Origin of the sequence: Paenibacillus praedii, assembly GCF_049725345.1 — a bacterium.
Taxonomy (GTDB): Bacteria; Bacillota; Bacilli; order Paenibacillales; family Paenibacillaceae; genus Pristimantibacillus.
On sequence record NZ_JBMWAM010000006.1, the window covers coordinates 57,672 to 173,014 of the forward strand.

Annotated in this window: 103 protein-coding genes, 1 pseudogene, 2 riboswitches and 1 other annotated feature (1 of these 107 only partly in view); of the genes and pseudogenes, 23 read left to right on the forward strand and 81 right to left on the reverse strand. The window is 50.5% G+C overall.

The window, feature by feature from the left end:
• Positions 1-14: 14 nt before the first annotated feature.
• From ACO9K6_RS07705 to ACO9K6_RS07730, 6 genes are all read right to left on the reverse strand, one after another.
• Positions 15-458, reverse strand: a complete 444-nt coding sequence (locus ACO9K6_RS07705; protein WP_424766971.1) for a HEAT repeat domain-containing protein — start codon at positions 456-458, stop codon at positions 15-17.
• 16 nt (positions 459-474) lie between these two features.
• Positions 475-651: a DUF3934 family protein gene (locus tag ACO9K6_RS07710; protein WP_424766972.1), complete on the reverse strand. Its 177-nt coding sequence runs from the start codon at positions 649-651 to the stop codon at positions 475-477.
• 25 nt (positions 652-676) lie between these two features.
• Complete coding sequence (rlmD, locus tag ACO9K6_RS07715; protein ID WP_424766973.1) at positions 677-2,200, reverse strand: 23S rRNA (uracil(1939)-C(5))-methyltransferase RlmD; 1,524 nt, start codon at positions 2,198-2,200, stop codon at positions 677-679.
• Between the two features lie 80 nt (positions 2,201-2,280).
• Complete coding sequence (locus ACO9K6_RS07720) at positions 2,281-3,195, reverse strand: diacylglycerol kinase (RefSeq protein ID WP_424766974.1); 915 nt, start codon at positions 3,193-3,195, stop codon at positions 2,281-2,283.
• Between the two features lie 63 nt (positions 3,196-3,258).
• The gene (locus tag ACO9K6_RS07725; protein ID WP_424766975.1) at positions 3,259-4,035 is read right to left on the reverse strand and encodes a sirohydrochlorin chelatase; all 777 of its coding nucleotides are present in this window, start codon (positions 4,033-4,035) and stop codon (positions 3,259-3,261) included.
• Positions 4,036-4,044: 9 nt separating this feature from the next.
• Positions 4,045-4,335 carry a YerC/YecD family TrpR-related protein gene (locus ACO9K6_RS07730; protein ID WP_028612369.1) on the reverse strand — a complete coding sequence of 97 codons (291 nt, stop codon included), beginning with the start codon at positions 4,333-4,335 and terminating at the stop codon, positions 4,045-4,047.
• A 194-nt stretch (positions 4,336-4,529) separates the two neighbouring features.
• On the opposite strand from ACO9K6_RS07730, the gene ACO9K6_RS07735 reads away from it, so the two are divergent.
• On the forward strand, positions 4,530-5,063 hold the full coding sequence (locus tag ACO9K6_RS07735; RefSeq protein ID WP_424766976.1) for a hypothetical protein: 534 nt from the start codon (positions 4,530-4,532) through the stop codon (positions 5,061-5,063).
• A gap of 224 nt (positions 5,064-5,287) precedes the next feature.
• On the opposite strand, the gene ACO9K6_RS07740 is transcribed toward ACO9K6_RS07735, so the two are convergent.
• From ACO9K6_RS07740 to purE, 20 genes are all read right to left on the reverse strand, one after another.
• The gene (locus tag ACO9K6_RS07740; protein ID WP_424766977.1) at positions 5,288-6,283 is read right to left on the reverse strand and encodes an inorganic phosphate transporter; all 996 of its coding nucleotides are present in this window, start codon (positions 6,281-6,283) and stop codon (positions 5,288-5,290) included.
• A gap of 23 nt (positions 6,284-6,306) precedes the next feature.
• On the reverse strand, positions 6,307-6,918 hold the full coding sequence (locus ACO9K6_RS07745; protein WP_424766978.1) for a DUF47 domain-containing protein: 612 nt from the start codon (positions 6,916-6,918) through the stop codon (positions 6,307-6,309).
• Positions 6,919-7,135: 217 nt separating this feature from the next.
• Positions 7,136-8,206: a DUF3048 domain-containing protein gene (locus ACO9K6_RS07750; RefSeq protein WP_424766979.1), complete on the reverse strand. Its 1,071-nt coding sequence runs from the start codon at positions 8,204-8,206 to the stop codon at positions 7,136-7,138.
• 173 nt (positions 8,207-8,379) lie between these two features.
• Entirely contained in the window at positions 8,380-9,201 is an 822-nt protein-coding gene (locus ACO9K6_RS07755) for an alpha/beta hydrolase (protein ID WP_424766980.1), read from the reverse strand.
• A 324-nt stretch (positions 9,202-9,525) separates the two neighbouring features.
• Positions 9,526-10,920, reverse strand: coding sequence for a sensor histidine kinase (locus ACO9K6_RS07760; protein WP_424766981.1), 1,395 nt, complete (start codon positions 10,918-10,920; stop codon positions 9,526-9,528).
• Positions 10,917-11,741, reverse strand: coding sequence for a response regulator transcription factor (locus ACO9K6_RS07765; RefSeq protein WP_424766982.1), 825 nt, complete (start codon positions 11,739-11,741; stop codon positions 10,917-10,919). Before ACO9K6_RS07765 ends, ACO9K6_RS07760 begins: the two co-directional genes overlap by 4 nt.
• 20 nt (positions 11,742-11,761) lie before the next feature.
• Positions 11,762-13,165, reverse strand: a complete 1,404-nt coding sequence (locus tag ACO9K6_RS07770) for a hypothetical protein (RefSeq protein ID WP_424766983.1) — start codon at positions 13,163-13,165, stop codon at positions 11,762-11,764.
• A 78-nt stretch (positions 13,166-13,243) separates the two neighbouring features.
• Positions 13,244-14,182: a polysaccharide deacetylase family protein gene (locus ACO9K6_RS07775; RefSeq protein ID WP_424766984.1), complete on the reverse strand. Its 939-nt coding sequence runs from the start codon at positions 14,180-14,182 to the stop codon at positions 13,244-13,246.
• A gap of 214 nt (positions 14,183-14,396) precedes the next feature.
• Positions 14,397-15,662, reverse strand: a complete 1,266-nt coding sequence (gene purD, locus ACO9K6_RS07780; protein ID WP_424766985.1) for a phosphoribosylamine--glycine ligase — start codon at positions 15,660-15,662, stop codon at positions 14,397-14,399.
• 60 nt (positions 15,663-15,722) lie between these two features.
• On the reverse strand, positions 15,723-17,270 hold the full coding sequence (gene purH / locus ACO9K6_RS07785) for a bifunctional phosphoribosylaminoimidazolecarboxamide formyltransferase/IMP cyclohydrolase (protein WP_424766986.1): 1,548 nt from the start codon (positions 17,268-17,270) through the stop codon (positions 15,723-15,725).
• Between the two features lie 105 nt (positions 17,271-17,375).
• Complete coding sequence (purN, locus tag ACO9K6_RS07790) at positions 17,376-17,987, reverse strand: phosphoribosylglycinamide formyltransferase (RefSeq protein WP_424766987.1); 612 nt, start codon at positions 17,985-17,987, stop codon at positions 17,376-17,378.
• Positions 17,987-19,030 carry a phosphoribosylformylglycinamidine cyclo-ligase gene (gene purM, locus ACO9K6_RS07795; RefSeq protein WP_424766988.1) on the reverse strand — a complete coding sequence of 348 codons (1,044 nt, stop codon included), beginning with the start codon at positions 19,028-19,030 and terminating at the stop codon, positions 17,987-17,989. The genes purN and purM overlap by 1 nt, the downstream gene beginning before the upstream one ends.
• A gap of 68 nt (positions 19,031-19,098) precedes the next feature.
• A complete protein-coding gene (purF, locus tag ACO9K6_RS07800) occupies positions 19,099-20,580 on the reverse strand; it encodes an amidophosphoribosyltransferase (RefSeq protein WP_424766989.1) in 1,482 nt (493 codons plus the stop codon).
• Complete coding sequence (gene purL, locus ACO9K6_RS07805) at positions 20,565-22,808, reverse strand: phosphoribosylformylglycinamidine synthase subunit PurL (RefSeq protein ID WP_424766990.1); 2,244 nt, start codon at positions 22,806-22,808, stop codon at positions 20,565-20,567. The genes purF and purL overlap by 16 nt, the downstream gene beginning before the upstream one ends.
• Positions 22,786-23,481 carry a phosphoribosylformylglycinamidine synthase subunit PurQ gene (gene purQ / locus ACO9K6_RS07810; protein WP_424766991.1) on the reverse strand — a complete coding sequence of 232 codons (696 nt, stop codon included), beginning with the start codon at positions 23,479-23,481 and terminating at the stop codon, positions 22,786-22,788. Before purQ ends, purL begins: the two co-directional genes overlap by 23 nt.
• A 4-nt stretch (positions 23,482-23,485) precedes the next feature.
• Positions 23,486-23,731, reverse strand: a complete 246-nt coding sequence (gene purS, locus ACO9K6_RS07815; protein WP_424767096.1) for a phosphoribosylformylglycinamidine synthase subunit PurS — start codon at positions 23,729-23,731, stop codon at positions 23,486-23,488.
• A 359-nt stretch (positions 23,732-24,090) separates the two neighbouring features.
• Positions 24,091-24,987, reverse strand: coding sequence for a phosphoribosylaminoimidazolesuccinocarboxamide synthase (locus ACO9K6_RS07820; protein WP_424766992.1), 897 nt, complete (start codon positions 24,985-24,987; stop codon positions 24,091-24,093).
• Between the two features lie 18 nt (positions 24,988-25,005).
• A complete protein-coding gene (purB, locus tag ACO9K6_RS07825; protein ID WP_424766993.1) occupies positions 25,006-26,301 on the reverse strand; it encodes an adenylosuccinate lyase in 1,296 nt (431 codons plus the stop codon).
• Positions 26,302-26,308: 7 nt separating this feature from the next.
• On the reverse strand, positions 26,309-27,568 hold the full coding sequence (gene purK, locus ACO9K6_RS07830) for a 5-(carboxyamino)imidazole ribonucleotide synthase (RefSeq protein ID WP_424766994.1): 1,260 nt from the start codon (positions 27,566-27,568) through the stop codon (positions 26,309-26,311).
• Positions 27,565-28,050 carry a 5-(carboxyamino)imidazole ribonucleotide mutase gene (gene purE / locus ACO9K6_RS07835; RefSeq protein ID WP_364151021.1) on the reverse strand — a complete coding sequence of 162 codons (486 nt, stop codon included), beginning with the start codon at positions 28,048-28,050 and terminating at the stop codon, positions 27,565-27,567. Before purE ends, purK begins: the two co-directional genes overlap by 4 nt.
• A 346-nt stretch (positions 28,051-28,396) precedes the next feature.
• Positions 28,397-28,496, reverse strand: a riboswitch (purine riboswitch).
• A 446-nt stretch (positions 28,497-28,942) separates the two neighbouring features.
• Here purE and ACO9K6_RS07840 point away from each other — a divergent pair.
• The gene (locus ACO9K6_RS07840; protein WP_424766995.1) at positions 28,943-30,223 is read left to right on the forward strand and encodes a glycoside hydrolase family 18 protein; all 1,281 of its coding nucleotides are present in this window, start codon (positions 28,943-28,945) and stop codon (positions 30,221-30,223) included.
• Positions 30,224-30,344: 121 nt separating this feature from the next.
• Here the strand turns inward: ACO9K6_RS07840 and ACO9K6_RS07845 are convergent, their stop codons facing one another.
• The 3 genes from ACO9K6_RS07845 to ACO9K6_RS07855 all read right to left on the reverse strand — a co-directional run bounded on the left by ACO9K6_RS07845 (position 30,345) and on the right by ACO9K6_RS07855 (position 33,819).
• The gene (locus tag ACO9K6_RS07845) at positions 30,345-30,917 is read right to left on the reverse strand and encodes a nitroreductase family protein (RefSeq protein WP_424766996.1); all 573 of its coding nucleotides are present in this window, start codon (positions 30,915-30,917) and stop codon (positions 30,345-30,347) included.
• Between the two features lie 53 nt (positions 30,918-30,970).
• Positions 30,971-31,954, reverse strand: a complete 984-nt coding sequence (gene msrB / locus ACO9K6_RS07850; RefSeq protein WP_424766997.1) for a peptide-methionine (R)-S-oxide reductase MsrB — start codon at positions 31,952-31,954, stop codon at positions 30,971-30,973.
• Between the two features lie 110 nt (positions 31,955-32,064).
• Complete coding sequence (locus ACO9K6_RS07855) at positions 32,065-33,819, reverse strand: stalk domain-containing protein (protein WP_424766998.1); 1,755 nt, start codon at positions 33,817-33,819, stop codon at positions 32,065-32,067.
• Between the two features lie 264 nt (positions 33,820-34,083).
• On the opposite strand from ACO9K6_RS07855, the gene ACO9K6_RS07860 reads away from it, so the two are divergent.
• The 3 genes from ACO9K6_RS07860 (at position 34,084) to ACO9K6_RS07870 (ending at position 36,621) form a co-directional block, all read left to right on the forward strand.
• Complete coding sequence (locus tag ACO9K6_RS07860; protein ID WP_424766999.1) at positions 34,084-34,515, forward strand: hypothetical protein; 432 nt, start codon at positions 34,084-34,086, stop codon at positions 34,513-34,515.
• A complete protein-coding gene (locus tag ACO9K6_RS07865) occupies positions 34,512-35,588 on the forward strand; it encodes a phosphodiester glycosidase family protein (RefSeq protein WP_424767000.1) in 1,077 nt (358 codons plus the stop codon). The genes ACO9K6_RS07860 and ACO9K6_RS07865 overlap by 4 nt, the downstream gene beginning before the upstream one ends.
• A gap of 100 nt (positions 35,589-35,688) precedes the next feature.
• Positions 35,689-36,621, forward strand: coding sequence for a proline dehydrogenase family protein (locus ACO9K6_RS07870; RefSeq protein WP_424767001.1), 933 nt, complete (start codon positions 35,689-35,691; stop codon positions 36,619-36,621).
• Positions 36,622-36,704: 83 nt separating this feature from the next.
• Here the strand turns inward: ACO9K6_RS07870 and ACO9K6_RS07875 are convergent, their stop codons facing one another.
• The 5 genes and pseudogenes from ACO9K6_RS07875 to ACO9K6_RS07895 form a co-directional block, all read right to left on the reverse strand.
• Positions 36,705-38,090: an NCS2 family permease gene (locus tag ACO9K6_RS07875; RefSeq protein WP_424767002.1), complete on the reverse strand. Its 1,386-nt coding sequence runs from the start codon at positions 38,088-38,090 to the stop codon at positions 36,705-36,707.
• A gap of 118 nt (positions 38,091-38,208) precedes the next feature.
• Positions 38,209-38,309, reverse strand: a riboswitch (purine riboswitch).
• Between the two features lie 104 nt (positions 38,310-38,413).
• Positions 38,414-39,721, reverse strand: coding sequence for a 6-phospho-beta-glucosidase (locus tag ACO9K6_RS07880; RefSeq protein ID WP_424767003.1), 1,308 nt, complete (start codon positions 39,719-39,721; stop codon positions 38,414-38,416).
• A 58-nt stretch (positions 39,722-39,779) separates the two neighbouring features.
• Positions 39,780-40,751, reverse strand: a complete 972-nt coding sequence (locus ACO9K6_RS07885; protein WP_424767004.1) for an N-acetylglucosamine kinase — start codon at positions 40,749-40,751, stop codon at positions 39,780-39,782.
• A gap of 99 nt (positions 40,752-40,850) precedes the next feature.
• A complete protein-coding gene (locus tag ACO9K6_RS07890) occupies positions 40,851-41,702 on the reverse strand; it encodes a helix-turn-helix transcriptional regulator (RefSeq protein ID WP_424767005.1) in 852 nt (283 codons plus the stop codon).
• 189 nt (positions 41,703-41,891) lie between these two features.
• Positions 41,892-42,050: pseudogene (locus tag ACO9K6_RS07895) on the reverse strand (GMP synthase (glutamine-hydrolyzing)); the annotation flags it as partial.
• A 189-nt stretch (positions 42,051-42,239) separates the two neighbouring features.
• Between ACO9K6_RS07895 and ACO9K6_RS07900 the strand changes: the two are divergent.
• On the forward strand, positions 42,240-43,457 hold the full coding sequence (locus ACO9K6_RS07900) for an acyltransferase family protein (RefSeq protein WP_424767006.1): 1,218 nt from the start codon (positions 42,240-42,242) through the stop codon (positions 43,455-43,457).
• Here the strand turns inward: ACO9K6_RS07900 and tnpB are convergent.
• The 14 genes from tnpB to ACO9K6_RS07970 form a co-directional block, all read right to left on the reverse strand.
• Positions 43,364-43,864, reverse strand: a complete 501-nt coding sequence (gene tnpB / locus ACO9K6_RS07905; protein ID WP_424767007.1) for an IS66 family insertion sequence element accessory protein TnpB — start codon at positions 43,862-43,864, stop codon at positions 43,364-43,366. The genes ACO9K6_RS07900 and tnpB overlap by 94 nt on opposite strands.
• A complete protein-coding gene (locus ACO9K6_RS07910) occupies positions 43,809-43,949 on the reverse strand; it encodes a hypothetical protein (RefSeq protein WP_424767106.1) in 141 nt (46 codons plus the stop codon). Before ACO9K6_RS07910 ends, tnpB begins: the two co-directional genes overlap by 56 nt.
• Positions 43,950-44,337: 388 nt before the next feature.
• The gene (locus ACO9K6_RS07915) at positions 44,338-44,697 is read right to left on the reverse strand and encodes a site-specific integrase (RefSeq protein ID WP_424767008.1); all 360 of its coding nucleotides are present in this window, start codon (positions 44,695-44,697) and stop codon (positions 44,338-44,340) included.
• 161 nt (positions 44,698-44,858) lie between these two features.
• The gene (gene guaA / locus ACO9K6_RS07920; protein WP_424767009.1) at positions 44,859-46,397 is read right to left on the reverse strand and encodes a glutamine-hydrolyzing GMP synthase; all 1,539 of its coding nucleotides are present in this window, start codon (positions 46,395-46,397) and stop codon (positions 44,859-44,861) included.
• Between the two features lie 289 nt (positions 46,398-46,686).
• The gene (locus tag ACO9K6_RS07925; protein WP_424767010.1) at positions 46,687-49,590 is read right to left on the reverse strand and encodes a transglutaminase-like domain-containing protein; all 2,904 of its coding nucleotides are present in this window, start codon (positions 49,588-49,590) and stop codon (positions 46,687-46,689) included.
• Positions 49,574-51,007 (reverse strand): DUF58 domain-containing protein, encoded by a 1,434-nt coding sequence (locus ACO9K6_RS07930; protein ID WP_424767011.1) that lies wholly within the window; start codon positions 51,005-51,007, stop codon positions 49,574-49,576. The genes ACO9K6_RS07925 and ACO9K6_RS07930 overlap by 17 nt, the downstream gene beginning before the upstream one ends.
• Positions 51,004-52,035 (reverse strand): AAA family ATPase, encoded by a 1,032-nt coding sequence (locus ACO9K6_RS07935; RefSeq protein ID WP_424767012.1) that lies wholly within the window; start codon positions 52,033-52,035, stop codon positions 51,004-51,006. Before ACO9K6_RS07935 ends, ACO9K6_RS07930 begins: the two co-directional genes overlap by 4 nt.
• A 365-nt stretch (positions 52,036-52,400) precedes the next feature.
• Positions 52,401-53,261, reverse strand: coding sequence for a MetQ/NlpA family ABC transporter substrate-binding protein (locus ACO9K6_RS07940; RefSeq protein ID WP_424767013.1), 861 nt, complete (start codon positions 53,259-53,261; stop codon positions 52,401-52,403).
• Between the two features lie 82 nt (positions 53,262-53,343).
• Positions 53,344-54,003 carry a methionine ABC transporter permease gene (locus ACO9K6_RS07945; RefSeq protein ID WP_424767097.1) on the reverse strand — a complete coding sequence of 220 codons (660 nt, stop codon included), beginning with the start codon at positions 54,001-54,003 and terminating at the stop codon, positions 53,344-53,346.
• Positions 54,003-55,004 carry a methionine ABC transporter ATP-binding protein gene (locus ACO9K6_RS07950; protein ID WP_424767098.1) on the reverse strand — a complete coding sequence of 334 codons (1,002 nt, stop codon included), beginning with the start codon at positions 55,002-55,004 and terminating at the stop codon, positions 54,003-54,005. Before ACO9K6_RS07950 ends, ACO9K6_RS07945 begins: the two co-directional genes overlap by 1 nt.
• Positions 55,005-55,209: 205 nt before the next feature.
• A complete protein-coding gene (gene bcp / locus ACO9K6_RS07955; protein WP_424767099.1) occupies positions 55,210-55,710 on the reverse strand; it encodes a thioredoxin-dependent thiol peroxidase in 501 nt (166 codons plus the stop codon).
• Between the two features lie 77 nt (positions 55,711-55,787).
• The gene (locus tag ACO9K6_RS07960; RefSeq protein WP_424767014.1) at positions 55,788-56,579 is read right to left on the reverse strand and encodes an ABC transporter permease; all 792 of its coding nucleotides are present in this window, start codon (positions 56,577-56,579) and stop codon (positions 55,788-55,790) included.
• Positions 56,580-56,584: 5 nt separating this feature from the next.
• Positions 56,585-57,379, reverse strand: a complete 795-nt coding sequence (locus ACO9K6_RS07965; protein ID WP_424767015.1) for an ABC transporter permease — start codon at positions 57,377-57,379, stop codon at positions 56,585-56,587.
• Positions 57,376-58,401 carry an ABC transporter ATP-binding protein gene (locus tag ACO9K6_RS07970; protein WP_424767016.1) on the reverse strand — a complete coding sequence of 342 codons (1,026 nt, stop codon included), beginning with the start codon at positions 58,399-58,401 and terminating at the stop codon, positions 57,376-57,378. Before ACO9K6_RS07970 ends, ACO9K6_RS07965 begins: the two co-directional genes overlap by 4 nt.
• Before the next feature lie 275 nt (positions 58,402-58,676).
• On the opposite strand from ACO9K6_RS07970, the gene ACO9K6_RS07975 reads away from it, so the two are divergent.
• The gene (locus ACO9K6_RS07975) at positions 58,677-59,744 is read left to right on the forward strand and encodes an LCP family protein (RefSeq protein ID WP_424767017.1); all 1,068 of its coding nucleotides are present in this window, start codon (positions 58,677-58,679) and stop codon (positions 59,742-59,744) included.
• 103 nt (positions 59,745-59,847) lie between these two features.
• On the forward strand, positions 59,848-61,158 hold the full coding sequence (locus ACO9K6_RS07980) for a glutamate-1-semialdehyde 2,1-aminomutase (protein WP_424767018.1): 1,311 nt from the start codon (positions 59,848-59,850) through the stop codon (positions 61,156-61,158).
• 116 nt (positions 61,159-61,274) lie between these two features.
• On the opposite strand, the gene ACO9K6_RS07985 is transcribed toward ACO9K6_RS07980, so the two are convergent.
• The 7 genes from ACO9K6_RS07985 to ACO9K6_RS08015 form a co-directional block, all read right to left on the reverse strand.
• Positions 61,275-62,441: a PQQ-dependent sugar dehydrogenase gene (locus tag ACO9K6_RS07985; RefSeq protein ID WP_424767019.1), complete on the reverse strand. Its 1,167-nt coding sequence runs from the start codon at positions 62,439-62,441 to the stop codon at positions 61,275-61,277.
• 76 nt (positions 62,442-62,517) lie between these two features.
• Positions 62,518-63,372: an inositol monophosphatase family protein gene (locus ACO9K6_RS07990; protein ID WP_424767020.1), complete on the reverse strand. Its 855-nt coding sequence runs from the start codon at positions 63,370-63,372 to the stop codon at positions 62,518-62,520.
• 129 nt (positions 63,373-63,501) lie between these two features.
• Positions 63,502-64,320, reverse strand: a complete 819-nt coding sequence (locus tag ACO9K6_RS07995) for a sulfite exporter TauE/SafE family protein (protein ID WP_424767021.1) — start codon at positions 64,318-64,320, stop codon at positions 63,502-63,504.
• A 298-nt stretch (positions 64,321-64,618) separates the two neighbouring features.
• On the reverse strand, positions 64,619-65,644 hold the full coding sequence (uvsE, locus tag ACO9K6_RS08000) for a UV DNA damage repair endonuclease UvsE (protein ID WP_424767022.1): 1,026 nt from the start codon (positions 65,642-65,644) through the stop codon (positions 64,619-64,621).
• A gap of 3 nt (positions 65,645-65,647) precedes the next feature.
• The gene (locus ACO9K6_RS08005) at positions 65,648-65,965 is read right to left on the reverse strand and encodes a hypothetical protein (RefSeq protein WP_424767023.1); all 318 of its coding nucleotides are present in this window, start codon (positions 65,963-65,965) and stop codon (positions 65,648-65,650) included.
• Between the two features lie 136 nt (positions 65,966-66,101).
• Positions 66,102-67,214 (reverse strand): D-alanine--D-alanine ligase, encoded by a 1,113-nt coding sequence (locus tag ACO9K6_RS08010; protein ID WP_424767024.1) that lies wholly within the window; start codon positions 67,212-67,214, stop codon positions 66,102-66,104.
• A gap of 23 nt (positions 67,215-67,237) precedes the next feature.
• Positions 67,238-68,641 (reverse strand): amidase domain-containing protein, encoded by a 1,404-nt coding sequence (locus ACO9K6_RS08015; protein ID WP_424767025.1) that lies wholly within the window; start codon positions 68,639-68,641, stop codon positions 67,238-67,240.
• Between the two features lie 225 nt (positions 68,642-68,866).
• On the opposite strand from ACO9K6_RS08015, the gene acnA reads away from it, so the two are divergent.
• Positions 68,867-71,578 carry an aconitate hydratase AcnA gene (gene acnA / locus ACO9K6_RS08020; RefSeq protein ID WP_424767026.1) on the forward strand — a complete coding sequence of 904 codons (2,712 nt, stop codon included), beginning with the start codon at positions 68,867-68,869 and terminating at the stop codon, positions 71,576-71,578.
• A 72-nt stretch (positions 71,579-71,650) separates the two neighbouring features.
• On the opposite strand, the gene ACO9K6_RS08025 is transcribed toward acnA, so the two are convergent.
• On the reverse strand, positions 71,651-72,394 hold the full coding sequence (locus ACO9K6_RS08025; protein WP_424767027.1) for an IclR family transcriptional regulator: 744 nt from the start codon (positions 72,392-72,394) through the stop codon (positions 71,651-71,653).
• A gap of 233 nt (positions 72,395-72,627) precedes the next feature.
• Between ACO9K6_RS08025 and ACO9K6_RS08030 the strand changes: the two genes are divergently transcribed.
• Positions 72,628-73,683, forward strand: coding sequence for an alpha/beta hydrolase (locus ACO9K6_RS08030; RefSeq protein ID WP_424767028.1), 1,056 nt, complete (start codon positions 72,628-72,630; stop codon positions 73,681-73,683).
• A gap of 115 nt (positions 73,684-73,798) precedes the next feature.
• Here ACO9K6_RS08030 and folE read toward each other — a convergent pair whose 3' ends face one another.
• The 7 genes from folE to ACO9K6_RS08065 all read right to left on the reverse strand — a co-directional run bounded on the left by folE (position 73,799) and on the right by ACO9K6_RS08065 (position 78,079).
• Positions 73,799-74,389, reverse strand: a complete 591-nt coding sequence (folE, locus tag ACO9K6_RS08035) for a GTP cyclohydrolase I FolE (RefSeq protein WP_424767029.1) — start codon at positions 74,387-74,389, stop codon at positions 73,799-73,801.
• A gap of 36 nt (positions 74,390-74,425) precedes the next feature.
• The gene (locus tag ACO9K6_RS08040) at positions 74,426-74,647 is read right to left on the reverse strand and encodes a YneF family protein (RefSeq protein WP_424767100.1); all 222 of its coding nucleotides are present in this window, start codon (positions 74,645-74,647) and stop codon (positions 74,426-74,428) included.
• A gap of 143 nt (positions 74,648-74,790) precedes the next feature.
• Positions 74,791-75,972: a tRNA epoxyqueuosine(34) reductase QueG gene (queG, locus tag ACO9K6_RS08045; RefSeq protein WP_424767030.1), complete on the reverse strand. Its 1,182-nt coding sequence runs from the start codon at positions 75,970-75,972 to the stop codon at positions 74,791-74,793.
• A 3-nt stretch (positions 75,973-75,975) separates the two neighbouring features.
• On the reverse strand, positions 75,976-76,410 hold the full coding sequence (rnhA, locus tag ACO9K6_RS08050; RefSeq protein WP_424767031.1) for a ribonuclease HI: 435 nt from the start codon (positions 76,408-76,410) through the stop codon (positions 75,976-75,978).
• Positions 76,411-76,440: 30 nt separating this feature from the next.
• Positions 76,441-76,986, reverse strand: a complete 546-nt coding sequence (gene lepB, locus ACO9K6_RS08055; protein WP_424767032.1) for a signal peptidase I — start codon at positions 76,984-76,986, stop codon at positions 76,441-76,443.
• Positions 76,983-77,540, reverse strand: a complete 558-nt coding sequence (locus ACO9K6_RS08060; RefSeq protein ID WP_424767033.1) for a DUF402 domain-containing protein — start codon at positions 77,538-77,540, stop codon at positions 76,983-76,985. Before ACO9K6_RS08060 ends, lepB begins: the two co-directional genes overlap by 4 nt.
• 116 nt (positions 77,541-77,656) lie before the next feature.
• The gene (locus ACO9K6_RS08065) at positions 77,657-78,079 is read right to left on the reverse strand and encodes a GNAT family N-acetyltransferase (RefSeq protein ID WP_424767034.1); all 423 of its coding nucleotides are present in this window, start codon (positions 78,077-78,079) and stop codon (positions 77,657-77,659) included.
• Between the two features lie 353 nt (positions 78,080-78,432).
• Between ACO9K6_RS08065 and ACO9K6_RS08070 the strand changes: the two genes are divergently transcribed.
• Positions 78,433-79,044, forward strand: coding sequence for a superoxide dismutase (locus tag ACO9K6_RS08070; protein WP_424767035.1), 612 nt, complete (start codon positions 78,433-78,435; stop codon positions 79,042-79,044).
• A 68-nt stretch (positions 79,045-79,112) separates the two neighbouring features.
• Here the strand turns inward: ACO9K6_RS08070 and ACO9K6_RS08075 are convergent, their stop codons facing one another.
• The 5 genes from ACO9K6_RS08075 to ACO9K6_RS08095 form a co-directional block, all read right to left on the reverse strand.
• Positions 79,113-80,285, reverse strand: coding sequence for a response regulator transcription factor (locus tag ACO9K6_RS08075; protein WP_424767036.1), 1,173 nt, complete (start codon positions 80,283-80,285; stop codon positions 79,113-79,115).
• A gap of 35 nt (positions 80,286-80,320) precedes the next feature.
• Positions 80,321-82,141, reverse strand: a complete 1,821-nt coding sequence (locus tag ACO9K6_RS08080; protein ID WP_424767037.1) for a sensor histidine kinase — start codon at positions 82,139-82,141, stop codon at positions 80,321-80,323.
• Between the two features lie 44 nt (positions 82,142-82,185).
• Positions 82,186-82,974, reverse strand: a complete 789-nt coding sequence (locus tag ACO9K6_RS08085) for a carbohydrate ABC transporter permease (protein ID WP_424767101.1) — start codon at positions 82,972-82,974, stop codon at positions 82,186-82,188.
• Between the two features lie 126 nt (positions 82,975-83,100).
• Positions 83,101-83,994 carry a carbohydrate ABC transporter permease gene (locus ACO9K6_RS08090; protein WP_424767038.1) on the reverse strand — a complete coding sequence of 298 codons (894 nt, stop codon included), beginning with the start codon at positions 83,992-83,994 and terminating at the stop codon, positions 83,101-83,103.
• A gap of 69 nt (positions 83,995-84,063) precedes the next feature.
• Positions 84,064-85,395 (reverse strand): extracellular solute-binding protein, encoded by a 1,332-nt coding sequence (locus ACO9K6_RS08095; RefSeq protein ID WP_424767039.1) that lies wholly within the window; start codon positions 85,393-85,395, stop codon positions 84,064-84,066.
• Positions 85,396-85,620: 225 nt separating this feature from the next.
• Here ACO9K6_RS08095 and ACO9K6_RS08100 point away from each other — a divergent pair, with 225 nt between their 5' ends.
• The gene (locus tag ACO9K6_RS08100; RefSeq protein ID WP_424767040.1) at positions 85,621-86,121 is read left to right on the forward strand and encodes a hypothetical protein; all 501 of its coding nucleotides are present in this window, start codon (positions 85,621-85,623) and stop codon (positions 86,119-86,121) included.
• Positions 86,122-86,225: 104 nt separating this feature from the next.
• Here the strand turns inward: ACO9K6_RS08100 and ACO9K6_RS08105 are convergent, their stop codons facing one another.
• From ACO9K6_RS08105 to galU, 3 genes are all read right to left on the reverse strand, one after another.
• Positions 86,226-87,347, reverse strand: a complete 1,122-nt coding sequence (locus ACO9K6_RS08105; protein WP_424767041.1) for a S1C family serine protease — start codon at positions 87,345-87,347, stop codon at positions 86,226-86,228.
• A 13-nt stretch (positions 87,348-87,360) separates the two neighbouring features.
• The gene (locus ACO9K6_RS08110; protein WP_424767042.1) at positions 87,361-88,614 is read right to left on the reverse strand and encodes an FxLYD domain-containing protein; all 1,254 of its coding nucleotides are present in this window, start codon (positions 88,612-88,614) and stop codon (positions 87,361-87,363) included.
• 218 nt (positions 88,615-88,832) lie between these two features.
• Positions 88,833-89,711, reverse strand: coding sequence for a UTP--glucose-1-phosphate uridylyltransferase GalU (galU, locus tag ACO9K6_RS08115; protein ID WP_424767043.1), 879 nt, complete (start codon positions 89,709-89,711; stop codon positions 88,833-88,835).
• A gap of 237 nt (positions 89,712-89,948) precedes the next feature.
• On the opposite strand from galU, the gene trxB reads away from it, so the two are divergent.
• The 5 genes from trxB to ACO9K6_RS08140 all read left to right on the forward strand — a co-directional run bounded on the left by trxB (position 89,949) and on the right by ACO9K6_RS08140 (position 96,147).
• Complete coding sequence (trxB, locus tag ACO9K6_RS08120; RefSeq protein WP_424767044.1) at positions 89,949-90,893, forward strand: thioredoxin-disulfide reductase; 945 nt, start codon at positions 89,949-89,951, stop codon at positions 90,891-90,893.
• Between the two features lie 225 nt (positions 90,894-91,118).
• Positions 91,119-93,038: a glycoside hydrolase family 13 protein gene (locus tag ACO9K6_RS08125; RefSeq protein ID WP_424767045.1), complete on the forward strand. Its 1,920-nt coding sequence runs from the start codon at positions 91,119-91,121 to the stop codon at positions 93,036-93,038.
• A gap of 342 nt (positions 93,039-93,380) precedes the next feature.
• Positions 93,381-94,304: a LacI family DNA-binding transcriptional regulator gene (locus ACO9K6_RS08130; RefSeq protein ID WP_424767046.1), complete on the forward strand. Its 924-nt coding sequence runs from the start codon at positions 93,381-93,383 to the stop codon at positions 94,302-94,304.
• A gap of 172 nt (positions 94,305-94,476) precedes the next feature.
• Entirely contained in the window at positions 94,477-95,757 is a 1,281-nt protein-coding gene (locus tag ACO9K6_RS08135) for an MFS transporter (RefSeq protein WP_424767047.1), read from the forward strand.
• Between the two features lie 102 nt (positions 95,758-95,859).
• Positions 95,860-96,147 (forward strand): hypothetical protein, encoded by a 288-nt coding sequence (locus ACO9K6_RS08140; protein WP_424767048.1) that lies wholly within the window; start codon positions 95,860-95,862, stop codon positions 96,145-96,147.
• Here the strand turns inward: ACO9K6_RS08140 and ACO9K6_RS08145 are convergent.
• From ACO9K6_RS08145 to ACO9K6_RS08160, 4 genes are all read right to left on the reverse strand, one after another.
• On the reverse strand, positions 96,134-97,798 hold the full coding sequence (locus ACO9K6_RS08145; RefSeq protein WP_424767049.1) for an alpha-amylase family glycosyl hydrolase: 1,665 nt from the start codon (positions 97,796-97,798) through the stop codon (positions 96,134-96,136). The two genes, ACO9K6_RS08140 and ACO9K6_RS08145, sit on opposite strands and share 14 nt — an antisense overlap.
• Before the next feature lie 4 nt (positions 97,799-97,802).
• Complete coding sequence (locus ACO9K6_RS08150) at positions 97,803-98,642, reverse strand: sugar ABC transporter permease (RefSeq protein ID WP_424767102.1); 840 nt, start codon at positions 98,640-98,642, stop codon at positions 97,803-97,805.
• A gap of 2 nt (positions 98,643-98,644) precedes the next feature.
• Entirely contained in the window at positions 98,645-99,958 is a 1,314-nt protein-coding gene (locus tag ACO9K6_RS08155) for a carbohydrate ABC transporter permease (RefSeq protein WP_424767050.1), read from the reverse strand.
• Between the two features lie 122 nt (positions 99,959-100,080).
• On the reverse strand, positions 100,081-101,400 hold the full coding sequence (locus tag ACO9K6_RS08160) for a sugar ABC transporter substrate-binding protein (RefSeq protein ID WP_424767051.1): 1,320 nt from the start codon (positions 101,398-101,400) through the stop codon (positions 100,081-100,083).
• A 552-nt stretch (positions 101,401-101,952) separates the two neighbouring features.
• On the opposite strand from ACO9K6_RS08160, the gene ACO9K6_RS08165 reads away from it, so the two are divergent.
• The 3 genes from ACO9K6_RS08165 to ACO9K6_RS08175 all read left to right on the forward strand — a co-directional run bounded on the left by ACO9K6_RS08165 (position 101,953) and on the right by ACO9K6_RS08175 (position 105,614).
• Complete coding sequence (locus ACO9K6_RS08165) at positions 101,953-102,981, forward strand: LacI family DNA-binding transcriptional regulator (RefSeq protein ID WP_424767052.1); 1,029 nt, start codon at positions 101,953-101,955, stop codon at positions 102,979-102,981.
• 4 nt (positions 102,982-102,985) lie between these two features.
• Entirely contained in the window at positions 102,986-104,938 is a 1,953-nt protein-coding gene (locus ACO9K6_RS08170) for a glycoside hydrolase family 15 protein (protein ID WP_424767053.1), read from the forward strand.
• Positions 104,939-105,167: 229 nt separating this feature from the next.
• On the forward strand, positions 105,168-105,614 hold the full coding sequence (locus ACO9K6_RS08175; protein WP_424767054.1) for a Dps family protein: 447 nt from the start codon (positions 105,168-105,170) through the stop codon (positions 105,612-105,614).
• 157 nt (positions 105,615-105,771) lie between these two features.
• Here ACO9K6_RS08175 and ACO9K6_RS08180 read toward each other — a convergent pair whose 3' ends face one another.
• Complete coding sequence (locus ACO9K6_RS08180; RefSeq protein ID WP_424767055.1) at positions 105,772-106,404, reverse strand: fumarylacetoacetate hydrolase family protein; 633 nt, start codon at positions 106,402-106,404, stop codon at positions 105,772-105,774.
• Positions 106,405-106,484: 80 nt separating this feature from the next.
• Complete coding sequence (locus ACO9K6_RS08185) at positions 106,485-108,434, reverse strand: ABC-F family ATP-binding cassette domain-containing protein (protein WP_424767056.1); 1,950 nt, start codon at positions 108,432-108,434, stop codon at positions 106,485-106,487.
• 176 nt (positions 108,435-108,610) lie between these two features.
• On the opposite strand from ACO9K6_RS08185, the gene ACO9K6_RS08190 reads away from it, so the two are divergent.
• Positions 108,611-109,174: a guanylate kinase gene (locus ACO9K6_RS08190; RefSeq protein WP_424767057.1), complete on the forward strand. Its 564-nt coding sequence runs from the start codon at positions 108,611-108,613 to the stop codon at positions 109,172-109,174.
• 82 nt (positions 109,175-109,256) lie between these two features.
• Here ACO9K6_RS08190 and fumC read toward each other — a convergent pair whose 3' ends face one another.
• The 3 genes from fumC to ACO9K6_RS08205 all read right to left on the reverse strand — a co-directional run bounded on the left by fumC (position 109,257) and on the right by ACO9K6_RS08205 (position 112,001).
• Complete coding sequence (gene fumC, locus ACO9K6_RS08195; protein WP_424767058.1) at positions 109,257-110,642, reverse strand: class II fumarate hydratase; 1,386 nt, start codon at positions 110,640-110,642, stop codon at positions 109,257-109,259.
• Between the two features lie 281 nt (positions 110,643-110,923).
• Positions 110,924-111,592: a bifunctional 2-keto-4-hydroxyglutarate aldolase/2-keto-3-deoxy-6-phosphogluconate aldolase gene (locus tag ACO9K6_RS08200; RefSeq protein ID WP_424767059.1), complete on the reverse strand. Its 669-nt coding sequence runs from the start codon at positions 111,590-111,592 to the stop codon at positions 110,924-110,926.
• Positions 111,593-111,689: 97 nt separating this feature from the next.
• Positions 111,690-112,001 (reverse strand): Dabb family protein, encoded by a 312-nt coding sequence (locus tag ACO9K6_RS08205; protein WP_424767060.1) that lies wholly within the window; start codon positions 111,999-112,001, stop codon positions 111,690-111,692.
• A 259-nt stretch (positions 112,002-112,260) separates the two neighbouring features.
• Here ACO9K6_RS08205 and ACO9K6_RS08210 point away from each other — a divergent pair, with 259 nt between their 5' ends.
• On the forward strand, positions 112,261-113,040 hold the full coding sequence (locus tag ACO9K6_RS08210; protein WP_424767061.1) for a 3'-5' exonuclease: 780 nt from the start codon (positions 112,261-112,263) through the stop codon (positions 113,038-113,040).
• 15 nt (positions 113,041-113,055) lie between these two features.
• Positions 113,056-113,934 (forward strand): DMT family transporter, encoded by an 879-nt coding sequence (locus ACO9K6_RS08215; protein WP_424767062.1) that lies wholly within the window; start codon positions 113,056-113,058, stop codon positions 113,932-113,934.
• A gap of 165 nt (positions 113,935-114,099) precedes the next feature.
• Here ACO9K6_RS08215 and asd read toward each other — a convergent pair whose 3' ends face one another.
• Complete coding sequence (gene asd / locus ACO9K6_RS08220; protein WP_424767063.1) at positions 114,100-115,185, reverse strand: aspartate-semialdehyde dehydrogenase; 1,086 nt, start codon at positions 115,183-115,185, stop codon at positions 114,100-114,102.
• Positions 115,186-115,337: 152 nt separating this feature from the next.
• Positions 115,338-115,343, reverse strand: a binding site (T-box leader); it runs 258 nt beyond the window's last position.

Consider the following 115,343-nt stretch of genomic DNA (forward strand, 5'->3'; position numbering starts at 1 on the left):
TTATCGATTCCTAACTACTTTGTCGATAACGAAGTCCACGTATTTTCAAGCCACTGATCAAAGTCAGCGCCCTTTTCACCTTCGTAGGTATCGTATATATCGAGTCTCATCTTTTTAAATTTTTCTTTAAATTGTTCAAACGAGTGACCTTCTGGCAAGCTTTTCTTAATTCTTACCAAGATTTTGGTTACGCCTTTAAACAACTCGCCTTTTTTCTTGGGAGGCAGTTGAACATCCTCGCCAAATTGTTTGAGCTTTCGGTATGCAGCCTCTTGAATTTTATACACGGCATCGTTATTCATTCTATGCGTAAGTACATCGATCGTTTTTTTGTGTTTCCACTGGCCTAGCTCTTCCACAGCATCTAAACGTTCTCTCCAATTGGACGTCCGATTCGCACATATTTTTAATTCCTCATAATTTGCAGGCAATTCATTACTTACTTCAAATTTAGTCATATGACACCCTCTTATTCTATTGTTTGTCGCTATTTTGATTACTGGAAGCTGCTGCGCCATCCTTATTTTTAGTGCCTTTGCTCTTATACGGTTTGGGTGCATTTTTTGCTCTGTTGGCACTAGCTTGCCAACGGTTCCAGCCTTTTTTGTCTGTTCCCCTGCCTGTTCCGCCCTTGCCCTTAGCTTTACTCAAATAATCACTCCATTATGATTGGTATTTAACCTCTAACTAGTAAAGCCACACTCTCCACATGCACCGTCCATGGAAACATATCTACAGGCACGACTTCCATCGTCTTATACCCGCCATCTTCCAGCACTCTTAGGTCTCTCGCCAAGGTGGATGGATTACAGCTTACATAAACGACTCTCTCCGGCTGCATAGCGAGAATCGTCTCCAGCAATGCCGGATCGCAGCCTTTGCGCGGCGGATCGACGACAATGACGTCTGCCGTAATCCCTTCCTCGCGCCAGCGGGGAATGACGACCTCCGCAGGCCCGGCTTCAAAGATCGCGTTCTCTATGCCGTTCAATTCCGCATTCCGCGCTGCATCCTCAATCGCCTCCGGCACGATTTCAACCCCATACACGCGGCCCGCCTGCCGCGCGAGAAATAATGAAATCGTTCCGATGCCGCAGTAAGCATCAATGACCGTCTCGGTACCGGTTAAGCCCGCATACTCAACCGCCTTCCGGTAAAGCTCCATCGTCTGCATGGGATTTACCTGATAAAACGATCTCGCGGATATCGCGAAGCGAATTCCGTCAAGCTCGTCATAGATCACTTCATTGCCCCAAAGCACGCGAGTCTCATCGCCAAAAATCACATTCGTATCGCGCTCATTCACGTTCTGAACGATGCTCTTCACGCCCGGCAGCGCTTCGCGGACCAGCTCCACCCAGCGTTCTGCCTGCGGCAGCTTCTTGCCGTTTGTAACCAATACGACCATAATCTCACCCGTCACCACACCGGTCCGCGCTATCACATGACGCAGTACGCCTCGGCCTGTTCCTTCATCATAAGGCGTGGCGCCGAGCTCGCGCCCGATGCGCTTCACGGCGCGAATAACTTCATCATTATGCTCATGCTGGATCAGGCAATCATCCATGTCGATAATCCGGTGGCTGCCGCGGGCATAAAACCCCGCGAGCAGCTTGCCGTCAGCCGAACTCGGCCCGATAGGCACCGCTGCTTTGTTGCGGTAACGCCACGGCTCAGACATGCCAATCGTCGGATGGACGACAATACCCTCACGCTGTCCCTTGTCTTCCTGCCCTTCGTGGTCTGCTATCTCAACAGCTTGTCCATTGCCAGTCTGGCTGTTTTCTTCCCCAGCCACATGCAGCTTGCCGATCCGCTTCAGATTATCCACCACATGCTGACGCTTCCACTCCAGTTGAGCCGTATAATCGAAGTGCTGCAGCTGGCAGCCACCACACTCCTTATAAATATCGCAAGGCGGATTCACGCGCGATGGACTTGCCTCTAGCAGCTCCTCCAGCCTGGCATAGCCATACTGCTTCTTCATCTTCATGATCTTCGCGCGAACGCGTTCACCAGGAAGCGCCCCCTGAATAAAAAGGGTAAAGCCGGCAGCACGGCCCACCCCTTCTCCGTCATGCGTCATGCCAATAATATCGACAGTGATTTCATCATTTTTTTGAAAAGGGGCATCCAGCTGCACCGCTGGGCTTTTGCCTGCTGCGCCGCGCGACCTGCCTCTATTTTTTCCTTTATGCATACATTCTCTCCGCTCTTCATTCAATGCCAGCGCCCGCTGTTTATGACCATTATTCCCTAAATCTGATATCTGTCTATACCCTATTGATAAGTAGACTCGCCCGTTTCATCGGCAAAAATCCGCAAATGCGATGGCAGCACCGAGAAGGTGAACGGCAGCACGCCCCCGTATTCACCATCCAAATTAATCTGCACATAATCCGGCGTTGTCACCTTCAGCTCATTTGTCCGAAAATGGATCACATGCGGATCATTCATATGCTCGCCTCGCACTGCAAGCGACACCAGCTTAATGAACTCCGGCAGGTTGCACTTGCGGATAAGCAGCACATCCAGCAAGCCATCATCCAACTTTGAACCTGGCGCAAGACGTTCAAAACCGCCAACCGAGTTGCTGTTGCAAATCAAAAACATCATAAACTCATCATGGAATTCACCAATACCGGCCGCTTGTAAGGTCAACTCGGTAGGACGGAGGCGGGTCATTTTCTCCAAACCCTTCATATAATAAGCCAGTTGACCGATCATCGTCTTCAGCTTGCTCGGCACATCATACGTCAGATCCGTTAAGGAGCCGCCGCCGGCAATATTTATAAAATAACGCTCATTCGCCTTTCCAACGTCAATCGGACGCGTATATTGTTGAGTGATCAAGTCGACCGCATATTCCAAATTTTTCGGTATCCCCATCGCCCGCGCAAAATCATTGGTTGTGCCCACCGGTAATATACCAAGCGGAGGACGATTGGGCTTTTCTGTCAATCCATTAATGACCTCATAAAGCGTACCGTCTCCGCCCGCCGCAATAATCATATCATAATCACGGCCTGCTGCTTCAGCCGCAGCAAGCGTGGCATCTCCTTCGCCAGTCGTCATATGACAGCTTGTTTCGATACCGCCCTGCTCCAGCCGCTGTAAGATTTCAGGCAATCGTTTTCTCATTTCTTCTCGTCCCGCTGACGGGTTATAGATAAGTCTTGCTCTTTTGATTGCCATCGCCTATACACCCCCAACTATACACTCGACAAATTTTTTATATATAAACATGCCATCCATTCTTTAATGCGAGTTTTCCAGCCACTCTGTCATTTGCCGCTCCAGCCACCGTTCGATTGCAGAATGAGGCAGCATTGCCTGACCATTGTAACGATAGTTCAGACCTTCAAGCCGAGAAGGGATGACATGGTTCGTAAAATATCCCTGACTCAGAAACAGCGGTACAACAATAACCGCTTCCTCCGGGTGCTCCGCATGCATCGCCGCAAGCTTCTTGGCAGCCTGATCCGGCAGCAGCATCGCGTACTCCGCTCGCGCGTAGCCGCCAAGCTTCCGGAGCCGTTCACCAAGCAGCGTGAGTCCATGCTGCCAGCGCTCGTGGAATACGTTCTCCTTGCTGCCATGGCCGATTAGAAGCAAAGCCTCAGTCGCAGGCTCTACTGTCAGCTCCGCAATATTGTGAATAAGCAGCTCTGCGATTTCCGGATCATCATCAATTGGCAGACCATATTTCACGCGTGCTGCAACACGAAAAGTGCCAAGATCGCCCGCCAGATCCGATACCCACGGAAGTCCAAACGCTTGGCCGATCTCATCCACATGCGTACTGCCTGAGGACAGGAACAGCGGAACCACGAGCATATCCGTAACACCCTGCTGCTCTAATGCATCAATTCCATCCTGAATAAGGCGCCCTTCAACGATTTCAAGAAAGGACGATACAACAGGAGTGCCATTCAACCGTGGCGATGCTGCCGCAGCAGCTACCGCTGCATCGACCAGTTGCACCCACTCCTGCTCTCTTGAACCGTGGCTGATTACTAAAATTCCACGTTTCATCGCGAGCTCCTACCTTCCCAGACGTTCTAATGCCATTTTATAACCGTCATTTCCGTAATTCAAACAACGCTTCACGCGCGAGATCGTTGCCGTGCTGGCACCTGTTTCTGCCTCAATTTGATTATATGTGCTGCCCTTTCCGAGCATCCTGGCAACCTCTAGCCGCTGCGACAAAGATTGAATTTCATTCACTGTGCACAAATCGTCAAAAAAAACATAACATTCCTCAACCGATTTCAATGTAAGAATCGCTTCGAATAATTGATCTATTGCTTTATCGTTCAGCTTTTTGAGCTGCATGCGCATTCACTCCTAGTGTAAGAACTAATGCTCTTATTGTAGCTTTTTTAGACGTTTTTTTCAAACGTTACCGTATTCACGCTTTACAGGACAGAAGAGACATTTATCTAGAAAAAGTTGCGCACTCGGGACATTCGTCCAATCCGTATGTTCGCCTACTCCATAAACTATTATAAAAAAGGGTTGTGATCCGTGTGAATTATCGCAATAACCCCGGTAATGGCAACCAGCACAACGATTGGGACAGCGGCCACCTCCAAGCTCAGGGTCCGCCAAGCAAATCGTTAGGCGCCAAGTCGGGAGGATTTAATTTCGGAGGAAATTTCCCGGCTATGCCTCCTGAGGGACTAACATTCTCGCAGGATATGCTGCCCGCCATTATACCCGAGTCCACCAATCAACTAGTTGAAACAACCGCCACCTCCAAAACAGGCGGCTTTTCCCTCGCCAGTCTAGGCGAGATTAAAAGCTTTGTCGATCGTATGGGGGGCATCGATGGCATTCTTAGCACCGTACAGAAGGTGCAAAAGGTGATGTCGAGCGTCTCTCAAATGGCGCCGCTAGTAAAAGTTCTTATGGGTTCCTTCAAAAAGCCTGCTAAAAACGCAGATGAGGAGGACACCCCGGAATGGAGACCCAAACGACGAAAGCGCCGCAAGACCGGCTCAGCCTCCGGTACTGCTAGCGGCGGTGCCTCCCGCAGACGAAACACGAAGCGCAAGCGATAGAAATAATTGAACCTATTTATGCACATCTTCACACAGCTGAATTTTTCTTTGTACCGCTGTGGATAACTCATTTTAACAGCTGTTATTGAAATGTGAATATCTAAAACGCAAAAAAATAGTGAGGCAAATCTCATTCCCCATGAGCGTAAGGCTCCTGGCGAGTGAGGTTTTCCTCACTATCTGATTAGAAATCGTTCAGTTCAGCTTCCTTCATTCTTCTCTTCTTACAAGAAGAGCCAGTGAATCAGCCAATAGGTAACCATCGCCATCAAGACTGTGACTGGAATGGTGATCACCCAGGCGATAAGGATTCGACCTGCAACACCCCATTTAACGGCAGAGAAGCGCTTCGCGCTGCCCACACCGAGAATCGACGAGGTGATAACATGCGTTGTGCTGACTGGCAAATGAATCATAGTAGCCGTCAAGATAACCATGGCAGAGCCCATATCTGCGGCGAAGCCGTTGATTGGCTCGATTTTGAAAATCTTCGTCCCCATCGTCTTAATGATTTTCCAGCCGCCGACTGATGTACCAAGCGCCATTGCTATCGCTGCGGAGAGCTTAACCCACAGAGGCACGTCCATATTGTCCTGAATACCAGCCGCGACGAGTGCGAATACGATAATCCCCATCGCCTTTTGCGCATCATTCGTACCATGTGAGAACGATTGGAAGGCTGCCGTAAGAATTTGTCCAAACCGGAAGCCTTTGTTCACCTGATGCGGGCTGGATTTCGCAAATATAATTTTCAATATCCACATTAAAATAAAACCTGCGGCGAAGGCAATCAATGGAGAGATAAGCAATGCCTTGACGATATCCATCAAGCCGCCTGAGTTAATCGCGCCCATGCCCGCTCCGCCAATAACCGCACCGGCAAGCGAGCCAATCAAAGCATGCGATGAGGAGGATGGAATGCCGAACCACCAGGTAATAAGGTTCCAAACAATCGCCGATATCAAGGCTGCAATGACGATTTCAACCCCATGCTCAAGATCCGCAGGGTTCGCTACGCCGCTGCCGATCGTCTTCGCCACACCTGTAAAGGTGATCGCGCCGACGAAATTCATAACTGCCGCTAAAACAATCGCGACTCTTGGCTTTAATGCGCGTGTCGATACCGATGTAGCGATCGCATTAGCCGTATCGTGAAATCCATTAATAAAATCAAACGAGAGCGCCAGAAACACAACAATCCACAGAATGTATAATTCCATTAGTAAGACTCCTACCCCTCAGCTTAGCTGTTACGCATAATGATCGATTCGAGCGTATTGGCAACATCCTCGCAGTAGTCGGTCGTCTGCTCCAGCATTTCATAAATCTCTTTGCGTTTCATCAGCTCAATTGGATCACTTACATTCGTAAACAAGCTCTTTATGCAAACCCGAAGCAGGTCATCCGCCTGGTTTTCCAGCTCATTGAGCGCAATATTAGGCTCGCGAATTGCCAGCAGCTTCTTCTGAGTAAGCAAGTAGATTGCTTTTTTTATTTGGTGGGCCGAACGAACAAGAATATCGCCGAACAGCGTAATATACTCGTCCTTCTCTTGAATATTGTACATCTCAAATCGGGAAGCACATGCTTCAATCCCGTCAAGCACATCATCCAACGAGGTCGTAAGCGCCATAATATCTTCACGCTCGATTGGTGTAATGAACGTCTTATTGAGCTCCTTTAGGATCGTATGCGTGTACTGGTCGCACTGACTTTCATACTCCTTCATCCTTTTGGCAAAAGCCGTCACATCCGATAGATTTGACACACCTTTAGCAAAATACTCCACCGCTTCTACGAGCGTATCCGCCATCTCTTCAAACGTCTTGAAGAAAATATCCTTTTTCTTAAACATGTTAATCCCCTTTACTGACTTGGATGATTAGCCGTCATGCGACGAGCCCACAATATCTTATCACAGAATACAATTTATTTGTTAAGTTATTGTAAAGGAAATAAAAAAAATTTTGATTTTCATAAAGCTCAGAAAAAAACACAACCCCATCACTGGATTGCGCCTTTCCTCCTTACAAGCTCGTCCATTAACGTCTGTTAACAGTGTAACCAAAGAGCTATGATTGTACCCAAGTGACATGCTCCGTTAATGCGGTCTTGCTTGGGACGATGTGGAAGAAGGTCTTGCCTGGGACAAAAGCGGCCTCCGCCCCGTCTTTTACAATCCGGATCATGCCGTCCGGGCTGCGAACCCAATCCAATTCAATCATTTTCCCCTTCTGAAACAGCATCGCGGGACCTCCCTTTGTTAAATCCACAGCAAGGCGTCCTTCGCTATCAAGCGTTTTGTGGCTCGCTCCGAGAACAACTAAATTAGCAGCCGTTAACTGCTCATTATTATTCATATCAATATGCGGCTTTTCGCCGATGGAGCGCTTGTACAAGCCGCTCACCGCATCGTATTCATAGCCAACCTTATAATTTTGCAGCATAAATCGAATCGTTATGCCGGTCGCAGGCGCTCCAGCCTCGGCCGCTCCGCCTTCCGTGAAGGTATAAGCAGGAACCGTCACATCGGTCTTGTATTTCTTGCTCTCCGCACCCTCGCGCAGCTTCTCTAAGCTCGAATAAAGATTATGAGGAGCGTTCCGTTCCTTGCTTCTCCAGAAATAGCTGCCTGCATTCGAAATTTCGTCCAAATACGGCTTGTCACGCCGCTGCAAGATTGCATAGCCGTCGTTACTTGCTCCTGCATGCGCGAGCACACCGCCATAGCTGTCTCCGATATCTATTAAATAAGGCCGGATGCTGCGAATCGGCCCAACTGTATCCGTCAGCGCTTCCGTGCTTTGAAATACTGCAATTAACCGCGTTATGCCGCCTTCGGCAAGCACTTCCCAAACGACATCCGCATTCGTAAGTCCAGATTGAGGACGAGCTGCCGCAAAATTGTTGATCATGACAACGATCGGTCTCGCTGCCGCAGCTGTCTCCAGCTTCAGACCGGTTAGCGGCGCATCATAAGGAAGCGGAGCAGGCTCTAGCGATGGCTGCGACGTCTCAATCGGCTCCATCACGTTCTCCGATTCCGGGGAGTTTACATTTTCGCCGCCTCCACTGCATGCCGTTAACAATAGGATAAGTGACAATAACCATGCGCCTGCCAAGCTCCGCAATCGTTTGTCCATAAGCAACCCTGCCTTTTCCAGCTATGTATAGCTTGTATTCGTTAGCATCTAGCTTCCATTTAAACACATATACAAACGATTGTCTCGACAAAAAAGTTGCCATCTCCGTTTAAAAGTTGAAATAACAAAACGAGGTATGCCTACTTCCCTTGGCGTACCTCGTTCTGCTTTCGTTATATGCTCCAGTTATGCCAATCCTCCTGCTGCTTATCAAGACCATTCAGCCAATCTGCGGATAATCGAATCGCTTCCTCCTGATGGTTGCGGGTAGAGTACGTATGGTTAGCCTGAAAAATAATTTCCTTATCGCACAGCCCTTCGCTTCTAGTCCAGAACACTTTCTGGTACAGGAAGCTGTAATCGACCGGAATAAGCTCATCGCTCGTACCATGAACGATCAGCACCTCACCGCCGAATTTCGTAGCGGCCTGGAACGGCTGATGCTGCATGAGCGATTCGAAGAAGACAGGCTGCAGTGTGTAGCCTTGATAATCAGAGGATCCTGTCTTCACAGCCTCATCATAGCCGTCCCTTCCTACTATCCGAACAATATCGTTAAAAGGGTAGGCGACCGGCGACCAGAGCACGAGACGTTTGGCCCGGCGGTCCTTCACCGCTGTCATTATCGCGACAGCGCCTCCCAAGCTATGCCCAAGCAAGACAATACGGCGCGGATCGACGCATTCCATGCCAGCGACGTAATCGATCGCAGTTCGGGTCTGATCGACCATCGAATTGAAGCCTAGCGCCCCATAATCACCGCTGCTTTCACCGCAGCCGCCATAATCGAAGCGCAGTACATAAGACCCTTGTGCCGCAAGCGCACGCGCTGTTTTCACGAACAGACGGTCTACGCCAACGCGTGAACCAACAAAGCCGTGGCATATAATAATTGCCTGTCGCTTGTCAGCATCATTTCTGCTCCCATCTGTCGGGTAATGCAGTGTGGCGGCAAGCTCCAGACCGTCATGCCGCAGCGTCAATTGTTTTTCCATCCGGAAACCCTCCTATTGCCAAATATAATAATTCCTACCTGTATACTATGAATTAGTAGCACTACTATAGCATCACTGCTTGTGTTCTGTCAATCAACAGAAGGTAAGAAAGCAATCATATTTAGAAGCCTGTCCGGGGTATACTACGCACAAGATCAATCAAGCGGGAGGTGTTCTATTTATGCCGTTATGGATTGCATGGCTGCACGATCACTGGCTGTCCTTTCTACTTGCCGCTGGTATAGTGATTGCGATCATCTTCGTCGCAGCAAAACGAAAATTGCTTTTTTATAAAGAATGACGACCAGGCGCAGCCTGAGCTTATTACGCCTCATGCGTAATCGGCATCCTGATCGTCACGATCGTACCGGCTCCGCGTTCGCTGTCAACGACCAGTTGACCTCCGTGGAGCTCAATAATTTCCTTGCAAATCGCAAGTCCCAGGCCCGAGCCGCCTTGTCCCGTATTCGCTTTATAGAACTTCTCCGTTACATGAGGGAGATCCTCGGCTTCAATTCCGCAACCGGTATCCGCAACGCTTAACCAAGCGTATTCCCGCTCTATTCCGGTTGCAATCCGTATCGTACCGCCCGCTGGCGTGAATTTAAAAGCATTGTCGATGAGATTGATCATGACCTGCTTCAATCGGTTAGCATCCCCACGCACGAGCATTGGGCTCTTTCCATAAGCTGCCAGCAAGCGGACCTTCGTCTGCTCCTCGCGAACCGCCAGCTGACTTACCGTTTCCTTCACGGGTCCGTTAAAATCCAACATCTCCGTATGCAGCTCCATCGTCCGTGCCGACAGCTTGGAGAAATCAAGCAAGTCCTCCACAAGTCCGGACAACCGCTCCGTCTCCTTGCTAATAATCGATAGTCCCAGCTTGACTTCCTCTTTGTCCTCTGAAGGCTCGCTTTCCTTAAGCGTCTCGCTCCAGCCCTTGATCGAGGTGAGCGGCGTTCGCAGCTCATGAGAAATCGAAGAGATAAAATCATTTTTCAGCTTCTCGCGTTTGCTTAGCTCCATGACCATCGTATTTAAGGTCTCTGCCAGCTGGCCAATCTCATCGTCATTGCGCCGCAGCGCGCGGCGCGTCCAGTCTCCTTCAGCCATATATCGCGCTGCTCGCGTGAGCTCGCGAATTGGCCTGACGATGCGCTGGGCAAGAAATAAGCTTAATCCCAGGAATAGCAGCACCACGCCAATGCCGACAACAGCCGCCATTCGAATCAGAAGGCTGACCATCTCGTCCACCTGCTTCAGCGAAGCAGAATAACGCAGCATCGATACGACCCGCGTTTTATTCCAGATGGGGATCGTAATTGAGATAACCCTCTCTCCGTAATAGGGGTCGACACCGCGCCAGCTTCCAGTCAGCCCACCAGCAGCGGCTCTAACATCACCGGTCATATAGCGAACATCAGCAGCAAAGCCATCGGAATCCATTCGAATTTGACCCGCACTGTCGAGGAGCTGCAGCCTGGTTCCGCCCTCTACCATGTATTGCAGCATATAATCCGCCTGATCCTGTATCGATAACGAGGATAAAGAACGGCTGTGAAGGGTCAGCGCCGACTCGGCCCTCTGCTTGATCGAGCTGTGTGCACTGCCATAATAATAGTTCCACATAAAAGTGGCGAACACACCGCCTAACACGCCGACGACAAGCACAATGAGCAGCAAATAGCTCCATACCATTCTCGTTTGGACGCTTTTCATTCGCCTATGTTCCGCTTCCAGCGATAGCCGAAGCCCCATACGGTTTCAATAAAAGCCGGCTCTGATGGGTTACGCTCGATCTTCTGCCGAATTCTGCGAATGTTCACATCAACGACCTTTAGGTCCCCGACATAATAGCGACCCCACACTTCTGTCAGAATATGATCGCGGCTAATGCTCTCTCCCTCGCGTTCCATCAGCAGCCGTACGAGCGTCCACTCGGTTGGCGTCAAAATAATTTCCTTGCCATGCTTCCACAGCTTCCGCTCCATCATCGAAAGCCGAAACGGATGAACACAAAGCTCCTTCCGGGAGGCTGTGTGAGCAGCAGATGCTTGCTGCAGCTGACTTTGCAGCCGGGCAATCGATTCCGCTGCGTCGCTTCGTGAGGCACGATCTGAATCAGCTGTACTGCCCTCCGCTTCCGAAGCATGAATTCTCGCGCCTGACAGCCCCGGCTGCATACGCCGGTACAAGGATTTCATGCGCGCGATGAGCTCGCCCGGACTGAACGGCTTCTGCACGTAGTCGTCCGCACCAAGCTCCAGCCCGTGAATTTTGTCCTCCTCCTGCGATTTTGCAGTAAGCATAATAATCCCCATGCCCGGATAACGCTCGCGCAGCTGCGAGCACACCTCAAAACCGCTGATCGTCGGCAGCATGACATCAAGCAGCGCAATATCGATCGGGCCCTCCGTTTCAGCAAACGCGAGCGCTGCTTCACCCGTTTCCGCCTCGATAACCTCCATGTCATTTCGCTTTAAGTTAATGCGGACAAAGCCGCGAATCGACTCTTCATCCTCTAACAATAAAACTCGCATCGGTCACCGCCCGTTTCTCTCTAGTAATCTTGTCGGAAGGACAGCAGGGATCCAAATTCCGCTTCCATTTCAGCCATCTCGTCAAATGCTTGCTTGTCCGCCGCAGTCCACGCTTCCGGAGCTTCCTTTATGAAAGCTGCCGCAAACACATTGCCGCTGTTCGTCTGCAGCTCTTTGTAGGCTCGCCCCTGCTCCTTCCAAACCGCTTCAACCGCCCCCCATTGCTGCTGCGGAACGGCATATAAAGTTGCCAGCTCGCCCTTTAGGTTTGATACCTCATTCCAGTATTCAATCGTCAGGATGGCATGGGCGTCTGCTTCGGGAAGACGAAGCGTGTATCGACCAATCCAGCTATCAGGTATGCGGAGCTGCATGCCATAACTGTAATCGCTGAACTCCTCCGCTATTTTCGTAAAGCCCTCCCTGCCATCCCACTGCATCCACTCGTCAATCCACTTGGAATCGGAATAAGGGACGTCCGAATGGCCCGGTGCTTCCCTTGCCCACTGCAACTCTAAAATTCCATCATGATTGAAATCACCGCTCATCGTAGACTTGCCGGTAATCCCGTCCTGCTCCATCGACTGGCTCGGATAGATCAGACGCAGCTTGCCTCTCTCCCATGCGTACAAGGCCTGATACGTTCCATGCGCACCAGTGGACGCCTCAATAATCAATCCATTATGCCGATGCGAAATTCGGCCTATTAATAATCGGTCATAGTGATTAATCTCATCATTAATTGTCTGGGTGTATAACTGCTGGAGGCCGTTGCTATCCCAATTGTAAATCGTTAAGTGATAGGCAGGCAAAACCAAAGCTTGATTCATTCCCGACTCGGAGATGATCGCCAATTCCTCTTTGCCATCGTCATCGAGGTCCCCGGTCTCCGCAAACGTGTAAGGCAGCGACGCTAACGGTTTAATGATTAATTTGCCCGCTTCGTTTCGAACTGGCTTGGACTGGAACGAATAGATCTCTAGTACGTTTGGGCTGTCAAAGCCTCCGATCCACCCCGCGATTAGCTCAAGCTGGCCGTCCTGATTCAAATCCTCAAGCTTCAGCCATTCCATTTGCCTCGCAAGCGGCTGCTGTACGAGCACCCACGGCTTCCAAGAAGCCGTCGTATATTTAAACACCATAAGCTCAGGCGTGCTATATTCATTGTAATAAGACACAATTGCCTCATTCGTACCATCGCCATCCACATCAATAAGATGGATGGCTCCCATATTTTCCTCCCGAAGCGGAAGCGTGAGCTTGCTATATACGGGAAGCGTATTTTGTATTGCCTGTACGATAGCCTGTTTTTCCGGCGCGATGGACGGCTTTTGCAGCAAATCCGCCGGTGCGGCCGTATAACGGCAGCCGGTTGCGAGCAGCAGGAGTAAGAGAATCGCGCTGAGCATGCTGCCTGACCGCATCCTTCTCCCCCTCCTGCCTTGAGCCTTTATAACGCTTGCTCCCTCCAAATTTACAGCCTCCTCATGCCTCTGCCGCGCTTAAGCAGCTTGATCGGCTGTGACGAAAGAATAGCCCATCTTCTCTAGGTCGTCAATGATGCCTGGAAGAGCTTTCACCGTGTTTTGAATATGCTTGCTGCCAAAAGAATGCAACAATATTATACCACCTGGCTTGGTCTCATTCCGAATCAACTTCCTCATGTCAGCAGGCGAGGTTCCTGCCCAATCCCGCGTATCCACGGTCCAGCCGATGAGCTTGCGATCGTGCGCCTTAAGTACATTTTTGAGCGTGTAGGAAACCGCCCCAAATGGAGCACGGAATAAGGATGGCGTGAAGCCCGCGGCTTTCTTGATTGCAGCATCGCCTTCCTCAACCTCCTTCCAAATTTGCGGCTTTCCGAGCTTTGACAAATTTTTATGATTGTATGTATGATTGCCGATTTCGTGACCCTCATCCACGATGCGCTTCAGCACCTCGGGGTTTTTCGTTACCTGCTGGCCTACAACGAAGAAGGTCGCCTTCACGCCCTTTTCCTTCAGGATATCCAAAATAGCTGTTGTGTACAGGGCATCCGGCCCGTCATCAAACGTGAGCGCAACCACCTTCTCTCTCTCACCAGGCTTCGATTGCTCCGGCTTCTGTGACGTAGACTCATTCGCTGCGTCTTTATCGGTCTGGGCGCTTGGCTCCGCATTTGAACCCGATCCCCTAGCTGGAGGCTGCTCCAAATGCCCATGCTCAACCTCGCCTCCGGGTGCCGCTCCCGTATTGCCTGTAACGATAACCGCTCCCTGTCCTTCACTGCCCGCTTGACCGTTGTTACCGTTGTTCACTCCCGCTCCTGTCTGCGCCCCTTCTTCATGTCCATTCCCGCCCGTAACAGAATGAGATCCCCCAGACATAAGCACAGACAGCGTTAGAGGCCGATCAACCGCACAGCCTCCCATCCATACCATGACCACTGCCAAAATGATCAAAACCAATAACCTCCGACGCCGCTTTGCCTTCTCCATTTTGCTCACCTACTATTCCTCGCTGATAGATTTATCTTAAAGGAGCAGCCGTTTAATAGAGTTACAAATTAGTAACATCTTTCGGGTATTTCTTACAAATAAGATAAAAAAAGCTGTCCGCTTTTACTACCGCAACCCGGTAATGAAAACGAACAGCTATAATCATGATATGAACGAATTAACGAAGTGCCTTCGCTGCGATGTCGGTACGGTTTTGCTTCCCATCAAAATGGATCACGCTAACCGCTTCATAAGCGCGAGCGCGCGCCTCCGCGATGTCGCGGCCGCGGCCGACTATGCCAAGCACGCGTCCGCCGCTCGTTACGAATTGACCATCCTTCTCAGCTGTACCCGCATGGAATATGAGAGCCCCCTGCGCTTCAGCTTCCTTTAGACCGGTAATGACGCGGCCCTTAGGATAAGATGCCGGATAACCTTCGGATGCGACCACGACGCACACCGCCGCTTCATCGCTCCACTCAATGTCAAGCTGGTCCAGCCTGCCGTTCAGCGAAGCAAGCACGATATCGATTAGATCTGTTACCAGACGCGGCAGCACGACCTGCGTTTCCGGATCGCCCATGCGCGCGTTGAACTCGATTGTCTTCGGACCGTCTTTCGTAATCATAAGGCCGGCGAACAGCACCCCGCGGAATGGACGACCTTCGCTCACCATCGCTTTTGCGGTAGGAATAATAATGTTGGCAATCGACTCATCAATGATCGCTTGATCGATATGCGGAAGCGGAGTATAAGTGCCCATCCCGCCTGTGTTAGGGCCTTTATCGCCGTCGAAGATCGGCTTGTGGTCCTGGGCAGGAACCATCGCACGAACCGTTTCGCCATCAACAAATGCGAGAATAGACATTTCTTGTCCCTCGAGGAACTCCTCGATGACAATTTGATTGCCCGCTTCTCCGAATACTTTATCAATCATCGCCTCACGCAGCGCTTGCTCCGCTTCTTCCAGCGTAGCTGCAACCGTTACCCCTTTGCCTGCCGCCAGTCCGTCAGCCTTAATAACGATCGGTGCGGATTGCTGTTGCAGGTAAGCAGAGGCCGATTCATAATCGGTGAACGTTTCATATTTTGCCGTCGGGATGTTGTATTTTTTCAGCAGATTTTTCATGAAAATCTTGCTGCCTTCGATTTCCGCCGCGTTTTTGCGAGGACCGTACGTTTGAATGCCTGCCGCTTCGAAAGCATCCACGATGCCATCCGCAAGCGGGTCATCCGGACCAACGAATACGAGATCAATCGCCGCATCCTTCGCAAATCGGATCAGCTCATCGAATTGATTCACCGCGATCGGAACGCACTCCGCCAGCTGCGCAATACCGGCATTGCCGGGTGCGCAAAACACTTCCTTCACTTTCTCGCTCTTCTTCAGCGCCCAGACAATCGCATGCTCTCGTCCGCCGCCGCCAATAACTAAAATGCGCATATAGGCTAACCTCCTGATAAGTTTTCACAGAAAGCTTACTTCGTAAGCATTAGCTTGTGATTAGTGCTTAAAGTGACGTACGCTAGTGAACACCATCGCAATGTTGTTCGCATTCGCCGCAGCGATCGATTCCTCGTCCTTGATCGAGCCGCCTGGTTGAATAATCGCCGTGATGCCTGCTTTTGCCGCAAGCTCGACCGTATCGCCCATAGGGAAAAATGCATCAGAAGCGAGTGCCGCGCCTTTCGCTTTCTCGCCAGCCTGCTCGATCGCGATGCGTGCTGCGCCTACGCGGTTCATTTGGCCTGCGCCTACGCCTACCGTCATGTCGTCCTTCGCCAGCAGAATCGCATTGGATTTTACATGCTTCACGACCTTCCAGCCGAACAAAAGCTGCTTCAGCTCTTCCGCTGTCGGCTTGCGATCGGTAACAAATTGCAGATCCGCTTCTGTTAGACTGTGAACGTCGCTCTCTTGCACGAGCATGCCGCCGTCAACCGATGTCACAACCCACTCCGGCTTGCGTTCGCCTGCAGCAGACAGTTCGCCCAGTTTCATCAAACGGATATTTTTTTTCTTCGTCAGTACTTCAAGCGCTTCAGACGTATAGTCCGGTGCAATGATGATTTCTAGGAAGATGCCACCTAGCAGCTCAGCCGTATCCGCGCCGATCGTACGGTTAGCCGCTACAATGCCGCCGAAGATCGAGGTCGGATCAGCAGCGTATGCTTTTTGATAAGCCTCATGAATCGTTGCGCCGATGCCTACGCCGCAAGGGTTCATATGCTTAACCGCAACGACAGCCGGCTCGTCGAATTCTTTAAGAATCGCAAGCGCTGCGTTTGCATCGCTGATATTGTTATAGGAAAGCTCTTTGCCGTGCAGCTGCTCAGCTGTTGTGATGTTGCCTGCCGCAGCAAGCGGCTTGCTGTAGAAAGCGGCCTTTTGATGCGGATTTTCGCCGTAACGCAGGTCCTGCACTTTCTCGTAAGTAACTGTGTACGTCTCAGGAAGCGGCTGGCCGACTTGTTTCGATAGGTAATCAGAGATCAGGGAATCGTATGCCGCCGTGTGACGGAATACTTTAGCAGCTAGAAGTTTACGCGTTTCGAGCGTTGTATCGCCTTGCGCCTTTACTTCCTCTAAAATTGTTCCATAGTCGCCAGCATCTACGACAACGGTTACGAAGGCATGGTTTTTAGCTGCCGAGCGAAGCATTGTCGGTCCGCCGATATCGATGTTTTCGATTGCGTCCTCATAGGAAACGTCCGGCTTCGCAATCGTTTCCTTGAATGGGTATAAATTTACGATTACGAGGTCGATGTAGTCTAGTCCCAGCTCTTTCATTGCTTTTTGATGCTCTTCATCATCACGGACCGCCAGCAGGCCGCTATGTACAGCCGGATGCAGCGTCTTCACGCGTCCATCCAAAATTTCCGGGAACCCTGTTACATCAGAGATGCCGATAACGGGAACGCCTTCCTTTTGCAGCAGACTGAACGTACCGCCCGTCGAAATAATTTGCACGCCCTGGTTCGCCAGCTCTCTGGAAAACTCCACAATCCCCGTTTTATCCGAAACACTTATCAACGCTCTACGAATTGCCACGCAAATACCCTCCTCATCTATTTGACCAAACTATACACTCAAACTATGTGTGGATTAAAGCTAATTTCCAGCTCGATTCGGTCAGCTTTCCATGCCTCCCGCCAGCTAGCGGCGGATCTTCACATGACGGCCATCCAGCGCGACGCGGCCCTGTGCGATGTGCTGGATGACGTCCGGGAGCAGCGCTTGCTCCGCTGCGTGAATACGCTCGGCGAGCGATGCTTCCGTGTCATCGTCCACCACCTCGACCGCGCTTTGCGCGATGATCGGCCCGCTGTCCATGCCGCCGTCCACGTAGTGGACGGTGACGCCGGTTAGCTTGACGCCGTAATCCAGCGCCTGGCCGATGCCGTTCACCCCGGGAAAAGCCGGCAGCAGCGCCGGATGGATGTTTATCATCCGCCCGTAATACGGCTCGACCAAAGCTGACGTGATGATACGCATATAGCCTGCAAGCACGATCAGCTCCACGCCGCGTCGCGTAAGCTCGGCGAGAATTTCCGTCTCGTACGCCTCGCGGGATGGATACGCCTTCGGCGTGAACAGGAACGTGTCCACGCCAGCCTTGCGCGCGCGCTCCACGACCGGAGCGGCAGGCTTGTCACAAACAAGAAGCTCGATGGTTACATCGAGCTTCCCCTTCTGCACCGCATCCGCAATCGCTTGGAAGTTCGAGCCCTGTCCCGAAGCGAAAACGGCGATGCGAAGTGCTCCCATTATACGTCCGCTCCGGTAAATGTCACGATGCGGCTTCCTTCCGTAACCGTTCCGATACGGTATGCCTGTTCACCAAGCTCTGCCGCAAGGCGGAGAGCTTCAGCAGCCTGGTCAGCCGGAACGACAACAACCAGACCAATTCCCATATTAAAGGTCGTGAACATGTCACGATTCGTAATGCCGCCTTTATTTTGCATCAATTCGAATACCGGCAAAATCGGCCAAGAGCCGTACTCGATATCGACGTTAACGCCATCCGGCAGCACCCGCGGAATATTTTCGATAAAGCCGCCGCCCGTAATATGCGCCATGCCCTTCACCGTAACCTGCTCGATCAGCTTCAACGCGGACTTCACGTAAATACGCGTTGGCTCAAGCAATACATCGCCTAGCTTAGCTCCGCCAAGCTCTTTCAGCTCCTGCTGAAGCGAATAACCTGCCTCTTCAAGAAGCAAACGACGAACGAGCGAGAAGCCATTGCTGTGAATGCCGCTTGATGCGAAGCCAATTACCGCGTCGCCAGCTGCAATCGTCGACCCGTCAATCATTTTTTTCTTATCGACAATACCAACCGTGAAGCCTGCGATATCGTACTCGCCTTCGGAATACATCCCCGGCATTTCCGCCGTTTCGCCGCCAATCAAGGAGCAGCCCGCTTGTACGCAGCCCTCCGAAATACCGGCAACAATCGCTTCGATTTTCTCAGGAATGACCTTGTCGCATGCCAGATAATCGAGGAAGAACAATGGCTCCGCGCCTTGTACAATAATGTCGTTCACGCACATTGCTACGGCATCGATGCCGATCGTGTCATGCTTGTCCATGGCAAAAGCAAGCTTCAGCTTCGTGCCGACGCCATCCGTGCCAGATACGAGCACGGGCTCCTCATATTTGTCCTTGTTCAAGCTGAACAGTCCGCCGAAGCCGCCCAGCTCCGCCATTACCTCTGGACGGTAAGTCCGCTTCACGTGCTTCTTCATCCGTTCAACCGCTTCGTTACCAGCCGCAATATCGACGCCGGCTTTTTTGTACGCTTCTGACACTCTCGGTCAACTCCTTAGCTTATAATGGAGCTTGTAAACGCCCCGAAATACTTTAACAATCTATGGTATTAACAGCTGCAGCTTTTATCCGATTCCTCATTAACGTAGGTTGGATAGTCGTTATCGAAGCAGGCTAGACACATGCCGCGATTATAAGCGCCATCATTGCCGCCAACCGATTCCACAAAGCCCTCATTGCTCAAAAATGATAATGAATCCGCGTTGATTTGCTTCCGAATCTCCTCAACCGTCCGAGTAGAAGCGATCAGTTCCTTGCGATCAGGTGTATCAATGCCGTAATAGCAAGGGTTTTTGAAAGGCGGCGATGTAATGCGCACATGCACCTCGGTTGCGCCTGCTTCACGAAGCAGGTTTACGATACGAAGCGACGTTGTGCCGCGCACGATCGAATCGTCAATCATGACGACGCGTTTACCTTCCACGACTTTACGGACAGCGGACAGCTTCATTTTTACGCCCTTCTCGCGAAGCTCCTGAGAAGGCTGAATAAATGTCCGGCCGGTATATTTGTTTTTGATCAAGCCAAGCTCATAAGGAATGCCAGTCTGCTCCGCATAGCCGATCGCCGCCGAAATACTCGAATCGGGCACGCCCGTTACGATATCCGCGTACACGAACGATTCCGTTGCAAGCTGGCGTCCCATCCGTTTGCGCGCCGAGTGAATGTTAATGCCGTTAATATCGCTGTCCGGACGGGCAAAATAGATATATTCCATCGCACAGGTCGCACGACGCTCGACAACCGCATAACGATCCTCGCGCATGCCGTTTGCATCAAAAATCAACAGCTCGCCCGGCAGAACGTCGCGCACATACTCCGCGCCGATCGTCTCGAATGCGCAGGTTTCTGAAGAAAATACGAACCCATCGCCGATGCTGCCCATGACGAGCGGACGGAGGCCATTCGGGTCAGACGCAACAAGCAGTTTGTCATTCGTCATGATGAGAAAGGCGAAGCCCCCGACAATACGCTGCAAAGCTTCCTTCGCTGCCGTCTCGAAATCCTTCGGCGAACGTGCGATAAGATGCGCGATAACCTCCGTATCGCTGGACGTTTGAAAGATCGAGCCCGACATCTCCAGCTCGCGGCGAATTTCAGGAGCATTGACGATATTGCCGTTCGTCGCTACCGCAAGGTCGCCGTCCCGATAGCGAAAAATAAGCGGCTGCGCATTTGCCAGCTTGCTTTCTCCTGCCGTCGAATACCGGACATGACCGATCGCGCGGTCGCCCGCCAGCATATCCAGCTTATCCTTGTCGAATACTTCCTTCACTAGCCCCATGCCGCGGTGATAAGTGAACTTGTTGCCGTTCTTCGAATCAACCGTGCAGATGCCCGCGCTTTCCTCGCCGCGATGCTGTAGCGCATGGAGGCCGTAATAAGAAAGATTGGACGCTTCGGGGAGATTGAATACCCCGAATACGCCGCACTCTTCACGCAATTTATCAAAAATATCGTCCCGGCCAATGCCTTCGTTATAGTGATCTCCTGTCCACAGCAAAGGCTCCTGTCTTACTTCATCAGACATGGAATCGCATCCTTCCAGACCTTCTCCAGTTGTTGTACCGGCGCTTCAATGCCGGCTTTGCCATTTACGTTAATGGTCAGGCTGCTGCCTTGAACCGTTCCGATTTGAGCATGGACTACGCCTTGCTCTGTCAATAATGCTTGCAATGCCGCTGCTTGCTCCGGCTTAACGGACAATAGAATACGGGATTGCGATTCGCTGAACAACAGATGGTCAGCGCGCAGATCGGACGTAAGCGCCACTTCGGCGCCAAGGCGTCCGCTGATGCAGGATTCCGCAAGCGCAACCGCGATGCCGCCTTCGGACAGGTCATGCGCCGAGGCTACAAAACCCTTTTGAATAGCGCCAAGCACGGCTTCTTGCACTTTTTTCTCCGTTGCAAGATCAATTTGCGGCGGACGGCCCGATGCCGCGCCTTCCAGTACATACTGCAATTCGCTTCCGCCCAGCTCCGCCTTCGTCTCGCCAAGCAAGATGATGATGTCGCCTTCCGCCTTGAAGCCTTGTGTTGTAATGTGATCGATGTCATGCACGAGACCGACCATACCGATAACCGGCGTCGGGTAAATGGCACCCTTCGCGTTCTCGTTGTATAAGCTCACGTTGCCGCCGATAACCGGCGTATTTAACGTCACGCAAGCCTCGGACATGCCGTCCGCCGACTTCTCAAGCTGCCAGAACACCTCAGGCTTCTCCGGGTTGCCAAAGTTCAGGTTATCCGTTACAGCCAGCGGCTCCGCGCCGGAGCAGACGATGTTCCGCGCTGCTTCAGCAACCGCAATGCGTCCGCCTACTTCTGGATCAAGATATACATAACGTCCGTTGCAGTCCGTTGTCATCGCAAGCGCCTTGCGCGTGCCGCGAATCGTGACGACTGCCGCATCGGAGCCTGGTTGAACGGCTGTCGATGTGCGAACCATATAGTCATATTGATTATATACCCACTCTTTGCTCGCTACAGTCGGGGAAGCCAAAACCTTCTCCAAAGCGCCAGTCAAATCGTTTACTTCCGCAAAAGCCGCCGTATCGATCTTCGCATTTTCGCTGTAGTAAGCAGGCTCCTTCGATGGCTTCTCGTATACCGGGCACTCATCCACGAGCGCTTTAACCGGCATATCGGCAACCTCTTCACCTTGGTGGAACAAACGAAGACGTCCGTCATCGGTTACTTTGCCGACTTTGGCGCAAATAATACCCCAACGATCAAAAATTTCCTTGGCCTGCGCTTCATGCTGAGGCTCAACGACGAAGAGCATACGCTCCTGCGATTCAGAAAGCATCATTTCATAAGGCGTCATGCCCGTTTCACGCTGCGGCACCTCATCCAGGTAAAGCTCAAGGCCGTTGCCCGCTTTGGAAGCCATCTCTGCGCTGGAGCAAGTCAGGCCCGCTGCTCCCATATCTTGAATGCCAAGCACGATGCCGGAATTGATAAGCTCAAGCGTTGCTTCCATAACCAGCTTCTCCATAAACGGATCGCCAACCTGAACCGCGGTACGCTTCTCTTCGGATTCCTCTGACAGCTCCACCGAAGCGAAAGTTGCGCCGTGAATTCCATCGCGGCCAGTAGCAGGACCGACGTAGAATACCGGGTTGCCTACCCCTTTTGCCACGCCGCGCTGAATTTTATCGTGATCGATAAGGCCCACGCACATCGCGTTCACGAGCGGATTGCCTTCATAGCTTTCATCGAACATAACTTCGCCCGCAACTGTCGGAATCCCGATACAGTTGCCGTAGCCGGCGATGCCGCTGACGACATGCTCGAACAAATATTTGACGCGTTCATTTTCCAGGTTGCCAAAACGCAAGCTGTTCAGCAAAGCGATTGGACGAGCGCCCATCGAGAAAATGTCGCGGATAATGCCGCCCACGCCAGTCGCTGCGCCTTGGTAAGGCTCAACCGCGGATGGATGGTTATGCGATTCAATCTTGAATACGACAGCCTGGTTGTCGCCGATATCGACGATACCTGCGCCTTCGCCGGGTCCCATCAGAACGCGAGGACCAGTGATCGGGAATTTTTTGAGAATCGGCTTGGAGTTTTTGTAGGAGCAGTGCTCCGACCACATGACGCTGAATACGCCAATCTCCGTGTAGTTGGGCTTGCGGCCGAGAAATCCGCAAATAAGCTCATACTCGTAATCGGATACGCCAAATTGGCTGTAAATTTTCTGATCGGCAATCTGCTCTGCCGTAGGTTCCTTAGCTGTTAACTGCTGCGCCATGCTGTTCCCTCCATGCATTCAAAATCGATGTAAACATCCGTTTGCCGTCTTCCGAACCAAGCAGCTGGTCAATCGCACGCTCTGGGTGAGGCATCATGCCGACTACGTTACCCGCTTTGTTGCTGATGCCCGCAATATTTTCTACCGAACCATTCGGATTCGTGTCACCCGCGTAGCGGATCACGATTTGGTTGTTAGCTTTCAGCTCAGCAAGCGTCTCATCATCGCAGAAATAGTTGCCTTCGCCGTGCGCGATCGGTATATGGATCAATTCGCCTTGCGAATATTGATTTGTAAAAGGAGTGCTGCTGTTCACAACTTCAAGCTGCGATTGATGGCAGCGGAATTTCAATCCGTTGTTGCGAATCAATGCGCCAGGCAGAAGGCCTGCTTCCGTCAAAATTTGAAAACCGTTGCAGATGCCAAGGATATACTTGCCTGCTTCCGCCGCTTTTTTCACTTCGCTCATAACGTCTGCAAATTGTGCGATCGCGCCGCAGCGCAGATAGTCGCCGTAGGAAAAGCCGCCCGGCACAAGAATCGCGTCATAGGAAGAAAGGTCCGTTGCTGTGTGCCAAACGTAATCTACTGGCTGGCCGATGGTGTCTTCTACTGCTTTGTAGCAGTCGATATCACAGTTGGAGCCGGGAAATACAAGTACCGCAAACTTCATCGCCTTATCCCTCCAGCTCAAAACGGAAGTCTTCTACAACCGTGTTCGCAAACAGCTTCTCGCACATCGCTTTAACGCGGATTTCTGCTTCTGCGCGGTCGTTCGTGTCCAGCTCAACTTCCAAGTATTTGCCGATGCGCACTTTCTCTACCTCGGAGAAGCCTAGCGAGTGAAGCGCTCCTTGCACAGCTGTTCCTTGCGGATCCAAAACGTTTTGCTTAATAGTGACGTAGACGGTTGCCTTCATAATAGCCTCCTGAAAATGTGGTTTTTCTCGCAAAGGTCAGTTGTGGAAAAGGTGATGTTCGCGCGGGCGTGGGGGTTATTGTCTCCGTCGCATTCGAAGCCGGGAAATCTGAATTACTCGCTCTGCGGTAATTTCCCGGTCTTCAAGATGCGAGCGCTGTCGCTCTACGACAACAACCCCTCACGCTTCGTCCTCACCCCTTTTCCGCAACAAAACCTTTGAGAGGTTGATCGGTGAAGCAGGTTGGCGGCCGCGTTGCACTGGCCGCCGTGCTGTTGCAGCCGCGCTTTGTTGCTGGCTGCATGACTGCCTGAAGGCAGGTTTTGAATAGCGTCATTTCATCCGCTATTAACTTAAAGATTTTATAATTCAACGCCGGTAAGACGGCGGTAGATGTCGCGGTAGCGGGCCGTTGTTTCGGCAACTACGGCATCCGGCAATGGAGCCGGCTTGCTGTCGCGATCCCAGTCGGAGCCGAGCAGGTAGGTGCGGACCGGCTCCTTGTCCATGCTGTCGATTTCGATGTCCAGGGCGTAATTGCCTTCAGCCCAGAAGCGTGACGAGTCCGGCGTAAATATTTCATCGATCAAAATAACTTTGCCGTCAATGAGTCCAAATTCGAATTTGCAATCGGCAAGGATGATGCCATGCTCCGCGCAGTAGCCGTGAGCAAACTCATAAAGCTTGATGCTGCAGTCGCGAAGCTCTTCGGCAAGCTCTGCGCCGACCATTTCGGCCATCCGCTCAAACGGGATGTCCTCGTCGTGGCCAACGTCGTTCTTCGCGGCCGGTGTGAAGATCGGAGCCGCGAAGCGCTCATTCTTGCGAAGTCCGGCAGGTAGCGCGATGCCGTTAATCGCCGACGTTTGCTGATATTGTCTCCAGCCTCCGCCTGTGATATAGCCGCGCACAACACATTCAATATCAATGCGCTCCGCCTTGCGGGTAACCATGATGCGGTTTTTGAGCAGTTCAGGCTCGGTTATGATATCGCCAAGCCTTTCGACATCAGTATGAACGACGTGATTGACTTGAATACTGGCCGTTTGCTCGAACCAGTAAGCAGACAGACGATTAAGCACATTGCCCTTATCCGGAACCGCAGGGTCAAGCACGTAATCGAACGCCGAGATGCGGTCGGTTACAACGATCAGGAAATGCTCGCCAAGATCGTAAAGCTCGCGAACCTTCCCTTTATAAATAAGCGGAGCCTTTACATAATCAACAGCCGTCGATAAAGCTTGCGCACTTGCAGTCATCCGGCTTGCCTCCCTTTTTTAAATCAATCCCAAACGGGTGAAAATCGTATCGACATGCTTCAGATGCCAAGCGGGATTGAAGCAATCGTCGATTTCTTCCGTAGTCAGTACGCTCGTAATTTCTTCCGTCTCGCCGATAATGTCGCGGAACTGACGCTGTGTTTCCCAAGCCTGCATCGCGCGCGGTTGAACCGTGTCATACGCTCTCTCGCGGCTGAAGCCTTTGTCGATCAGCTTCGTCAATACGCGGCCGGAGAATGGTACGCCGTAGGTGGCCTGCATGTTGCGCTTCATGTTTTCCGGGAATACCGTCAGGTTGTTGATGATGTTACCCAAACGGTTCAGCATGTAATTTAGCAGCATCGTGGCATCCGGCAAAATAATACGTTCTACCGAAGAATGGCTGATATCGCGTTCATGCCACAGCGCGATGTTCTCATAAGCCGTTACCATATGTCCGCGAATAACGCGGGATAAGCCAGAGATGTTCTCGCAGCCAATTGGATTGCGTTTGTGAGGCATTGCCGATGAACCTTTTTGACCTTTGGCGAACGGCTCTTCCACCTCGCGGAATTCACTCTTCTGCAAGGCGCGAATTTCTGTCGCGAACTTGTCGAGCGATGAAGCCACCAGCGCCAGAGTAGCCATGTACTCCGCATGACGGTCACGCTGCAGCGTTTGGGTCGAGATCGGAGCCGGCGTAATGCCAAGTTTTTTGCAGACGAATTCCTCTACGAAAGGATCGATGTCCGCGAATGTACCGACCGCGCCGGACATTTTGCCGAATTGGACGCCGTTAGCCGCATGGTGGAAACGTTCCAGGTTGCGTTTCATTTCCTCGTACCACAATGCCATTTTCAAACCGAAGGTTGTCGGCTGTGCATGTACCCCATGCGTACGGCCCATCATTGGAGTATCTTTGTATTGGATCGCTTTATTGCGAAGTATCTCGATAAAACGTTCGATGTCTTTGACCAAAATTTCATTCGCTTGAAGCAGAAGGTAACCGATTGCCGTGTCCACAACGTCCGTGGAGGTCAAGCCATAATGAACCCACTTGCCTTCAGGACCTGCTTTCTCGGATACAGCGCGTGTGAACGCAATCACGTCATGGCGGGTATCCTGCTCGATTTCGTAAATGCGGTCGATATCAAAGTCAGCCGATTTGCGAAGCGCGACGACGTCTTCCTTCGGAATGGCGCCGAGCTCTGCCCAAGCCTCGCATGCGCAAAGCTCTACCTCAAGCCATGCTCTGAATTTGTTCTCCTCTGTCCAAATCGCTCTCATCTCGGGTCTGCTGTAACGCTCTAACATAAATCCTTCACACCTTCCAAATGTTTGTTTCTTCAATCCAACGAAGTGCAGCATCCGTACTCTCAGCTAACACATTCACATGTCCCATCTTCCGCTTGATGACCGCATCCTTCTTCCCGTACAAATGCACCTTCGGAGCTATCTTCAGCCGTTCAGCGGCTTCATCTCTGCTCGCCATCCGCTCAAGCAGCGGCTCCACATGCTGTCCAAGCACGTTGACCATGACGACTGGACTCAACAGCGCTGTGTCGCCTAGCGGCAGATTGCAGACCGCGCGCACATGCTGCTCGAACTGCGACGTCCGGCATGCCTCCATCGTGTAGTGGCCGCTGTTATGCGGCCGCGGCGCAAGCTCGTTCACGAACAGCTCGCCGTCTGCCGTATAGAACAGCTCCACCGCAATGAGCCCGACAACGCCAAGCCCTTCCGCTATTCGCATCGCGAGCTTTTCAGCTTCTCGCTGCACGTCCTCACTTATGCGAGCAGGCACGATGGATAAATGCAATATATTATCGACGTGTATATTTTCCGCTGCGGGGAAAGCTTTTATTTCACCCTGCGGACTTCTCGCCGCTATAACCGATATTTCCTTATCGAAGCGGATGAACTGCTCAAGCACAAGCTGAACGCCGGCTCGGGCAAGCGTCTCGTACGCTTCCGGGATCTCTTCCTCACTCCGGATAACCCATTGGCCTTTGCCGTCATAGCCGCCCATAGCCGTCTTCAGCACACATGGCGTTCCAAATGCGGCAACCGCCTCGTAAAGCTCGTCTACGCTGCGAATTTCGCTGTATGGCGCTACCTTCACGCCCGCCGCTTCAATTGCCCGCTTCTCGCGCAGCCGATGCTGCGTCGTATACAGCAGCTCACTGCCCTGCGGAACATACGATTCCGCCATAAGCATCGCTGCTACCTCGGCGTCAACATTCTCAAATTCGTAAGTAATCACATCCGAGCAATTCGCGAGCTTGCGTGCCGCTTCACGATCATCGTAAGCCGCAACGATTTGCTCTGCCACCTGCCCGGCAGGGGCATCCTGCACCGGGTCAAGCGCAACGAAGCGATACCCCATCGCGCTGCCCGCATGCGCCATCATCCGGCCAAGCTGCCCGCCGCCGAGAATACCGATCGTGCTGCCTGGCAGCAATGTCTTTACAATCCTGCTGCCGTCCGTCGAGCTCGCCAGCTGTTCGCCGGCCGTTTCCGTTTGCCTTAATCGATCATGCCGCTCACTCGGCCGGAAATGCTTAACTTCTTCACTGCTCATAACGTTTCACTGCTTTCAAGCACTTCCTGCTTTACGCGCTCACGGCGCGCCTCTACGCGGGCTTGCACCTCAGGATCGAACGCCCCGAGCATTTGCGCAGCCAGCAGGCCTGCATTCGTGCCTCCGGCATTGCCGATCGCGACCGTGGCTACCGGAATGCCGCCCGGCATTTGGACGATAGACAACAATGAATCCAAACCGCTTAAATTCGATGATTTCACGGGAACGCCAATAACCGGCAAAATCGTCTTTGCAGCGACCATGCCGGGCAAGTGCGCGGCTCCGCCGGCTCCGGCAATAATCACCTTCAGCCCGCGTTCTACAGCGGTTTCCGCGTATTCAAACATTAAATCCGGCGTCCGATGCGCCGATACGACCTTTTTCTCATAAGGAATTTGCAATTCCTCCAGAATGTCACAGGCTAATTTCATTGTGTCCCAATCCGATTTGCTGCCCATGATGACGCCCACCTTCGCAGACATGCGATCAAACCCACTTTCGTTTATAAAATAAAAAATCAATCAAGCTAAATATAACCATCGCCGCCGTAAAAACATAAAAAAGCCCGTCAGCAACCATCTCAACTGGAATGCCGCAGGACCAGAGCGGAAGTGTGAGCAGCAGGCTGTCATCCAAAATCATGCAAGCCTATTTACACATCACTTCTAAAATGAGTGCGGCAGTACGGTGCAGCATTAGCCAAAGAGACAACAGAAGGCTGCCTCGTAAAAAAGGCAACCTATTTCTAATCAATAGGGCATCGATATGCTTGATGATGAGTCACACTCCGTCACTTGAACAGTAACGGCAGACCCGCTTCCGCTTGTCGCTTCATTCTTTGTCGCTCGTAGTCCGAAAATTAAGGTTTCCGGGTAGAAACATTCAGGCCAAATCCCAAACATATACGAGTTGACTATCATAAAATTATAAAAGAAGTTTTTTATAGGAACGATCATATTTTGCTTAAGCGGCATTCTCCGTCTCAAGCCTATTCTAGTTTATCTAATCGCTAATCTACTGTCAACAAAATACGAACATTTAAAGATCTTCTTTTATGATAGTTCGTTTTTTCGACCAATACTTCCGGAAAAAGAGAGCAGTTTCCCAAAATTAGGGGTTTCATCTGCTGTCTTCTGCCTCGGCTTCATGGTTTGAGGCTGAAGATTATATTATAATATTTTACGCCTGTAACCTTGTTATTCCCAAAGCTTGGAATTGCTTCCGAAACGACGCTATATTTTTATTTTTCATGGCCATAAAATAAATCGGATTGTATAAAAGAAGCTGTTCCTTGTCATAACCTGACTAGGAACAGCTTCTTTTGAATATGGATATAAGAAAATAGGTTCATCTTGTGAAAAGGAGGCTCATTCCGTGCAAATACATGTCGTGCAAAAAGGAGATACCCTATGGCAGCTTTCGCAAAAGTATGGCGCATCGGCAGATGAAATCGTCGCTGTGAACGGTATAAGTGAGGAAAATATACTCGTCATCGGGCAAGCGATTATTATTCCGGCAGCAGCCGGCAGCCATAAGGTAATCGCCGGCGAATCGCTGTGGACCATCTCCCAGCAATACGGCGTTACGCTTGAGGAGCTTGCCAAGACTAATCATATCCAAAATCCCGCGCTCATTTATCCAGGTCAGACGCTCGTCATTCCTCAGGCTGCCAAACCGATCATTGAGGTGAATGCTTATACAAATAAGTTCGGCCCGGCTGGCGCCAAGCTCGTAAGGGAAGTGGGAGAATACTTAACATACTTAAGTCCGTTCTGCTATCGCGTGCTGGCCGACGGCACTCTTGTTGCATTGGACGATGACTTAATCATCAGCGCCGCCATGAGCAAGCGCGCCGTACCTATGATGGTTATCGCGAATTTCGATAATGAGCTCTTCAGTCCCGAAATTGCGCATGCGGTACTCACCATCCCCTCCGTCCAAGATAAGCTTATTGCAGGAATCCTCTACACCATGTATCAGAAAGGCTACCTGGCCCTTAATGTCGATTTCGAATATGTGCCGCCAGCCGATCGCGAGCTTTATAATGCTTTTTTACAAAAGCTTGTCGACAGACTCCATCCCTACAATTACCTCGTATCCACCTGTCTTGCTCCGAAGGCAAGAGCGGATCAGCCCGGCACACTCTATGAGGCTCACGATTATCCTGCCCAGGGACGCATCGTCGATTTTGTTGTGCTTATGACCTTTGAATGGGGCTGGTCCGGCGGGCCGCCGCTTGCCGTTGCCCCACTAAATGAGGTGGTGAAGGTATTGAACTACGCCACAAGCGTTATCCCGCCTGACAAAATACTGATGGTCATGCCGTTATACGGCTATGATTGGACATTGCCCTACGTAGAAGGCGGCCAGTGGGCCCCCTCCATTAGCCCAATAGAAGCTCAGGAGCGTGCTGCCGAATATGGCGCTGATATTTATTACGACGAGGAAAGCCAATCGCCTTATTACCGTTATTATGATGAAGAAAAACGAGAGCACATCGTGTGGTTCGAGGACGCGCGCAGCGTACAAGCGAAATTCAACATCGTGAAAGCATATAAATTGCGCGGAATCAGCTACTGGGTGCTGGGCTTGCCGTTTCCTCAAAACTGGTACTTGCTTGATCAAAATTTCACCATAAAAAAGTTAATCAAATAAACCGCTCATTATTAGCAAATGCACTCCGGCGTTCTGAACGAAATGACGGCACAAAAAAAAGCGCCGAGCCCGTTAATTTTAACAGGGGACAGCGCTTTTCTTATACATTAAAACAAAAGCATTAGTTTTCCACCCAAACCGTCTTGGCCCCTACAGCCGTGCGCTGCGGCTGCGGCGCGGCCATGTCCGGATAACCAAGATAAACGAAGCCGACGATCTGCTCCTCCGCAGCAAGTCCGAATGTTTCCTTCATGAGCGGATGGTACATAGGTTCACCTGAGCGCCAGATCGCGCCAAGCCCGTTCGCATGCGCGGCAAGCAGTAAATTCTGAACAGCCGCTTGAGCGGCCGCCAGCTCCTCTGCGAGCACAGCGCGCGGATTATCTGAAGGCGAGCACACGACCGCAATGACAATCGGCGCCCGGTAAGCCTTAGCCCGCTCCTTAGCAAGCCGTTCCTCGAGCGGCTGGCCGCTCAGTTCAGGAACGGCCTCAGCTGAGACGCGAGCATAGCCTTCGCCAAGCTTCGCTCTGCCCTCACCCGTCATCACAATAAATGTCCACGGCTGTGTATTGTGATGACTCGGCGCCCATGCCGCCGCCTCCAGCAGCTTCTCTATCAATTCGCGGTCAACAGGATCCTTCTTCACTCTACCGATTGATCGCCGCGACCGGATGGCCTCTTCCACGTTCATCCCCAGCATCTCCTCTGCCTCATCTTATTTTACAGCAAACAATGCCTGCAAGATTACTCAAACAACGACAAGTACTCGCCATAGCCTTCATTGTCCAATTCTTCCTTAGGAATAAAGCGCATTGCGGCCGAGTTGATGCAATAACGAAGGCCTGCCGGCTGTGGACCGTCATCGAAAACATGCCCGAGATGCGAATCTCCTTCTTTGCTGCGAACCTCTACGCGCACCATATAATGGCTTGTATCCGTATGCTCCGTAATCGCTGAGGACTGGAGCGGCTTCGTAAAGCTCGGCCAACCGCAGCCGTGATCATATTTGTCGCGCGAGCTGAACAGCGGCTCTCCCGAGACGATATCCACATAAATGCCATCCTCGAAATGATCCCAATATTCGCCGGTGAATGGTCGCTCCGTGCCGCTGTTCTGCGTAACCTCATATTGAATCGGAGTTAAGAGCTGCTTAAGCTCCGTCACATCCTTCTTGACCGTCCAGTGCTTCGAAATAAACGCGTCGCGGCCGGAGCCCTTGCGATACATTTTGTAACGATACGGCTGGGTTTTATGATAACCCTGATGATAGTCCTCGGCTGGATAGAACGGCTTCGCCGGCTCGATCTCGGTTACGATTGGCCGGTCGAAGCGGCCGCTTGCCTCCAGCGCTTGCTTGGAAGCCTCAGCCAGCCTTTTCTGCTCCTCATCATAATAATAAATGCCGGTACGATACGATTCCCCGCGGTCGTGGAACTGTCCTCCCGCATCGGTCGGATCAATTTGGCGCCAATAAATATCAAGCAGCTTCTCGTAAGGAAATATTTGCGGATCGAACGTGATCTGTACAACCTCTGCATGTCCCGTCGTCTCCGAGCATACCTCCTGATATGTCGGATTGACGGTATGACCGCCGGAATAGCCCGACACGACCGAGATGATGCCCGGCATTTCTTCAAATGGCGATACCATACACCAGAAGCACCCTCCAGCAAACATCGCCTTGGCTTCTTCACGGCTGGCGCCGTTATTTGTAATTGGTTGATCCATTATGATCACCCTCCTGGTAGATTGAATATATAGAACAATTCTATTATACATGAGAAGAACTGTTATAAACAAAAAATAAGAAGGGCTGCACGGTCAGCCCTTCTTACTAATTATTCAAATGAGCTTCCTGGTAAAAAGACAAGCAGGATGGGCAGTGAGCTTGCACCCGGTGACGTGTAGGTAATCGTCACTTCCTTCGGCTTAGCTCCGGCAGCGGCGCCTTCAGGCTTCTGCTGATGATACAGCAGCACGCCTTCCGTATAATTTACGTGACCGCCTGTCGGCATAGAAAACACCTTGCCGTTCACCGTGACCGCGCCTTGATAGTTGCCTGCGCGCGGATTTAATATAATGCGCGTACCATAAGCAACATCCTTCAGCCTGATGGTCGTGACGACACCATATTCGCCGCCGTTCATAGCCATAACCTTCTTAAGCGCATCCATGCCTACTACAGAATTGCCCCTGCTGCCGAGACGCAGCTTCTGCTCCGTCAAGCCGACCTTCTCAGTAACATCGATATACAGGTCCGCATCCGGGAATGTTCCGCGGTTGCCGACCTTCTCAAGCTCCGGCAGCGAGAACGCAACGCTCACAGGATCGGTAAACTCCTTTAACGCCATCGTTGTAAAGGTAAGCAATCCGTCAGAATCGATATCAGCAACACCGCCAAAGCCCTCATTCGGATTCATAATCATTTTCTCCATCTCCGGCAGGAGCGAGATCGATTGGCCCGGCTCAATGATCAGCTCGCGCGGCACCGAAGGCGTTAAAAATCTTGTGACAGCAGCGCCTCCGAATTGCAGCGCGTTAGCGCTTGGTCCTGCAAGACCACGGTTGCCTATGGTCAGCTTAATGCTCTCATCTTGTTCATTCGTTACGACAACGGCCAGCTTAAGACGTTCCTCGGAGCCATTCCGATGGTGAATGAACAGACGGTTTGGACCGATTAAGTCATCTCTATAAAGCAAGCCTTCTCCAAACACCCGCTCTGGCGCATTCGACATATATAGCGTTCGCAGGCCTTTGGATTCAGAGGTCTGCACGTAAGGATATGTATTCATCAACGCCGCATCCACCTTGAATCGGTCACCTGGGTTTCCATAACGCATGTAATATTCGAATGGGGTATACATCACTTCGTCAATGACATTAATATCTTGTGACTTCGTCTCGCTGAATGCGCCTTCGTTGTCATACACGGTCTGGGTTACCGTATAGACACCCGGCTCGAAATACGTATTTTTACGCCCGGTCCAATCCGTCTTCACGATTTTGCCATCCGGGTCATAGCTCAGATCTTCATACATAATCGGCTCGCCTAACTTCACCTCGGTTGGAGCGGTAAAACCCGCGACCGGACTTACGTTAGGGTCGGGTATAATCGTCAATTGAATGAGCTTCAGCTGTGGATCAAACGTATAGCTGCCGTTCCACAGCTGTTTAACCGAAGATAAAGGCACATATGTTGCTCCATTAATGCGAAGCACCGGCGAAGCCATCAGCACGTAGCTGCCGTTGCGATTCGCTCCGCGCATATTCGCGTTTATGGTTACCTTGTTCAAATACGTATCGATATGAGTGCCTTTGCTGTCATTGTACACTTTAGCGCCAAGCACACCCGCAATCGTATGGATCGGGATCATCGTCACTCCCTTAACAATGGGCAGCGGTGATGACATGGTTCTTGTCGTTCCGTTAATTTTAATATGCTTTTGACCGTGTACAATATCAATCTTGATCGGCTTCCGCTCTGCCGCATGCGCGATTTCCTGTCCGCCAATTCCTGTACCCGCCAGTGAAATCAATAAGCCTGCCGCGATAAATTGCTTCATCAATTTTTTTCCTATTTTCCCTTTAATCATCCTGTTCTCCTCTCACTTCCTCGGCATCATCTGCCGCTTTCCAAAGGGTTAGACGCAAGTTATAAGCAGAAAGTTCCGTAAGGCCACATAATTTTCAAATTTTTCCCACGCTATAAAGAGGAAATCCGGCAAGTTCTTTGTTACAATTAGATGACATCCGCAACTATTTCGTATTATTCCGGGTCTATATTGTTGTTCCTATGCTTGCAGTTCGTTCATCCGATCTTCGACGCAAGTGATCAACCAGTGAGGTGAATGAATAAAATGAGTGAAATAGCTTTAGAACCGACTACTGCCAGCCAATATGAGAAGAAAACACGCAGAAAGAAAGGGAAACGTACATTCCTTCTTTTTGTCTGTGTTTGGCTTATCATCATATGCTCCGGCATTTTGGGCGCCAAATGGTACACGGACCGCATGCAGCAAATGCTCTCTGCCGATCTCGAACGGCAAACCGCCAGTCAAATTTCCGAGATGCAGCTAGCCTATGAGGCTCGGATGCAGGAGATGGAGGCCAGCTACACCGCCGACATTGCCGAGCTGAAGACGAAGGTCGATGCGCTGAATGAGCTGCTTACCTTCACCAAGGATAATGCCGATTCCAAAACGGACAATAGCAACAAGCTATATACGCAGCTTAACGAAGTAAAGAAGCAGCTTAGCGAGCTGCAAAAAAATCTGGATGTGCTCAAATGAATATCACCGTCAAAGCGCTAAACCGAACCGCCCTGCTTGCCCTAGCGCCTTTTCTCGGCATAATGATATGGCTGCTCTTATCCGATATCGTCATTCAGTTATCCGAGGAAGCGTTCCCTGAGCCTCTATCCGGGCATACGACGATCACAAACGCCAATCTGGAGCAGGCTTCCTCGGGTCTGGACCAAGCGCAAGAAACGGCAGCGCAAACAAGCCAATCGATTCAGAAGCAAATTAAGCTGTACAAGCAAACGAACGCCGACATGGCCCAAATATCGTCCATCGCCGCTTCACAGGCGCTGCGGCCGCTTGAAATTTATGATCGCAACATGACGAATCGACTGGGTAAGCCAGCGTCCACGATTGAATCGGACAAGCTCCGCGCCCAGCTTTTCTATATTCAAGCGCAAAACTTCAAGGCCTATGCTTTGAAGGTCAAACTGAAGAGCAAGGATGCCATGAGGATGACATTAGGCGGTGACGAGCTTGGCAAAGCGGAATCAACGCTCGCGGCCGTGAATCGCCACGGAGCAGTTGCCGGCGTGAACGCCGGCGGCTTTGCCGATGGCCGAGGCAAACGATACCCGCTCAGCACAACGATCGTGAACGGCGAATATGTAACGAGCTTCGAGCCTCCTCGCGAAAATTTATTTTTTGTCGGGTTGAACGATCAGAATGAGCTAGTTGGCGGAAAGTTTCAATCCAAAGCACAATTGGATGCCAAGAAGCCGAAATTCGGCGCTTCGTTTGTCCCCGTCCTGATCCGCGGCGGCGCTCCGCAGCCGATTCCGGCCAAATGGCAGACGAGCCCTAAGCGGGCGCCTCGCACGGTCATAGCCAATTACAAGGATGACCAGCTGCTGTTCCTCGTCTCAGACGGCTATAATGAGGCCGGCAGCTCCGGTGCGACGCTTAGCGAGATGCAGCTTCTGCTGCAGCGCTATGGAGCTATTGACGGCTACAATCTTGACGGCGGCGGTTCTTCCTCGCTTATTTTCAACGGCCGCGTCATCAATAAGCCATCGGATGGACAGCTTCGCAAGCTGCCTACGCATTTTTTATTTTTTAAATAATTAAGCTTGCATAGCGCGATCATACTCATTTCGGAATATACTAATACCGAACTCCCGGAACCAGACTCCTATTATCGCTTGATGGAAAGGAGCAGAACGGATGAGCATCGGATCGAACTGGTATCGCAAAGCTTTATTGACGATTACGAGGCTTCCGCTTGTAGAGCGTTTATCCACAACCTACGGAAAAGGGCTCGCTGACAGATTTATAGCCGGAGAGACGCTGGAGGAGGCGCTGCATGAGGTCGAGGCGCTGGGCAAGCTAGGCATTATGGCTACGATGGACCATCTGGGCGAGGGCATTCGGGATTTAAGCGAGGCTGCCGCCTACAAGGACCAATATGTGAAGTTGATCGAGGGGATTGCCGATCGAAGAATAAATTCGCATGTATCGCTAAAGCCAACTCAAATGGGACTTGCGCTCGATCCTGCCGCGTGCTTTATAAATATTCGCGATGTTGTGAAGCATGCCCGGCGCAATCGCAACTTCGTCTGCATTGATATGGAAAACACGCCTTACACGCAAGCAACGCTGGATATGGTCAGACGCCTTCACAAGGAAGGCCTGACGAATGTCGGCACTGTACTTCAAGCCTATTTGCTCCGAACCGAGCAGGATGCCGCCGACCTGCTGCGCGAGCGCATAAATCTTCGGCTGGTCAAAGGAGCTTATAAAGAGTCTACCGAGGTAGCTTATCAGAATGCGTCAGAGGTGATCGAAAGCTTCAAAAGAATGATCAAGCTCCATTTAGATGCAGGAGCATACACCGCGATCGCCTCTCATGACGATGCCATAATTAGCTGGGTGAAGGCCTACGCGCGTTCGCGGCAAATTCCTAAGCATGCCTTCGAGTTCCAAATGCTCTATGGCTTACGCATGAAGGAGCAGGCACGGCTTGCCAAGGAGGGCTATCGGATGCGCTGCTACGTGCCCTATGGCGTGATGTGGTATCCCTACTTCACCCGCCGCCTGGCTGAGAAGCCGTCCAATCTTATGCTGGTGCTCAAAAACATGTCCATTCGCAAGCGCTGACCTCATTCAAAAGGTCTAACACAGCAAAAAAAGAAGCAGCGCCGGCCCTGCACTGCTTCTTTTTTTTGCGTTGTAAAGCTCTATTAATGGCCGCCCATAAAGATGTAGCGACCGAGAATAAGAACAGCAAGGATCCACATGAGCCAGTGCACATTGTATTTCCCTTTGCCCGATACGTTTGCAACCGTTGCGAGTACCACGTACGATACAATACCGAACGAGATGCCGTTCGCGATGTTGTAAGTGAATGGCATAAGCGCAAGCGTGAAGAACGACGGAATTGCATAAACCATATCTGTAAAATCAATTTCCTTCACCGACTGCATCATCAGCACGCCGACGATGATCAGCGCCGCAGCCGTCGCCGAGCCTGGAACGAGCGCCACAAGCGGCGAGAGGAAGATCGCGAGCAAGAAGCAGATACCTGTCGTAACCGCAGTCAAACCTGTACGTCCGCCCTGCGCGATACCCGCGGAGCTTTCTACGTATGCGGTAACCGTGCTTGTACCCAGCACCGCGCCGCCGCCAACGCCGATTGCGTCAACGAACATCGCTTTACCGATCCGTTTTTTGCCTTCCTCCGGATTTTTCATATAGCCTGCGCGGTTAGCCGTACCGACTAACGTACCGAACGTGTCAAACAACTCAACGAATGTGAACGTCAGTATAACTGTAACTAGACCAACCTCGAACACACCAGCAAAGTCAAAATGCCAGAAGTTCATTGTCGTGAAATCAGGCACCCAAGTTTGATTTGTAAAAGCAGCCTTCACATCAACGTTACCCGTAACGATGGCAAGAATTGTCGTGCCAAGAATACCGAACAATATGGCGCCCGGAACACGAAGCACCATGAGAATCGCAATCAAAAACAGTGCGATAACTGTGAAGATAACCGAATCGTTGTGGAAGCTTCCGAGCTGGATAACTGTCTCCGCACCGCCTACAGGCGTAAACTGTCCCGCTTTAATGTCGGAGAAGCTTGATACGGCAATGGTCATCAAGCCGCTGTTTTTCAAGCCAATGATGGCGATGAACAAGCCGATACCGACAGTGATCGCATGCTTCAGGCTGTCTGGAACAGCTGTAATCAGCATTTGGCGAATCTGTGTTACCGTCAAAATGATGAAAATTATACCCGAGATAAACACTGCCGTTAAACCCATGGCAGGCGTAATCGGCGTGTCCGTTGCCGCCGAAGCGACAATGACCGATGCGAAATACGCATTGAGACCCATGCCCGGAGCCAACGCTACAGGGAAGTTGACGAACAAGCCCATTGCGATCGAGAAAATACCTGCAGCCAGCGCCGTTGCAAGGAATACCGCCGTCCAGTTAAGTCCGGTCGGGGTAAGTATGATTGGATTGACGGCCAATATGTATGCCATCGTCATGAAAGTCGTCAGCCCCGCCATAATCTCTGTCCTGACATTTGTCCCGTGTTCCTTTAAGCGAAAGAAACGTTCCATTTTGATTACAACCTCCCAAAAATGTAGTGGAACAAACAAAGAAGCCTAGAAATAAATGCTTTAAACGCATTTCTCCTAGGCTCTGCAAAAAGGGGAAAAGTATACCCGCAGGACCGTGCGGCTTTTCCACCATTTTCGTAGCCTGATCATTTACGGTGACCGAGTAGAGACTCCCAAGCCGATTCTTGAGATTATACGAAAAATATGCGATTGTTGTTTTCCTGTTCCAATTTTAAAGAGAATGCAACAGTTTTGTCAATAACTTTTACGAACGTTTTGGCAGTAAATTCCTTTATCATTCGGTTTTATAGCAATAAAGCAAATTAACTTCTAAAAAAGTTAGAAAGGTATGCTTTGTTTGCTTCCAGCATTTCTTCAAGAAGTGTCTTCGCAACGGCTACGCTTGGAACGAGCGGATGGTGCGCCAGCGCCTGAAGCGCGATGCCTCTATCGCCGCTGATCGCCGCTTCGATCGTAAGCGACTCGTAGGTTTTGACCGCATGCATCAGTCCCTTAATCTGCTCAGGAACACGCTGCAGCGGAAGCGGGATCGGTCCCTGCCCTGTCACGACGCAGTTTACCTCGATGCTCGCATCCTCCGGCAGGAAGTCGATAATATTGCCGTTTCTAACATTCAATGTTTGAATGTCTCGCTTATCGGTGTAGAGCGAGTGCATAAGATTGACCGCCGCTTCGGAATAATAAGCGCCGCCGCGCTGCTCCAGCTGCTTTGGCTTCTCACTTAGGTTAACGTCCTTGTAGAGCTCGAACAGCTCCTTCTCTACCCGGCTTACCACATCCGCGCGCGTGCCATCCTTCTCCATCGACTCCTTCATATCCTTGAACATCGAATCCGTCATGTAAAAATAACGGAGATAGTAGGTCGGAATCGCGCCAAGCGAGCGCAGGAAATCAGCATCCCAGTCAAAAGCCGTCACGTTCGTCGCCGTATATTCGCGTCCGCCGCCAATCATCTCCTGAAGCTTATCCTCGCCCTTCACATATGCAGCCGTTACCCAGTGCAAATGGTTAATGCCGACAAACTCCGGCAAAACCTCTTTTTCACTGACGCCGTACTCCTTCGCAAGAAACTTCTGGAAATTAATCGGCGAGTTGCACAGGCCCACAGTCTTCACATTCGTATACTTCTGTACCGCTTCTGTCACAATACCTGCCGGATTCGTAAAATTAAGCATCCATGCGTCCGGAGCCAGCTCCTCGATGTCCCTGCAGATATCCAGGATTACGGGAACCGTGCGCAAAGCCTTGAACATGCCGCCCGGTCCGGTCGTTTCCTGTCCGATCACGCCGTGGGAAATCGGAATATGCTCGTCTCGGCGTCTCGCCTCCAGCAGGCCGACCCGCATTTGCGTCGTCACAAAATCTGCCCCGGCAATTGCCTCGCGGCGGTTCAGCGTAAGCTTCACCTTCATTGGCACGCCTGCCTTCTCGACCATGCGGATAGCCAGCTCGCCCACGATTGCCAGCTTATGCCGGCCTTCCTCAATATCGACGAGCCACAGCTCGTGAATCGGCATTTCATCATAATGCTTGATGAAGCCTTCCACGATTTCCGGCGTATAGGAGGAGCCTCCGCCGATTACAGCTACTTTTAACGGTTTTTTTATCATAAAGATTGAACCTCCTAGAGGATATTCTTAATGTTTGCTTCTTAGACATCGAATTAGCTTAAAATGTAATCTTTCTTAACGCAGCATCCGTCGTCGCATCAATCGTGAAGCCGCTGCTGTCCATCGCGCTCATGACCGCTCCTACAACGGGATCAACAGAGAGCTTGACAATTCTCGCATACGGCGCAGCCGCTCCTACTTCCTCTTGAATAGCTTCCACCATATGCGGCGAGCTTCCGCGGGAAAGAACACTACCTGTCAGAACGACATCAAAACTCTCCTGCTCCATACCAAGACGTCTAATGAGCGCATTAACCGCATTGCCATGCTCCTTGCCCGCCTCCTGCAATATACGGATCGCAACCTTATCGCCTTGGGCGGCAGCCTCGAACATCACCTTGGAAAGCTCCGATGAAGGATATTTCCCGTTATCGAGCGCATCGTCATACATGGCTTGAATCGTCTTATAGCCGAGCCGCTGCGGTACCAACTCGGTCAGCAGGGTTGGCTGCTCTCTGCCCTCTGAGGCGCGAATTGCGCTGCGGAAGGCGTGAATGGCCAGATCGGAGCCTGAGCCCTGGCCGTCTCCGAACAGGTAACCAAAGCCGCCGTATTGCAGCTCATCCCCCTGCGGATTACGGGCCGCGGCATTAAAGCCTGTGCCGCTAATGATCACGGCGCCGTAGGATTTGTTCGTCCCGGCGCGCATGCCGATCATCGTATCGCATGCAATCGCATGACGTTCAAATGCCAAGGAAGCGATCATCGGACGAAGAATGGCATAATCCGGCTCGCGGTCCGCTCCCGATAGTCCAAAATAAGCGAACGTCACCTGCTCCTTCGTCACGCCCGCTTCTTGCAGCGCCTGCTCGCAGGCATTGTTTATACTATTTTTTGCTTCCCCATGCGCCGTCTGATGACAGCCGTTTCCGCCCAAGCCTCTTCCGAGCACGCTCCCCGTTTCGTCTACAAGCAAGGCGTGCGTCTTCGTGCCCCCAGCATCTATTCCAAGAAAAATAATAGCGCTCACGCTCCTTTTTTAAAGATGTGCTACAGCTTTATTTTAAAATAAAAAACACCGCTCCTCTAATGTTAAAGAACGATGTTTTAATACTATCTTACTGTTTATTCACGGTCGCAGCTCTGATGGAAGCTTGCCTATATGCTGCTTAAACAGCCGATTAAAATTGGATAAATTTCGAAAGCCGCATTCTTCGGCAACCTCTATTATTTTTTTATCGGACGACTCCAGAAGATACACAGCCTGCGACAGCCTCAGCTGAATTAAATAATCCATCGGCGAGGTTCCTACTACTTGAACAAATAATGCGCTGAATCTCGAAGGACTCAGATGCGCGGCATCCGCCAGCTCCTTTAACGTCCACGGATACGCGACAGCCTCCTCGATTGCCCGAAGCACACCGCGGATGATCTCCATTCCCCGCATTTGCAGCGCGCCGCTTGCGCCTTTTTTGGCAAAATATCGGTTCACGAACGCTAGAAACTGAATAAGCTGAGCCCTTACGACCGCCTCATAATGCGGCTCCTTGCGTTCAAACTCGGCGGCCATTTCGGACAGCATCGCCCCCAGCCGGACCAGCATCCCATGATCTCGTTCGAGCACATTGTCAAAACGCATTCCGATTTCGCGAAACGGGGACAGCAGCTCCGGATCGTACCGCTGCTCCAGCGCGAGATATGCGGAATCGAACATCATGATGCTCATGACAAGCTCCTTCGTTTCAAACGCACGGTGCAGATCATTCGAGTTAATGAGCACGATATCTCCCTGATGAAAATCATAGCGGGACCCGTTAATCAGATAGTAGCCGCTGCCTTGTTCAATATAATTGATCTCAAGCGCCGCGTGCCAATGCAGCCTCTGAAATGTCGGTGTAACGCCTAAGGACTGTGAAATGGTTATTGGAAAAGCTTGCGGAAGCTCGATTTGATCCTTGCTGATGGAAGGGGACAGCCTCATCCTTATTCCTCCTCGAAAAATTGCGAACGCTTGCCGGATCTCAACGGACAGGCTGAGAGCGTTAAGTTACTAGACATTATAGCAGAACGTGCTGCTGCTGCGCAGAAAAAAAGCCTTCTCGGACCGGCCGTGCGGCCGTCGAAAAGGCTGTTTCAATCGTTGCTTGTACAAAAATGATCAATCAGAAGCTTACTCCCACTCGATGGTAGCCGGTGGCTTCGACGTTACGTCGTAGACGATACGGTTAACGTTGTCTACTTCGTTAACGATACGTACGGAGATTTTCTCAAGCACATCCCAAGGAATGCGCGCCCAGTCAGCCGTCATGCCATCGATCGAAGTGACTGCGACCAACTAAGAAAACCTGCCTTAATAGAGTAAATTACTATTCAATTATCTGAGCAGGGACATGGAAAGATAAAATGCTTGTTCTTTATAAGAAACATGATATGCTTTTATAAGGAATACTATTCAAATGATTTTTGGAAAAAGAAACTTTTTACATGAGTGAAATGAATAGTAAAGGGAGTAATGAAATTGGGCAAATTAAACTCAAATTTTTCTGCGGTTAACAAATTGTTAGAAGGTAACATTTCAATCTTTTTAGATTTTATTCGTGGATTATCTGCTATTTTAGTCGTAATGGAACACTTAAGTTCTAGATTGTTTGTGGGTTACGGTAATGTCGAAAATCATAGTGTACTTGTAAAGTTGCTCTACCTACTAAATATTCTAGGTGGTCCATCGGTAATAATATTTTTTGTACTAAGCGGTTTTTTTATTTCAAGGTCCGTTCTAAAAGCGGTATTTGAGAACAAATGGTCATGGCGGAGATATATGATAGACCGACTTTCAAGACTATATGTCGTCTTAATACCTGCCTTAATACTAACGTTAATTTTAGATATGGTTTCCTCAAGATTTTTCGAGTACGAACGATATACAAACATTTATGATAATCTAAAAGATTTTATAGGGAATCTATTTTTTCTTCAAAATATATTTACAGGGGTTTATGGTTCTAATGCACCTTTATGGAGCTTGAATTATGAGTTTTGGTACTACATGTTATTTCCGATATTGTTATTAATAGTTTCTTACAACAAAAGTAAATTTGTAAAGCTCTTTTATTTATTGGTAGCTATCATAATCATTTTTACGATAGCAATCCGAATGAATACATATTTTATCGTTTGGTTAATAGGAACACTCGTCCTCCTATTGCCGAGAATAAATTTCTTAATAAGAGGTTTCATCCCCGTAATAGCCCTTATATTACTATTGGGAGCTATGATTGTAAGACCACTTATGATGACAGGAAGGCTTTTTACAGAGAGTTGGACAGAGGATTTATTCGTTGTCGACCTCTTTTTAGGATTAGCCTTCGGCTTTTTAGTTTATACGCTGCTACATAATATTTCGGATAAAATCAAAAACATTGAACTTAAAAGGTTAGGGAAGATAGCTAACCTGATTTCTAGTTTTTCATTTAGCCTTTATCTAATTCACTATCCAATAATAAATACGTTATATTATTGGGGTGCTAATAATGGTTTTACTGGCTTGCAGCCCAACATAATATCAATAGTCCTAGAAGTGCTTTTAGTTATATTAATTTGTATTATCGCTTTTTTCTTCTCCAGATTAACGGAAACTCGCACTCATATCCTACGCAAATTCATTGAAACAAAAACTAGAACCTGGACGGTTAGTAGCCGAAATAGATCAGAAAGGAAGAAAAATGTAGTAGGATAAACAAGGAAAGAAGCACTGCAACAGCCCAGCTTTTTGACTGCTTTCGGCTGATGGATCGACAGTCCCTCCAGCAACCACCGGAACTCCTGTGGCGTGATCGAGCGTACGGCCTCCGTATCCATGGGCCACTGGTATTGGCCGGATTCCAGTCGCTTGTACAACAGGACAAATCCATCGCCTTCCCAGTACAAGGCTTTCATCCGATCACGCTTGCGACCGCAGAACAGAAACAAATGATTTTGAAACGGGTTCAGTTGCAACTGATATTGTACCAAGTAAATAAGACCATCAATAGATTTTCGCATATCCGTATAACCACAGGCGATATACAGTTGATCGGCCTTCGAGATGTCACCGAACATACTGCAGGATGCGAAGCGTCTGTTCGAGAAGTGCGGTAGACGCATGCGAATGAATTTGAATCGTAACGGCATCCGTACGAAGGATGATGGCCGCTTGCTCCTGACTCACTTCGGGACGTGGAGAGTTCATCCGCAATGAGGAAGGGACAGGGACCAGAGTTGATTCATTCGTCTGTATCCTTTATAGTCACTGTCTAATCTAACCGCTAAAAAAGAATAATGGGCATAAGCCCATTAGCCCATTATACGCTTCGCACACGTAATGTCACTCTGATTTTAGAATGCCATCCCGCTCCACTCTTAGACGTTCAATTTCGGCCCTGTATGGCATTGCGGCGTTCAGGAGATGTTGATGGACTTGCCATAGCTTACAGCCACTCTGAGCGATCTGTATGAGGTGATGTGTTATAGCATCGTCAAAATCAAAGGTATGAAGGTTTGTCATGTTTTATTTTCAATCCATTCAGCAGGCTATGCAATCGTCCAATCTGTAAAATGTCATCTTGCTCTAATCCCCCTTAAATATTGAACGTGACAATGACCGTCTTTTCTTCTTTGAGGTTCTTAATCCTCCGCATAGCGTTGCTCTGCTCATCAATAAATTCTTCACTCACCAAGTATTGGAAAAACACTTTTAACGTGGCTATATTGTTATTGATCGTTCCGTTGACTTCTCTCCCGACACGTTGACGTTCCTGTATATATTTCTTGATATGAAGCTGTGTCACTTCCTCAACCTCAGAAACACCCAACTCTTTAACCGTAAACCTTTCCCACCTGTACAAACGGAACAAACAAAGATCAACGTACCTCTTTTCCCTACCTAAAATTTCTTGGTGTAACCTGAAATCCTCAATTAGTTCTTTGATCTTGGTCATACAAAAAAAACTCCCTTCTATTTGCTAAACAACGCAGATAAAAGAGAGTAATTTTTTGCACTTTATTGTTGCAGGTGTACGTGGAACTTCATTGCTACCAACGTCGTAAACCCTTATGCATCAAGGCTTCGGAGTGATTTGACGACATTGATTTCACGAACCTACTCCCACTCGATGGTAGCCGGTGGCTTCGACGTTACGTCGTAGACGATACGGTTAACGTTGTCTACTTCGTTAACGATACGTACGGAGATTTTCTCAAGCACATCCCAAGGAATGCGCGCCCAGTCAGCCGTCATGCCATCGATCGAAGTGACTGCGCGGATACCGACGGTATACGAATACGTACGGGCATCGCCCATCACGCCTACGCTCTTCATGTTCGGGAGCGCAGTGAAATACTGCCAAATTTCACGGTCAAGGCCGGCTTTAGCAATCTCATCTCGCAAAATCGCATCGGATTCACGAACGATATGAAGCTTGTCTTCCGTCACTTCACCTAGGACACGAATCGCAAGACCCGGGCCCGGGAACGGCTGACGCCATACGATCGCTTCCGGCAAGCCGCACTCCTCGCCAACTTTACGAACCTCGTCCTTGAACAGCGCTTTAAGCGGCTCAACAAGCTTGAACTTGATGTCCTCCGGCAAGCCGCCGACATTGTGATGGGACTTGATCGTTTGCGCCGTAGCTGTGCCGCTTTCCACGATATCGGTATACAGCGTGCCCTGCGCCAAAAATTCGAATTCATCCAATTTATCGGATTCTTCTTGGAATACATAAATAAACTCGTTGCCGATAATTTTACGTTTTTGCTCCGGATCTTCTACGCCCTTCAGCTTGCCGAGGAAGCGCTCCTGCGCATCGATCTTCAGAACCTTCATGTCAAATTTGCCGACGAATGTTTCCATAACGCTTTCGGCTTCGCCTTTGCGCAGCATGCCATGATCGATGAACATGCAAGTAAGCTGATCGCCGATCGCTTTGTGAAGCAAAATCGCGACAACGGAGGAATCTACGCCGCCGGACAAAGCGCACAGCACTTTTTTGTCGCCGACCTCAGCACGAATTTCTTGAATCGTATCCTCAATGAACGACTCCATTGTCCAATTGCCGTCACAATCGCAGATGTTGTACAGGAAGTTGCGGATCATTTCATTACCGAACTCCGAGTGACGAACCTCCGGATGGAATTGAACAGCATAGAACTTACGCTCCCTATCACTCATAGCGGCAATCGGCGCATGCTCCGTGCCCGCATCGACCTGGAAGCCAGGAGGAAGCACTACAACATGGTCGCCGTGACTCATCCATACCGTCTGAACCTTGTCCAGCCCGAATGAAATATGGTTACCCTCAACAAAGCTCACTTCCGCTTTGCCGTACTCGCGTTTGCCAGCGCGCTCCACTTTGCCTTCAAGCTGGTGCGACATCATTTGCATTCCGTAGCAAATACCGAATATTGGAATGTTTAAATCATAAATAGCCGGATCTACAAGTGGTGCATTTTCTTCGTAAACGCTGGCCGGCCCTCCCGAGAACACAATGCCTTTCGGCTGTAGCTCGCGGATCCGTTCTGCCGATGTGTTGTAAGGCAGCAGCTCGCTGTATACGCCCAAATCGCGAATACGGCGTGCAATTAGTTGGTTGTATTGTCCTCCAAAATCGAGCACAACGATGATTTCATTTTGCTTCGTCATTACCGAGCCTCCCTCAATAGATGTAGTAATTATATATAAGGCGGTTTGAACGAGTCAAGGCGAAGACGCAGGACATTTAGTCGGAACGCCATAAGAGGGGACGAATATTCGACAAGGAGTGGCCGTTTGGCGCTGTTAGAGCATAGGCGTGCTTACACGCAGGTAATATGGGTTAGTTGGACGGGTTAAGCGCGTAACTTGGTGCTTACAGCGTTCGGTTGGTTTGGCAGCGGACAGAAAAAACAGCCCGATAGGTTGTATAAGCGCTTATCGGGCTGTTTTTAACGGGTTACTTGGGAGCTTTGAGCGCAAACGCACGCTTTTCCTTCTCCTTTGGCTGCGGATCAGCAGCCGGCTTGGCCTTGTGCGCTGGCCGCTTATTCAGCACCCTCACAACGCTGCGCAGCGCCGCCGGCGTTGGCGCTCCCGACCAGAGCCCGGGAGACGCAAACTGCGCTTCCTCGACCCAGCTCACAAGCTGGCGGAGCGCGTCCTGCTGCTCCACAGCAAGCGCTGGTTCGGCCGCGCTTGCGTATTCGCGCGCCGTTAGCAACGGCGCGTGCTCGCCTAAACGGCGATGCAGCAGCGGAGCCAGCGCAGCAGCCACTGCGCTGAAGCTGGCGCGCTGGCGCGCTGCTGCGGAGAGCGCGAGCGAGCGCGCAGCGGCGCTTCCCGGCGCGGAAGCATGGCCGCGGCCGCCTGCTCTAGTGTGGCGCGGCGCCAGCTCGGCCGCGCCTGTTCCCCGCAAGCGCGGCTGCGCCGCTTGCGCGGTTGACTGATCCGTCACAGAGAAACGTGACGGATCGGGCGCGGCTGCGCCGACTAGCTTCGCGACGTCGGCGTGGGCCGCGCCATAGCGGCGCAGCGCCAGCGCAAGGCGAAGCCGCTGCCGCTGCGCCGCAGCAATGGCCGCGGCCGCAAGCGCTAGCGCGGCCGCGCCTGCGGCTGCAGCAGCGGCAGGCGATGCCGCCGCTGCGCTCTTGGCGGCGCCCTGCGCCGCCTGCGCGAGAGCGTCTGCTCCTCGCGCCACGGCAGAGGCGGTCTGCTCTGCCGCCGCCTCAAACCAACCGGCGAGGCTCGCGAAGCTCACCTCGCCAAAGCCAAAGGCTCCGCCAACTTGGCCCGCTGCACTCGCAAGCCCGGTCGCGACAGTCCCCGCTCCGCTAACTAACCCGGCGGACGCAACAGTCGTAACGCCACCGAACCCCGGCGTCGGATCAAACGGCACCCAGCCTGCGCCCGGGAAATAAACCTCAACCCACGCGTGCGCATCAGACCCGCGCACCTCGTAATTAACCAGCTTCGCGCTTATGCTATCGTTATTTGAGCTTCCTGCCTCTTGAGTTTGTCGATCTTCGCCTTGATCTGAAAGGTTTCCCTCAATAAGACTCTCACTATCCGAGCTCCCCGCACTCGCGCCATCCTCCACAGCCGTCCCGCTGGTGAACCCCTTCACCCAGCGCGCCGGGATACCCTGCGAGCGCAGCAGCACGACCATGGCAGAAGAGAAATGGACGCAATAGCCCTGTCGCTCCTCGAACAAAAAATGATCAACAAAATCGCTGCCCTCCGGTGGAGCCGTGCTGCCCTCCAGCGTATAAGCATAGCTTGACTTTAGAAAATCCTCGACCGCCTTCACCTGATCATAACGGCTTGTAAAGCCTCCCCCGGCTACTTCTGCCGCTAAAGCGATCACCCGGCCCGGAAGAGAATCCGGCAGCTGCAAATACGGAGCCAGCTTCGCTTGAAGCTCAGTTTCATTCGCTGATAGCGCCTTATTATTCATATCATCCAGAGCATCCTCCGGTAAGCCATACCCCAGCGCTCGCAACTGTTCTGCGTCGGTTATCGCTAATATGCTCTCTACCGTATAGCGTTCCACCTTTGTCGTCGCCGACTGCGCATGCAGCGCATTTGTCTCTTCGTCAAATACGTAGCTTTCAAGCTTCCGCCGAGGATCTGCCGCAACGAAATCCGTCACGCGACCGTAGAGGCCTGAGCTGAATAATGGCATGCCGGCTGTCGGCTCCAACCAGACAACCGATTGACGGACCACCGGTCCCAGCTCTCGATTCCCCGTCAAAGCGGCAGCCTCTAATAACGCCGCTTCATCCGAGACGTCTACTGGCATCCGTACGGAGGTATTGTACACATCGCTCCAACCTCGGCCGTCATATACATTTTTCGATTCTCCGCGCCAATAAGCCTTTACCGTAGAAGTACCCGTAAAAATAACCCGATGATCCTGCTGAATCGGGCTCCCCAGCTCACGATCGTTGAAGCCATAGCCGGTAAAAGCGCCGCCCGGCTGCTCTAAACCAGCTTGTCCCATCACCGTGACAGAGCGGCCGCTCCTGCTTAATGATTGAACCGCGTTCTCTACCCGATTCGTCAGCGTTTCAGACCAGCCCGCAGCCGGCATCGCCGCCTCGCGGCCGCTTGCGAACAGCAGCCCGCAGCCGATAACCATCAGCACTACAAAAGCAGAGCTTAGGAGCCAGCTTATTTCCAGCCCCTTCAGCTTGCCAAGTCCCAGCTTAAAAATCCGCTGCACCCTCGGTACACAGACGATTGCTCCTAACAGCAGCCCTTCGGCAACGGTTCGCATCAATCCACCCATGATCTCGAAGCCAAGCCAAATATGAAGCGTGACTAGATAAGCAGCCGTTATGGCGGCGATGCCAAGAGCAGTCTGACGCATCCATATGAGCGACTGCAAGGCCGGAGCAAGCATCGCCCAGCCGATAAAGAGCAGCATCGTCCGAAGCTCGCCGGACATGGCCCATAGACCATTTTCAAAAACCAGGAGCAGATGATTCTTGAGCATTTCCGGAAATTCAAGCAGCCATTGCAAGCTGCTCTGCTCCGAGCTTTTATACAGCCTCATTAAACTCAGCACGCACAGGAGCGCATTCATGGGCAACGTAAGCATGAGCGGCATGCGGAAAAGTCCGAGCACCAAGGTAAAGCCGATAACAAGCAGGAGCGGCTCAGGATAATATATAAACGACCAAGCCCCAGCTTTTACCCAAGGCAGCAGCCATTCTGTAAGCAAACCAAACAGCAGCGCGCTTGTGATGAACCGGTAAGCAAACGACTCCTCTCCCGCTGCGCTCCGCTCAGTGCTCCTTGCCGCAGATCGCATAGTTGGTGTCCATCCGTTCCTGCCATTGTGATCATTGGGCATAGTCATGTGCAGCACCTCCTTCCTCCGCATAAGGAAGCTCGCTCATGTCTGCAGGGACATCCAGCCACGTAACCTTGATGCCGCCGCTTTCCAGCCATTTCTGCTGCTCTCTCATAGCGAAGGAGAGTACGCTGCTGCGCGTAACAATGAACAGCTCCAGCCTGCAGCCGCGCTCTGCCGCGTAGCCGGCCAGCTCTCCCCAGCTCCGACCGCCTCTCCAATCTGCCGTAAAAACCAGCATCGTACCGCCCCGCTCAAGAGTTTGCCCGCTCTTCATAAGCTGGAATGCCAACGAGCCCTTTCCGTCAGCTCGAAGCATGGCCAGCCTGCGAAGCATGTCTGAAACGCTGCCGCTGCGCTCTTCAACTGCAAATGCCCTTTCAGCCGCTGCAGCCTGTTCTGTCAGCAGCGTAACTGCACTGCCAATAGCCGCCTGCTTTACCGCAAAAGCAGCCCAGCCCGCACAAGCATCAAACAGACGGTCATCCTGTGCATAGGCAGAGCCGTTCGTATCGAAAACAATAAACGTCTGGCATGGCTGCTCCAGCGAGAAAAGCTTCGTTTGCAGACCGCGCCCCTTGGCCGCGCTGCGCCAATCCAAATGACGAAGCGAATCCCCTTCCCGATAGGGACGGCTTTCTGGACCAATACCAGCGGCTCTTACCGCTGCTGCTATTTCTTCACGTGCGGCTTCCCCTCTGCGATCTCTAGACGCTCCAAGCAGCCGTGTATTCGTTTCGCCAACGGGTGCGCTGCCCGCTCGCCAGCTTTCAAGCGCGTCAGACTCAGGTAGCCCCGGCAGCACGACAAAAGCCGACCTGCATAGCAATCGCTTATGAACAGCAGTCAGTCCAAGCCAATCCCCAACTGTAAGGTCTGCATATTCAAACGAATGCCGGCCGCGATGCAGCTTGTGCAGCATGTAGACGGACTCAGACCCGCACTTCAGCGTTGGTCGCAGCACGGCGCTATATCGAACAACACGTCTAGAAGCTGAACACTCATTGCTCGCAGCATCATGTACAGCCATCCACACAAATGGGACAAAAAAGGACCGCTTCACCGTTAGCCGAACCTCGATCGTCCCGCCGTCCCGCGTCTCCTCGCTTGGCAGCAAACGCGCAGCCGTTATGCCCGCCGCAGCAATCCTGGGAAACACGCCGCTAATGAGAATAATCATGCCCAGCACCGCTGCCAAAAATAGTTCAACCGCTCCGCCGCGCTGAACCGCCGCTGCCAAGCTCCCGGCAAAGCCGACCGCAATAACCGTCCAAGCAAGCCATCTCGTGCGATAAACGCTCTGCGCCGACATATCCTCCCAAACCACTGCCGTGCTTGCGCCCTTTGTGCGCGCATCTATCCTTTCACGCTCATTCTCAACGGCGTCAAGCGGCGCCAGCTGTTCCCGATCCACTACATTCATCGGCGTTTCCTGCTTCCAAAGCCATTCCCCGCAGCGGCAGGCAGCGGACATTCGCGAATCGTTCGCCGAATAATCGCCAAGGCATCCAAGCCAGTCGTCGCAGCGCCGTAGCGAAGCGATAACCGGTGCGGCAGAACGGCGTCCGATGTTGCCAGCAAATCATCCGGCACCGCATAACCGCGGCCTTCCAAATAGGCGTTTGCCTGCGAGGCTCTCAGCCAATCGCGCAGGGCGCGCGGACTCAGTCCCAACGATACCTCCGCCACGCGCCTCGTTGCATCGCCCACCTGCACCATATACTCCAGCAGTGCCGGATGCATATGCGTCTGCCGCGCTTCCGCCTGCATCTGAAGCCATTCCTCCGTGGCAATGACCGGGCGCAGACGCTCCGGCTCAATCCGATTGCCGTCCACATATTGCTCCAGCATCCGCTTCTCCTCTGCCGAGCCCGGATACCCGATCGTCAGCCGCATCATGAATCGGTCCAGCTGCGCCTCCGGAAGGGTATTCGTTCCTTCGAAGCTTAACGGGTTCTGGGTAGCAATCAGCATAAATGGAACCGGCAGCCTGCGCGTCTTGCCCTCTACTGTCACGCGCCTCTCCTCCATCGCCTCCAGCAGAGCGGACTGCGTACGCGGCGAAGTCCGATTAATTTCATCCGCCAATACGACATTGCCCATAATAGGACCGGGACGATAGACAAGCTCGCTTGACCTGGCATCAAGGACGACTCCGCCCACGATATCAGCCGGCAGCATGTCGGACGTAAACTGAATTCTTTTGAAATCGCCGCCAACCGCCCTGGCGAACGCGTGCGCAAGCAGCGTTTTGCCGACGCCCGGCACGTCCTCCAGCAGCACATGGCCTCCCGCCAGCATCGCTGTCAGCGTATTTTTAATAACCTGCTGCTTGCCAAGCAGCACGCTCTCTACCTTCATTGATAGTCGGTGCAGCAGCACCTGCGGCGCCTCCGGCCAGTGACTAAAACGTTCCTCTTTCGTTTCCTCAGAAAATTGGGGAGAAATCATGCGGTCATCGCCTCCTGAAAAATAAATCTATCTATTTTCCAGTTTCCCCATCTTTCTCTCGCTTTAGACCTGCTAGAATAGTGACTCCGCTATTATTCCGCGATCTATATTTCCCGTTGCTTATCGTTGAAGACATAGTTATCACCTCATACGGGCTATTGCCCAATCTGATAGATTATATGAGCGGCATTATAGTAAATGACGAACGCTTCTCAGCATATAAAAGTTTGGCACATGTATTATTTAGGCGGCTCTCAACATTTGACGATTACAGTAAATAGTCCCGGCAATATGATGTAGATAGAATCTACAATAAAAAAATCGCCCCCAACATCGTGTCGGGGGCGATTTCTTATCCTTATGCATTAAAAAGCAGCGACAATCGCGCCTTTATACGTATCCTCAATAAACTTCTTCACTTCCGGCGAGCGAAGCGCGGCCGCCAGCTTCTGCATCGCCTCAGAATCCTTATTATCCGGACGAGCGACGAGAATGTTTACATATGGAGAATCCTTGCCTTCGATGAACAAGGCGTCCGTTGTTGGAACAAGACCCGCCTCAAGGGCGTAGTTGGTGTTGATCAAAGCGAGATCTACCTCGTCCAATACACGCGGCAGCGTAGCGGCTTCAACCTCCGTAATGTCGAGCTTCTTCGGATTATCCGTAATATCGGCTACTGTTCCGCTGACGCCAACGCCTTCCTTCAGCGTCAATAAGCCATTAGCAGCCATAAGAGCTAGTGCGCGGCCGCCATTGGACGGGTCATTCGGAATAACAACCTTAGCTCCCTCCTTCAGCTCCTCCAGCTTTTTTATTTTTCGCGAATAGGCGCCGAAGGGCTCGATATGCACACCGGCAACGCTAACGAGGTCGTAGCCTTTATCCTGATTAAATTGCTCCAAGTATGGTGTGTGCTGAAAGAAGTTAGCGTCAATCTGCTTCTCGTACAGCTGCGTGTTAGGCTGCACATAATCATTGAACTCAATAATATCTAATGTAATCCCTTGCTCCTTCAGCATCGGCTTTACAAACTCCAATATTTTCGCATGGGGCACCGGCGAAGCGCCGACCTTCAATGTGACTTCCGCTTGTTTGTCTGCTTCCGCACCGGAATTAGGGTTAGGACTCGTCCCATTTACATTGTTTTCATTCCCCTTCTGCTGGCCGCAAGCAGCGAGCGCGAGCATAAGCAGCATGGCTGCCAGAACATAGGTAATTTTCTTCATTTTCATACCTCCATTGGTGTAATTTCAGTCTTTGCTGTCACTGACGATATTGACGTTTCATCCCATTAACGAATGTTAATGTCTACTTCCTGCTGTACTTTCTCACGAGCGCATCGCCGATTGTCTGCAGCACCTGAACGAGCACGATAAGCAGCACGACCGTAACCAGCATCACATCGGTCTGGAACCGCTGATAACCGTAGCGCAGCGCTAAATCTCCAAGCCCGCCGCCGCCGATAACGCCTGACATCGCTGTATACGAGACAAGCGTTACCGCCGTTATCGTCACTGCGGCCAGTAATCCTGGACTGGATTCCCGCAGCAGCACACGCCGCACGATATCCCATTTTGAGGCGCCCATCGCCTGCGCTGCCTCAATAACGCCGCGATCAACCTCGCGCAGCGAAGTTTCCACAAGCCTTGCGAAAAAAGGCGTAGCCGCCACGACAAGCGGCGGAATCGAGCCTTCAACGCCGAGCGTCGTTCCCGTTATGAATTTGGTGACCGGCATAATCATGATCATCAAAATAACGAACGGAACCGAGCGAAGCACGTTGACAATAAATGAAAGCACGGCATACACAATCGGCTGCTCCAACAGCTGTCTTCGGGAAGTTAAAAATAATATGATGCCTAAAATAAGGCCGAAGACGATCGTGAACAGAAGCGAGGCTGTCATCATATAGAGCGTGTCCTTCGTCGCTTCCCCTATTTCCGGCCAACGTACGTTCTCAAAGCTCATCATACAACCTCCACCTCCAGCCCTTCCTTACGCAGATCGGCAATCACGCGTTCAATTTCATTATCGCTGCCGATCAGCTCCACAATGAGCTGGCCATATGGCGTCTCCTTCATGCGCGATACCGTTCCTTGCAAAATCGCAAATTTCACGGAGGTCGGCTTCACGGCATTATAAAGAATCGGCTCATACGTCAAATCGCCGATATAGGTCATGCGCAGCAGCTGTCCCTTGCGCTGACGCAGCAGCTGTCCATTCGCACTGCTGTCGGATACTTGATCGACAAAATCGCGGGTAACCGGATGCTCCGGCTTCAGAAACACCTGAAGCACTTCACCCATCTCCACAATTTCGCCTTGGTCGATAACGGCTACGCGGTCGCAAATCGACCGAATGACACTCATTTCATGCGTAATCAGCAATATCGTGATGCCAAGCTTCGCATTAATATCAAGCAATAGCTTTAAAATGGCATTTGTTGTTTGCGGATCCAGCGCCGATGTCGCCTCATCGCACAGGAGAACATCCGGATTGTTCGCAAGAGCTCTGGCAATTCCAACCCGCTGCTTCTGTCCGCCTGACAGCTGTGCAGGATATTTATCCGCATGCTGCTCCAGCTGGACTAGCTTAAGCAACTCATCGACACGTTGATTTACTTCCGGTTTAGACAGCTTCGCGAGCTGAAGCGGAAAGGCGATATTTTCCTTCACCGTAGACATCGAGAGCAAATTAAAATGCTGGAAGATCATCCCGATGCGCCGCCGATGCCGCTGCAGCTCACGCTCCGACAGACCTGTCAGCTCCACCTCGCCTACGGTAACCATGCCGGAGGATGGCTTTTCCAGAAGATTGACACAGCGCAGCAGCGTGCTTTTGCCCGCGCCGGAATGGCCGATAATGCCGAATATTTCCCCTTTCTGCACCGTCAAACTAACGTCTCGAACCGCTTCTACCGATTCCGCGCCTATTCGATACGATTTTCTGATGTTATGCAGCCTGATCAGATGAATCCCCTCCTGTCCTACAAGGAAAACCATATTGTATATATGTGTGTGTTGGCTGTCAATGCTCAAAATTACCCAATTATTCTTTTATTGTAACCCGCAGTCCATGTTTTACTCTCGCCGCGAGCGGTTTTCACGGCATCCAAAAGAGGCCCGTCACAAAGGTCGTTAAAACCTCTCGCGACAGACCGCCTTTTTATTGCTGTTATGACCGCTGCTTAGCCGTATCACACTTGTCCTGAACCGCGCCAGACTCCAATGCGCGAACCGCCTCAAGCACCTGCTCCGCATGGTTCTTCACCTTCACCTTGCGCCATTCATAGACCAGCCTGCCTGCGGCATCAATAAGAAAAGTCGATCTGACGATGCCCATATACTCTTTGCCGTACAGCTTCTTCAGCTGCCACACGCCATATTTCTCGCATACCTTGTGGTCCTCATCGGTGAGAAGCAGGAACGGAAGCTCCTTCTTCTCAATGAAACGCTGGTGTGACTTTATTGAATCGGCATTAATCCCGAGAATGACCGTATTGTGCTGCTGCATCTCCTGATTCGCATCCCGCAAATCGCAGGACTGTTGAATGCAGGCTGTCGTCATATCCTTCGGATAAAAATAGAGCACAACGTTGCGTCCGCGGTAATCGCTTAATGCGACGCTCTCTCCGTTTGATGCCGGCAAGACAAAATCCGGCACTATTTTTCCCATTTCTAGTGCTGTCAATCTCCACACCTCCGTCAAAATCCATTCCTAGCTGTATTCGTCCCTGTACAGAGTAGAATGCACTAGGAGCCCGCTCCCCGATACCGTTTCACGCCATGATTCCAGAACAGCAGGCCCAGCGTAAATACGATGATGCCCATCACCGGCGTCAGCAGCGCCAGCTGTGAGACGTCGTCCGCCTTCTTTTCCAGAAAGTAAGACGCCGGAATGACGCCTACGAAAGCAAATGGCAGCAGCCACGTCAGTACGAACCGAATCATTTTGTTATAAATGTTAACCGGATAGCGGCCGTAGTTTTGAATGTTGTACATGAGCGGCACGATACCGGTCGGAGCGTCGGAATAGAACGATATCGCGCTTAGCGCCGTATACAGCCCCGCATAGATCAGCACCGCTCCCAGTACGAGAACCAGCAGAATCAATACGTCCAGCACTTGAAACGGCAGGTCAAGCTGCGTCCAGCAAAGCGCCATAATGATGGCCCCGACGAAGGAGCCGATCAGGGACGGCGGATCGACATTTTCGAGCAGCACCTGATACAGGCTGTGCGCCGGCCTCGTGAGCACCCGGTCCATCTCGCCCTTTACAATATAGCGTTCACTGAAATTCCATATGCTGAAGAAGGTGCTGAAGATACCATACGGAATCATGAAGAAGCCGTACACGAACACGACCTCAGCCTCCGACCAGCCGCCGAGCGTCGGCGTATGCTGGAAAACGATCAGAATGAAGATCAGATTCATCCCTTGAAACAGCAAGTCCGAAAGCACTTCAATCCAGAAATCCGCGCGGTAGGTCAGGCGGGTTTTGGCGTAGTTTTTAATATATTCCCAGAATAACGATGCATATCTCATTTCGATTAACCCCCCTGCACGAACAGCCGCTTACGGGCAGCGCGCCATGTGAACCAGATTGGCACTAGCAGCACGACGAACCAAAGCACCTGCAGCCCAAACACCGGCAGCGCCTCGCTGCTTGGCGTTCTTCCCGTAAAGACGGAGCTTGGCAAATAGGTGATCGCTTGGAACGGCAGCCACTGCATCGTTGCAGACAACCAGCCCGGAAAGAAGGCAATTGGCACGACGACGCCTGAGAACAAGTCGACCATAACACGCTTCATTCGCATCATGCCCTCGTTATTCTCAACGAAAAAGGCAAACAGGCCGGTCAAAATATTAATTTGCGAATTGATCAGAAAGCTGAAAAACAGCATGACAAGATAAATGAGCCAGGTTATAGGGTCCGAAGGCAGCGTTACCGGGAAAATAAGACAGACGATAATCATCCCCGGCACCATGAACAGCAGCATGCGGAACAGACCTTCACCGAAGCCCTGCATCATTTTGACCAATAAGTAGGAATAAGGTCTGATCAGCTGCACCGCTACGCTGCCATCACGGATTTCATTGGCAATTTCGCGATCCAGATTATTAAAATAAAACGCGCGGGCCATCCAGGATACAGCGACGTAGGTCGTCATTTGATTGACCGTAAAGCCGGCTAGCGTCTCTTGGTCGCCATATATCGCCTGCCACAGAAAATAATAAGCTCCGATATTAATGGCATAAATAATGATCCCGCTGTAATAATTCACACGATAAGCAAGCATCATGAGAAACCGGATGCGAATAAAATCGATATAAGCGCTCATCATGATGTTGCAGTCTCCTTGGATGCTGCAGCGGTACCGGTCTGATAAATACCGCGAACGATATCATCGGTATTCGTCTCGAATATTTTGATATCTCGAATTTCCGTGCCGCCTACCACGCTCGCGAGCGCATCCGATACGTTAACCGCATGCGGCAGCCACATTTTTGCCGTCACTTCATTTTCCATCTTCCAGGTTACATCTAAACTGTCCGTAAGCTGCTGAAGTCTGGCTAGCGGCGTATGTGCGGCGAACTGGAATTGAATCTCGCGGCCTTTGCTCCAGCGGCTCTTAAGCTCGTCAAGATTGCCATCGTAGATGATGCGTCCGTCATCCAGCATAATAACGCGCGAGCAAAGTGCTTCGATATCCTGCAGATCATGGGTGGTCAGCAATATCGTCGTCCCCTGCTCCTTGTTCATCTGCATAAGGAAGTCGCGGATTTCCGTCTTCACCACGATATCAAGACCAATGGTTGGCTCATCGAGAAAGAGTATGGACGGATTATGCAGCAGCGATGCGACGAGCTCGCAGCGCATCCGCTGGCCAAGACTGAGCTTGCGCACCGGACGGTTGAGCAGCTCGCCAAGATCAAGACGCTCGACAAGCTCATTTAGCCGTTTGCGAAAGTCTGGCTCCGATACCTGATACACCTTCCGCAGCAGCTGGAACGATTCGATCACGCCGATATCCCACCACAGCTGGGAACGCTGTCCAAATACGACGCCTATGCCATTTACGAACTTCTCGCGATCCTTGAAGGGCACATAACCATTTACTTTGATATCGCCGGAGGTTGGTACCAGTATGCCGGTCAGCATTTTGATCGTTGTCGATTTGCCCGCTCCGTTTTCTCCAATATAGCCGCATATTTCGCCCTGCGGAATTTGGAATGATATATCCTTAACCGCCGTTACCTCGTTATACTCGCGCTTAAACAAGTCCTTGAGGGCGCCGGATAGGCCTTCACGATTTTTTTGAACCTTGAACTGTTTTCTTAAATCCTTCACATCGATAGCCAGCATCTAGTTGATAAAGCCCCTTTCACTTCGACATTTCCTAGGAAATAGCGATTTAATTTTCCCTAAAACGATAAAACTTGCTTCTAACTGTCATTCAGCTTTATAATTTTATGATATGTAATCATACATTACTTCACGCCCAGCGTAAACGGCAGAAATTATCCTTATTAGATAGCCGAGGTTTCGCTTCGCAGCAGCAGTCATCACTAATATCAGAGAACAGCCCCTACTGGAACGGTAAAGTTTCAGCAACATTTGAAAGGAGCACTTCTAACGAAATGCGTACTCAAACAAATAAGAAAAAAAAGTGGAAATGGTTTTTTATCAGCCTCTCTATTTTACTGGGAGCAGCACTCGCGGTTGCGATCTACTGGGGGGTTGGCGTATATAATGCACTAGAAGACTTTAGCGATCAACCGGGTAAACATGAAACAACAAACAACCAGAATGCAGAAGAGACGATAGAGGTTCCGGAATGGGCAGGAACGGAAAGAGTAAATATTTTGCTGCTCGGCGGTGACGCGCGTGGTCTGGATGAAGGACAGGCAGCAAGATCCGATTCCATACTCGTTGCATCATTCGATCCGGTAACGAAGAAAGCCCATCTCTTCTCTGTATTGCGGGATACTTACGTGGATATCGAAGGATACGGGCGCGGAAGAATTAACACCGCATATACACTGGGCGGCTATCCGCTTGCCATGCAGACGATTGGCGATCTGCTCGGACTTGACATTCAATACTATGTGTATACGGACTTTGAAGGCTTTAAGGCCTTGATCGATACGATTGGCGGCATCTATTTCGATGTTGAGAAGGATATGCATTACACGGATAACGCAGACGGCAATCGATACGATATCGATCTGAAGAAAGGCTACCAGCTGCTCGATGGCGACAAAGCCCTTCAATACGTGCGCTTCCGTCACGATGCGATGAGCGACTTCACCCGTACAGAGCGCCAACGCAACTTCCTGAAGGCCGTGTCCAAGGAGCTGCAGTCGACGTGGAACATTGTCAGGATGAAGAAAATTTTAGAAAGTGTTCAGCCTTATGTGCAAATGAACATCAGCGTCACCGATATGCTGAAGCTGGGACAGCTTGGCGTCAAAAGCCATGTAGCCGGCACCACGCAAATTCCGCCGATGGAACTCATTTCAGAGGACAGGGTTGGCGGCGCATCCGTCATAGCCGTAAGAGATACAGACGAACTGCATCATTTCATCGAAATGACGCTGCAGCAGGACGATACCATACCTGAACCGCCTGCCAGCGACGCGCCGACGGACGGTGCCGCTAACGGGGCTGTAAGCGGAGCATCCGCGAGCTCGTCGAGCAGCGAGTAATAACTAATGAATACACGCAACGGCTAACGCTTGTTGCGTGTATTTTGTTGCCGCATAAAGGCCCCATCATTAAACGATGCCTAACTACTGGAGGTTATGATCTATGACAATACAACGACCAACATCCGAAAAGCTTTACGAAGAAGCGCTGCAGCATATTGTCGGCGGCGTTAACAGCCCCTCCCGCTCCTACAAAGCGGTAGGCGGAGGCGCTCCCGTGTTCATGAAACGCGGCGAAGGCGCCTATTTCTGGGATGTCGACGATAACCGTTACATCGATTATTTAGCTGCTTACGGTCCCATTATTACGGGACATGCCCACCCGCATATTACAGAAGCTATCGTTCGCGCTGCTCAGAACGGAATACTCTACGGTACCCCTACCGAGCTGGAAGTCACGCTTGCTCGCATGCTGAAGCAGGCCATCCCTTCGATGGACAAGGTACGCTTCGTCAATTCCGGGACAGAAGCGGTCATGACGACGATTCGTGTAGCCCGGGCATACACCAAGCGGACCAAAATCATTAAATTTGCCGGCTGCTATCATGGCCATTCCGATCTCGTGCTCGTTGCGGCGGGCTCGGGTCCTTCCACGCTGGGCATTCCGGATAGCGCTGGCGTACCGTCCAGCATTGCGAGCGAGGTCATTACTGTACCGTTTAATGATTTGACGGCGCTGAAGGCTGCTCTAGAGCGCTGGGGCCCCGAGACGGCGGCTGTGATGGTCGAGCCGATTGTCGGCAACTTCGGCATGGTGATGCCGCATGAGGGCTTCCTGGAGGGCCTCTGCAAGCTGACTCGCGAGGCAGGGGCGCTGGTTATTTATGACGAGGTCATCAGCGCCTTCCGGTTCCATTATGGCGCGGCGCAAACCTATGTGGCGTTTCCAGACGCTTCGGCAATCGAGCCCGACCTTACCGCGCTTGGCAAAATCATTGGCGGAGGTCTCCCGATTGGCGCTTATGGCGGTCGCAAAAGCATCATGGAGCAGGTAGCTCCGCTTGGACCTGCTTACCAAGCGGGTACGATGGCCGGCAATCCTGCTTCCATTTCCGCAGGCATCGCCTGCCTGGAGCTGCTGCAGGAGGACGGCATCTATGACAGGATGAATGCGCTGGCTAGCAAGCTCGCCGCCGGCCTTTATGCGGCAGCTAAGCAGCATGGCATTCCGCTTACGATCAATCAGATACGCGGCTCGTTCTCCGCTCATTTCTGCGACCATAAGGTAACTAACTATGATGAGGCACAAGATACGAATGGCGAGATTTTCGGCAGGTTCTTCAAGCTTATGCTTAATCAAGGCATCAACCTCGCTCCGTCCAAATACGAAGCCTGGTTCCTCACAACTGCACACACCGATGCTGACATTGATACAACGATTAATGCCGCTAATTATGCATTCGCGCGACTATAGCAGTTAAAACAAATACAGCATAGCCGCTTTACACCTGCCAACAAAACCGGGCAGCCTCTTAGGGGCTGCCCGGTTATTCGTTCTATGGCGTTCTTCCGTTCTCCAAGCACTTGCGCTTACTCCAGTTTATTCAGTATCAGAAGCCGGTCATCGTTCGCCGACGGAGTGCCCCGCCCATCCGTATTGTTCGTAATGACGTAGATCCTGCCATCCTTTATCTTAACGTCGCGAAGTCTGCCCTCTCCTTCGAAGACGATCTTCATCTCTTTAGTTTCCAAGTCATAACGGTAGAGCGCACTGCCTACCAGAGCTGCGATGAGCAGACGATTATTCTCATCCATTGTCACACCGGACGGCGCGATTGCCGGTTCGCCGGTATGATAGATCGGTGTAATCATGCCTTCCTGCTCAGCATCCCCGTATATGGCCGGCCAGCCATAGTTGCCGCCTGGCTTTATAATATTAATCTCATCATGTCCGCCCGGCCTGCCCGAAGGACCATGCTCGGAAGCAAGCATGACGCCTTCAGCATTCCATGCCATGCCCTGCGGATTCCGGTGACCATATGAATATACATAGGAGCCTGGGAATGGATTGTCTGCCGGCACCTTGCCATCTTGCGTCATACGCAGTATTTTGCCGGCGAGGCTGTCTAAATCCTGAGAAAGCTCCGGTTGCTGCGCGTCTCCCGTCGTTACATACAACAGCTCATCGGGACCTATCGCCATCCGTCCTCCATCATGATTGGCCGCACCTGGAATTCCTTCCACCAGCGCCCGTACCTCATCCCATTGATCGCCGTTTTGATTAAGTAAGACGACGCGGTTGAACGTACTCCCATTCTCCTGGTAGGTATGATAAGCATAAGCCATTCTCGACTGTTCAAAGTCTGGAGCCAGCAGGAAACCGAGGAATCCGCCTTCCCCACGGTCATGCACATTTTTAAGCAGGCTAACGGTTTGGCGGGTCATCTGCCTGCCGTCTACCTTAACCACATTGCCTTCACGTTCACTAATGTAGACGATATCTCCGTCAAACGTAATAACCCATGGCACCCGCAGCTCCTCCGCAGCTACCTCATAGCCGGCAGCGGATTCACCAGCTTCTGCCGGTTCGGCGGATTGCTCGTTAGCAGCCGTTTCTTCAGGCTTGTCTCCTGCGTCATTAATTGGAGCTGCTGCAGGCGGAGACGAGGCTGCCGGATCATTTTGCCCGCATGCTGCAAGCACACCCAACGACAACGAGATCAACATAACAGCCGCAATTCGTTTTGCACTTCTCATCTTTCCTTCTCCCCTTTCTCAAAGCAGAGAAGGACAACGCGCCTGCCATAATCGGCGGTTCATTGTCCTTCATTCATTATTTGTCGGCTTTCGCTATTTCAAGTGCAGCAATAAGCTCCTCTTGAATGCGGCCGTTCGAAGCTGCCACATTGCGAACACTGAGACAATAAGGATTGCCAAGTGTATCGCCCACGATACCGCCAGACTCCCGAACAAGCAGGGAGCCTGCCGCCAAATCCCAGCTGTTCAGTCCAATTTCCCAAAAGCCGCTGAGACGTCCTGCTGCTACATAAGCCATATGCAGCGCTGCGGATCCAGAAATACGAAGGTTACGAACTTGCGGGGCAATGGCTTGAATCCCCTTCAGGTTCAAAGGCAAGGCATATTGATGGTCAGCTGGAAGCCCTGTTGCAACTAGACTGCCGCGAAGCGTATCCTCCTTGGACACCTGCATCCTTTTGCCATGAACATACGCGCCCTTTCCTTTCTCTGCGACAAACAGCTCATCCTTAATCGGATCGTATACGACACCTACAATGACTTCACCATTATGGGCAAGCGCAATGGACACGCAGAAAAAAGGAAAGCCGTGCACGAAGTTTGTTGTCCCGTCAATCGGATCGACGATCCACAAATACTCCGCCTCACGCAAATCCTCCAGCGCTTTCGTTGAAGCCTCGGGCCCCGGCTCTACCCCTTCCTCACCCAAAAAAGAATGATGAGGAAAATGTGTCATAATCAGTTTGCGAATCAATCTCTCCGAGCCCTTATCGATCTCGGTGACAAGGTCGTGCGAGGAAAATTTCATATCAAGGCTTTCGTAATTTCCAAGCCTCGTCTTTATCCACTCTCCTGCTTTCGACGCGCAATTGATGGCGACGGCAGTAAAGCTCTTTCCCCCTACGATGGAAGCGTTATTCAAGTCACTCACGAACGATCCCTCTTCCCTCTATGTATATTCATATAATAATCATAAACGAATCGCTCTTGCTCTCATTTGTTACGTTTCAAGACTGCTTCAAGTTTCGCATTCATATTCGTTTCTGCTTACTCCACCATATCAAAATGAACTCACGCCTTCAATAATCAATTGAGCCGCGAGCAGCAGCAGCGTTACTCTTAGCAGCCAAAGCAGTCCTTTCCCGCTTATCTTGACTGCGATTGCCGCGCCTGCTTTTCCGCCGATCCATGCCCCCGGCACAAGCGCCAGCACGAGCAGCCAATCCGTTTCTCCTAGGAAAGCGTGCATCCCGCTGCCTAGCAACGAGGATAGAAATATGACGAACATCGAAGTCGCCGTCGCCAAATGCGGCGGAAACCGGAACAGCAGCACCATCAGGGGCACGAACAACGCTCCGCCTCCGATGCCGAATAATCCAGACATCAAGCCTACGCCAAAGCCGATTGCCAGCACAGGGGCAATGCCATAGCTGTAGGTGTGCACCTGTCCTGATGTATCGGTGACGGTACGAATGATCCGCCATTGCTTCGCAAACGGTTTCATATAGTCCCGTGCGACCAAAAGCGATGCCATCAGCAGCATAAATAAACCAAAAATGAGCTGGAATATACCCTCTGGCAGCTGGCCGGTTAAGGCTGAGCCCAGTACGGCGGCAGGTCCGCTCGTAATGAATAATAACCAGCCGCTGCGAAAATCGACGATTTTCCGCTTGGCATACGATAAAGTTGAAGCCAGTGCCGTTACAACCAGTACCGTTAAGGAAATACCGACAGCTGAAGCGTGGCCGATAGGCTCACCTAAAAGCACAGGGCCTAGCAGCATAAGAGCAGGAACAATAATAATACCTCCGCCAAGACCGACAATACTGCCAAAAATAGCAGCTATTGCCCCCAGCAATACTAGAAAAATCCATTCCATGGGCGTATTCACCTTTTCAGTTGCATAGTACATTACTGCTGATCAAAAATATAACATTTCCGGCATTGAGCAGCCTTACCTCATTAGAAAACATGCAAGCGTTGGCTATCCGGCCGGCCGGATCTATGCGAAAGCCGCTCTTAACCATTTTGTCCTTATCCTGCTTCCGTAATTCATACAGCTCGTAAACATACCAACGATTAGTTAATATTTTCATAGAAATCCCTATCATACGGTCAAAGAGGCTGCTCTTCGTCCATTAGACGAATTGGCAGCCTCTACTTCTATACGTATGGCCTCACTGCTGCGCATCGATCTCGACGCGGCCGCCATCCAGCACCTTCACGCCTTCACCGCGCTCCTCCAGCCGCTTCATATCCTCGATCAGCTTGAGCAAAGCTACGTCCTTGCTCTTTGCTTCCAGCATACAGTCCAAAAAATTCGTTGTACGAGCCGCTTGCCGCAAAAAATGCAATAACGGCTCTGCTTCAACGTATTCTGCGTGCGCTCGCGCATCGGCATTGCTTTTTGGACTGGACACATGAATTTTGGGAGGAAGCTGCTCCTCCGATAAATGGCCAAGCCGCATGCGCTCTTGGCGCCACGTCTGGTTAATTCTTGGCCATAATTCATCGTAAAGCTCTTCTTCATTCGTATCGCCTGGATTGACCGCATGATGATGAATATCAAGCACCATCGGAACGCCTACCTGCTCCGCTGCAAGCAGCGTCTCTCTTGCATTAAACGTTTTGTCATCATTTTCAAGCGTGACACGGTGCTTAAAGCGAGGCGACAAGGCGCCGAACTGACGAATAAACCTTTCGCCGGCCACTGCCTTGTCGCCGTATGCGCCACCGATATGTATATTGCATTTTGTCGCTTCATCGAGTCCCATTGCTTCGAGCATCAGAATATGATTCAGCAGATCAAGCTCAGACTTCGCCAAAACCTCCGGTCTCGGCGTACTGAACACACAGAAGTGATCGGGGTGAAATGAAACCCGAATGTGATGCTTCCGAACGAAATCACCAATCTCGCGAAAAACCGGCTCAAGCGCCGCAAACGGATTCCAATCGATAAGCTCTTCATGTGTTGCAAGCGGAATGAGCTTGGATGAGAAGCGGTACATCTTGATGTCGCTAGCCTTGCACAGCTTCAAAATACGCAACGTATTCCGCAAATTTTCTTCGGCGATTCTCTCCAGCTTCCGGATGCCCGCTTCGCGGTCATTCAGCTTGGAGAAATTTGCGAAGGTCATTGTCTTGGAGGGAGAAGCATTTTCGAGCTGCAGGCTCATTGCCACAAAGCCGAGACGAACGATCATCGGCTACTCCCGCTCTCCAAAAAACATTTCATGCGCAAGCGCAGTTTGAATTCTTGCTTCTTCATCAGTCAGCTTTCTCACAAGCTCCATCTCCACTCCCGTAATCTCTTCACCCTGAAAATTGATTTCAGCAATTGAAGCTGAGATACGGACGATCGCGATCGCTTCGTTGGAAGGCGTGTAGGCAATAACCTTCTGGCCGGTCGGATATACGCGAAAGCCGCTCTTTACCATTTTGCCCTTACCATACTCCAGCAATTCATAAAGCTCCTGCTCGGACTTGAATTTGCAAACAGAATTAAATTCGGTGGAAAAACCCATTGAATTTCCCTCCTTTCAGTGAAATTTCTACCAAACCTTCAAAGGCTTTTCGAACCCTCCCAAGCCCTCCCTTTCAAGGGAGGGCCCCACGGGCTGCACCCTCTGGACACCCGCAACTTAAAGCAGCTGCCTGCTTTTATTGTTCTGCATCGCCGGTGAAGTCTATGCGCTGCTTTTCAGCGTGGCGGGACAGCGCTAGTTTGATTAATGTGTCTAATAGCTCTTTATAAGAAATGCCGGTTTCTTTCCACATGAGCGGGTACATGCTGAAGGGAGTAAAGCCCGGCAAAGTGTTGACTTCGTTTATGAACAGCTGGTTGTCGCTCTTGCGCAGGAAGAAATCTACGCGGGATAAGCCCGAGCCGTCGATGGCTTGAAATGCTCTTACTGCCATTTCACGGACTGCTTCCGTGATATCAGCCGGCAGGTTGGCTGGAATTTGCATGGTCGATTTGCCGTCGATGTATTTTGCTTTGTAATCGTAGAACTCATTGGATGGCGCGATTTCGCCTGGGACGGAAGCCTTGGCTTCGTCGTTGCCGAGCACGCTCACTTCGATTTCGCGGGCGTCGACGAATTCCTCGACGATCACTTTGCGGTCAAAGCGGAAGGCATAGTTAACAGCCGCGATCAGCTCTTCGCGATTTTTGGCTTTGGATACGCCGACGCTTGAGCCTAGGTTAGCCGGTTTAACAAAGCATGGATAGCCGAGCGACACTTCGCATTCCATAATGAAGAAGGAAGCGTCCTTCTCCCATTGGGTGCGGTTAAAGTAACGAAATACGCATTGCGGCAGTCCTTCCTGCGCGAACACTTTTTTCATCAAAACCTTGTCCATCCCAACGGCAGATGCGAGAACACCCGCTCCTACATAAGGAATATTCGCCATTTCGAACAAGCCTTGGATTGTGCCGTCCTCACCGAATGTGCCGTGCAGCAGCGGGAATATGACGTCAATCTTCTCTTCGCTGTCAGCCAAACCTCCATTTAAGCCATCAAACAACGGAGCGAGCGCAAAGCCTGTCGGCTTCGCCTCGCTCACTTCATAACGAAGCTCCTCTACACATTCCGGACGGGCAACGAGCACCTCTCCCGTTTTCCACTGGCCCGCCTTCGTAATATAGAAAGGTTTTATTTCATATTTGCTGTAATCAAACTCGCCCATTACGGCAAAAGCAGTCTTCAGCGATACCTCATGCTCTCCCGATTTCCCCCCATATACTAAACCAACACGACTCTTGCTTCCCATGGCATATCCTCCGGTACAATAATTTATAAAAGATCAGCAATATGAAAAAAACGATATTTGGTCTGCTCCGTCCAAGCATAGGAATCGCGATAATCCCAATACCGATGCCTGCTGGAAACCGTATTCGCATTAACGAGCGGCATGCCGAAGGAATCAAAAGCAGTCACGATCGTGCTGTGCTGAAAGCGGTGGTCGCCGTTCCAATCATAAGTAATCACATCGCCAAGCTGAAGGTCCGCGGCGGATTGCACAACCTCTGCGCGCAAGCCTGTCGTCTTCGAGCCCGTCAAGTAATTAGTAAGAGCATTCGATACAGCCCAACTGAAGCTCCACCACTCGCTGCCTTTATTTCGACCCTTATACCACCAGCCCGTTTCTCTTTTACCAGTATAATTCATCGCGGCATTACCTGCAAAGATGCACTGAGACACGTAATTGGTACAATTCACCTCAAAAAGCTCATAGGCTGGATTTCCCTCGTTCCACCAGCGGTCGGCATACGCGGCAACCAAATCTCTCCTGTAGCGAATACCTGCTGGTCGGTGTTTGATTTGCGGTAATAGGTCATAATTTAAGTATGGTGTTGACGGTGACGACAAATCTTCGTAAAGCTCCGAATAATCATCGACGGTCATCCAGTTTTCCGTTGATGTGCCAAAGCGCGGCCTGCGCTCTGCAATTAACGGTTCTACGCGAAGGACATCCCAATCGCCGCCTGACAGGCCCAGCCAGAGACGCTCATATTCCGCTCTTTCCTCCATGTAGTAGCGTCCTGATTGCTCCATTCTTCTTTTAATATGAAGCCGAATAAGAACGGATACCTCTCTTGCGGATTCGTTCACCCGAACGAGCTCAGCCCTCGTCTCGCTGCCCGCCGACAAGGCGCCTCGCAGCAAATCGCGTTCCCGTAGACGCTCGAGCCTGCTTCGCAGCCGGCCGCAATGCTCCCGGTCGTTCACAAAATCGGTAAGTACGGCTGCATGCTGGTTCGTTTCGGCTTGATTGTACAGATTTACGTAGCGATGTACGGCTGATTTCCAGCCCTGCTGCTTCCCTTGCTGATGCTGTTGATCATAATCGGATGATCGCAAAAGTGAATTTAATGTTGACTTGGTCGGACCTGCAGACTGCGATGGCGGACGTGATCGGCCCTGAAGGAAGGACTCCGAGTCGGCATAAACGGTTTTTCTATCCTGGGAATGCAAATCAAATACCGTTCTATCGGTCTGCGCATTCTGCAGCGGTACAGCCTGATCTCCACTGCCAACTAGTCGCCGCTCTAGTCCATCAGTTGTGATCCTTTGCTTCTGCAGAGCATGCACCGCAGCCTTCTGCGGAGACTTTCGTTTAGACGTCATCGGCCCGGGCGGCGCTTGATTATGCTTTTGAACCTGATGACCTGACCCCCGGTTATTCGTTCGCGGCATCGCAATTCCTCCTTAGGCTTGAGACAGAATAACTGCTTCATTATATGAATGCGATGTAGATTTCATGTAACATTTGATTGATTCGCTTTCATTTCAATTTACATGCGGCGAAGGACATAATTGGACTTTACGTAAAGACTATTTTAACGATATACTATGGATATAGCGATTTTGAAATCGTGTTTCACAGGATGAAACTCGAAAACCATTCAAAGGAGAATGACGATGTCAACACAAAATCAGTATTCCGTTCGCACAACGCTGGAAGCTGGCGGCAAGTCGTACGCGTATTACCGTCTAGACGGACTGCAAGAACAAGGATTAGGCGATATTTCAAAGCTGCCTTTCTCTATCAAAGTTTTGCTTGAGGCTGCTGTTCGTCAATTTGACGGCCGCGCCATTACCGCTGAACATGTTAAGCAGCTTGCTACATGGGCTGACGGACGCGAAGACAAAGAAATCCCTTTCATTCCTGCTCGTATCGTTTTGCAGGATTTCACAGGCGTACCGGTAGTCGTAGACCTTGCTGCAATGCGCGACACTGTTAAAAAAGCAGGCGGAGACCCGAAGAAAATCAACCCGCTCGTTCCGGTTGACCTTGTTATCGACCACTCGGTTATGGTTGATGCTTTCGGCAGCCCTGAAGCTCTTGAATACAATACGAAGGTTGAATTCGAGCGCAACGAAGAGCGTTACCGTTTCCTCCGCTGGGCGCAAACGGCGTTCGATAACTTCCGCGCGGTTCCGCCGGGCACAGGTATCGTTCACCAGGTTAACCTTGAGTACTTGGCTTCTGTAGCCGCTACAAAAACAGTAGATGGCGAAACGGTTGTCTACCCTGACTCGCTTGTAGGTACGGACTCCCATACAACAATGATCAACGGTCTTGGCGTAGTTGGCTGGGGCGTTGGCGGTATCGAAGCCGAGGCGGGCATGCTTGGCCAACCGCTTTACTTTGTAATGCCTGAGGTTATCGGCTTCAAGCTCACTGGCAAGCTGGCGGAAGGCTCCACAGCAACTGACCTTGCGCTTACCGTTACTCAAATTTTGCGTAAAAAAGGCGTAGTCGGCAAATTCGTCGAGTTCTTCGGTCCTGGCTTGTCAAACATCAGCCTTGCTGACCGTGCAACGGTTGCCAACATGGCACCGGAATACGGCGCGACGATCGGCTTCTTCCCTGTAGATAATGAAACACTCAGCTACCTGCACCAAACAGGCCGCAACGACGAACTAATCGAGTTGGTTGGCTCTTATTATAAAGCGCAAGGCATGTTCCGCACGGATGAGACACCAGATCCGGTATTCTCCGATATCGTTGAGCTTGACCTTTCAACGATCGTTCCATCGCTTGCAGGACCGAAGCGTCCACAGGACCGCGTTGAGCTTACAGCCATGAAAGAATCATTCAACGACATTATCCGCACACCGATCGAGAAAGGCGGATACGGCCTGAGCGATGAGAAAATCGAGCAAGTCGTGACCGTCAAGCATAATGACGGCCAAGTGAGCAAGATGGGCACTGGCGCTGTTGTCATCGCTGCGATTACAAGCTGTACGAACACATCGAACCCGAGCGTTATGGTAGGCGCCGGTCTAGTTGCGAAGAAAGCGGTAGCGCTTGGCCTTAAGAAGCCTGCTTATGTCAAAAGCTCTCTTACACCGGGCTCGCTGGTCGTAACCGAATACTTGACGAAAGCAAACCTGCTTGAGCCGCTTGAAGCGCTTGGCTTCCATGTTGCCGGCTATGGCTGCGCAACGTGTATCGGTAACTCCGGACCGCTTCCTGACGAAGTGAGCAAAGCGATTGCAGACAACGACATGACCGTTTCCGCCGTTCTTTCCGGTAACCGGAACTTTGAAGGCCGCGTTCATGCACAGGTTAAAGCCAACTATCTGGCTTCGCCGCCGCTCGTTATCGCTTATGCGCTTGCCGGTACAACAAATATCGATTTGACGAACGATCCAATTGGCTATACACAAGATAATAAGCCTGTATTTTTGAAGGACATTTGGCCAACATCGCAAGAAATTAACGATGCGATGACTGCGGCTCTTAATCCACAAATGTTCCGTGACAAATACGAGAACGTATTTACGCAAAACGAGCGTTGGAACGCGATTTCGGTACCAAAAGGCGAAAGCTACGAGTGGGATGCAAAATCAACTTACATCCAAAACCCGCCGTTCTTCGAAAACCTTGGCTCTGAGCTTGACGATATTTCCGATATCCAATCGTCAAACGTGCTTGCGCTTATGGGCGATTCCGTAACAACGGATCATATCTCCCCTGCAGGTAACATTACGGTGAATAGCCCTGCTGGCCAATACTTGATCGAAAACGGTGTAGACCGCAAGGATTTCAACTCCTACGGCTCCCGCCGCGGTAACCATGAAGTCATGATGCGCGGAACATTCGCGAACATCCGTATTCGTAACCAAGTGGCTCCAGGTACAGAGGGCGGCGTAACGACTTACCTTCCAACGGATGAAGTCATGTCGATCTACGATGCATCGATGAAGTATCAAAAAACAGGCCAAAACCTTGTTGTTTTAGCCGGTAAAGAATACGGTACAGGAAGCTCCCGCGACTGGGCGGCAAAAGGAACATTCCTGCTTGGCGTCAAAGCTGTAATTGCTGAAAGCTTCGAGCGTATTCACCGCTCCAACCTGGTTGGTATGGGCGTGCTTCCACTTCAATTCCCAGAGGGTCAAGGCTGGAAGACGCTTGGTATCAATGGCCGTGAGAAGTTCGATATCAACGGTTTGTCCAATGATGTAAAGCCAGGCGAGCAAGTAACCGTAACAGCTACCCGCGAAGACGGCACTACATTCGAATTCCCGGCTATCGTACGTCTGGACTCGATGGTTGATGTGGACTACTACCGTAATGGCGGTATTCTGCAAACCGTGCTTCGCCAAATGATCGCGAACATGTAGTAAACTATAGACAAAAAGCAGCAGGTCCGGGGATAATCCTCGGACCTGCTGCTTTTTGTCGGTGTTGCGCTGCTACAGCAGCATGATACCTAGCCGCTTCGCTGATGCCATGACGACAGGCGCATACTCGTTCATCGTCTTCATCGTCAGTCTGCTGGCTGGCCCGGATACGGATAACGCCGCCGCAATTTTCCCTGTACGATCAAAGATAGGCGCAGACAGCGCCGCTGCACCGGGCTCTCGCTCCTCGAAGCTCGTTGCATAACCATTCAAACAAATTTCCTCGAGCTGCTTCTTATATTGATCAAGATCATTAGCGTACAGCCATGCCGGATCTCCCAGTATGCTTTCCTGGGCGGCAGGATCCGCATAAGCAATCAGCACCTTGCTGGAAGCGCCCGCATATAACGGAAGTCTGACACCAACCGGGGCTACCCTCCTAACAGGCTGATTACTCTGCACGGCTTGAATTCGAATACGCTCTGCTCCGTCCCTCACATATATACTAACCGTCTCGCCTAGCTGATCGCGAAGTCTTTCGAGCTCCGGCAGCCAAATGCTCGCCTGATCGTCCGTTCGCGACAGATTAGCGGACAACTCCCATACCTTAAGACCCAAATGATAACGGTCCGTTGCCCGGTCTCGTTCGATGAAGCCCTTATCCTCCAGCGTAGCAAGCATTCGATGAACCGTACTTTTGTGCAAGCCGACATGTTCAGCAATTTCAGTCATCGCCCAGTCCGTCTTCGAAGTAAAGCAAAGCAAGATATCAAGCGCCCGATCCACCGCGCGAACCGTAGATTTTCCATCTTCCATGCAGCCGCACCTCCCTAGGTTGAAGTTTCACTCAGTGAAACCCATTCTCATTCAGTATAACTCATCGCTTCCGCATTCGTAAAGGAAAGTTCCCTATATTACAGATTCATTACAACTGATTAACATTATCTCGACATCAATTGACAGGCATGCAGGACCGAACTACGATTAAAGTACTAGATAAAATAAGCGCTTACAATAGAGTAGTGAAGCCGCTTTAAGGAGATGAGGACATGAGCACAACAACAATGACACCACTGCCGCTTGAAGGTAGATTGCCGCAAGGCCTTCAGCCATTTCCTTTGCCCGATAAAGACAATCTGTTTAACCGACATAAGGCCAAGAGCCGCAGCAAGCATTTATTTGTAGCTTCGATCGCCGCTCTTACTGCAATGTGCCTGCTTACCGTCATCACTTTTCACGGCTATGTCGCTTGGATGCTTGCTTATCCTTTCGTGGCTCCGCTCTCTTCCAATCCGAAGGCTGCTATCGGCGTCGAATACGAGGATGTCATCTTTCCAAGTAAGAGCGGCAATACGACCGTAAGCGGATGGTTCATTCCAGCGGTCTCTGATTATAATGCGTCCGATCAATCCAATCGTACTGTCATATTCAGCCATGGCTACGGCGCGAATCGCGAAGAAACATGGGTTCCAATGTATGAGCTTTCAAAGCTGCTGCATGGCCTTCATTATAATATTCTACTATTTGATTACGGGTATGCCTCGGAGCAATATAAAGCGCCAGCCACCGGCGGCCTTGAGGAGTCACAGCAGCTTCTGGCCGCTGTAGACTACGTCAAATCCCGCGGCGCTGAGGATATCGTCGTCTGGGGCTTCTCCATGGGTGCAGGTACGGCTCTGCAGGCAGCGCTCCAAACCGACGACATAGACGCGATGATCCTCGATAGCCTGTTCATCCCGAGTCCCGAGGCGCTGTTCGATAATTTGAATCAATTCGTCACCTTGCCAAGCTTCTCCCTGCCCCTTATTGAATCGATGATTCCACTCTGGACAGGAACGAGCTTTGGTTCGATTCCAGCCAATGAGGTGATATCCAACGTTTACGATATACCGCTGTTCATCATGCATGGAACGAATGATGTGAAGGCGCCTTACCAAACTGCAGAGGCGGTTGCCGCTGACCAAGGAAACATGCTCTCCCGCTCGTGGATCGTTCCTAATGGCCAGCATGAAATGCTGTTCCGGGCTCATCCGCAAGAATACATTCAACGCGCTGCCTTATTTTTGAGCCAGGTTAACCAGCAGCTGCAATTGGATCGAGCATAACGGCAATCATCGGCGGCTTATGCCTCCAGCAACTTATGCTTTCCATAACAAATACAAAGCCCGCTGATGAGCACTTCACATGCTCATCAGCGGGCTTTTCTCTGAAACTATACTATTACTTCAACAGGGTAAGAAATTCCGAGCGAAGCGCTGCGTTGTTGCGGAATTCGCCGCGAACAGCTGAGGTTACCGTCTTGCTGCCCGGCTTTTTCACTCCCCGCGCACACATGCATAGATGCTCACCTTCTACGACGACCATCACGCCATTCGGCTGCAGCTCCTCCGTTAGGATATCAGCAATTTGTGAAGTAATTCTCTCCTGCACCTGAAGTCGGCGAGAGACGGCTTCTACTAATCTAGCAAACTTGCTGAGTCCTGCAATTTTGCCGCTTGGGATGTAGCCAATGTGCACCTTACCGAAGAACGGAGCCATATGATGCTCGCATTGGCTGTAGTACACAATATCCTTCACGATGACCAGCTCCTCGTGCTGCTCGTCGAATGTCACGCCAAGCACCTCACGGGGATCGACCTCGTAGCCCGCAAAAATTTCTTCATACATGCGAGTTACGCGAGCAGGCGTTTCAAGCAGCCCCTCACGCTCCACATCTTCACCAACGAGCCTTAGTATCTCTCGAATATGATGCTCGATCTGCTCGCGGTTGCTCGTTACCATTGAATTGACATAATCCTTCCTGCCCGCCATTCCAGAACGCTCCTTCCAGCCTCTCAACCGTTCCCGTTATCTGCGAGGGAATTTTTGATTTTTCATCATGTTCTGAGCTTTATTCATTTGCTGCTTATTGAGATTATAGCCCATTTGCTTAGCCATCTTTTGAATCATCTCCGGATCGTTCTGCATCTTCTCAAGCTGCTTGCGCAGATAGAATACGCCGATAAAAAAACCTCCGATTGCCCCCACTACAAGCGTCACAATTGGTATTACAATGTTAACCCAAGACATCCATTTCACCTGATCCTTTCCTAGCTCCTGCTGTGTATAATGCTCCCATGATAGCATGTTCGCCCTGCGTTCGCAATGAACAGATTAATGGCAGCGCACATGGCATTGAACGCTGCCCATATCGCCGTATAAACAACGATTCTTTAATCCGTTTTTCTTGAATCCGGATGCTCATGCTGCTCCTTAGCCGCAATTAATAGTTCAATTGCTTTCGTTATGGCTGTCACAGCCTCTTCATCGTTCTCCCTCATGACAGCAGCCCGCAATGCCGCTTCCGCCTGCTCTCCTCCGATGCGCGACAGCGCCCACGCCGCCGTTCCGCGCAGCACTGGACGAGAATCCTGCTCAAGCACCTGAATCAAATCAGGCACTGCGCTCGCCTCCTTGAAGTTGCCAAGCGCGATTACCGCATTGCGCTGAATCGGCTTTTTGCCGCGCCATGCCGAGGAAGTGCGGCCATATCTGGCTTGGAACTCCTTGTTGCCTATCGACAGCAAAGGGACAAGCAGCGGCTTTACAAGCTCCGGATCGGGCTGAAGCTCTGTCTGATGCGTCCAGTTTTTGCCGCGGTTTACCGGACAGACCGTCTGGCAAGTATCGCAGCCGTACAAACGATTCCCGATTTTGCGCATGAACTCATCCGAAAGCATGCCCTTCGTCTGCGTGACGAAGGAGATACAGCGGCTCGAGTTAAGCTGTCCCGGTCCAACGAGTGCATCCGTCGGACAGGCGTCGATGCATTTCGTACAGGTGCCGCATCCATCTGTAATTGGTTCATCTGGAGGCAATGGCAAATTCGTAATCATCTCGCCCAAATAAATCCAGGAACCGAGCTCAGGCGAAATGATCGAGCAGTTTTTCGCACTCCAGCCAATGCCTGCCCGCTCGGCCACCGCCCGATCAGACAAGGCGCCTGTATCGACCATGCTTTCTGCCCGCAGATTAGGAACCCGCGCTCTCAACCAATCCTCCAGCTTCGCCAATCGGTCTCGAAGCACACGATGATAGTCATCACCCCAAGCGGAGCGCGACAAAATACCTCGCCTTGCGCCAGGCTCTGACTTCGGAGGATCCTTCAGCTTCGACGGATAGGCAATGGCTATCGCAATAATCGATTGCGGATTATCGAATAGAAGCGCAGGATTGGTTCTTTTCTCCAAATCCGGCTCCTCGAAGCCCGACTCCCTGCCAAGCTCCCGATGTCTGATCAATATTTGCTTTAGTGATACGAACGGGTCGGCGGAGGCGATCCCGATTTTGTCGATGCCAAGGCTCGGTGCCGCCTCAAGCAGCTCTTGCTTCAGCTTTGCCCACCGGTCTGTCATCGTCTACAGCCTCTTGATCGCTTCGCGAGCCAGCTCATCGCAGCGATTGTTCCATTCATTGTCGCTATGCCCTTTGACCTTCACATATTCCACCTTGTGCTTGTTCATAAGCGCCCATAGCTCTTTCCACAGCTCCTGATTCTCGACCGGTTCCTTCTTGCTGTTCTTCCAGCCATTGCGCAGCCAACCGTGAATCCAGCCCTTCTGGAAGCAGTTAACCACATAAGCCGAATCGCTGTAAACCGCAACCTCGCAAGGCTCCTTCAGCAGCTTCAGCCCTTCTATTACAGCCTGGATTTCCATCCGGTTATTCGTCGTATGCTTCTCTCCGCCGGAAATTTCCTTCTTATGCTCGCCAAAAAACAGCACTGCTCCCCACCCGCCAGGGCCTGGATTGCCGGAGCAGGCGCCATCGGTATAGATCATTACATTTTTCATCATTCGCCTCCTGACTGGCATTGCTAAACCTTATAAAGCTCTAATTTCCTTGTATGGCCACAAAATAAAATCGGCGCGACCACGGATCAATTCCTCTGATACAGCATGGAAGGAACGACTATCCAGGCTTGCTCTTAAGCGCCTGTTATCACCCATCACAAAATAATGTCCTTCACTGACAATTTCCGGTCCAAAGCTCATGTCTTCAATGGGGGTGTCGGTATAAGGCTCATCTACCAGCTCACCGTTTCGATACAGCCGCTTATTATGAATCTGTATCTTATCACCCGGAACACCGACTACCCTCTTCACAAGAAACTTCCTATCTAAACCGTTCGAGTTCGGCTCCTTCAAGATCACGATATCTCCAACTTTTGGCTTGCCCGTTAAATAAACAAATTTATTAACGAACAGCCACTCGTCATCCGTAAGCGTCGGCTCCATCGAATGTCCTTCAACCGTCGATAAATTAAATACAAAGAAATGCAATGCCATCACGACTGCAAAAGCAATCACCAGCGTCTTCACCCAGTCCAGCAGCTCTCTCCACCAGCTTGGACGTTCCTGCATATTCATTCATTCACCTCATTAAAATGCTTCAGCCACTCCTCATAATATTGAAGCACATCATGATCCTCGAAAGGAGCCTGTCCCTGATCGATGCGCATAAGCAGCGCTTCCAGCCCTTCATGCACCTTCTTTTCCACCATTTTCGGATAGTGATAGGCCGCTTTATGCATTTCATATTCGTCCTGGTCCACTACGAACCTGTCGCCGTTGGCCGTAAGTATAACATCGAGATCATAATCGATATAAGTGAGCACCTCTCCTTGCAAATAAGGCGGAGAAGCAATATTACAATAATAACGCACGCCGCCCTCCTCCAGCAAAGCAACGATATTAAACCACTGCCCTGGTATAAAAAAAGAGACTGCCGGAACGCGGCTTACCCATACTTTCCCGTCTGATTCTTGAATCGGCGTTTGGCGGTTGATCAGAACCGTCATCGACTCCGCGCGATGCGCGGGAGACATCAGCTCATCATGCACAAGCCAGTTCTGCTGCCATGTACGGTGAAGATGGCCATTATGTTTAAAGCTTTTGATGACACAGTGCCGATATCGTTCCATGACGTTCTCCTCATTAAAGTTAAAGGTTATATGAATAAGAAAAGCATATCTGACCGCCAAAAGCAATGACGATAAGATATGCCCTGCGTACAACATAGCATGCAGTTAAAATCGCGTTACCCCGTTACAATGGCTAGTTTCTGAAAGGACCGGAAAAAGTCGTTTGACGCGTAGCCCAGCGACTCATATAGCGGTAAAATCGGCTCATTGTGCTCGTCCGCGGTAATTAGTATCTTTGTAACATGACGCTGCTCGAAGCGCTGGCGCAATCCCTGTACGAGCGCTTTGCCAATTCCCTGCCGTTGATAAAGCGGCGATACGGCAATGCGGTAATAATAACCTTTGTTATTATCAATCGTACCAATAATCATGCCAACAACCTCTGTTTGATCGACAGCGACGAGAACCAAATCGCTATCCCATGACAATTGGCGGCCAAAAGCTTCCATCGTTTGTTCGTAACACTCTTCGGTAAGAACATCCTCTAGGAGTGCTGTAATTGGTCGGTAATCGGATAACTGGAAGGAACGAACATTCATTACATTTACACCTTCTATACCATGTCATAGTATTGCATCTAGCATATAATACGACAAAATTTAACGAAATCCTGCTTCTATCTTTAATATTCCTTAAAAAAATCCAAGAAATCATTGATTATCTCTTGAAAGCGCTTAATTTTAAGCGCTTTCATTCATTTTATCACTTTTTTTTGTAAAAGATTTGTTATTCAAATGTCCTCCCGTATATTCCATTAGGTACTGAGATACTATAAAAGAGGTTAAGCGGGCTCACCATCCTATCCGACTTTTGAAACAATAATGTTGATTTATTCGATCGGATAAGGGATAATGGAATGGAATAAGTACATATAAATAGGAGGCTGTAAAAAATGGCACATCAACTACCTGCTTTGCCTTACGCGCATAACGCACTTGAGCCGCATATCGATGCGACTACAATGGAAATTCACCACGGCCGTCACCATAACGCATACGTGACTAACCTTAACGCTGCTTTGGAGTCCGCTCCGGAATTGCAAAGCAAATCGATCGAGGATCTGATCTCCGATCTGGCAAGCGTACCTGAAGCTATCCGCACAGCTGTTCGCAACAACGGCGGCGGACACGCGAACCACAGCTTGTTCTGGGAAACAATCGCACCGAACGCTGGCGGCGCGCCTACTGGCGCTCTTGCAGCAGCAATCGAAAGCGAGCTTGGCGGCTTCGAAGCTTTCAAAGCTGACTTCGCGAAAGCAGCAGCAACCCGTTTCGGCAGCGGTTGGGCTTTCCTTGCAGTTGCTAACGGCAAATTGAAAGTATACAGCTTGCCTAACCAAGACAGCCCGATCATGGAAGGCGAAACGCCAATCCTTGGCCTGGATGTATGGGAGCACGCTTACTACCTGAACTACCAAAACAAACGCCCTGACTACATCGCGGCGTTCTGGAACGTAGTAAACTGGGCTGAAGTAGGCAAACGCTACGAAGCAGCTGTAAAATAAGTTTAATTTCACACAAAAGGCGCTGTCCTCAGATGAGGCAGCGCCTTTTTTATGACTAAAAGCAGTCTTTATGCTCCGGTTCCCTTCTCCTGCCGGTATTGGCTTGGCGTACAATCGTATTTCTTGCGGAACACCTGCGTGAAATGCCTGACGTCCGGATAGCCGACCAATTCGGCGATTTTTGTGATGGACCGGTCGGGATCGGCCAGCAGCTCGGTTGCCCGCTCCATACGCAGCTGCGTCACGTATTCCTTGTAGCCGTTGCCGGTTCTCTGTTTAAAAAGCTTGCTGAAATACACAGGATTTAAATACACAACAGACGCTACGAGCTCAAGCGACAAATTTTCTTTGAAATTGCTGCGGATATATTGAAGCGCGATATCAATGACATCGTCTTTATTTTCAGATGAAATATCGCCAGCACGGTCAATGCCGTTCTGATTAAGCTTCCGGATTTCCCCTGGAATGGCATTAAAATCGGCAAGCAGCGGGCTTAAATAAAACTGATAAGGCACTTTGAGACAATTATTTAAATGCAATACGGCACCCGATCGGAAATGCTCGGCCGTCCAATTGGCATGCAGGGTAACTACGCCCGTCAAAAAATCGCCGTCTAAATTCACGATAAAGCCTCTTCCATGCTGACCAATATACTCAGTCATCACATTTTCGACGATAAAATTTTTTAACGTCAACTCCGGATTGCTATCCAGCTTGACGGCCAGCAGATGAAATCGGTCATGCTCCTCCTTAATCGAGGTCAAATCGAAGCGGCCGATATCCAGCCCTTTCACCCATCGCCTAAACACAGCCTCGCGGAGATATTTCAAATTGAGCTCAAGCAGGCTGGAATCGGACATTTGACGCTCCTGTTGACTCCACTCCGCCTCTAATGCAGTAACCGATTTTATAATTTGCTCCTTGCCGAACGGCTTCAAAATATAATCACGTGCCCCAAGCCGCAGCGCCTCCTGCGCATAGGCGAACTCCGAATGCGCGGACACGACGATCCACTTGATCGCGGAATGCGTATGCCGCACCTGCGCAAGCAGCTCCAATCCGTTCATGCCTGGCATCATAATATCGAGGAAAACGGTGTGGATGCGATGTTGAAGCAAAACTTGCAGCGCATCCGCAGCGGAGGAGGCCGTACTTACTTCAATTTCTGGAAATGCATGATTAATGGTTCGCTTAATCCCGTCTCGTATCGTTTTTTCATCGTCAACCACAAGCACATGCATGGCAACTCCCCCTCCGTTAGCACTTTTAGCTTTCCTTATTGATTAATGATCGGCAATATGACCGTAACCGTTGTACCGTGATTCTCCTCGCTATTGATTTGGATGCCATAGCCCAGCCCATACTCCAGAATCAGTCTGCGGTGTACATTTAAAAAGCCTGTTCCCGAGCCCGATGCGTGTCCATATATCGACGGCTCCACCGTGTGGCTTCTGCGTTCCTCCTCCACAAGCTGATTCCACTCCAATAAATCTGCACGCTTAAGCGAGCACTGAAGCTCATCAAGCCTGGCGGCGGACATCCCTTTGCCATTATCCTGTATATGAATACAGAGCGTCTGACCCTTCTCCGACGTTGTTATACGGACCATACCTTCATCCGGATGGGAGGACAAGCCATGAATCACCGCATTTTCGATCAGCGGCTGCAGTGTCATTTTGGGCATCATCGTTTGCAGCCGCTGCTCATTGATGTCAAGCTCCACACGGATGCGGCCGTCCGAACGTGCGCTAATAATGGTCAAATAATGATTAATCTGTTCAAGCTCCTCCCTAAGCGTAGCCTGAGAGCTGCGCCAATCGCTGCTGTAACGGAACATGCGCGAGAGGGAGAGCACGAGATTAGCCAGCTTTTCATTATTCTGCTCGTCCAGCAGCCAATAAATCATATCCAGCGTATTGTATAAAAAATGCGGGTTAACCTGGGATTGCAAAGCATGAATTTGCGCGTTTTTCTCGCTTGCCGTCGCCACTCGAACCCGTTCCACAAGCTGATTAATTTCGCCAACCATTCGGTTGAAATGATCATTCAAGTAGTTAATCTCATCATAGGATTTTTTCGTCACCAGCTGCGTGCTGAGATCTCCCCGCTCCACCCGCCGCATCTCTTGTACAATCATTTTGATCGGCTTGGATACCGATCTCGACAAAAATGCGGCAAGCGCTACTGCAAGAAGGACCAGTGCGCTTGTTACGAATATGAAGTAGCGATTCGCTTCGGCCCGCTCCAGATTGGCCACCGGCTTAGGCGTAATATTAAGAAGCTTCCAGCCTAGCCTCGGCTCCTGTGCCGTAACGATCAAGTGCTGGCTGTCGCTGACGTCGGTTGCCCGCTCCTTAAACGTATAGCGGGACAGCTCCGACAGCTCCTGCGGCAACTCCTGATCGTTCCCGGAGGAGACCAGCAAGCGGTCCTTATTGGAATAAACGTATGAACGGCTCTCCGGCTTAATCGTTAAATTGTTCATCGAGGAGAAGAAATTTCTTGGATCCGCCTCGATGACCAGCACGCCTAAAGGACGGTTCGTGCTCAAATTCGTCATGAGCCGCCCGAACGTAAATACAGCATCATCCCTTACTGTCAAGGACTCCTGCAGCATACCGCCCCACAACATCGTTCCGTCTGACCTTTGCAACTCCTTAAACCAGTCGCTTTCCATGAAATTTGGATTTAGTGAATGGGTTATCGATTCATAGCTGTACACATTTCCATTGTTCGTAATGACATGAATGCCCTTCACATCGTTGTAGCTGTAAAAAATCGAGCCGAGCGCCCCCATCATCAGCAGTTCTTTGTTGATTTGCAGATGGGGCAGCGTCTCTTCCCTGGAAAGCAGACGCTGTATTTCCGCGTTGCCAATTACGGATTTCGTCAGACTGTCATAGCCTCTCGCCAGTGAGGAGAAGTTAACCATCGCTTGCGATACGTTGCGCTGCGCAGCTTCCCCTACCTGAACTTCGATTTGATTGGCCGTGTAACGGTAGAAGATACCGGTAAGACCGATCAGCAGCACTAAGGTAGACAGCAAAATCCACAATAGGAGCTGCGTCCGAAATGAATTGAGTCGTAGCCGATTCAAAGCCTTGCCCTCCTGCCATTAACACTGACACGGCGCTGGCACACTTAGCCCTTAACGGCTCCGGCAACCATGCCTTTTGTAATTTTATCCGAAAGAATGAAATAAACGCTAATAACCGGCAGCGCGCCTAATACGAGAAAAGCTCCGATTGCGCCATAGTTAGCCGTATATTGCCCGACAAAGCTGTTCAGCCCAAATGGTAGCGTCTTGAGCGAGTCAGCCGACAAGAAGGTCGCTGCAATAATATATTCATTCCATATCGATATAAAGGTTAGAATCGTAACGGTCATGATCGGCGGCACCGTGATAGGAAGAATAATGCTGAAAAAGGTCCTGTAAATCGATGCCCCGTCGATCATGGCGGATTCTTCAATTTCGTGTGGAATGCCTTTCAAAAAACCCGACAGAATAAAAACTGCTATTGGAATCGAGAAGGCCACATAAGGAATGATAATGGATAAATGTGTATTCAAAATATCCATATTTTTGAAAATAATCATAAGCGGAAGCAGCGTCGACTGAATCGGAATCATGATCCCGATTAAAAATACGAGCAGCACCGTGCTGCCAAAGCGCCATTTGAATCTCGTAATCGCATACGATACCATGCCGCTGAACACGATGGTCAGGATCAGCGTGATCCCTGTAACGAAAATACTGTTCCCTACATATTTCAAATAATTTCCTGAAGTAAATGCGTCCACATAGTTCTGCCATTGTGGCGCTTTAGGCAGCGCAAAGAACTGACCGGACATGATCTCGCTATTCGTCTTAAAAGAGTATAACAGGAGCCAGATAAGCGGGTAAAGCTGTGTGACTGCCAATATCCCCATAAAAACCCATGCTCCTACACGTCTTGCCTTGCGCGTGTCGAATCCGGAGGATTGCTGGATCGTAATCGATTGCTTCAATGTATCCTTGCCTGCAACTGGCGTATTCATCGTTGTTATCTCCTTTCTCTAAGAGGCTGCTTCCTCTGAACGCTTGAACAGTAAATTTAATACGACCGTCATGACTAAGCAGAAGATGACAAGGAATGTTGAAATTGCGCTGCCATAGCCATACTTGAAGGAGTTGAAGGTCATATAGTACATATGCGTAGAAATTACCTCCGTAGTATTAGCCGGTCCTCCGCCGGTCATGACGACGATCAGGTCAAAGGCCTTCAGTGAGCCGATAACGGCAAGCACAACCGATATTTTAATTACCGGCGACAGCAGCGGCAGCGTAATATAACGGTCCGCCTTGAGGCCTTCGGCGCCATCGATACTGGCAGCCTCGTACAGATCAGTTGATATATTTTGTACCCCTGTAAATTGAATGAGGACATGGTACCCGATGTACTGCCAGAAAATAACGAAGCAAAGCGCAAAAATAGCCATATCCGCATCCGCCAGCCAGGTTCTCGTCCACGATTGAAGCCCCACCGTGGTGAGCAGCTGATTCAACATACCGCCGAGCGAAGCCGGATTATAAATGGCCTTCCAGAGCTGACCGATGACGACTACGGATAGGATCACCGGCAAAAAGTAGCTGGAAACGAGAAAATTCGGTTTTTTAACATAGCGGCTCAGCAGAATAGCCACCAGAATCGCAATCGGTATTTGGGCTAGCGAGAACAGCGATATATATAGCGTTCTTAATACAGCCGGCCAGAAAATTGGGTCCTGCGTAAACATAACCTTATAATTGTCGAAGCCGACGAAAACCTGATCGCCCATTCCTGCCCATTCCACAAAGGAATAATAGACCGATACGAGAATCGGGGAGAACACAAAGGCCATATAAAATAATAAACAGGGAAGAACGAAGACGGCTAGCGTTCCTCTACTCACTCTCAATACACCGTTCACATAAATCCCCTCCCTAGCTTTAGGAGAAACAAAGGGAACCTTTCGGTTCCCAATGTTAAGTCCCGCTTTTTATTTTTTGTTCATTTCCCACGTATTTTGATGTTCCTGCGCCAAATCCTCGGCTTTCATTTCTTTGATCAGCAAGCTTTGCAGCCCTGTCAAATGCGTTTGAGTCGTCGAAGGCTCGATGACATTGTCAAAGTTCATGTCTCCGCCTTGCACTTCATTGAAACGTGCCATTGCATCGATAGCTAGATCAGAATAGCCCGCTGCCTTGAGGTCTCCCTCAACCTTTTGCGCCAGACCTACTGCAGCTTTTTTCTCAAAAGCCACCTTAGGATAGTTCAAAAGCAGGTATTTCAAGAATTTTTTGCTTTCATCCAGGTGGTCGCTGTTCGCGCCAAGCGCATAGGCGGTGCCAGGAGCGATCACATAATCGGTAACGCTGCCTTTACCGCCAACAGTTGGGAACGGAAGGAAACCGATTTTTCCTTTTACCGCCTCGGAAGCATCAATGGATGGAATTTCCCATGTTCCCATGAAATACATCGCTGCTTTACCGTCGCGGAATTGCTGGGATGCCGTGTTGTAATCGTAAGTAGCTGCGCCTTCTTGATACGCGCCTGCTTTGATCAAATCCTGCGTTTTTTGGATCGCTTCAACGAATACCGGATCGGTAAATTGTTTGTTGCCTGCTACAACCTCGTCAAGGAATTTCGGTCCGCCGTTCACGCGTTGAAGAATGTTCGTAAACATGAAGGATAGCGGCCATTTGTCCTTGCCGGCCAGCATCATGGCAGGGATGCCTGCCTCTTTGAACTTCGGTACGGAGGCAATAATATCTTCAAACGTTGCCGGAGGCTCTACGCCTGCTTTCTCGAACAATTCTTTGTTGTAGTAAATGCCTGCGATATTCATGTTGTAAGGCAGGGCATATACATTGCCGTCGAAGGAATAGTAATCCAGAACACCTTCGAGGAACGTTCCCTTCAGCTCATCATCAAGCATATCGTTCAGCGGAGCCAGCACTTTACCGTTTGCGAACGGCTGAAGCTGTGCGCCCGGATTAACCATGGTGATATCGGACACTTCACCGGATGCGGCTTGCGTTTTCAGTTTAACCTTTTGCTGCTCAATATCCAGACGGTCCCATTCGATTTTGACGTTTGGATTTTCAGTCATATAGTTGTTGGCAATTGTCTCTTCAACCTGATAAGCTGGGGTACTTTTGTCCGTCTGCAGGGTTTGGAACGTAATGGTCACTGCTTTGGCTTCTGTATTACCTGCCGCAGTTGTGTTGCCTGTTCCTGTTCCTGTTTCGGCATTGTTGCTTCCACAAGCTGCTAAAGTAAATGTTAGCGCTGCTGCAAGCGCCAAGCTGATTACGCGCTTTTTCTTCATCTTTTGTTTCCCCCTAGATAATTGATATCGTTTACATTTCATACTTTACAGCTTATAAAGATTTTTCGGTATGCAAAAAATCAACATATTATGTTGAAATTTTAGATATTTATCGACGCGCTTTGCGTTCTTAGGTTAACTTCTGCACACCGGATAGGCAAATGCCGCATAGATTAGTACAGGATTATCGCCTAATTTGCTATATGAAGGAGACTGAGTGCTCGCATGGACTATACTTACGCTGAAGAGCAAAAATTTCGCATGGCTCAGCGACAAGCGGCGACCGCCGGAAGCGACTGCGGCTGCGGCGGACCGCGCTTAAGCATACCTCCGGTTCCTGCCGGTATAGGACCGGGAGGGCCGGGACCGGGGTCGGGGCCCGGACTTTTCCAGCATGGGCCGGGACCGGGGCCATCTGTAACGGTAGTCATTAACGGCGGAAGAATATTCCCTGCCATCACGCAAGCTTATCGTGTTCCGTTCTATCCTGGCTTATCGATCTATCAAGCATTGGCCGCAACCGGAGTTGTGCGCTTTAACTGGAACGGACAGATCATCTCCGTCAGCGGTATTCCAATTGGAGCAAATATTAGCTATCAGCTACAGCTCAATGGACGCATCATTCCTCCTTCGCTTCTCAGCTTCCCAGTCCAGCGAAATGACGCTGTCACGCTCCAGCTCATTTATAATCCGTTCCCGCGCGAGGATGAGTCGGAAGGACAATAGGATCAGCAAGATGAATTCAGAGGCAGCTTGCCGCTGAACGTTCCTGTACAAACAATAAGAGCTAGAAACAACCGTCTCCTCCGGACGATTGCTTCTAGCTTTCTCTATGACTTTATTGCCTTCCCTTTACCAATAATCAGCTTCAATTGATCATTTTCATAACCAACCTCGTAGGTCACTTGGTACTTGCTTAACACATACTCGCCATTTACCCGCTCGTCTACCGATATTACAGCAATGACGGTCGCTCGATCGTCTTTGCTGCTTTTCACGTGCATATCATCTATGACAACATTTCGCGTTCCAAGATAGCCCTCGCGGAACTGCTCGTAGGTTGTGCCTTCCTTCCAATTGCCGCCGAGCAGTGAATAAGCGTATACATAGTCGGCATTATTCAAGCTGTCGTAGAAATGTGTAACCAAATATCCGGCGAACTCATCTACCGCGACCTCTTCCTCTACCTCCAGCGAGTCATCCGGCTGCTCCAGCTCGGGAAGCTCGTCCATCGGCTCCTTAGACCAGCCTTCAGCCAGCTCTATCACATTTGCAATAGGTAGGCTAAAACCGATCGAGCCCTGATCGTAGCCTGCCGAATTAATGCCGATCACCTCGCCCGTCTTTTGATCGACTAGCGGTCCGCCGCTATTGCCGGGGGCGATAGGCGCTGAAATTTGATACAAATCGGAATACAGATAGGGCTCAATTTCAAAGCTTCTTCCCGTACCGCTAATAATTCCGGTCGTAACCGTATTTTGAAAGCCAAGCGGACTGCCGACAGCCAGTACCTCGTCACCCACCTCCGCCTTCTCATCGCGTACAACCTGCAGTGGCTCCGTACCTACTAAGGCCGGAACACGGACAACGGCGATATCCGTTTCTGTACTAATCCCAATTACCTCGCCATCCAGCTCGCGAGCATCTGACGTTTTGATTTTTACCTTTTTCGTCCCTGCTACGACATGCGCATTCGTAATCAGGTCGCCTTCCATGTTATAAAGAAAACCAGAGCCCTGCGAGCCGCTGTCCGTCTCGATCATCACGACTAGCTTCTGCGTTTCAAAAATAATATCCTTAAGCGAACCAACCTTCCCTTCCTCGACAACCGCAAGCAGTGGATTTCCCGCCATCTGATCCGGAACCTTGGAATGAACCGTATAGGCAGCGCCTGCACCCGCGCAAACAATGAGGGTCGATGCAATGATGCTGACCCATGTTCGTTTTCTCATCCTCATCGCCCCCTTAATCCAAATACCACGTCGCATGATCGACAACGACAGTCGTATTGTCAACATAAACGCCATATACCGTACTACTAAAGCTCATGGTCTCGCCAGGCTCCACATATTGAGGCGTTGCATCTGCCGTCCCGGAGCCAAGTTCATTTCCTTCAGCATCCATAACGGTAAACTGAATAGAAATCCCATAAATTGGACGCGTTGCCGCATTTTTCAGTTCGCCGGCAATATTGAGATCGCCGAACTCATCCAGCGTCGTTTCTATGTTGACGACCTCTACCGCTGCCGTCTGATTTTTCAAATCCTCGGCAGCCGCATTTTGCATGGCTTGCTCAAGCCGCTGCTGCTCCGCCTGCTCATACTGCTCCTGCGCCTGGCGTATTCGCTCCTCCAGCTCCGTCAACTTCTCATCATCCAAAGCAAAATCAAGTGCTCTGTTTGTCACTGCCAATGCATCGTTGTAATTTTTCTTGCCCAGCAGCGCTTCTGCTTCCGCATAGCTAATCTCCACGATTCTTGCTACGATCTGCTCTCGTACAGCTATCGCTTCATCACTATCTAAATTATTCGCGACATTAAGCTTCGCTTCAAGCTCATCCACCGTCTTCAGCTCCGCGAGCTCTTCCGTAAGCGTCATTACGCCCAGCTTTACCTGATGGACCTCGAGTTGCTCCTTCACCTTCGCAAAAATGGGCTCCGAATGCCCCCGAAGCGCATCACGCACCTGCTCCAATGCCTGCTTTGCTTCGCTCAGCTTCCGCTCCTCAATCAGCATTCCCGCAGCCGCCGCCGAGTGCTCGAGCTCGATTACATACGATACGATATCCACATCCGCCTGCAGCGCCGCATAGTCCGGTCTGGCATCTGCCGCTTCCTTCAGCATCGCCAGCGCCTCGGCATACTTGCCTGTCAGCGCCATGCTTCTTGCATCCGCCTGCATGTCCATTACTCTATCATTCAGATCAGACTCATAACTATAGTAAGCAAATACGACAGCAGCCGTTACGAACGCTAGCAGAACAGGAGTCAGCCACGCCCATAAGGAGCGCGCTCCTCCTTGCTTTCCGGCATCCTTCGGCATATACCGCTGCTCGTTCGAAATAGCAGTCTCTGCAGCAGCAGCCGACTCGAATGCTCCGGCCTCCGCTTCAGCACTCGCCTCTGTCTCAAACTCCATTTCCACTTCAAGCAATCTGCCGCATTGACTGCAATAAATCGCATCATCTGTCCGTTTCTTCCCGCAATGATGGCAATACACTTCCGTTCATCCCCCAGCATTCATACTCCCTGTGCACATCTCTCTATTCTATATGAAAAAGTAAATGATCTCCAATTAATATTAGTGGAAATTTTTAATTAAAAAAAGAAGAGTACAGCCATTACAGCTGTACCCTAGTCCCGTGAACAAGTTGCTAGGGAATACTGGTTCGCCAAAGAAAAAACGCCCCTAGGCGTCCTTTCCTTATATGTATGCTTTTAGACATCCAATTCCTTTAACCGTTCCAGCATATATCTCCTTACATCCGCGCCAAGATCGCCGCGCTCCAACGCGAAATCGATCGTTGCCTGGACGAAGCCCAGCTTGTCGCCGACATCATGCCTGCGTCCGTCAAAGCGATAGGCGGACAACGCTGCAATTTGATTCAGCTGCTGCAGACTATCGGTAAGCTGAATCTCTCCTGCCTTGCCCGGTGTCGCCCTCTCGAGCAGTCCGAATATGGCCGGGTCCAGCACGTAACGGCCGACAACCGCAAAATTGGAGGGCGCTTGTCCAAGTGCAGGCTTCTCGATAATATTGCGAACCCGAGCGATCTGCCGCCCTGCTTCGATATCGACGATGCCATATTTATGCGTCTGATCCCAAGGAACCTCCATCACCGCTACTACCGATGATCCTGTCTCCTCATACACTGCGATCATTTCACCCAAGCAAGGCGGGTCGGATTTGAGAATATCATCGCCAAGCAGCACCGCGAACGGCTCATCTGCAATGAAACGCCGAGCGCATAATACGGCATGTCCGAGCCCCAGCGGCTCCTTCTGACGAACATAGTAGATATCGGCAAGCTGGGATATTTTCCGGACCATCTCCAGCATTTCCTCATTGTGACGAGCCTCCAGCTCCATCTCCAGCTCAGCTGATTTGTCGAAATGGTCCTCGATGGCCCGTTTGTTCCGGCCGCTCACGATGACGATACTTTCAATCCCCGACTGAACAGCCTCTTCAACAATATATTGGATCGCTGGCTTATCGATGATGGGAAGCATTTCCTTTGGCTGCGCCTTCGTTGCAGGCAAAAATCTTGTACCTAATCCGCCAGCAGGAATGATCGCCTTCCTTATCCGCTTATCCATCTAAATATCGCTCCTCTTCATCTCCTTAATCGAAACTACTTCTTTTATCATAACCTTGATACTATTAATAATCTATGAACCTATGAGTGGATTTCGGCAAGCAGGACCAGAAGGCTTGCTCAAGCTAGCTCCCAACATGAACGTTGTATGAACGATATTGACACAAAGGTTAGTTTATAATAATTTTAAAGTAGTATTCATTACTTCATCATGTGATAACCCGAATGGAGGATATATATGGTACACAAAACTATTATTATCGGAACAGGTCCCGCTGGCTTGACGTCAGCTATTTATTTGGCTCGCGCGAACATGGAGCCGCTTGTTATTGAAGGCTGGCAGCCTGGCGGTCAATTGACGACTACAACGGAGGTTGAGAACTTCCCCGGCTTCCCAGACGGCATACTCGGCAGCGAGCTTATGTCCAACATGCGCAAGCAAGCACAGCGCTTCGGAGCAACATTCAAAACCGGCTCCGTCAAAAGCGTCGATTTCAGCAAACGTCCTTACACGCTTGACGTTGAAGGGCTTGGAGAGCTGCAAGCCGAGTCCATCATTATCTCGACTGGCGCATCCGCAAAATATCTCGGCATTCCGGGCGAGCAAGAAAATATCGGACGCGGCGTAAGCACTTGTGCAACCTGCGACGGCTTCTTCTTCCGCGGCAAAAAAATCATCGTTGTCGGCGGCGGCGACTCCGCGATGGAGGAAGCGGTATTCCTTACTCGTTTCGCCTCCGAGGTACGCCTTGTTCACCGTCGCGAAGAGCTTCGCGCATCGAAAATCATGCAGGACCGCGCTCGCGCCAACGACAAAATCGTTTGGAGCCTAAACAACACACCGCTTGAAGTCGCTGCTACGGGTATGGGCTTGCAAGGGTTGAAAGTACGCAATAACGAGACTGGCGAGGAAGAGCTTCTAGAAGCAGACGGCCTGTTTGTAACGATCGGCCATACGCCGAACACTGGGTTCCTTGGCGGCCAAATCGACTTGGATGAGCAAGGCTACATTATCGTGAAGCCAGGCACCTCCGAGACGAATATCCCAGGCGTATACGCATGCGGCGACGTGCAGGACCGCAATTATCGCCAAGCGATCACCGCTGCAGGCAGCGGCTGCATGGCTGCTCTAGACTGCGAACGTTTCTTGGAAGAACATGCACATGAGGCCGTTCACGCCTAAATTTTTTTTACAAAATAGACTGGTACAATATGTGCAAATTATGTATAATAAATGTGTTGAGAGATACAATAGAAAGGCAATGCTACCGCAACCATTTGTTCACCATATGCTTCGCGTGAGCGTCGCCTGAACAATTTTAATGGAAAAAGGTACAACCTCGGCTTTATGCAGGGGTTGTACCTTTTTCGCGTTTTAGAACCCTAAAATATAAGGAGCGATGAAAACATGCTATTAGAAGCTATTTATCACAGACCGAAGCAGAACTGGGCATACGCCTATGACGGCAAAACGCTGCACATTCGGCTGCGGACCAAAAAAGACGATGTTGCCGTTGTTGACGCGATCGTTGGAGACAAGTACGCTTGGGATCAAACGATCACGACGGTTCCGATGCATATTTTCACTTCTGATGCGTTGTTCGATTATTGGGAGACGGCTGTTATTCCTCCCTTCCGCCGCCTTCGCTATGCATTTCGTCTAACAAGCGGTACGGAAAGTATTTTGTTCACTGAAAAAGGCTTTGAGCTGAAGCTTCCGGACAATCCGAATACGTTTTTCGATTTTCCATATATTAATCCCATTGACGTTTTTGAGCCGCCAGCATGGGTGAAGGACGCTGTCTTCTATCAAATTTTCCCTGAGCGGTTCGCGAACGGCGACCCTTCTCTTGATCCTGAAAACGTTGAGCCATGGGGCGGCGAGCCCACTGCGAAAAACTTTTTTGGCGGCGACCTGCAGGGTGTAATCGATCACTTGGATCATATCGCCGAGCTCGGTGTTAATGCCGTTTACTTCACGCCTCTGTTTGAGGCGACAACGAACCATAAATACGATACGCAGGATTATATGAAGGTTGATCCGCATTTCGGCACGAATGAGAAGCTGAAGGAGCTGGTTGACGCTTGTCATGCGCGCGGCATTCGCGTGCTGCTCGATGCGGTGTTTAATCATTCCGGCAAAACATTTCCCCCGTTCGTCGATGCGCAGAAGAATGGACAGCAGTCCAAATATGCGGATTGGTTCCACGTGCGAGAATGGCCGCTGCAGGTGATCGACGGCGTTCCGACGTATGAGACGTTCGCTTTCGAACCGCTGATGCCAAAGCTTAACACGGAGCATCCTGAAGTAAAAAAATATTTGCTCGACGTCGCTCGCTACTGGATCGAAGAAATTGGCATCGACGGCTGGAGGCTGGACGTTGCCAACGAGGTGGATCATCAGTTTTGGCGCGAGTTCCGGCAAACGGTGAAGTCCGTGAATTCGGAAGCTTATATTTTGGGAGAGATTTGGCATGACTCGATGATGTGGCTGCAAGGTGACCAATTCGACGCAGTGATGAACTATCCGTTCACGAATGCGGTGCTTGATTTCTTCGCTTACCAGAAGATTGATGCTGGACAGTTCGCTTCTGCGATCGGCGCACAGCTCGCGGCTTACCCGCAGCAAATAACGGAGTCGGCGTTCAACCTGCTCGACAGCCATGACACCCCTCGTCTGCTTACGATCTGCGAGGACAACACAGAGGCAATGAAGCTTTCCTCGTTGTTTCAGCTTACCTATCCAGGTACGCCTTGCATCTACTACGGCGACGAGGTTGGCATTAACGGCGGCGGCGACCCAGGCTGCCGCAAATGCATGGTTTGGGATCCTTCGGAGCAGAACCTGGAGCTTCTGCAGTTCTATACGGCAGCTATCGGGCTGCGTCACAGCTACAGCGCTCTTCGCAGTGCGGACATTCGCTTCGTTCATGTCGGCGAAGCAGACGGCACCATCGCGTACGAGCGCCGCGATGGCGATCAGCGCCTGCTTATCGCGCTGAATGCGCGCGGCGAAGCTGCAGACCTGCGCTTCGCGGTTGATGCAGCGCCGGCCGCCATCGGCACAAAGCCGCACGCGATTGCGTTCACGGGCTTTGCTAAAGCGGCTGCTGCTGAAGGCAGCGACACGCTCCAAGCAACAGCAGCCAGCACTGACGCAGCAACAGCAGCTGTCGCATCGAAGGGCGGCGTCTCCGCTTGGACAACGCTGCTCTCGGGCATAGACAGCGCAACGGAAGACCAGACGCTGACAAGCAATGCGGCAGGTGAACTTAGCATCTCCTTGCCGGCATATGGCTATGTCATCTTGAAGCAAGTAACTGCGTAAGGCTAATTACTAGCGGCTGAAATCATTTACAAGGGGGCAGTCCTCTAAGTAGATAAATCTACTCGAAGGACTGCCCTTTTTTCATGAACAACGGACTGGCAGCCGTTTTATATGCTCCTTTAGGCAAGCCTCTTCATCAATTAATTCGATTTAACAAAACTAATTATAGAAATTGCCTCGAATTAAGTCCGCCAAAACGAATGAAACATCGATAAGACGTCCGAAGTCCCGCTAGACAAAGGAAGAGAATCCATGGCATAATGACTTAAACGATTAAGTGAATGAGATGGGGATGCTTTCGATGCCAGTTTTGCTTCGCAAAACCTTTAGGAGTTGATGTTCTTGAAAAAAGCTACGCTTAAGGATATTGCCAGAGCCGCTGAGGTTTCCGTCGCCACGGTCAGCTATGTAATCAACAATGTGCCGAATCAGACCATTCCGGAAGAAACGAGGTGTCGGGTGCTTGAGGCCGCCAAGCAGCTGAGCTATGTGCCGAATCTGGCCGCCAGATCATTGGTAAAGCAAAAGTCAGGTCTTATCGGCATCCTTATCAATCGATCGGAAAACGAAGGCTTTTGGCGAAGCTTTACTTATACGCATTTTGTTGAGCGGCTGGAGCGGCTTCTTACTGAACGCGGCTATCACGTTGTTCTCGCCACGCTTGACGCATCCAATCCAAAGCTGGATATCATATCAGAGCGCAAGCTTGACGGCGTATTCGTCGTCGACGTCAAGAAGGAATACTTTCATCTGATCTCGAGTCATTTTTCAGTTGGGGTACCGCTTATTGTGGTGGACAGCATCATTGAAGATCCGCTTTTCTATAAGGTCAACTATGATTATGAGGATGCTATTTCGAGGGCGAGCGAAATCTCCTCCCTGCACCAAAGCTATATTATTGCTGACCGCCCAAACAACAACGAGTTTGCAGATGCTATCCGCAGTCTTCCAGGTGTTGATGATCGCATGATCCACTTCATGGAAAGCGAGGTGAAGCTCAAGCAGTTTCTCGAGCAGCAAGGCGAAAAGCATGGCATCGTGCTTAATGAGTTTACTTCTATCCTGGCTGCCAGGTATGTCGAGCCTGCAAAATTAACCGTCATTTGCACTGCCGGTTGTCCGGAAATCTCACCTGCCGCTTCTCATCGCCTTCAATTTGGAGACCGTAAGCCCGAGGCAGCTTACCAGCTGATGCTTCAGCTGCTTGATGATCCGAATAATGGACCAAAGCACAAATATAGAAATGTAAAAGCCATTAATGATTAGCCGACAGCACTATATCACATACGAAAAATGATTTTACGGCAGTTGCTCAGCAGAGGCCTTCACGGCTGGACCAACCATGTGAAGGCAGAATAACTCTGCTTTTTAATATAATAACTTAAACGTTTAAGTTATTATAGACTTCTCTTTGCGATTAAACATGGGAGGTAATATTATGCTTGAGTTAGCCAAAGATAATGGTACAAAAGCAGCAACGAGTCAGCAACCAGACACAAGAGGTGCATCCATATGGAAAAACCGCACCTTTCTGTTCGTTTTTACGAGCTACAGCATATCTTTGCTGGGCAACACGTTCCACAGCATTGCACTTAATCTGTGGGTGCTGCAATCGACCGGGAGCGCTAAGCTAATGTCGGCTGTACTTATCACTCACCTTGTCATAAGCATGCTGTTCGGCTCATTTGCCGGTACGGTCGCGGATCGCAAGGACCGCAGAACGCTTATGTGGGTAACGGATATCGTCCGCTTCATTCTCGTCGCTGTCATCGCCATTTTGATCTATTTACCGAATGTACCCTTTATTTATATCATCCTATTAACCGGCCTGGTCGCATTCGCAGGGGTGTTTCGTGCGCCGGCCTTTCAGGCTTCCTTGGTGGAGATTGTCGGCAAGGAGCAGCTGACGCAGGCCGTCGGCGCGATCAGCATCTCGGATAATATGACCCGAATTATGGGCTTCGCATTAGGCGGAATTGCCGTGGCCGCGTTCGGAGGCGCCTTTGCTATTGCGATTGATGCCGCCGCCTTCCTGCTGTCGGCGATCCTGCTGCTTTTGGCAGGCAAATTCCCGTATAAAGCGGCCAAAGATGCCGCTACCACTGAAAAGGCCTCCTTCAAGCAGGATTTAGCCGACGGTTTCCGTTACGTGTGGAGTAACGCTTTTGCAAAAGCGGCCGTCATTCTTCTGCCAATTGTCATGTTTTTTTTCCTATCAACGTTCATGCTCATACAAGTAATGGCCGTTCAGGTATGGCAGGCGAAACCTTTTATCTTCGGGCTGCTGGAAGCTTGTATTCCGCTTGGCTATGTCATTGGCTCAATCGTAATTATGAGGCTCGACCGTCGCTTGAAAAACAGAGGGAAGTGGATATTGGGAAGCATGCTTCTAATGGGACCTATGTTTATAGCCATTGCTCAGATACCGGCAGCCGCTATCGCCCTGCCGCTCATCCTGCTTGTAGGCTTTTTGTTCTCGTTCAGTACAACAATTATATTTATCGTACTGCGGGTGGGCATCGATCCAGCGATGCAAGGCAGAGTGTTCGGGCTGCTCGGCGCCTTAACAAGCGTCGCTCCGCCTATCGGGCTCGCTGTATTCTCCAGCCTGTCCGATATTTATGGTCCGGCAATCATTATAACAATAAGCGGAGCGATGATGCTTATAGTCAGCATTTTGGCATACGTCCGTATGCCGTCATTTCGAAATTTCAATTAGAAGGCAGCTGATATCCAATAACCCTCTCATGCTTATCCAATCGACCATACCTGCTACGGCGAACTGCAGCTGTCCAGGTCCAATTTGGAGCAGCCCGAATCCGTGGCAGAGCGGTTGCTTTTGAAGCGCCGTGAGGCTTCTTTAACCCTTATTACAGATGAAGAAGCGTTATCATTTCGTCGGCTCGACACGTTGGGGATGAGACAAACTCCCATTCCAAGTTTTCCGCGTTTAATGCGACCAGAAGCTTTGAATTTCTCAACACAGTTGTGGGAGAGAGGAGATCGTACCCTCTTGCCACCCTCTCTTATCGACCACTGTGATAGCACCAAAAAAACAGTCGAGCAGATGATTCTGTCTGCTCGACTGTTCCTTGTTACTTCAATATAACCGTACTATACGCTGGTACTGTCAATGTACTTCCGTCAAGCTTCGCTTCGCCGTTGGAGCGTGCAATCTCCTTGAACGCGCCAAATGCTTTGGACGGCTGCAGTTCAGCTGTCTGCAGCTCGCCGGACAGGTTATGCACGACAAGCACGCGCTCCTTCTCCGTCACACGCACGAATATGCTGAGCTTCGAATTGGAAGGCTCTAGCTTAAACTCGGCAATAGCGCCGTCACGCAGCGCCGCCTCCTCATTCCGCCATGTAATCAGCTCGCGATAATGGCTTAGCAGCGACAGATCCTCCTCCAGCTGCGCTTCAACCGATACCGGCCCTGCCTCCACATTGTGACGCGAGCGCTCCCAGGTTGTCTGGCCTTCGCCGCCGCTTGGATCACTGTACCACAGCATCGGCTCGCGAATATACTCATCTGGCTTGGTGCCTTTCATACCGATCTCCTCGCCATAATAGAGGTAAGGAGTACCCGGCAGCGTCAGCAGAAGCGCCGCCGCCATCTTTGCATGATCAACATTGCCGTTCAGCACGCTCATGACGCGATCTTGGTCATGATTGCTAAGGAACGGTGCATCGACGAACGTACCGCCGGACGATTGTTCATATACGCCGTGCGCCCGGCCAAGCGAGAAGGCAAGATCAGGGTCCTGCTCACCGCTCGCCGCGCTCAGCAGACGATCGGCAAGATCGAAGTGAAACGCGGAATTTAGCGCTTGATCGAAGTAAGGCGCGATAACGGTAAGCGAATCCCATACCTCGCCAATCAAATAAGCGTCAGGATTCACTTCGTTCATTCCTGCACGGAATTCCTGCCACCACTTTTTATTAGCTGCTTGAATTTCCGGCGTATTTACTGTCGATTTAAAATCGCCGTAAATATGCTTGGCAGCGTCTAGACGGAAGCCATCCAGTCCCTGCTCCAGCCAGAACTGTCCGATCTTGATCATCTCTTCGCGAACCTTCGGCTCATCGAAGTTCAGATCCGGCATACCGCCCCAGAAAATGCCCAAATATTTGTCGCTTCCCTTCACATGCCATGGATTGCCGTCCACCGCTCCGTCAGCGGGAACCTTCTCATCAGCTGCTGCAAACGAATACCAGCTGCGATAAGGGCTGTTCGGATCGGCAAGCGCCTCTTTAAACCATGGATGCTCACTGCTGGAGTGATTAACGACAAGATCCATAATGATTTTAATATCGCGCTTATGCGCCTCCTCGAGCAGCCTCTTCAGGTCATCCATCGTGCCATACTCGGGATTAATCGAATAATAATCAGTTGTATCATAGCCGTGATAGCTTGGCGAAGCATTGATTGGCATCAACCAAATACCTCCGATGCCAAGCTGCTGCAAATAATCCAGCTTTGCCGTTACTCCGTTCAAATCGCCGATCCCATCTCCATCGGTGTCATAGAAGGACCGCACGAAAATCTCATAATAAACGACACCTGGCTGCTCATCCACCGCAAAGGAGGCAGGAACAACTTCAGCTTCGCCTGCATTCTGGACCGAATTAGCCGTTTCTGCAGGCGCATTTGTCTCATTCCCGCCATTGCTTCCTTCATTCGACGAGCAAGCCGCAAGTACAGCAAGCAGCATGATAAGCAGTGCCGCCGCCACTAGGCGATAATGCTTGTAAGTCATCTCATCATCCCTTCGATGCGCCGGACATCATGCCTTGCACCAGGAACCGTTGAAGGAAGACGAACAGAAGCGTAATTGGAATCGCGATAAGAATGGAACCTGCCGCGAACAACGTAAAGTTACTGTTCTGATAAGAGCTGACTAAATCCCACATCCCGACTGCGAGCGTCCAGTTTTCTTTACTGCGAAGAACCAATCTTGCGAAAATAAAGTCAACCCAAGCGCCCGTAAACGAAGTGAGTGCGACATAAGTCAGCATAGGACGTGATAGCGGAAGCATGATTTTGACGAAAACCTGCAGATGCGTTGCACCGTCTATACGAGCCGCCTCATCCAAGCTCCGCGGAATCGTATCGAAGAAACCTTTGACAACGAATCCTCCAAGCACGGAGCCTGCGGAATAAACGAGAATAAGTGCTGCATGCGTGTCGAGCAGGTTCAATTGAAGCAAGACAATAAAAATCGCGATCATACTCATAAAGCCCGGGAACATCCCCAAGACCAGCATGGTCGTCAGGATGTTTTTGCGGCCGCGGAAGCGGAAGCGTGACAAAGCATACATGCTGAGCGTAATAAGAATAGTCGAGAAAATCATCGTCAGCGTTGCAATTTTAAGCGTATTAATGTACCAAACCCCGTAACGGAAGCTTTGATTCGTAAACAATTCCTTATAATGCGCAAAGGTGAACGTATCCGGAATCAGAGTCGGGCTGTACAAGGATGTTCCTGGCCGCAAGGACGATAGCAGCACCCATAGAGCCGGATATATCGCACATACCGCGATAAAAATTAGAACCAGATAGCTCAGCGTCAGACGAACGAAGTTAGCGGATTTGCGTCCCATTTTCATTGGATCATATCCTCCTCTTTGAATGACCGCGAGCGGCGATAGTTCCAAATAGAGAAGGACGCCACGATCAAGAATATAACAATGCCGATTGCTGAAGCCATATTAAACTGGCTATTGTTTAGTGACAGCTTATAAAGCCAAGTAACGAGCAAGTCGGTGCTGCCTGCATAATGATAATCTCCCTTGACCGGATCACCGTTTGTAAGCAGGAAGATAACGTTAAAGTTATTGATATTTCCGGCAAACTGCATAATTAAGATCGGAGCAGTAGAGAAAAGTATGAACGGTATCGTAATAATTTTAAACTTCTGGAAGCCCGTAGCGCCGTCCACATCTGCAGCTTCATAAAGATCCTTCGGAATTGCAGTAAGCACGCCGAGAATAAGAACCATCGATACCGGGATACCAATCCACATATTAACCAAAATAACGGTAACCTTTGCCCAGAACGGATCGGTAAGCCAAGGCAGCTTACCTAAACCGAAGTAGCCCAAATACTGATTAATTGGACCAAATTGTCCGTTAAATAAATTACGCATAACAAGCAGTGAAATCAGCTGCGGAATGGCATATGGAATGATGAATATCGTGCGCCACAGCTTCTTGAAGCGAATACCCTTCGATTCGATTAGGATCGCAACGAGTATGCCTCCGAAATACGTGGTGAACGTTGCAATAACGGCCCAAACCATGGTCCATGTGAATACGCCGACAAAGGTACTGCTCCACGTTTTTAACGTTAACAAATTCGCAAACGTCTCAAATCCTACCCAATCCACCAGCTTAGCCGGCGGAATATGATCAGGCGACGCATAGTTCGTGAAAGCTAGCATGATCATGAAGATAATTGGCATAATGGTCAGGAACAATACGCCTAATGCAGGAATTGCAAGCATTAACAGCGGAAAATTTCTATCCGTTACATAGGCCCATGTCTCCTTGATCGTAGGAGCAGCAGCGCCCTTATCCCTCAAGCTTCCGTTCCGATGTGCATCGCGAATATTCATAATAAAGATTACAAGATAAACCGCGAACAGAAATAATGTAATTAAACCACTAATCAAAAGGTAAATGGAATGATCACCCTCTACAGGAACCATTACTCTGCCAACCTTTTCTAAGCCTTGCGTTTTTTCTCCGAGTGTAACGACACCCCAAATGGCCTTGCCTAAATTCGATATAAAATAAACAAGTGCTGCCACATTGACAGCCGTTAAAATCAAGCCTTTAACATACTGGCGGTTATACAATTGCCCAAGCCCCATATAGAGTGCTGACAAAATAGCCGCGGTGCTGCGATGACGATTCATACCGCCCGGCTCCCTTCCTTTCATATGAGTAACGCATGATCAAATACTTCTACAGAAATCCGACTCATAAACATCGGATCACCCGCCGAAACCATTCGGCGGGTGAATCCAATTATGAACGATTATTGAGCGGCTGCTGCTCCGTTATTCGCGTCCTTGATTTGCTGTACAGCATTATCAAGCGCTTCTTTCGCATCTTTGCCGGAGTTCCAAACGTCAGCGAAAGCTGCGCCGATTGGGCTCCATACGTTACCCATTTCAGGAATGGAAGGCATTGGTGTCGATTGGTTGAACTGCTCCAGGAAGCCTTTTACAATTTCATCGCCTTGAACCTTAGGATCATTTGCCGCTTCTATATTAGCAGGAAGTGCGCCTGTGATTTCAAAGTTTTTCAATTGTGCTTCTTTGGTCGAAGCATAGTACGAGAACAAACGCGCTGCATTCGGATATTTCGAGAAACGGTTAACATACCAAGCTTTGATACCAGAGAAGGAAGATGCCGGTTGACCATTGATGCTTGGCAATGGTGCTACACCGAAGTCAAGGCCAGCGGCTCTGTAGTCGCCAAGTGTCCAAGGTCCGTTGATATCCATTGCAAGCGTGCCGCCTGTGAAGAAGCCTTTTTTGATATCATAGTTGATGTCGCCGGAGTTCAATGGAAGAATGCTGTTTTTCAGAGAGCCATAGTAGGTCAAGCCTTCGATAGCACCTTCTGTGTTAAGACCGATGTCATCTTTGTTTTGGCCGTTATCGCCGTATACATAACCGCCAGTGGAGATGAACGGGTAGCTAAAATAGAAGTTGCCTACATCCCACATAAGAGCGTATTTATTGCTAGCCGGATCGTTGAACGTTTTCGCAAACTCAACAATCTCGTCGAATGTTTTTGGAGCTTCCGGGATCAATGCTTTGTTGTAGAACAAAGCGTAGGTTTCAACGGAACGAGGGTAGCCATAAAGCACGCCGTCATAAGAAACTGCATTTACTGCAATTTCGGAGTTAGCTGCTCTGGATTGCTCCTCATAGTAATCATTCGGCAGGATCAAGCCCGCTGTTACTGCTTTACCAAGGTTGTCATGCGGGAACAATATAACGTCTGCGCCAAGTCCTGCAGGGCCGTCAGTTACCAGCTTGTTAACTTGGTCTCCAGCGCCGATTTCCTCGAATTTAATTTCGATGCCGTATTTTTCAGTGAACTCCTTCGCGATTGCCTCAACGAATGGACGCTCTTCTTTACTTTCCCATACTAGCAGCGATGCGCCCTCTTCAGGAACGATATCTGCGTCAGCATCCTCTGCGCCTGCATTTGTGTTGCCGCCTGTATTATTAGCAGGAGCATTCGTTGCGTTACCACCTGTGTTGTTGCCTCCGTTGTTCGTGCCGCCGCATGCAGCAACGACAAACATCGCAACGATCATTGACAATACTAACCACTTTTTCATGCTAGGTGATCCCCCTTCATAATGTGTTTCCTACCCGTGCGAAACGCGCTTCTGCCCCGCAGGACTTTCTAGCCGCTTACGCTTGAATAGCTCCGCTCAAAAAATTCCATTCTGCCCTTTCTCCTAAAATGCTGTATTCGTACAAAGCCTACGCATACAAGCATTCGAACACCAACTTAATTTATGTAAGTATGATGCTCTATATGAGCGCAAACGTTTGTACATGCATTCCGAGAAAATACTGTGAAATCGGATTATTTGCCGTTTTCATCTTCTTTTTCATAATGGAATTGTTTTGAAAGCGTTCTATTCGTGTAATCATCATACAACAAAGCAAGGGATTTGTTAAAACGTTTGCACAGTCCGTTATAGAATGAAAATAAACGATTATCTTCGATTTCCATCATTTTTCTCATTCTGCTTCAGTTTTTTAACATTTGTGAAACCCCTTCCTAAGATATATATTTACTTTAATACATTAATTGCATTAGGATAAAGCATAGAATAAGCACAATAAGCATGCACGATTGCGCAATGGGGGCTCAAAATAATATGGTAACCATTAAGGATATTGCAAAAGCTGCCGGAGTATCTCCTTCCACTGTTTCCAGGGTGGTTTCCAATCACCCTCGAATCAGCAAGGCTACTTCGCTGAAAGTAAAACGTTTCATGGAAGAAATGGGTTATCATCCAAATGCAATGGCCAAAAGCCTTGTTTCGAATACAACCCAAACGCTTGCCATCATGCTGCCTCGCCCAGCTGAAGAGCTATTCCAGGATTTTTTCTTCGGTGAATTGCTGCGCGGAATACTTACCCAATCAACCAGAGCTGGTTATGATATGCTGCTGACTGCTGCTACCTCGCCTAGCGATGAGACCGAGACCATATCCCGCCTCGTATTCGGACGTCGCGTTGATGGCGTGATCCTGCTGTCCTCACGCGTGAATGATCCTTTAATTGACTTGCTGAACAAACATAATTTCCCAACCGTATTAATTGGACGCACGGAGAATCATCCTAATATTCTCTCCGTCGACAATAATAATGAACAAGCCGCTTACGATGCGACACAGCATTTAATTATTCAAGGTCATGAAAGGATCGGCTTCGTTAGTGGACCGCCATCGCTTACAGTTGCGCAGGATCGAATGGAAGGCTATCGCAGAGCCATGTATGATGCCGGCCTGCCAATTCGTTCCGAATGGATCGTTGAAGGCGAATTTCTGCAGCAAAGCGGCTATCGGGCTATGTCATTTATGATGAGCTTGCCTGAACGGCCAAGCGGTCTGGTCGTTATCGATGACGTTGTCGGCTTCGGCGTTCTCCGCGGTCTCACTGAGCTTGGCTATAAAGTTCCAGATGATCTCAGCTTAGTCAGCTTCAATAACATAGCGCTCTCGGAGCTTGCTACTCCTCCGATCAGCTCTATTGATATCGGGACTTATCAGCTTGGCTATACCGCTTCACAAATGCTTATTAGGCTCATTCAAGATGAGAACGTTCATCAAAACCGCATGATTATCCCGCACAGACTCATCGTCCGCGAATCCTCAATTCAAGCCGTATCTAAAAGGAGTTGACAGCATGTCGAATAAAAAACCATTTTTAGTCGATGCGATTATCGGTAACTCAAAGTTTCTCGCATCGCTCGGTCGCTCAGGAAAGATGTATCGCCTGTGGTGGCCGAATATTGATTTGCCGCAGCATGTCGATGCCATTCGCACCGGCATTCAGTTTGAGAATTCCGCTGTTTCTTGGTTCGATGAAGCCGCGGAGGGCTGGTCCCACGAAGCCGCTTATGTTCCAAAAACGAATATTTTGAGCGTAAGCGCACGTTCTGAGCAGCAGCCTGTTGGGATTGAAAGTCTTCACTTTGCAGTGCCGGACCAGGATCTTATTGTACGTGAATATACATTTACCAATACTGGCGACAAGCCAGTTTCCTTCTCATTTATCGTGCATTCTTCCTTCGTCGTCACTGAGAATCAGTTATATAATACAACAATGTTCAATGCGACCGATGACGCATTGGTTCATTTCCGCCATAAATATTATTTTGCGCTTTCAAGCGCAAACGTGTGCACAGGGTACCATGCAGGCTTAGCTTGGGACGCGGTTCAGAACGGCGAGCTTAACGGCAACAATATCGACATGCGACCGGACGGCGCTTTGAAATGGAGCATCGAAAGCCTCGCAGCCAATTCTTCGGTAACGATTCCCGTCTACATCACCGCTGGTCATGACGAGTCAGGCGCACTGCAGCAAATGCGTACCGCGAAGAGCAAAGCAAGCTCAGAATGGATCGCTGAAACGACAAGCTATTGGCATAATTTCATTGCTGCCGCAGCTCCATGTCCGATCGAGGATGCCGAAATTGCAGAGCTGTTTGATCGTTCTTTGCTTATGTTTAAGCTTATGAGCGATGAGCAGACAGGCAGCATTATTGCTGCGCCTGAGTTTGATGAAAACTTTGTACGCTGCGGCGGCTATTCCTATTGCTGGGGCCGTGATGCCGCGTTCATTACGACCGCTCTTGATAAAGCCGGACTTGGCTCGCTATCCGACAGCTTCTACGCTTGGACACTTACCGCCCAATCGCCTGACGGCTCCTGGCAGCAGCGCCATTATCACGATGGCAGCCTTGCGCCGTCCTGGGGACTTCAAATCGATGAAGGCTCGTCCATCATCTGGGGCATGTGGCAGCATTATTTGGAGAAGAAGGACAGCCGCTTCGCCGAGCTGGTATGGCCGGCGGTCGAGAAAGGCGCAGCCTTCCTCATGAGCTTCCTTGATGCGGAAACCGGTCTTCCTAGGCCTAGCATCGATCTATGGGAGGAGCGCGAAGCTTCGCATACTTACTCCTCGGCGGCAGTATACGGCGGCTTAACGGCTGCAGCTAGCTTTGCCGAGCTTGCTGGCCGTTCAGACCTTGCTAAGGCATGGACAGCCGCGGCTGAACGGATTTCGAACTCCATAACGGACCTATGCTGGAATGAGGAAGGCGGAAGCTTCTATCGCGGCATTAATCTCACCGTTAATGCGAGCAAGTACGAGCAGGCAGCAGCGACAGGCGCAACTGGAAAAATAACAGAAGCCAACAAAGGCTACAAGAAGCATGTGCTCGATCATGATCCGGTGCTCGACATCAGCTTGCTTGGCATCGCCGTACCATTCGAAGCGGTCCACGCGGACCACGACTACATGCGTCGTACCGCGGATGCTGTAGAAGCAGCATTGACTGTACCGGGAGTAGGCGGTATTAAGCGCTATGAGGATGATATCTACATCGGCGGCAATCCGTGGATTCTAACGACGCTGTGGCTGGCTCACTATCGCATTCAAACCGGCAGCATCGACGATGCGAAGCGCTTGCTCAAGTGGGCGATCGACCATCGCACAGAAACCGGTCTGCTCCCGGAGCAGGTGGACAAAAATACCGGCGAGACAGCATGGGTCGTTCCATTGACATGGTCTCATGCAATGTTTATCTTAACGATCTTTATGTTAGCTGAGGCAGAAGCAAAAGCTGCTCAATAATTCACTTATAAGGGGTTGCCCCAGAAGGTCGCAAATGACCTGTGGGGCGGCCCCTGTTTCAATTCACCCAAAAGTGGTGTAAATAGATTGACAAGAGCGTCCTAGTTTGTAATAATTATAAACAAGGATTTAGTCTAAAATTTAGAGGTGGATAAGATTTCTAGTCCATCTTATCATTCTCGTATTTACAGCACATTTATGGCGCAAACTATCACTACCATCAGAAAGGATGATACAAATGAAAAAAATTCAAGATCATTTAAATCTGCAAATCGCAAACTGGAGCGTACTTTACATTAAGCTGCACAACTACCATTGGTATGTGACCGGCCCTCAGTTTTTCACTCTGCATGCCAAATTCCAAGAGCTGTACGAGGAAGCCGCTCTTCACGTGGATGAGATCGCAGAGCGTCTGCTCGCAATCAAAGGAAAACCGATCGCGACCATGAAGGATTATTTGGAAACGTCCAGTGTGAAGGAAGCAACCGGCAAAGAGGATGCTGTACAAATGGTAGATCAGCTGATCAAGGATTTCACTAAGGTCATCGGCGAGCTGAAGGAAGGCATGGAAGCGGCGCAGGAGGCTGCTGACGAGACGACAGCCGACATGCTGCTCGCCATTCATACATCCCTGGAGAAGCATGTGTGGATGCTCAGCGCATTTAACGGAAAATAATGCTTCATAGCATAAGAAAGACTGCTCTCGGTCCATTGACCTAAGGAGCAGTCTTCCTTTTTTTCACGCTATTCGTTCCCCATCCGCAATCCGTCCGCAGCTTTAAGCGTAAGAGCCGCTCTTGCGATGATTCCGGCCTACCACTGCTGCTTTCGAACTAAATAAGCTTGATCTTACACCTTCCTGCTGTTTCCCCTGCCCATATCGCCTCGAGCGTATCGCCGTCGCGCAGCGCGGCAACACCTGCAGGCGTTCCGGTATAAATGATGTCGCCAGCGCCAAGTCCATAATGCGTGCCAACGTAGTGGATAAGCTCTGAAACGCTGAACAGCATATCGCTGGCATTGCCTCGCTGCGCCTCCACTCCACTTCTTATAAGAATGAACTCGTTTTGCGCCAGAGCCGCTTCGCCCGGATATGGAAGCCAATCACCGAGCGGGGCAGAACCCTTGAAGCCTTTGGCCGCCAGCCAAGGCTGTCCCTTCGCCTTCAGCTTGGATTGCACGTCTCGCAATGTCAAATCGAGTCCGAGTGTCATACCGTCAACAAGCTGATCCGCATCAATGCCAGGCTTGTAATCGCGTCCAATCCGAAGCACGATTTCCAGCTCAAAGTGCACCTCGCCGACATTCCCGGGCAGCTCAATAACGTTACCGTTCATTGACGCAACCGCGTGAGACGGCTTCGTGAATACAAGCGGCTCATCCGGCACCTCGTTGCCCAGCTCCAGTGCATGCAGCTTGTAATTGCGGCCAATACAGTAAATATTGCGAATGTCATTCGTGCTCATTGTTCACCATCCCCTCTACCGTAATCCGCCATTCAAAAGCTATTGCAGCCCGTTCGTTCAACTCTCGAAGCAAGCTCACTTTATTTCTGAGCGGCGATTTGCTCTGCCAGCTCATTCAGCTCGGTCCAACGATCCATCAGCTGTTCCAGCTTTCCCTCCAGCTGCTGCTGCTCCACAGCAAGCTCCTGCAGGCGAACCGAGTCGCTGCTCGCCTCTTCCATGCGTTCGGCAATCCTTGCCAGCTCCGCCTCCGCATCCGAAATCCAACCGTCAATCTGCTCAAAGTCCTTTTGCTCCTTATAGGACATCTTGAGCGCACGCTCACGGCCTGCGGGCTTCACCGCGCTGGCTTCCGCTTCAGCAGCCGGCGCTTTGGACGATCCGGCGGCTGTCTTGCCTGCAGCTGCAGGCTTGGAACCGGCAGCACCGCCATGCTTTTCCACAAATTCCTGATACTCCGTATAATTGCCTGTATGCTGCGCAATGACGCCATCGCCCTCGAAGGCAACAATTTTGTCAACCGTCCGGTCAAGAAAATAGCGATCATGGGAAACCACGAACACGACACCCGGAAAATCATCCAAATAATCCTCAAGCACAGTCAGCGTTGATATATCCAAATCATTCGTCGGCTCATCGAGCAGCAGCACGTTGGGCCCATTCATCAGAACGCGCAGCAGCTGCAAGCGCCGCTTCTCTCCGCCTGACAGCTTCGAGATGGGGGTCCACTGCATAGTCGGCGAGAATAAGAAGCGCTCCAGCATCTGGCCAGCGGATATCGTCATACCGTCCGCGGTCTTCACCTGCTCCGCTCCCTCGCGGATATACTCGATGACACGCAGCGATTGATCCATTTCCTCATGCTCCTGTGAGAACCAGCCCACATTAACCGTTGCGCCAAGCTCCACTGTTCCTTCATCCGGCTGCAGCCGGCCAGCTATGAGCTTCAGCAGCGTCGACTTGCCGCTTCCGTTGCGGCCGACGATACCTACACGATCCTCCGGAACGGCAATATAGCTAAAATTACGAATTAGCGTCCGCTCGCCAAAACGCTTCGTCACCTCTTCGATTTCAACAATCTTACGGCCAAGACGGCTAGACGCGACAGAAACATCCATTTTCCCGCCTGCTTGCTTAGGCGCATCAGCCTTCAACGCTTCAAAGCGATCTATCCGCGCCTTCTGCTTCGTCGTCCTTGCCTTCGCGCCCCGGCGAATCCATGCCAGCTCATTCCGGAGTAAATTTTGCCGCTTCGATTCCGATGCGGCTTCTCGTTCCTCCCGGTCCAGCTTCAGCTCAAGAAAGCGGCTATAGTTAGCCTGATAGAAATGAGCCTGCCCCTTATCCAGCTCAATGACGCGATTACTCACTCGATCAAGGAAATAGCGATCATGCGTAATCATGAGCAGCGCGCCTCTGCGTTTCTGCAGCATGCCCTCCAGCCAAGTAACCGAATCGTTGTCGATATGGTTCGTAGGCTCATCCAGGATAAGGATATCGGAGGGAAGCAGCAGCGCAGCCGCCATCGCCACCCGCTTGCGCTGACCGCCGGACAGCGTCTCGACCTTCGCTTCATAGTCGTTTATTCCCAGCTTCGAGAGCGCCATCTTCGCATCGCTCTCCAGCTGCCAGGCATCCAGCTCATCCATACGCTGGTTTGCTTTGATCAGCTGCTCCTGCAGCGCTTGATCGTTAGGTTTCAGCTCGATAGCCTCCAGCGCCGCGGCATAAGCCCGCACCGCGCTAAGCTGCGGCGAATCGCCGCCAAGCACATGCTCGAGCGTGGTCTCGCCCGGAGCAAAGACTGGGTCCTGCGCCAGCATGCGCACGGTTACCCGGTTGCCAATGGACACCGTCCCGGAATCCGCCGGCTCCAGCCCCGCAATAACCTTGAGAAACGTTGATTTTCCCGTCCCGTTCACGCCGATGATGCCGATTTTATCGCCATCCTCTACGCCAAACGTGACATCCTCGAACAACAGCTTCTCGCCATAGCTCTTCGTTATATGTTCAACAGACAATAAATGCATTGGACAAACCTACTTTTTTGGAATGATATAGCCGCAAGTGCAGCCACTCGTATCATACCACAAACCCGCTTTCTCTTCACTTTCCGAACGCATAGGACATACAAATCCGCAATAATGATGGTCATTAATTGTGAATGAAATGCCGATATACATAGTATAAGAAAGGAGGAATTCCTATGAATAACCCCTATCTCTTTATTTTTACCGGGACGAGCGGCTCCGGCCGTAAGTCAGCCGCCCATAAGGCACTGCGGGATACCGGTATCGTCCATATTCCATCCTGCACCGACCGGCCCCCGCGCGACAAGGAGCGTCCCGACGAGGACTATCGTTATGTCAGCGAGGAAAAGTTCGACATGCTGCATCAAAATGATTTTTTCACCGAAATGGTCAAAATCGACCGTTATCGTTACGGTATCGGCAGACGTTATCTCGATCTCGCCCTGAGCGCCGGAAAAAGTATTTATCTCATCCTTAATCGCGAGGGCTCGGACACGATCCGTCGGCTTTATGGCGAACGCGCCATACGTATCTTCATCTATGTCGATAAGCGGACCGTCTCTGAACGGCTGGAAAGCAAAGGCACCAGCCCGGAAATTTTGAACAGCTATCTGAGTCATTATACGGAGGAAGTGACTTATCGCAAGCACTGCGAGCATGTGATTGAGAATCTTTCGCTCGACCGTACCGCTGAGCAAATCAAAACAATCGTAAATAGCTATTTAAACAATAAATCATAATGTGATATAACACAAAAAAAGAGGGTGTCTCCATCGCAGATTCTACTGCGGGAGACACCCTCTTCTATTCTCAGCCTAAGAATTACCGTTTGCCGATCATATTCTCAGGACGAACATACTCATCGAACTGCTCTGATGTAAGCAAGCCGCTCGCGATAGCCGACTCCTTCAGCGTCAGCCCATTTTTGTGTGCGTTCTTCGCAATGGCCGCCGCATTCTCGTAGCCGATGTGCGGGTTCAGCGCCGTAACAAGCATCAGCGATTGATCAAGGTTGCGCTTGATTACCGCTTCGTTCGGCTCGATGCCGATCGCGCAATTGTCGTTGAACGATACCATGCCGTCAGCCATAAGCGCTACGGATTGCAGGAAGTTATAAATAATAACCGGCTTAAATACGTTAAGCTCGAAGTTGCCTTGGCTTGCAGCCATGGAAATCGCTGTATCGTTGCCGATGACCTGACATACGGCCATGGTGAGCGCTTCGCTTTGCGTCGGGTTTACTTTACCCGGCATGATCGAGCTGCCCGGCTCGTTCTCTGGAATCGAAATCTCTCCGATGCCGCAGCGCGGGCCGCTGGCCAGCCAGCGCACATCGTTGGCGATCTTCATCAAATCGGCAGCGAGCGCCTTGACTGCGCCATGCGTGTAGACGATCTGGTCATGGCTTGTGAGCGAGTGGAACTTATTCGCCGCTGTAATAAATTTTTTGCCTGTTAGTGTCGTTACTTCCTCTGCAACAGTTACCGCAAAATCAGGATGAGCGTTAAGACCCGTGCCTACAGCCGTACCTCCAAGAGCAAGATCGCGCATTTGCTCTACGCTTTGTACAAGCATCGCGCGCGTTCTGTCCAGCATGGAATACCAGCCGCTAATTTCTTGGCCAAGAGTAATTGGCGTCGCGTCCTGAAGATGCGTACGGCCGATTTTGACCAAATCGTTAAATTTCTCCGCTTTCGCGCGAAGCGTACCGTTCAGAAGGTCAATCGCAGGGAGCAAACGGTCCTCAAGCGCAATCACTCCCGCGATATGCATCGCAGCCGGGAACGTATCGTTTGAGCTTTGGGAACGGTTGACATCATCATTCGGGTGAATTCGCACATCGCTGCCGCGCTCTGCAAGCAGGCTGTTCGAGCGGTTCGCGATAACCTCGTTCACGTTCATATTCGTTTGCGTACCGCTGCCTGTCTGCCATACGACGAGCGGGAAGTGCTCATCCCATTTGCCGGCTACGATTTCATCAACCACTTCGCCGATAATCGCCGATTTTGCGGCATCCAATACGCCCAGCTTCTCGTTCGCGCGAGCGGCCGCTTTCTTAATATAAGCCATAGCGTAGACGACCTCGATCGGCATCCGCTCACCGCTAATTTTGAAGTTTTGCAGGCTCCGCTGCGTTTGCGCGCCCCACAGCTTGTCCGCAGGAACCTGAATTTCCCCCATCGTATCCTTCTCAATCCGATAATCCATGAATAGAACGACTCCTTTTTTCCAATTGATAGGTCTAAGAATGACTCTGCTTCTGTTATAACGCTATTCTCGCTCAGAATCAAGCAATCACTGGCATAACGATGTTAAGAAATTGTGAGAAATGAAATGATTTCCGTTTTGCACATTCATTCGGCTGATGGTTAGGCGTATGCATGGCCAGCATCAGCTTGCCTCACGCTTCAGCATCGGTCACAAAGCCCCTTCACACATTCAACGTAAAAATACCCCGACAGAGCTTGCCACTCCATCAGAGTATTGTTTTACTGGCCTTTCGCCTCTCTGTAGGCTGCGATATATGCCGCGGCCTTCTGCTCAATCAGCGAGTAATCGCCGGTTTTCACCGCGTCCTTCGTCAAATCGGAGCCGATGCCTACCGCTACCGCGCCCGCTTTGACCCAATCCTTCAGATTATCGAGCGATACGCCGCCAGTCGGCATAATGTTCGCCTGCGGCAGCGGTCCTTTAATGGACGGAATGACGCTCGGCGAATAGAGGTTTCCAGGAAATAGCTTCACGACATCGACGCCTAGCTCAAGCGCGCTTTGGATTTCGTGGATCGTCATTGTGCCCGGCATAACCGGAATCGCATAACGGTTGCAAAGCTTAATCGTATCCGGATTCAATGCTGGAGCAACGACATACTCTGCCCCTGCCAAGATCGCAGCGCGAGCCGTCTCCGGATCCAGCACCGTGCCTACGCCGATAATGGCGTAATTGTCCGCATCAGGCGCAGCCGAGCTGGAGTATTCCTTCGATAGCTGCTCGATCGCGCGAAGCGCGAACGGTACCGTCATCGTAATCTCTATCGCTTTGATGCCGCCCTTGATCGCGCGGCGCGCCATTTCCGCCACTTCCTCCGGCGAGTCGGCCCGCAATACCGCTACAACGCCCGCTTCCACAAGCTGCTGCAGCACTTTCAGCTTTTTCATCCGCCTGTCCCTCTCCCTATTTTGTTCATATTTATTCGAAAATGTTCTATCACTATCGCCCATTATATGCCGATCGAACTATTCTTTAATGGCTTCCCTACTTGGCGTAGTCGATTTCGAGAAACTTCTCGACCTCCGTCAGCCAACGCTCATTCACAAATTGAACATGCAGCGGATGCTCATTGTACGCATCATAATTGGCCTGATTGGCAAATTCCATGGCAAAGCCGAAGTCGTAGTCGTTTTTCGCGCTTACTTGCTTATATAGTTGGAAGTTCGTCACGGCTGGAATGGAAGTCAGAATGCGCTGTCCATCCTCCAGAAACTTACGCTCCCCCTCCGAGCCCTTCTCGTGCTTCAGGCTAAAAATAACCGAATGCAAAATCCATTCTTTCGATTGTGCTGCCATATCGATCGCTCCCTATTCTATTGATTTTGACTCTTATATTTTAAAATAACATAAATAACCAGCTGTAAGAAACAAGAATTACCTCGGGGCGTTATGATGGAGCATCTGGCTCCATAATCGTTTGGTCCTGGTGAGCATCGATAAAACTCCGCTAAAATGACCGACCTCCCGCAAAGCTTCCAGATTGTTCTCTCCTGCTCGTTCGTTTTTTCTGATAGAATGAAGAGCATGAGTAAGTGACTAATCGGGGGTATAGATTTTGGACTATATTGTACTAGACATTGAATTTAACGGACGCAAGTTCGCGAGCGAGCTGCCGATGGAGGTTATTGAAATTGGGGCCGTTCGTTTAAACAGCAAGCTGGAGCAAACAGATGAGTTCTCTGCCTTGATCAAACCGGTCTACTTCTCCAAGCTGAACAACTTCATTAAGAAGAAAACGGGCATTCCGCAGGAGGATATCGACCGGGCGAGCCGTTTCCCTAAGGTCATTGGCGATTTCATCGCATGGCTGAGCCGCAGCGAACAATTTCTGCTCCTAACTTGGGGCGGTGAAGATATGAAACGAATCGTTTTCGATACACGGATGCATAAGCTCGATGACAGCATTTGGCTCGCTGCGGACTATTTCGATTTGTTGAAGGGCTACACTCGTTATAAAGACGTAACGAACGACGTCAGTGTCGAGGCCGCTTTGCTCGATCTGGATATACCGGCTGAAGGCTCTGCACACCGCGCCTTGGATGACGCTCGCATGACAGCAGAGGTGTTCCGTAAAATTTATACCGAGCTGGACTTCGAGCTGAAGCAGCAGTTCAAGGATACGTATACCAATGCAAAAGAGCGCAGAATGGTCAAAAACGCGATTCGCACAATGACCTCACAGAAAATTAAACCGCAATGGGAAGTGTTCGCCGAGAAATATTTGGCGGGTAAAGCCTCCTTCGAGGATGTGCGGAAGATCGCGGAGCTGCAGCAATACTTTGAGGCTGAGCTGGAGAAGGCTGCAACCAAGTCCACTGCCGGACAGGCGGGATAGGACAAGCCTCTTTTTATGAAACTAAACACGAAGCCTCTCGCATCCTATGAACTGCTCTATATAATCGGAATAATAGCCATATCCTTCTCTTCCATATTTGTTCGATGGTCAAGCGCTGACGTAGCTGTTATCGCCATGTACCGTTTGTATTTGACTAACCTGCTCATGCTGCCGCTGGTTTGGAAATATCGCGAGGAGCTGTTCGCTCTGAACGCCAGGCAGTGGCTTTTGCTATCGGCATCCGGCGTTATGCTTGGTCTGCATTTCCTCCTGTGGATGGCCTCGCTTCGATTAACGACCGTTGCCAGCTCTACCGTTATTTTGACGCTGGAGCCTGTGCTCGTAATGCTCGGCTCTTATTTCATATTCCGTGTGAGAGCAAACCGCATGATGCTATGGGGAATGGGCATAGCCATGATTGGCTCCATCGTCATTGGCTCTGGCGACTTCAGCCTATCGGGAGATGCGCTGCTAGGCGATATTCTTTCGTTTCTTGGAGCGGCTGCTGTCGCCGTTCATATGCTGATCGGCAAGCAGCTTCGCGAGAATATAAGCGCCTTTGCTTATAACTTCTCGGTATTTTTTATTGCCGCTACTGCTCTTGCCGCTTACAACATCGTGCGAGGCAACCCCTTCACTGGCTACAGCTCTAAGGAATGGGGCATCTTCCTGCTGCTGGCGATCGTTCCGACGCTATTTGGACATTACTTGTTCAACTGGCTGCTAAAGCATATGAGCGCCGCCAGCGTATCCATGTCCGTGCTAGGCGAGCCGGTCATCGCCTCCCTGCTGGCATGGGTACTGCTGAAGGAAGCCTTAACCGCCTACCAGCTTTGCGCTGGCGCATTGATCCTATTCGGCGTATGGCTGTTCATTCGACACGGGAAGGAATAGCTTCCGCTATTAGTTCCATTCCATAGCATTATTTTATGTTTGTCTGAAGGAAGCACTCTCTTAAATCCGCTGTATCTCAAATCTTTTAACTGAAAAACAGCAAGCACCTGAAAATATCGGGATGCTTGCTGTTTGGTCTAGCTATTCGAATGAATGCGCATGCTTCTACTTTGCCTGAATGTATCCTTCCGCTTTTAGCAGTTCTGCGATTAGAACAGCACCGCCCGCTGCTCCACGTAATGTATTATGCGATAGGCCTACAAATTTATAATCGTATATGGAATCCGCACGCAATCTACCCGCCGAAACTCCCATACCGCGCTCAATGTCACGATCAAGTTTCGTCTGCGGTCTGTTCTCTTCTTCAAAATAAGTTATAAACTGTTTTGGTGCGCTTGGCAGACCAAGCTCCTGCGGCCGTCCTTTGAATTGCAGCCAGCGATCGAGAATTTCTTCCTTCGATGGTTTGTTCTCGAACGATACAAATACGGTAGCCAAATGTCCATCCAATACGGGAACGCGAATGCACTGCGTTGTAATTAATGGTGCATTTGCTTTAATAATTTCATTATTTACAATACTGCCCCATATGCGCAGCGGCTCCTGCTCGCTTTTTTCTTCCTCGCCACCAATATATGGTATGACATTATCTAACATATCGGGCCAGTCGGCAAAGGTTTTGCCGGCTCCAGATATCGCCTGATACGTCGATGCCACCACTGTAGTTGGTTTGTAATCTAACAGCGCATGAAGCGCAGGCACATAACTCTGAATGGAACAGTTGGGCTTAACAGCAATAAATCCGGTCGAGGTTCCAAGCCGTTTTCTCTGCGCAGCAATTACTTCAATATGCCCTGGGTTAATTTCCGGAATGACCATTGGAATATCAGGCGTCCAGCGGTGAGCCGAATTATTGGAAACAACGGGCGTTCCCGTTTTTGCGTATGCCTCTTCCAACGCTTGAATTTCCTTTTTATTCATATCCACTGCACAAAAAATAAAATCGACCTGACTGGCCACTTCTTCCACTTTCGACGCGTCCTGAATGACAATGTTTTTCACTTCTTCAGGAATTGGGCTGGACAACTTCCATCTGCTTTGCACAGATTCTTCATAAGTTTTGCCTGCCGAACCGGCGCTGGCAGCAATGGCCGTTACCTTAAACCAGGGATGCTGATCCAGCAGCTGAACAAACCGCTGACCCACCATACCCGTACCTCCTACAATACCAACCTTCAATTTTTCTGTCATAAGATATTCAATTCCTTTCAACATGGCATGATCTTTCCAAAATAACTATTCAAACAGTCTGATTTGGTGTAACTTATGTTGAATGTAAGCTGCATTAGCTGTATTTCCTTTGCACCAATAAAAAAAATCCCACCCCCAAGACTATGGTCAGTCTTAGG

Bases quoted from the DNA above. Each gene is read 5' to 3' on its own strand.
- ACO9K6_RS07705 (WP_424766971.1), bottom strand. From the start codon at position 458: ATGACTAAATTTGAAGTAAGTAATGAATTGCCTGCAAATTATGAGGAA.
- rlmD (WP_424766973.1), bottom strand. From the start codon at position 2,200: ATGCATAAAGGAAAAAATAGAGGCAGGTCGCGCGGCGCAGCAGGCAAA.
- ACO9K6_RS07720 (WP_424766974.1), bottom strand. From the start codon at position 3,195: ATGGCAATCAAAAGAGCAAGACTTATCTATAACCCGTCAGCGGGACGA.
- ACO9K6_RS07725 (WP_424766975.1), bottom strand. From the start codon at position 4,035: ATGAAACGTGGAATTTTAGTAATCAGCCACGGTTCAAGAGAGCAGGAG.
- ACO9K6_RS07730 (WP_028612369.1), bottom strand. From the start codon at position 4,335: ATGCAGCTCAAAAAGCTGAACGATAAAGCAATAGATCAATTATTCGAA.
- ACO9K6_RS07740 (WP_424766977.1), bottom strand. From the start codon at position 6,283: ATGGAATTATACATTCTGTGGATTGTTGTGTTTCTGGCGCTCTCGTTT.
- ACO9K6_RS07745 (WP_424766978.1), bottom strand. From the start codon at position 6,918: ATGTTTAAGAAAAAGGATATTTTCTTCAAGACGTTTGAAGAGATGGCG.
- ACO9K6_RS07750 (WP_424766979.1), bottom strand. From the start codon at position 8,206: ATGGACAAACGATTGCGGAGCTTGGCAGGCGCATGGTTATTGTCACTT.
- ACO9K6_RS07755 (WP_424766980.1), bottom strand. From the start codon at position 9,201: ATGGAAAAACAATTGACGCTGCGGCATGACGGTCTGGAGCTTGCCGCC.
- ACO9K6_RS07760 (WP_424766981.1), bottom strand. From the start codon at position 10,920: ATGAAAAGCGTCCAAACGAGAATGGTATGGAGCTATTTGCTGCTCATT.
- ACO9K6_RS07765 (WP_424766982.1), bottom strand. From the start codon at position 11,741: ATGCGAGTTTTATTGTTAGAGGATGAAGAGTCGATTCGCGGCTTTGTC.
- ACO9K6_RS07770 (WP_424766983.1), bottom strand. From the start codon at position 13,165: ATGCGGTCAGGCAGCATGCTCAGCGCGATTCTCTTACTCCTGCTGCTC.
- purD (WP_424766985.1), bottom strand. From the start codon at position 15,662: ATGCGCATTTTAGTTATTGGCGGCGGCGGACGAGAGCATGCGATTGTC.
- purN (WP_424766987.1), bottom strand. From the start codon at position 17,987: ATGGGAGCACTTCGCATCGCCGTTTTCGCTTCGGGACAGGGCTCGAAC.
- purF (WP_424766989.1), bottom strand. From the start codon at position 20,580: ATGTCTGATGAAGTAAGACAGGAGCCTTTGCTGTGGACAGGAGATCAC.
- purL (WP_424766990.1), bottom strand. From the start codon at position 22,808: ATGGCGCAGCAGTTAACAGCTAAGGAACCTACGGCAGAGCAGATTGCC.
- purQ (WP_424766991.1), bottom strand. From the start codon at position 23,481: ATGAAGTTTGCGGTACTTGTATTTCCCGGCTCCAACTGTGATATCGAC.
- ACO9K6_RS07820 (WP_424766992.1), bottom strand. From the start codon at position 24,987: ATGACTGCAAGTGCGCAAGCTTTATCGACGGCTGTTGATTATGTAAAG.
- purB (WP_424766993.1), bottom strand. From the start codon at position 26,301: ATGTTAGAGCGTTACAGCAGACCCGAGATGAGAGCGATTTGGACAGAG.
- purK (WP_424766994.1), bottom strand. From the start codon at position 27,568: ATGAGCAGTGAAGAAGTTAAGCATTTCCGGCCGAGTGAGCGGCATGAT.
- purE (WP_364151021.1), bottom strand. From the start codon at position 28,050: ATGTCTGCGAAGGTGGGCGTCATCATGGGCAGCAAATCGGATTGGGAC.
- ACO9K6_RS07845 (WP_424766996.1), bottom strand. From the start codon at position 30,917: ATGAACGTGGAAGAGGCCATCCGGTCGCGGCGATCAATCGGTAGAGTG.
- msrB (WP_424766997.1), bottom strand. From the start codon at position 31,954: ATGGATCAACCAATTACAAATAACGGCGCCAGCCGTGAAGAAGCCAAG.
- ACO9K6_RS07855 (WP_424766998.1), bottom strand. From the start codon at position 33,819: ATGATTAAAGGGAAAATAGGAAAAAAATTGATGAAGCAATTTATCGCG.
- ACO9K6_RS07860 (WP_424766999.1), top strand. From the start codon at position 34,084: ATGAGTGAAATAGCTTTAGAACCGACTACTGCCAGCCAATATGAGAAG.
- ACO9K6_RS07865 (WP_424767000.1), top strand. From the start codon at position 34,512: ATGAATATCACCGTCAAAGCGCTAAACCGAACCGCCCTGCTTGCCCTA.
- ACO9K6_RS07870 (WP_424767001.1), top strand. From the start codon at position 35,689: ATGAGCATCGGATCGAACTGGTATCGCAAAGCTTTATTGACGATTACG.
- ACO9K6_RS07875 (WP_424767002.1), bottom strand. From the start codon at position 38,090: ATGGAACGTTTCTTTCGCTTAAAGGAACACGGGACAAATGTCAGGACA.
- ACO9K6_RS07880 (WP_424767003.1), bottom strand. From the start codon at position 39,721: ATGATAAAAAAACCGTTAAAAGTAGCTGTAATCGGCGGAGGCTCCTCC.
- ACO9K6_RS07890 (WP_424767005.1), bottom strand. From the start codon at position 41,702: ATGAGGCTGTCCCCTTCCATCAGCAAGGATCAAATCGAGCTTCCGCAA.
- tnpB (WP_424767007.1), bottom strand. From the start codon at position 43,864: ATGCGTCTACCGCACTTCTCGAACAGACGCTTCGCATCCTGCAGTATG.
- ACO9K6_RS07910 (WP_424767106.1), bottom strand. From the start codon at position 43,949: ATGAACTCTCCACGTCCCGAAGTGAGTCAGGAGCAAGCGGCCATCATC.
- ACO9K6_RS07915 (WP_424767008.1), bottom strand. From the start codon at position 44,697: ATGACCAAGATCAAAGAACTAATTGAGGATTTCAGGTTACACCAAGAA.
- guaA (WP_424767009.1), bottom strand. From the start codon at position 46,397: ATGACGAAGCAAAATGAAATCATCGTTGTGCTCGATTTTGGAGGACAA.
- ACO9K6_RS07925 (WP_424767010.1), bottom strand. From the start codon at position 49,590: ATGACTATGCCCAATGATCACAATGGCAGGAACGGATGGACACCAACT.
- ACO9K6_RS07930 (WP_424767011.1), bottom strand. From the start codon at position 51,007: ATGAATGTAGTGGATCGGGAACAGCTGGCGCCGCTTGACGCCGTTGAG.
- ACO9K6_RS07935 (WP_424767012.1), bottom strand. From the start codon at position 52,035: ATGATTTCTCCCCAATTTTCTGAGGAAACGAAAGAGGAACGTTTTAGT.
- ACO9K6_RS07940 (WP_424767013.1), bottom strand. From the start codon at position 53,261: ATGAAGAAAATTACCTATGTTCTGGCAGCCATGCTGCTTATGCTCGCG.
- ACO9K6_RS07945 (WP_424767097.1), bottom strand. From the start codon at position 54,003: ATGAGCTTTGAGAACGTACGTTGGCCGGAAATAGGGGAAGCGACGAAG.
- bcp (WP_424767099.1), bottom strand. From the start codon at position 55,710: ATGGGAAAAATAGTGCCGGATTTTGTCTTGCCGGCATCAAACGGAGAG.
- ACO9K6_RS07960 (WP_424767014.1), bottom strand. From the start codon at position 56,579: ATGAGATATGCATCGTTATTCTGGGAATATATTAAAAACTACGCCAAA.
- ACO9K6_RS07965 (WP_424767015.1), bottom strand. From the start codon at position 57,379: ATGATGAGCGCTTATATCGATTTTATTCGCATCCGGTTTCTCATGATG.
- ACO9K6_RS07970 (WP_424767016.1), bottom strand. From the start codon at position 58,401: ATGCTGGCTATCGATGTGAAGGATTTAAGAAAACAGTTCAAGGTTCAA.
- ACO9K6_RS07975 (WP_424767017.1), top strand. From the start codon at position 58,677: ATGCGTACTCAAACAAATAAGAAAAAAAAGTGGAAATGGTTTTTTATC.
- ACO9K6_RS07980 (WP_424767018.1), top strand. From the start codon at position 59,848: ATGACAATACAACGACCAACATCCGAAAAGCTTTACGAAGAAGCGCTG.
- ACO9K6_RS07985 (WP_424767019.1), bottom strand. From the start codon at position 62,441: ATGAGAAGTGCAAAACGAATTGCGGCTGTTATGTTGATCTCGTTGTCG.
- ACO9K6_RS07995 (WP_424767021.1), bottom strand. From the start codon at position 64,320: ATGGAATGGATTTTTCTAGTATTGCTGGGGGCAATAGCTGCTATTTTT.
- uvsE (WP_424767022.1), bottom strand. From the start codon at position 65,644: ATGATCGTTCGTCTCGGCTTTGTGGCAATGAGCCTGCAGCTCGAAAAT.
- ACO9K6_RS08005 (WP_424767023.1), bottom strand. From the start codon at position 65,965: ATGGGTTTTTCCACCGAATTTAATTCTGTTTGCAAATTCAAGTCCGAG.
- ACO9K6_RS08010 (WP_424767024.1), bottom strand. From the start codon at position 67,214: ATGGGAAGCAAGAGTCGTGTTGGTTTAGTATATGGGGGGAAATCGGGA.
- ACO9K6_RS08015 (WP_424767025.1), bottom strand. From the start codon at position 68,641: ATGCCGCGAACGAATAACCGGGGGTCAGGTCATCAGGTTCAAAAGCAT.
- acnA (WP_424767026.1), top strand. From the start codon at position 68,867: ATGTCAACACAAAATCAGTATTCCGTTCGCACAACGCTGGAAGCTGGC.
- ACO9K6_RS08025 (WP_424767027.1), bottom strand. From the start codon at position 72,394: ATGGAAGATGGAAAATCTACGGTTCGCGCGGTGGATCGGGCGCTTGAT.
- ACO9K6_RS08030 (WP_424767028.1), top strand. From the start codon at position 72,628: ATGAGCACAACAACAATGACACCACTGCCGCTTGAAGGTAGATTGCCG.
- folE (WP_424767029.1), bottom strand. From the start codon at position 74,389: ATGGCGGGCAGGAAGGATTATGTCAATTCAATGGTAACGAGCAACCGC.
- ACO9K6_RS08040 (WP_424767100.1), bottom strand. From the start codon at position 74,647: ATGTCTTGGGTTAACATTGTAATACCAATTGTGACGCTTGTAGTGGGG.
- queG (WP_424767030.1), bottom strand. From the start codon at position 75,972: ATGACAGACCGGTGGGCAAAGCTGAAGCAAGAGCTGCTTGAGGCGGCA.
- rnhA (WP_424767031.1), bottom strand. From the start codon at position 76,410: ATGAAAAATGTAATGATCTATACCGATGGCGCCTGCTCCGGCAATCCA.
- lepB (WP_424767032.1), bottom strand. From the start codon at position 76,986: ATGAATATGCAGGAACGTCCAAGCTGGTGGAGAGAGCTGCTGGACTGG.
- ACO9K6_RS08060 (WP_424767033.1), bottom strand. From the start codon at position 77,540: ATGGAACGATATCGGCACTGTGTCATCAAAAGCTTTAAACATAATGGC.
- ACO9K6_RS08065 (WP_424767034.1), bottom strand. From the start codon at position 78,079: ATGAATGTTCGTTCCTTCCAGTTATCCGATTACCGACCAATTACAGCA.
- ACO9K6_RS08070 (WP_424767035.1), top strand. From the start codon at position 78,433: ATGGCACATCAACTACCTGCTTTGCCTTACGCGCATAACGCACTTGAG.
- ACO9K6_RS08075 (WP_424767036.1), bottom strand. From the start codon at position 80,285: ATGCATGTGCTTGTGGTTGACGATGAAAAAACGATACGAGACGGGATT.
- ACO9K6_RS08085 (WP_424767101.1), bottom strand. From the start codon at position 82,974: ATGGGGATATTGGCAGTCACACAGCTTTACCCGCTTATCTGGCTCCTG.
- ACO9K6_RS08095 (WP_424767039.1), bottom strand. From the start codon at position 85,395: ATGAAGAAAAAGCGCGTAATCAGCTTGGCGCTTGCAGCAGCGCTAACA.
- ACO9K6_RS08100 (WP_424767040.1), top strand. From the start codon at position 85,621: ATGGACTATACTTACGCTGAAGAGCAAAAATTTCGCATGGCTCAGCGA.
- ACO9K6_RS08105 (WP_424767041.1), bottom strand. From the start codon at position 87,347: ATGAGAAAACGAACATGGGTCAGCATCATTGCATCGACCCTCATTGTT.
- galU (WP_424767043.1), bottom strand. From the start codon at position 89,711: ATGGATAAGCGGATAAGGAAGGCGATCATTCCTGCTGGCGGATTAGGT.
- trxB (WP_424767044.1), top strand. From the start codon at position 89,949: ATGGTACACAAAACTATTATTATCGGAACAGGTCCCGCTGGCTTGACG.
- ACO9K6_RS08125 (WP_424767045.1), top strand. From the start codon at position 91,119: ATGCTATTAGAAGCTATTTATCACAGACCGAAGCAGAACTGGGCATAC.
- ACO9K6_RS08135 (WP_424767047.1), top strand. From the start codon at position 94,477: ATGCTTGAGTTAGCCAAAGATAATGGTACAAAAGCAGCAACGAGTCAG.
- ACO9K6_RS08145 (WP_424767049.1), bottom strand. From the start codon at position 97,798: ATGACTTACAAGCATTATCGCCTAGTGGCGGCGGCACTGCTTATCATG.
- ACO9K6_RS08150 (WP_424767102.1), bottom strand. From the start codon at position 98,642: ATGGGACGCAAATCCGCTAACTTCGTTCGTCTGACGCTGAGCTATCTG.
- ACO9K6_RS08155 (WP_424767050.1), bottom strand. From the start codon at position 99,958: ATGAATCGTCATCGCAGCACCGCGGCTATTTTGTCAGCACTCTATATG.
- ACO9K6_RS08160 (WP_424767051.1), bottom strand. From the start codon at position 101,400: ATGAAAAAGTGGTTAGTATTGTCAATGATCGTTGCGATGTTTGTCGTT.
- ACO9K6_RS08165 (WP_424767052.1), top strand. From the start codon at position 101,953: ATGGTAACCATTAAGGATATTGCAAAAGCTGCCGGAGTATCTCCTTCC.
- ACO9K6_RS08170 (WP_424767053.1), top strand. From the start codon at position 102,986: ATGTCGAATAAAAAACCATTTTTAGTCGATGCGATTATCGGTAACTCA.
- ACO9K6_RS08175 (WP_424767054.1), top strand. From the start codon at position 105,168: ATGATACAAATGAAAAAAATTCAAGATCATTTAAATCTGCAAATCGCA.
- ACO9K6_RS08180 (WP_424767055.1), bottom strand. From the start codon at position 106,404: ATGAGCACGAATGACATTCGCAATATTTACTGTATTGGCCGCAATTAC.
- ACO9K6_RS08185 (WP_424767056.1), bottom strand. From the start codon at position 108,434: ATGCATTTATTGTCTGTTGAACATATAACGAAGAGCTATGGCGAGAAG.
- ACO9K6_RS08190 (WP_424767057.1), top strand. From the start codon at position 108,611: ATGAATAACCCCTATCTCTTTATTTTTACCGGGACGAGCGGCTCCGGC.
- fumC (WP_424767058.1), bottom strand. From the start codon at position 110,642: ATGGATTATCGGATTGAGAAGGATACGATGGGGGAAATTCAGGTTCCT.
- ACO9K6_RS08200 (WP_424767059.1), bottom strand. From the start codon at position 111,592: ATGAAAAAGCTGAAAGTGCTGCAGCAGCTTGTGGAAGCGGGCGTTGTA.
- ACO9K6_RS08205 (WP_424767060.1), bottom strand. From the start codon at position 112,001: ATGGCAGCACAATCGAAAGAATGGATTTTGCATTCGGTTATTTTTAGC.
- ACO9K6_RS08215 (WP_424767062.1), top strand. From the start codon at position 113,056: ATGAAACTAAACACGAAGCCTCTCGCATCCTATGAACTGCTCTATATA.
- asd (WP_424767063.1), bottom strand. From the start codon at position 115,185: ATGACAGAAAAATTGAAGGTTGGTATTGTAGGAGGTACGGGTATGGTG.